The organism is Acidovorax sp. YS12, assembly GCA_021496925.1.
In the GTDB taxonomy this organism is placed as follows: Bacteria; Pseudomonadota; Gammaproteobacteria; order Burkholderiales; family Burkholderiaceae_C; genus Paenacidovorax.
Map to the genome: position 1 here is coordinate 2,097,791 of CP053915.1, position 112,494 is coordinate 2,210,284.

Here is a 112,494-nt window from a genome sequence, read left to right on the forward strand (position 1 = left end):
AGCTCTCCGCCGTGTTCGGCCTCATCAAGACCGATTACGTGGAGCCGGTGGACGACAAGAAGCTCATCACCGATGCCATCTCGGGCATGGTGTCGAGCCTGGATCCGCACTCGCAGTACTTCGACAAGAAGTCGTTCAAGGAATTCCGCGAGGGCACGACGGGCCGCTTCGTCGGCGTGGGCATCGAGATCACGCAGGAAGACGGGCTCATCAAGATCGTCTCGCCCATCGAAGGCTCGCCCGCCTACCGCGCCGGCCTCAAGACCGGCGACCTGATCACCAAGATCGACGACACCGCCGTGCGCGGCCTGTCGCTCAACGACTCCGTCAAGCGCATGCGCGGCGAGCCCAACACCAAGGTGACGCTGACCATCTTCCGCAAGGACGAGAACCGCACCTTCCCGGTGACGATCACGCGCGAGGAAATCAAGACGCAGTCGGTCAAGGGCAAGGTGATCGAGCCCGGCTACGCCTGGATCCGCCTGTCGCAGTTCCAGGAACGCACGGTGGACGACTTCGTGCGCAAGGTCGAGGAGGTCTACAAGCAGGAGCCGCGCCTCAAGGGCCTGGTGCTCGACCTGCGCAACGACCCGGGCGGCCTGCTCGACGCCGCCGTGGCCATCTCGGCCGCCTTCCTGCCCGAGAACGTCACGGTGGTCTCCACCAACGGCCAGCTCGCCGACAGCAAGGCTACCTACAAGGCCTCGCCCGAGTTCTACGCCCGCCGCGGCCAGGGCGACCCGCTCAAGCGCCTGCCTGCCGCCATCAAGACCGTGCCGCTGGTGGTGCTGGTCAACGAGGGCTCGGCCTCGGCCAGCGAAATCGTGGCCGGCGCGCTGCAGGACCACAAGCGCGCGACGCTGATGGGCAGCCAGACCTTCGGCAAGGGCTCGGTGCAGACGGTGCGCCCGCTGGGGCCGGACACCGGCATCAAGATCACCACGGCGCGCTACTACACGCCCAATGGCCGCTCCATCCAGGCCAAGGGCATCGTGCCCGACGTGATGGTGGACGAAACCGCCGAGGGCGACCTGTACGCCGCGCTGCGCATGCGCGAGGCCGACCTGGACAAGCACCTGGGCAACGGCCAGGGCGAGGAACAGAAGGACGAAGCCCGCGAAAAAGCCCGCGAGGAAGCGCGCAAGCGCCTGGAGGAAGAGACCAAGAAGAACCCGTCGGAGCGCAAGCTGCCCGAGCTGGGTTCGGAAAAGGACTTCCAGCTCACCCAGGCGCTGAACAAGCTCAAGGGCCAGGCCGTGCTGGTCAGCAAGACCCTGACCGAGCGCAAGGAAGAGAAGAAGGACGAGAAGAAAGAGGACTGAGCCATCCTCCTGCGTTCTTTCCCCGGGGCCGGGCCTTGCAGCCCGGCCTTTTTCCATTCAGCCACGCCATGAACGACGACCAACTGCTGCGCTACTCGCGCCACATCCTGCTCGATGAGATCGGCATCGAGGGGCAGGAGCGCATCCTGGCGGCCCACGCGCTGGTGATCGGCGCGGGCGGCCTGGGCTCGCCCGTGGCGCTGCTGCTCGGCGCCGCGGGCGTGGGACGCCTCACGCTGGTGGACGACGACGCGGTGGACCTGACCAACCTGCAGCGCCAGATCGCGCACACCACGGCGCGCGTGGGCCAGCCCAAGGTGGCCTCGGCGGCCGAGGCAGTGCATGCCATCAACCCAGGCGTACAGGTCGATGCCGTGCAGGCGCGTGCGGACACCGCCCTGCTCGACCGCCTGGTGCCCGGCGCCACGGTGGTGCTGGACTGCACCGACAACTACGCCACGCGCCACGCCATCAACGCCGCCTGTGTGCGCCACCGCGTGCCGCTGGTGGCGGGCGCGGCCATCCGCTTCGACGGGCAGCTCACGGTAGTGGACCCGCGCGACGCGCAGTCGCCCTGCTACGCCTGCCTGTTCCCGCCCGACGCGGCCTTCGAGGAAGTGCAATGCGCCACCATGGGCGTATTCGCCCCCATGGTCGGCATCATCGGTGCCATGCAGGCGGCCGAGGCGCTCAAGCTGGTGGCCGGCGTGGGCCAGTCCGTCGCCGGGCGGCTGCTGATGCTCGACGGCCGCAGCATGGAATGGAACACCCTGCGCAGCCAGCGCCATGCCGGCTGCCCGGTGTGCGGCACATCCGCCACGTAGGACAGTACCTACACCAGCGGCGTACCACCGCTGGCAGCCCCGCGGCCCCTGGCGCCCTATAGTCGAACCATGGGCACGCGGCCCCTCGCGGTGCCCCTGGACTGGCCCCACCGTGAAACTGCGCACCTACCTCGTCGAAGACAACGCCACCATCCGCGAAAACCTCATCGGTACGCTGGAGGAGCTGGCGTCCATCCAGGCCGTGGGCATGGCGGAAACGGAGGCCGACGGCAAGGCCTGGCTCACCAGCCACCCCGGCCATTGGGATCTGGCCATCGTCGACCTCTTCCTGCGCCAGGGCAGCGGCCTGGGGGTGCTCGCCGCCTGCAGGGAGCGCCAGGCACACCAGAAGATCGTGGTGCTGAGCAACTACGCCACGCCGGACATCCGCGCCCGCTGCGCCCAGTTGGGCGTGGACGCGGTGTTCGACAAATCGAACGAGATCGACGCCCTGCTCGATTACTGCATCGCGCGCAGCCAGGACGCGGATCTCAGTCAATGAGGCGGTTCTTCAGCGCGTAGTAGGTCAGGTCGCTGTTCGACCCCAGGCCCATCTTCTCCATCAGGCGCGTCCGGTAGGTGCTCACGGTCTTCACGCTCAGCGACAGGGACTTGGCGACATCGCCCGCGGTCTCGCCGCGCGCCAGCTTCAGGAACACCTGGAACTCGCGCTCGGACAGTTGCTCGTGTGGCGGCGTGTCGTCCTTGCGGTGCAGCTGCTGCGCCAGCAGTTCGGCCACGGCGGGCGTGAGGTACCTGCGCCCCAGCGCGATGGTGCGGATGGCCTCGACGATCTCGGCCGGGTCGCACTCCTTGTTCAGATACCCGCTCGCGCCCTGGCGGATAAGGTTGATCGCGTAGTGTTCCTCGGGGTAGCCACTGAGGATCAGGATGCCCATGTCGGGGGCCTTGGCACGCAGCATGGCCATGGCGTCCAGGCCGCTCTGGCCGGGCATGGACAGGTCCATCACCAGCACGTCGATGGCGTGCAGGCGCACCAGGTCGATGGCCTCGCGCCCGTTCGCTGCCTCGCCCGCAACACAAAGGTCGACGTGCTCGGCGAAGAACTGGCGCAAGCCCGAGCGCACGATGGCGTGGTCATCCACAATGCCGATATTGATCATGAGAATGGTCTTTCCCGAAGCCGCCCTGCATGCCGCACGGCGGTGCGCGGCCAGCCAGCCCGACCGCCGCATTATCCCGAATAACCGCGCCCCCGACTTGGAAGGAATCGCCCATGCGCTGGTCCCAGATCCGCAAGATGGCCTTGAGCCTGCCCGTGGCGCTGCTGACCGCGCTGCTGCTGGTCGGCATCAACGAAACCAGCTACCAGCGCTCGCGCCAGGCAGTGGACGAGATGGCGCAGACCCAGCACACCCGCGCCGCGCTGAACCGTCTGCTGCAGAACATGCTGGACGCCGAAACCGGCGTGCGCGGTTTCCTTCTGACCGGCGAGGAGCGCTACCTGGCGCCCTACGAAGGCGCGGTCGCCACGCTGCACAGCAACCTGGACGCGCTGCGCAGCAGCTTCGCAGACTCGCCCGAGGATCGAGAAGATTTCAGCCAGCTCGCACAGCAGATCGGGCGCAAGCTCTCCGAGATGGCGCTGAGCCTGGACCTGCGCCGCCAGGGCAACGAGGATGCCTGGCGCTTCGTCATCTTCACCGACGTGGGCAAGGAGAACATGGACGCCATCCGCACCCACGCGCTCGCGCTGATCGAGCGTGCCGACGGGCGCGCCGCGCAGAACCAGGCGCACATCCTGCACTCGCTGCTGCTCGCGCGCCTGGGCGTCGCCGCCATGGCAGCCATCGGCCTGCTGGCGTTCTACATGTACCTGCGCCAGGCCAGGGCGCTGCAGACCGCGCTGCAGCGCGAGCAGGAGAGCCTGGAGCGCGAGCGCGACCGCCTCGAAGGCCTGGTACGCGAGCGCACGGCCTCGCTGGCCGAGCTGGCCACGCACCTGCAGCAGGTGCGCGAGGACGAGCGCGGCCACCTGGCGCGCGAGCTGCATGACGAACTGGGCGCCCTGCTCACGGCCGCCAAGCTCGACGTGGCGCGGCTCAAGTCGCGCATCGACACCACGCCGCCGGAGGTGTCCGAACGCCTGCGCCACCTCACGGAGACGCTCAACGGCGTCATCGCCCTGAAGCGCCGGATCATCGAAAACCTGCGCCCCTCCTCGCTGGCCAACCTCGGGCTTACCGCATCGCTGGAGATCCTCACGCGGGAATTCGCACAGCACAGCGGCATCGCGGTGGAGGCCGAACTGCAGGAAGTGGACCTGTCGCCCGCGCTGCAGCTCACCGTGTACCGCATCGTGCAGGAATCGCTCACCAACATCGGCAAGTACGCCCAGGCGCGCCACGCCACCGTGCGCGTGCAGCGCCACGCCGCCCATGTCGCCGTGGAAATACGGGACGACGGCACGGGCTTCGCGCCCGGGGCGGTGCCGGCCAAATCGCACGGGCTCGCGGGCATGCGCCACCGGGTGGAAGCGGCGGGCGGGCGCTTCGCGGTGCGCTCCCAGCCCGGCCAGGGCACGGTCGTCTCGGCCGACATTCCCTGGGGCGCCTGACGCCGCAGGCCGCGCGCGTCGGCCCTGTCCTACACCCCGCACCGCGTTCCCGCCGACACGCCAAGCCGCGCGCCGCTGGCACGCGCCGCGCACAGCGCGGCCTACAGTCATCCCATGCCCTGGCACCCCGTGCTGCCAGCCCGCCGGCACCGCCGGCTGAACGCGAGGAGATGAAACCATGCTGCACTACGCCGTCGTCTTTCTGGTCATCGCCCTGGTCGCGGCCCTCTTCGGCTTTGGCGGCATTGCCGCCGGGGCCGTGGAGATCGCCAAGATTCTGTTCTTCGTTTTCGTGGTCATGGCCGTCGTGGCCTTCGTGATCGGCCTCGTCAAGAAACGCTGACCGGCACCGCCACCACTGACCATCCCTCACCGAAAGGAGCCTTCATGCACCACAACACTGCAACGCACAAAACCGCCAACACCGCCCGCCACTGGGCCGAGGACACCCTGGAGAGCGCCGAAGGCGCCGTACAGACCACGCGCAAGCTGGCCAACGCCTCGCTGGACAAGGCCGAAAGCCGCATGCGCCGGCTGCGCCAGGAGATCGACCCGGGCGTCAACAACCTGGCCCAGCGTGCCCAGGAGCTGGCCACGCGCGGTATCCAGTACTGCGCCGAAACCACCGACCGCGCCCGCCGCCGCATCGGCCACGCCGCCGACGCCACGGGCCGCTACGTGGCCGAGCAGCCAGGCAAATCGCTGCTGCTGGCCGCCGTGGCCGGCGCCGCCCTGGCCACGGCCATCGGGTACGCGGCGCGCGCACGCAGACGCTGAAGTTGGTTGACAATTGCTTGCGTTCGCGCGGCCCATGCGCGCCGCTTGTGCCGCGCACCGCAGGCATCATGATGCGGATACTTGCCGATCGGGGGGGTGCAACCGGCTGGCAGGCCCTCCCCCACAGCACTCGCTTTACCAACCCATCGAGGAGAAACCCATGAAATACCTTCGCGCCCTTGCTTTCGCCGCTCTCGCCGGCACCACCATCGTCACCGCCACGGGCTGCGCCGTGGCGCGCGACCAGCAGACCGTGGGTGCCTACGTGGACGACGCTGCCATCACCACTGCCGTGAAAGCCAAGCTGGTGGAAGACAAGACGGTGTCCGCCGGCGCCATCAGCGTCGAGACCCTGAACGGCACCGTGCAACTGTCGGGCTTCGCCAAGACCCAGGCCGAGAAGAACCAGGCCGAGAGCATTGCCCGCAACACCAAGCACGTGCGCGACGTGCGCAACAGCATCGTCGTGCGCCCCTGAGCACGCCCGCCCGCTGCGGGCGGCAGGCCACAGTAGGTGCCCCTTCGGGCACCTTTTTTTTGCCCCCACTCACTGTGGCACGGCCCCTTGGGCCCTCGCCTGTGCGGGCGTCAACAACATGAGCCGCGCCACCAGGGCCACCAAGTCCTGCTGGCGCTGCGTTCCCGTCTTGGCGAGCAGCGCGCGCATCTGGGTACGCACGGTCGAGATGCGCGAGCCGCGCGCATCGGCGAAGTCCTGCGGCGTCTGCCCGCGCATCAGCGCCAGCAACAGCGCGGACTCCGACGGACTCAGGCGATAGGCCTGGCGCGCCAGGGCCACGGCAGCCCCGCTGTCCATGCTCCGCTCCATGACCACCCAGGCCACTCCGGGCGCGTGGTGCGGCAGTCCCAGGACCGCCATATCACCCACTGGCAAGGCCACCAGTAGCACCCCACCCCGCAGTTCCACGCAACCCGACCGCCCCGCCAGCGACTGCCGAAACAGCATCTGCAACGCCAGCGGCACATGGGCCTGGAGCACTCCTCCCCGCAGCAAGGCGCGCAGCGGGCCGCGCTCGGGCAGTTCGCACAATGCGCGCACCCGGGCATTGGCATGCAGCGGGCGGCCCGCCGTGTCGAAGAACAGCAGCCCCATCGGCCACTGTTCCATCAAGGACTCCAGGCGGCACGTGCGCACGCGCAAAGCCACCGCCTCGCGATGCACGAAGGCCGCGCGCTGCACCGTGCCGAATTCGGCCTGGAAGCGCTGAACTTCCCCCGGCGCGAACCCCTCGTCATCGCCCTGGCGGTAGATGGACATGAACAGGTTGCCCACTGGGTGCGGTACGCCCGCCGTGCCACCGAACATGCGCGTGCCGATGCCATATTCGCGCAGGAAGTCGCTGTAGATCTCCGTGCGGCGAAAGCCGCGCGTGGCCCGCGCAGGCGCGTCGGTGGCCACCCAGGTGCCCTGCACGCCCACGGCGGCGATGCGGGCCACTGCGTCGTCCCACAGCGGGTCCTGCAGGCGGTAGTGGGTGGCATAGCGCTGCGCCGCCTCGGGCGTGACGCCCATGGCCAGCAACGCGGGGACGCCTTCGCTGGCGGGAGTCTGCAGCCACCAGTCCACCTCGGGGTGGGCGGCGAATTCTGCCCCCCACCGGGCCAACTGGTCGAGCCCGCTGGCCAGGAACGCCCCGCCCAACAGGTCGGCGCGAAAGCTTGCGGCGTAGCGGGCCAGGGCATCGCCAAAGCGAGCCTCGTCGGCCATAGCGCCCAACAGGTCGCCAAGGGCAGGGTGCACGGGGCGTCCTTTCGTTGCCAGCCCAAAAGCGGCGGATGGTAGGGCGCGGCGCGGCGGGCGTCATCGTTCAGGTGAATGACGTTGCGCCCAGGCGTCAGCAGGCGGCAATCTTCGTTCAGGTGGAGGATGGGCGCAAAGGCCAGGGGTTTCTACAGTGCCGCCACGCAGCGCTGCCCACCGGTAGCTCGCGGTGTCTCCCACCCTTTTCCTCCTGCGCATACCCATGAAACGCTTCCACTCCCTCGTCATCGCAGCGGCCCTCGGGGCTGCTGGTGCGGCCCAGGCCGCCATTCCGGCCGCCCAGCGGCAGTACCTGATCGACCTGTACAACCACACCAACGGCCCCGCGTGGACTTTCCGCACCAACTGGCTGGGGCCAGTGGGCAGCGAGTGCACGTGGATCGGGGTGACCTGCAACGACCCGAGCAACGCCGATCCGGCCAACTTCATCCGGTACCTTTCGCTGGCGAGCAACAACCTGACCGACCCCGTGGGCGCAGCGCTGCCCGACTGGTCCGCGCTGACGGGCATCCGGGGCATCAACCTGAGCAGCAACAACCTGGCGGGAACGGTGCCGCCGATTGCGCCCCTGGCGCAGTTGCGCACTTTCACGATCGACCACAACGACCTGCAAGGCGTGCCGCCCGACCCCTCCGGGCTGGTCCACCTGACGACCTATGCCATCGCGTCCAACCAGTTCACCGGGCCGCTGCCGGTGCTCGCGAACCTGCCCGCGCTAGAGATGTTCCACGCCAACCACAACCAGCTGACAGGCGGCATCGCATCGCTGGCAGGCACACCGGCGCTGCGCCAATGGCTGGTCAACGACAACCAGCTCTCCGGCCCCATTCCGCCACTGCCCGGCACGCTGGAGATCATCCAGGCGCAGAACAACCAGTTCTCCGGCCCCATACCTGCCGCGCCCGGGGCGCTGGTGGCAGGCAGTTCCATGCTGTGCCCAAACCACATCACGCCCTCCATCAACGCGGCCTGGGACAAAGCCTCCACCGTCACTCCCTGGTACACAGGCTGTGGCCCCCTGCCTCCCGGCCCAGGCCCCGGCGCGGGCAATCCGGCCCCCATCCCGACGCTGGGCGAATGGGCACTTATCTTGTTGTCCACCGCTGCCGCCGCACTGGGCTTCGCAGCGCTGCGCCGCAGGAAAATCTAAGTCTTTTTGGCCCCTGGCGCTTACCCAGTAAGCGCCAAATGCTATCAAATCAGAAGCGAATCCATCCAACGTGCCCCAGCCCGGCCACCTCTCCAACGCCCTGTTCGACACCACCCAGTGCCTGAACTGCGCCGCCCCGCTCACCGGCCCCTTCTGCGCGCAGTGCGGGCAGAAGAAGGCGGGCCGCATGGGCGGCAGCACGGTGCGCAAGGAGGCGTGGGCGCGGTTCCGCTGGTTCGAGTGGGCGGCCATCCGCAACGCGCTGCGCGTGCTGCCGCAGCCGGGCACGGTGGCGCGCGAGTACGTGCGCGGGCAGCGCAAAGACCATCCGCACCCGCTTACGCTGCTGTTCTTGTGCATCGGCTTTTTGCTGATCGTGCTGGCGCGCACGGACTATCTGCAGCCCGAGTTCCCCAGCGAGGCGGCGGCGCGCATGTATGCGCTGGTCAAGGGCTATTCCAAGTGGTCGTTCTCGCTGGGCGTGGCGGCAGCGTTCGCCAGCGCGTGGGCCGTGTTCCGCCGGCGGCTGGGCTACAACGCGGCGGAGGTATTGGCGCTGGCGCTGTACTGCCAGGCGGTGTTCATCGCGCTGCAGATGGCCAACCAGCTGCCGCTGGTGCTGGCGCATTCGCCCGAACTGCTCAAGTGGCACAAGCAATGGTCGCCCTGGTACATGACGGCGCTGCAGGCGCTGGTGTTCATGCTGGCCTTGAAGCAGTTCTACCTGCTGGACGTGCGGCGCGACGGGTGGAAGCTGCTGGCGGCGGGCGCGCTGTTCGCCGTGCTCAAGTGGCAGGCCACCGCCCTGTATGCGCGCGGCGTGGTGGAGTTCGTGCTGTGGCAGATGGGCCTGTGATGTGTGCAAAAAGCCCAACACATCATTCACCTGAATGATGTTGCGGCGAGCGCGCGCCTCCTACCATCCGGCGCAACCAAGAACACACAACGCAAGCAAGCACCGCATGGACCACCTGGGAATCCCCCGCCTGGACACCCTGATCGCCGAGAGCCTGGAAGCCCTGGGCGACCCCGGCATGGCGCCGCGCCTGCTGCGCCGCCTGGGCGAAGCGCTGGGGAGTCACAAGCTGGTGCTGTTCTGCCCCCTGCCCGGCGACGGCGACCCGCTGGCCGCGCACCAGTGGGGCATGCCCGACGACTTCCTGGAGCGCTACGCCCGCCTCATCCAGGGCAACGACGCCTGGAGCGAAGCGCTGGAGCGCCAGCACGGCGAGGCCCTGGCGCGCGGCGGCTCGCTGAGCCAGCAGCTCATCGCCACGGGCGCGCTGAAGAAGACCGGCTTCTACGCCGACTACCTGCGCCCGCTGGGCATCGACGCCATGGTCAACAGCATCGTCGAAAGCTCGCCCGACGGCGGCCTGCACGTGCTGGCCATGTACAACGACCTGGGCCAACCGGAATTCACGCCCGCCCAGTTCGCGCAGCTGCGCGCCGTGACGCCCTGGGTGCGCAGCCTCATGCGCGCCCAGCGCCGCCTGCGCCAGGCCGAGCGGCACAGCCAGGCGCTGGAGCGCACGCTGGACCAGCTGCCCCTGGGCCTGATGCACGTGAGCCCGCAGGGCACCGTGCGCTACCTGAACGGCCATGCGCGCGACTGGCTGGGCGTGGAGGACGAATGCCGCATCCTGCTGCGCCACGCCACGGGCTGGCACGCGCGCCAGCCGCTGCAACTGGGCCAAGTCCACCCCGCGCTGCCGCCCCTGCTCACGGCGGCCTGGAGCGCCCGCACGCCCGTCTCGGCCCGGCTGCACACGCCGCGCCACCAGGCCATGGTGGCGCTGGCGGCGCCGCTGCGCGGCCAGGAACTCGCCCAGTTCGTGCTGGTGCCCGAGACGCTGCAAGAAGCCCGGGCCGCCATGCGCGTGTGCAGCGCGCTCTACGGCCTGACGCCCGCCGAGGCGGCCCTGCTGCCCCTGCTGCTGCAGGGCATGACGCCGCGCGAGATGGCCACCAACCAGGGCGTGAAGATGCCCACGGTGCGCACCCAGCTCGCCAGCCTGTACGCCAAGACGGGCACGCGCGGGCAGGCCGAACTGGCGCAGCGCGTGCTGCGCGTGGCGGCCTTGGTCCACCCCTGAATTTCCAAATCCCCCAACCCGAGGAGCCTGCTTTGATGATGATCAAGCACCACAACGTTCGTCCCGTCGCCTTCGCCTGCGCCGCCCTGATCGGCCTGGCCGGCGCGGGCATTGCCATGGCGCAGAAAACGGCGCAAACGCCCAAGCCCACCAAGGCCCAACTGGTGGCCGAACTGGCCGCCACGCTGCAGGCCTGCTCGTACGACGGCAGCCCCGTGGCCTTCTCGCCGCCCGATCTATCGAAGGGCGGCAGCAGCGGCAAGCAGGTGGTGGCCGAGATCATGAAATACACCGGCCTGCCCGCCAACTTCGTCGTCGTGGAAGGCCAGGTGCCCAACGCCGCCGCCGTCATCATGGCCGGGCCGGACAAGGTGCCGCGCCGCGTGATCGCCTACAACCCGGCGTTCATGGGCGACGTGATCCGCGCCACCAAGGCCAACAACTGGGCGCCCGTGAGCATCATGGCGCACGAGATCGGGCACCACCTCTCGGGCCACACCATCGTGCCCGGCGGCAGCCAGCCGCCCATCGAGCTGGAGTCGGACAAGTTCAGCGGCTTCGTGCTCTACAAGATGGGCGCGCCGCTGGCCGACGCGCAGCGCGCCATCGCCACGCTGATCCCCGAAGCCGACGGCGAGACCCACCCAGGCCGCAAGAAGCGCCTGGCGGCCATCGCCAACGGCTGGACGGAGGCGTGCGAACTGCAGGGCGGCGGCGCGGCCTGCCAGGGCGGCGGCAAGCCCGTGGCGGCAGCGCCCGCGCCAGTTGCCGCGCCCGCAGCGGCCCCGGCCCCTGCCGCCGTGGCCCAAGTCCTGCCCAAGGCCGAGGCCAGTGCCCTGCCATCCAAGGGCGGCGCGTTCATCTATGACGAGTTCGGCATCCTCGACCCCGCCATCCGCGCACAATTTGAAAAGCAGATGCGCGACCATGCCGAGAAGACCGGCGTGGAGATCGTCACCCTGCTCGTCAAGGACCTGGACGGCAAGACCGCCGAGGAATACGCCTACGACATGCTGCGCCAGCTGCGCGTGGGCAAGCTGGACGTGGGCAACGGCGCCGTGCTGGTGGCCGCGCCCGAGCAGGGCCAGGCAGCGGCCGTGCTGGGCGCGGGCGTGGCGCTGGAGATGGCCGGCCACGACAAGGCCAAGCAGCTGGCCGACTGGATCAAGATGGCCTGGCCGCAGTGCAAGCGCAAGAACGCCTGCGGCGGCTGGACCGAGAACCTGATGCTGGCCGCCGACCACCTGCGCCGCGACACCAGCCATGCCGACTGGACGATTGCCTACACCTCGCTGGGCGAGCTGCAAAAGGCCGACGCCGCCGAAAGCGGCAAGTCCGTGAAGCCGCAGGACAGCAAGACCTGGCGCCGCATCACCCGCCTGTCGGGCACGGTGGAAAGCCTGAGCCCGCCCACCGGCGTCAAGAGCGCCTGGGTGAACGAGGCCAAGGTCAAGAACGGCAAGAAGGCCGTGTTGCTGAGGAGCAGCGAGGGCCTGACGACCATGCTCTACGTGGACCCGCGCACCGAGGCGCTGATGCCCGGCGGCAAGCTGCAGCAGGGCAAGACCTACACCGTCATCGCGCGCTCGGACTTCCTGTCGTGGAACCCCAAGGACACGCAGTCGCTGGACCTGCTGAGCTATACGGTGGCGGAATGAACGCACGCCACCTCTTGCTGGCCCTGTGCCTGCTGCCCGCGCTGCATGCCCACGCCGCCGAGCACTTCTGCGGTCAGGGCAAGCCCCATCCCATCGACCAGGCCCTGGCCCGGGCCGCCGAGCGCAGCAGCGGCGTGACGATGGATCTGGCCGACGCGCAAGGCGCCGCCTGGGCCGCGTGGGACAAGGAGCTCAACCGCCTCTACGCCGCGCTGCAGAAGGCCACCGGCCCCGAGCGCCGCGAGACCCTGCGCGCCGCGCAGCGCGCCTGGCTGGCCTACGACAAGGCCCAGGCCCTGTGGGATGCCGCCCTGCACGCCGACGAGGGCACGTCCGCCGCGCTGAACACCGGCGGCGCCTCGCTGGCTCGCCGCCGCGCGCGGGTGTGCGACCTGCAGAGCGCATTGGACGGGCTGCAGCCGTGATGCGCCGCGCCCTGCTCGCCCTGGCCGGCGCATGGCTCACGCTGCGCGTCCACGCAGCCCAGGAGATCCGCCTGCGCATCCGCAACGCCAGCGCCGAACCCTTCGAGCATGCCTGGCAGGGCTGGCCCCAGCGCGGCACCGATGTGGACCTGGGGCCGCTGGCCCCCGGCGAAACCAGCCGCTGGCATCGCCTGCCCGCCGTGCTGCCGCACTACCGCAAGACCCGCGTGCAACTGGCCCGCCGCCAGGTCACGGGCGTGCTGCAAGGCCAGGTGCTCCTGCCGGGCAGCTACACCTTCGTGTGCACGCTGGAGGGCGGGGGCTTGCGCGTGGTGGCGGTCCGGGAGCCAGCACGCTCCCAGCAATAGCTTCGAGCGCTTGGCCCCCTACCGCTTACCCTGCTGCGGGTGCTTGTCCTTCAGTCCTTGCAGCACAGCGGGCGACACCAGCGCCTGCACGTCGCCGCCCAGCGTGTGGATCTCGCGCACGAAACTGCTGGAGAGGTGCGCGAACTGGTCGCTGGGCGTGAGGAAGACGGTTTCCACGTCGGGCATCAGGTGGCGGTTCATGCCGGCCAGTTGCCGCTCGTAGTCGAAGTCGGTCACGCTGCGCACGCCGCGCACCATGGCCCTGGCGCCGTGGGCGCGCACGAAGTCGCGCACCAGCCCGTCGAAGCTTTCCACGCGCACCTGGGGCCACGGCTTGACCACCTCGCGCACCAGGGCCATGCGCTCGTCCAGGCTGAACATCGTCTTCTTGTGGTGGCCCGCGGCCACGGCCACGATGACCTCATCGAACAGCTGGGTGGCGCGCTGCACCAGGTCTTCATGGCCCAGCGTGATGGGGTCGAAGGTGCCGGGATAGATGGCGATGACGTGGGGCATGGCAATCTCTTTTCAGAACAAAAAACGGCTCCAGGCCTTATGTAGAAAGCGCTGGCAGCTATCAAACCAATAGTTCAAGCAACACGGCGCAGCAGGTGCGCGTGCACCGCGCCGGCCTTCAGGTAGCGGTGCGCGCGCAGGCCGCAGGCGGCCAGCGCGGCATCGTCCCAGGCGGCCGGGGCCTCCAGGTAGACGTAGCCGTCGGCCGCCAGCGCCTGCGCGGCGGCCTGCAGCGCCGGGGCGAACAGCGCCAGGGCGTCGAATGGCGGATCGAGCAGCACCAGGTGCAGGCTGCCCGCCGGCGCCTGGCGCAGCGCGGCCAGGCCGTCGCCGCGCTGCACGCGCACCTGCGCGGCCTGCAGGCGCTGCTGGTGCTGCTGCAGCGCGGCGGCCAGCGCGGCCTCCTGCTCCACCAGCAGCACCGCCGCCGCGCCGCGCGAGGCGGCCTCCAGCCCGAGTGCGCCAGTGCCCGCGAAGGCGTCGAGGCAATGCCAGCCGGTCAGGTCCTGGCCGAGCCAGTTGAACAGGGTTTCGCGCACGCGGTCGGGCGTGGGACGCAGGCCGGGGCGGTCGGGCACCTTCAGGCGCGTGCGCTTCCACTGGCCGCCGATGATGCGCACCTCGCCCGCGCCCCGGGGCGCGGCGCCGGTGCGCGCAGCGGCGGGCCGGCTCAAGGCTGGCCCCCGACGACCACGGTGGCCATGCGCCCGGGCTGCAGGTGGCGCTGCAGGGCGGCGCGCACGTCGGCCACGGTGAGGGCCTGCACGCGCTGCGTCCAGTGCTCCAGGTAGTCCAGCGGCAGGCCGTTCCAGGCGATGTTGCTGACGTTGCCCAGCAGCTTGCGGTTGCTGTCGATGCGCAGCGCGAAGCCGCCGATCAGGTTGTCCTTGGCGGCCTGGAGTTCGGCCTCGGTCGGGCCGTCCTGCACGTAGCGCGCCAGGGTCTGCTGCGCCACCTGCAGGGCCTGGTTGGCCTGGTCGGGGCGGGTCTGCAGGGCGACGACGAAGCCGCCCACGTTCAGGCCGGGCGAGAAGTCGCTGTACACGCTGTAGCTCAGGCCGCGCTTTTCACGCACCTCTTCGGTCAGGCGCGACACCAGCCCGCCGCCGCCGAGGATGTGGTTGCCCACCAGCAGGGCGAGGAAGTCGGGGTCGCGCCGCGCGATGCCGGGCTGCCCAATGAGCACCTGCGCCTGCGCGGCGGGAAAGGCGATGCGCTGCGCCTCGGGCTGCGCCAGCGGCGGCGCGTCGGGCACGGCGGGCAGCGGGGCGCAGTCCGCCGGGTCGCGCGCGGGCAGCAGCGCCAGCAGCGCGCGCACCAGCGCCTGCGCCTGGGCGCGGTCGAGCGCGCCGACGATGCTCACGCGCGCGCGGCAGGCGGCGACGGCACGGGCGTGGAAGGCCTGCAGGTCGGCCACGCCGATGCGCGCCAGGGTGTCCTCGCTGGGGCGCTGGCCGTAGGGGTGGCTGCCGTACAGCGCGGTGGCAAAGGCCTTGGCCGCCACCGGGCCGGGGCGGGTGTACGACTCCTTGATGGCGGCGCTCCAGCGCGCGCGCTCGCTCTCCCACACGGGCTCGGGCCAGCTCGGCTGGGCGATCTGGCGCGCCGCCAGGCGCGCGGCGCGCTGCAGCAGCGCGGGGTCGGTGAGCGAGCGCAGCGCGTAGCTGTAGCCGTCGCGGTCAGCCTGCGCGCCGAAGCTCGCGCCCAGGTCGGCCCAGGCCTCGCCCAGGGCGTTCTCGTCGAGCGCCGGGGCATCGGCCTGCGCCTGCACGCCCTTGGCGCTCATCAGCGCGGCGGCCTGCGCCAGCCCGGCCTGCGCGGGCGGGTCACGGCGGCTGCCGGCGTCGAAGGCGATCTGCACGTCCACCATCGGAATGCCCGGGCTGTTGACCAGCCAGACCTGCGCGCCGCTGGGCTCGCGCCAGTGCTCGATGGGCAGCAGCGCCCACGCGGATTGCGAGGAAAAAAGCCATCCAACGCATACCAGCAAAGCGCTGGCAGCTCTCTTTTTAATAGCTTGCATGGTGTTCTTCAGTGCAGTCGTGCGCCAGGGGCAGGGGCGGGGCGGGGTTGCTTGCCGTCGAGCGGCTGGGGCCGCAGCGTGGCCACGGTGAGGGCGTCATCGCCGAAGTAGCGCGCCGCCACGTCCTGCACCTGCTGCGGCGTGACGCTGCGCAGCTGGGCCAGCAGGCGGTCCTCGGCGTCCAGCGGCATGCCCAGCACCCAGTAGCTGCCGAGCTGCTGCGCCTGGTTCATGACCGAGTCGCGCTCGTAGATGTTCGAGGCCATCCACTGCGTCTTCACGCGCTCCAGCTCGGCGGGCTCCACGCTGTCCCGGGCGATGCGCGCCACCTGCGCGCGCAGGGCCTGCTCCACGGCCTCGGCGCTCTGCCCCGCGGCCGGCACGCCGGTGAGCAGGAACAGGCCGGGCCCGCGCCCCAGCACCGAGGCGCCGCTGTTGGCGCTGTCGGCCACGCGGCCAGCGCCCTGGGTCAGCGCGCGCTCCAGGCGCGCGCCGTCGTAGCCGCTGAGCACGGCCGAGAGCACCAGCAGCGCCAGGGCGTCGCGGTCCTGCGCGGCCATGCCCTCATCGACGCGGGCGATGCGCGGCACGTGGAAGGCCAGCGCCACGTAGGCCTGCTCGGCCGGCGCCTTGACCTCGACGCGCCGGATGCCGCGCTGCGCGGGCTCGGGACGCGGCTTGCGCACCGGCAGGGCGCGCGCCGGAATGCTGCCGTAGGTCTTCTCGGCCCAGGCGCGCACCTGCGCCGCCTGCACGTCGCCGGCCACCACCACCACGGCGTTGCCGGGCACGTACCACTGGCGGTGGAACGCGCGCACGTCATCGGGCGTCAGCGCGTCGAGGTCGCCCATCCAGCCGATGACGGGGCGGTGGTACGGGAAGGCGACGTAGCTGGCCGCGTAGAGCTGCTCCATCAGCAGGGCGCGCGGGTTGTCCTCGGTGCGCATGCGGCGCTCTTCCTTGATGACCTCGATCTCTTTCGTGAACTCGGCATCGGGCCACTGGTTGTGGGCGAAGCGGTCGGCTTCGAGCCGCATCACGTCCTGCAGGCGCGATGCGGGAATCTGCTGGTAGTAGCCGGTGTAGTCCCAGCTGGTGAAGGCGTTCTCCTGCCCGCCCAGCGCGGCCACGCGGCGCGAGAACTCGCCGGGCTGCAGGCGCCTGGAGCCCTTGAACATCATGTGCTCCAGCGCGTGCGCCACGCCCGAGGTGCCGTCCACCTCGTCCATGGCGCCCACGCGCACCCAGACCATGTGCACCGCCGTGGGCGCGCGCCGGTCGGGCTGCACGATGAGCTGCATGCCGTTCTTCAGCGTGAACTGCTGCGCGACGCCGGAGGCGGCCGCTGGAGTGGGGGGAACGGGGGCGGGGGCCTGCGCCAGCACGGGCGGGCTGGCCAGGCAGGCGGCCAGGGCGGCGGGGGCCAGGAGGGTCAATGCGCGTTTCATAGAATGCAGGATTCTAAGAACTCGCCAATGTTCAGCTTTTTCAAGAAAAAACCCGCGGTCCCCACGCCCCCGCCGCCCGCTGACGCCCCGGCCACGGCGGCGCCCGCCCCTGCTGCTGCCGCGACCCCTGCCCCGGATCTGCCGCCCGGCGCACCCGAACCCGCGCCCAAGCCCGAGGCCGCCGGTGCGCGCCAGGGCTGGATGGAGCGCCTGCGCACGGGCCTGCGCAAGACTGGCGGCAGCATCGCCACCGTCTTCACCGGCACCAAGATCGACGAAGCGCTGTACGAGGAACTCGAAGACGCGCTGCTGATGGCCGACACCGGCGTGCGCGCCACGCAGCACCTGCTGGCCGACCTCAAGCGCCGCGTCAAGGAGGCCAAGGCCACCGAGCCCGCCGCCGTCAAGGCGCTGCTGGCCGACGCGCTGGCCGACCTGCTGCGCCCGCTGGAAAAGCCCCTGGTGATCGGCGCGCAGGCGCCCACCGTGATCATGGTGGCGGGCGTCAACGGCGCGGGCAAGACCACCTCCATCGGCAAGCTCACGCGGCACCTGGCCGACCATGGCCAGAGCGTGCTGCTGGCGGCGGCCGACACCTTCCGCGCGGCGGCGCGCGAGCAGCTCGGCGTGTGGGCCACGCGCAATACGGTGGAGATCGTCAGCCAGGACGGCGGCGACCCGGCCGCCGTGAGCTTCGACGCCGTGTCGGCCGGCAAGGCGCGCGGCAAGGACGTGGTGCTGGTCGATACCGCCGGGCGCCTGCCCACGCAACTGCACCTGATGGAAGAGCTGAAAAAGATCAAGCGCGTGGTGGCCAAGGCCGACGCCTCGGCGCCGCACGAGGTGCTGCTGGTGATCGACGGCAACACCGGCCAGAACGCTCTGGCGCAAGTGCGCGCGTTCGACGACGCGCTGCAGCTCACCGGCCTGGTCGTCACCAAGCTCGACGGCACGGCCAAGGGCGGCGTGCTGGCCGCCATCGCGCAGGAGCGGCCCGTGCCCGTGTACTTCATCGGCGTGGGCGAGAAGGTGGAAGACCTCGAAACCTTCAACGCGCGCGAATTCGCCCAGGCGCTGCTGGCCTGACCGCACCGGCACACGGGCCGCCACCCCAAGGTTTACGTGCCCATGCATTTCATTGATGATGCGGCGCTGCTGAACACGCTCCAAGCGATCCGATGCTCCTCGAACTGGTTCAAGGCGTAGCCCTGCTGCTCGCGCTGTGCTTTCTGTACAGCGTGAACATCCGCCTGCTGCGGCGCCGGCCGGCGCTGCAGCAGTTGCTGTCGGGGCTGCTCTTCGGCGCCATCTGCACCGTGGGCATGCTCAAGCCGCTGCACCTGGCGCCCGGCGTCATCATCGACGCGCGCTCGGTCGTCCTGAGCATGGCGGCCCTGTTCGGCGGCCCCTGGGCGGCCGCCGTGGCCACGGCCATGGCCGCCGCCATGCGCCTGGCGCTGGGTGGCGCGGGCGTAGGCATCGGCCTGCTGGTGATCGTCTGGTGCAGCGCCGCCGGCCTGGCGTACCGCCATGCGCTGCGGCGCGGCCGGGTGCATGCGCGCCCGCTGGCGCTGCTGGCCTTCGGGCTGCTGCTGCACCTGTCGGTGCTGGGCATGTTCCAGGGGCTGGAGCCGGCGGCCGTGGCGCGCGTCAACAGCCAGTTGGCCCTGCCCTACCTGCTGGTGTTCGGCCCGGCCACCATGTTCCTGGGCTGGCTGCTGCAGGACGTGCAGCGGCGCCTGCACACCGAATCGGCCCTGGCCGACAGCGTGGCACGGCTGCGGGCCATCACGCAGTCGATCCCCGACCCGGTGCTGGTAATCGACGACCAGGGCCGCTACCTCGAAATACTGACCCCGGACGACGCCCAGCTGATCGCCCCCGTGGCTGAGCTGCTGGGCCGGCGCATCGCCGACGTGCTGCCCCCCGACCTGGCGGAACGCTTCATGCGGCAGATCCACGACTGCCTGCGCACGGGCAAGCCCGCGAGTTTCGTCTACCAGCTCCAGACCCTGGGCGGCCCGCGCCACTTCGAGGGCCGCTGCCAGCCCCTGGCCACGCTGGTCCATGGCCGCCAGGCCGTCGTGCTCCTGGCCCACGACCGCACCGAGTACGTGCAGGCCGAGGCGGCGCTGCACGAATCGGAGCAGCGCCTGCGCACCCTGCTGCGCGACATCCCCTCGATCTCGGTGCAGGGCTACCTGGCCGATGGCACGGTCACCTACTGGAACAAGGCCTCCGAGCAGCTGTACGGCTACCAGGCTGGCGAGGCGCTGGGGCAAAGCATCTTCGACCTCATCGTGCCGCCCGCCGCGCAGGCCAACGCACGCCGCGACGTGGCGCAGATGTTCGCCACCGGCATGCCCACGCCGGCCGGCGAGCTGCACCTGCGGCACAAGAACGGCGCCGGGGTGGACGTGTTCTCCAGCCACGCCTACGTGCATGTGCCGGGCCGCCCGCCGGAGCTGTTCTGCATCGACGTGGACATCTCCGGCCGCAAGGCCGCCGAGGAACGCGCGCGCTACCTGGCGCTGTACGACGCGCTCACCGGCCTGCCCAACCGCCGCCTGCTGCGCGACCGGCTGGAGCAGGTGCTGTCGGGCAACGCCCGCACCAGCCAGTGCGCCGCCGTGCTGCAGCTCGACCTGGACCACTTCAAGACGCTCAACGACAGCCAGGGCCACGTGGCGGGCGACCAGTTGCTGGTGGAGGTGGCGCGGCGCCTGCAGGCCAGCGTGCAGGCCGACGACACCGTGGCCCGGCTGGGCGGGGACGAATTCGTGGTGCTGCTGCACAACCTGGGCACCGACCCCTTCCAGGCCGCCGCCCAGGTGCGCGCGCTGGGCGACAAGATCCTGCAGCGGCTGCGCCAGCCCTGCCAGCTCGGCGCCCAGGAGCACCACCCTACCGCCAGCATGGGCGCCACCATGGTCCACGCCGCGCCCTGCTCGGCCGAGGAACTGCTCAAGCAGGCCGACCTGGCCCTGTACCGCGCCAAGGAGGAAGGCCGCAACACGCTGCGCTTCTTCGACCCCGTGATGCAGGCCGCCGTGAACCAGCGCCTGCAGTTGCAGGCCGAACTGCACAAGGCGCTGCGCCAGGGCGAGCTGGCCCTGTTCTACCAGCCGCAGGTCGATGCGCAGGGCCGCATCGCTGGGGCCGAGGCGCTGCTGCGCTGGCACCACCCCGAGAAAGGCCTGGTGGCACCGGGCCTGTTCATCCCGCTGGCCGAGGAAACCGGGCAGATCCTGGCGCTGGGCCGCTGGGTGCTGGAGACGGCGCTGCGCCAGCAAGGGCAGTGGCGCCAGGACCCGGCGCTGGCGGCACTGAACCTGTCGATCAACGTCAGTGCGCGCCAGTTCCGCCAGGCCGAGTTCGTGGCCGAGCTGCGCGAGCTGCTGCTGGCCAGCGGCGCCGATCCCCGGCGCATCAAGCTGGAGCTGACCGAAAGCCTGCTGCTGCAGGACGTGGACCAAGTCATCGCCATCATGCAGGCGCTGCGCGGCCTGGGGCTGGGGCTGTCGCTGGACGACTTCGGCACCGGCTACTCCAGCCTGGGCTACCTCAAACGGCTGCCGCTGGACCAGGTGAAGATCGACCAGGGCTTCGTGCGCGGCATGCTGCAGGACGAAAAGGACGCCGCCATCGCCCACAGCATCATCGCGCTGGCGCACCGGCTCGGCCTGGGCGTGGTGGCCGAAGGCGTGGAGACCGAGGCGCACCACCGCTTCCTGCTGGCCCAGGGCTGCCGCGACTTCCAGGGCTATTTCTTCGGGCGGCCCGAGCCGCTGGCCGATTTCGAGCGGCGGGCGAAGGCAGCCCACAGCGCCTGACTCAACTTTCCGCGCAGGCTGCCGATAGAGAAGAAATCGGTCAATGGAGCCCTGCCATGAAAATCGCCGCATCCACGCTGCAAGCGCAAGCCCAGCACAGCGCCACCAGCACCCACACGCAAAGCGAGCGGCTCGAACTGCGGGCGGGCGGCACCACCGTCAGCAGCGCCAGCACCCGCAGCAGCACGCAAACCAGCCTGGGCGCCAGCGCCCAGGCGCAGGTGCAGACCCAGGCACAGGACACGCCGCCAGCGGGCGTGACCGTGGCTGCGAGCCTGCTCGCTGCGGCCCGGCGCGCCGCGCAGCAGGCGCCCGCCACGGCCACTGAGCGGTCCGGGCGCGCCGAGGACTTCGAGAACCTGACCCCGCACCTGACCATGGTGCGCGACCTGATCGCGCGCATGACCGGCGTGCAGGCCCAGAGCGTGCGGCTGTCGGTGTCCAGCGAGCCGATCGCCGCAGCCGCCGCCAGCGCAGCGAACACGGGCGCGAACACCAGCTTCGCGCTGCGCTACGAGCAGCACGAGGTGCTGGAGGAAACCGAATCCACCCAGTACGCGGCCGAGGGCGTGGTGCGCACGGCCGACGGGCAGGAAATCCGCTTCAACCTGCAGCTCAGCATGCAGCGCAGCTACCGCGAGGAGTCGCACCTGCAACTGCGCATGGGCAGCGACGCGCAGGCCATCGACCCGCTGGTCATCAACTTCGACGGCACGGCGGCCGAGCTGCAGAGCGTGCGCTTCGCCTTCGACCTGAACGGCGACGGCCAGACCGAGCAGGTGCCGCTGCTGTCGGGCAACCGCGGCTACCTGGCGCTGGACCGCAACGGCAACCAGCGCATCGACAGCGGCCTGGAACTGTTCGGCCCCGCCACCGGCAACGGCTACACCGAACTGGCGCGCCACGACGACGATGGCAACGGCTGGATCGACGAGAACGACGCCGTGTTCTCCCAGTTGAAGGTCTGGGTGCCCGAGGCCGAAGGGCCGGGGCGGCTGATGTCGCTCAAGGAAGCGGGCGTGGGCGCGCTCTCGCTGGCCGCCACGCAAACGCCGTTCGCGCTGCGCACCAGCGGCAACGACCCGCTGGGCACGGTGCGCAGCACCAGCGCCTACCTGCGCGAGGACGGCAGCGCCGGCACCATGCAGCAGATCGACCTGGCGGTTTGAAGCCAAATCGGCCTCAAACCATTGCTGGACAAGCGCTAGAAGCTATCAAAACGGGAGTATTCGGCGCCAGCTACGGCAGCGCCACTTCGCCCCGCACCCAGGCGGCATAGGCGGCGCTGGCCTGCACCGGCTGCGCCAGCAACTGCGGCAGATCGTAGGGGTGCCGGGCCTGCAGCCAGTCCAGCAGGGCGGGCACGGCGGCCTGCGTGGTCTTGAAGGTCACGCGCCATTCGGCGTCTTCGTGCAGTGCGCCCTGCCAGCGGTAGTGCGCGGTGATGGCCTCGACCTGCGCGCAGGCCGCCAGCCGCGCCTGCACGGCTTGGGTGGCAAGCTGCCGGGCGTCGGCCGGCGTGGCGACGGTGGTCGTGACCACGGCGATGGTGTGTTCAGTCATGGCGCGGCGGCCCGGGCATGCGCGCGCCGTGCAGCGGCACCAGCAGCGCCAGCGCCAGGCCCAGGGCCGCGTGGCCCCAGCCGATGGGCGCGCGCAGGTGCTCGGGCGCGAAGTAGTACAGCAGGTAGCCGCTCAGCGCCCCCAGGCCGCCCAGCGCGCACAGCGCCAGGCCGGTGCGGCGCTGTGCCGCCTTGTGCAGGCGCAGGCGCGCGTTGCGCGTGGTCATGCGCCAGCCCTGGGGGATGTGCGCGGCGGCCAGCACGCCGGCCATGAACAGGCCTGCGAAGGCCGCGGCGCCATGCAGGCGCATGAGCCAGGGCTCCAGCGGGTGCGGCAGTTGATCGGCCCCCGCGCCCCAAAGGTAGTGCACGGCCAGCCACAGCGCGCCGCTGGCGGCCAGCGCGCCGGTGCTGGCGTACAGGGCGCGGTATTGCCAGGGTTTGAGGGCGTTCATGCGGGTGCATTGTCGCAGTGCAGCCAGGCCTGCGCGCCGTAGTGCGCCAGCACGGGGTGGCGCGCGTCGCCGCTGGTGGCCACCACCTTGGTCAGCGCGTCGGCCCACAAACACAGCGGTGCGGCCACGCTGGCGTGGGCCTGCACGCCGCGCCCGCCCGCCCACGCCTGGCTGCGCCGCCCGGCACCCAGGTGGCTGGTGGCGAAGGCGCCGTCGCCCAGGCGGGCGAAGGGGCGCAGGCCGCCCGTGGCTTCGTCGCGCAGCAGCACCGGCACTTCGATGGCGCCGAAGGCGCGCAGGTCGCCACCGGCGTTGACCCAGCCGCTGGCGCAGCCGCCGCGCTGCAGCGCCTGCACGGCGCAGTCCACGGCGTAGCCCTTGGCGATGCCGCCCAGGTCGAACGCGGCCATGGCGGCGCGCTTGTGCAGGCGCCGCCCGGCGCAGTGCCAGCCGTGCGGCGCGCGGCCCTGGGTGATGTCGAACAGCCCACCGCTGGCGGCCTGCAGCGCGGCGGCGGCCTGCAGCACGTCGGCGGTCTCCGGGGCGATGGCCAGGCTCCGGCCCACGGGCAGCGCGGCGAAGCGCGCCACGTCGCTGCCGGCCACGAAGCGCGACATGCGCTCCTGCACGCGCTGCACGGCGGCGAAGGCGGCCTCGACCGCCGCGCCCGCGCTGCCTTGCGGCACGCCGATCTCGACCAGCGTGCCGAGCAAGGGGCGTGCACGGCGTTGCATTTCAGGCATCAAAAACGGCTCTAGCCCTTTCTGGGTAAGCGCGAGCAGCTATTGTTTTGATAATTCAACCGAGCTTGCCGGCACGGCGCAGCGCGTCGAGCCAAAGCAGGTTGCGCCGCACGCCGTCGGTGACGTGGGTGCAGCTCAGGGTGGCACCGCTGATGTTGGCGATGTCGTCGCCCACGCGCAGCGGCGCGTCCGCCGTTTTGCCCACGAACTGCTTGCGCCAGGCGGGCAGGCGGATCTCGTGGCCGTGGCTCTCGCGGTACGACAGCACCTCGACCTGGCGCACGCGCCCGTCGCCGTCCACGCCCAGGGCGTAGGTGATGCGCTCGAACTTGCCGACCACATCGTCCACCACCACGTAACCCAGCAGGGCACCGCCCTGGCGCGCCAGGCGCACCTGCAGGCGCGGCGCCAGCGGCGGCCTGGCGCCGGCGGCGGCCAGTTGCTGCGCCAGCGCGGCGTCGAGCGGCAGTTCGCGCGGCTCGAAGGCATCGGCCTGCGAGAACATGAGCTTTTGCGCCTGCTCGGCGCTCATGTAGTCCACGGCCAGCGCCCCGGCGGGCGCGAGCGCCACCAGGGCGGTGCCGCCGCACAGCGTCAGGCGCATCAGAAGCTCCAGCCCAGGCCCAGGTTCACGCGGTGGGCCGCGGTGTTGACCTTGAAGCGCTGGTAGTCGGCCTTGAGCACGACCGAGGGCGTGATCCAGAAGTTGGCGCCGATGGTGGTGACCTGCTCGGTATCCGCCGCCGCGGGCGTCAGGCCCGGGCCCAGGTCGGCGAAGGCGCGCGCGGTGTTGAAGCGCTCCAGCCGCACGAAGGGGCTGAAGGCGTAGTCGCCTTGCTGCCAGAGCTTGTAGGCGCCCTGCACATACCAGCCGTCGAAGGACTTGGGAATCAGCGTCGGGTTGCCCACCAGCGGCAGGTTCAGCTCGGCGGTGTTCGAGATGCTGCCGCGCGCGTACAGGGCCGACAGGTCCCAGCGCCCCGGCGTCCAGCGCGCATGCACGTCGCCCAGCGTGACGCGCGCACGCGCGAAGCCGGGCTGGCCGTGGGTGGCGTTGCCGCTGAACAGCGACGCGCCCAGCAGCAGCCCCGGCACGCCGCGCCAGTTGGCCGCGCCGAAGAACGCCAGGTTGCGCGCCTTGGCCTGCGCGCCTTCCTGGTGCGTGGCGCCCAGCGGCGACTCGGCGCCTTCGGTGGAGGCGGCGTCCCACTTGGTCAGGTCGAAGCCGGTGCTGATGCCGCCTTGCAGCGTCAGGCCGTTGTCGAAGCTGGCGACGAGCTGCGCGCCGGCCTCGCGCCAGGTGGTGGGGATGATGGCGGTCTCGACGAAGTTGCGCTCCACGCCGTAGAAGGCCGTGGGCTCGTGGGTTTCGTTCAGCAGGCCCACGGGCATGAGGAACAGGCCGCCGCGCGCCGCCAGCGTGGGGGTGAGCTGGTGTTCGACATAGGCCTGCTCCAGCGCCACCTCGCCCACGTCGCCCGACGAGGCCACGGCGTGCTCCACCTCCAGCTCGCCGACGATCTTGGTGCGCTCGTTGATGCGGTGCTGCAGCCCGAGCACGAAGCGGCGCAGGTCGACCTGCGACTTGTCGGTGGCCTTGGTGGGGCGGTTGTAGTTGACCTCGCCATAGCCCGTGAGCACGGTGGCGGGCTGGGCCGGCGCGGCGGCCACGGCGGGTGCCGCACCGCCCCAGCCGCCCTGCCCCGCCGGCGCCGCCTGTGCCGCCTGCGCGGCGGGCTGGCCTTGCGCGGCCTGCGGCGCCTGCCGGGCCTGCAACTGCGCGAGCTGCGCCTTCACGTCGGCCAGCTCGGCGGCGAGTTTTTCGAGCTTTTGCGCCAGCTCCGCCTGGGTGGCGGCCGGCGCCTGCTGCGCCCATGCAGGCAAGGCGGACAAGGCCAGGGACAGGCCCAGGGCCCGGGTGGCCAGTGCGGCGCCGCTGCGTTGGAAGAGGGAAGTCATAGGGAGGAACGAAACGGAGGTGGATGGAAACGCGGGGAAGAAGCGAAAAAAGCCAGGCGGTCAGGGCTGGTAGCCGTCGGTCAGCGTCTTGAGGAAGGCGACCACGTCGTCCACCTCCTCGTCGCTCAGCGCGGGCGCGTCGCCGGGCTGGCGGTCGTAGGGCACCTCGGTCACGTTCACGTTGGCCTGGTAGCGCGCGGGCAGGTCGTCGAACTTGCGCACGCTGCCGTCGGCGTTCACCGGGTACCACTTCTCGGGGTTGGTGTCGCGCTGCACGTAGAAGGTGACGGCGTCCTTCAGCGTCTTGAAGTAGCCGTTGTGGAAGAGCGCCTGGCGCAGCGCCACGTTGCGCAGCGTGGGCACCTTGAACAGGCCGCACAGGTCGCCGCGCGCGGCCAGGTCGCCGCCCGCGCGCGCACACAGGCCGAGGTCGAAGAACACCGGGTCGGCGTTCTGCCCCAGCTCGGGGTTGCGCGGCACGCCCAGGCTGTCGTAGGTGAAATCGGTGAACAGCGGCATGCTGCCGTCGGCGCCGCGCCCCGAGGGGTGGCAGGCGTTGCAGTTGCCCTTGGCGGGGTTGTTGAACAGCGCCAGGCCGCGCAGCTCCTGCGCGTCCAGCCGTGCCTTGCCGAGCAGGAAGGCGTCGTACTTGCTCGAATACGGCCGGAACGACACGTCCTCCAGCTGGTACTGCTGCAGCGCCAGCGTCAGGCGCTGGTAGGCGGCTTCGGTGTCGGCCAGGATGGCGGTGCCGAATACCTGGCGGAACTCGCCCGCATAGCTGGCGGCGGCCAGGCGGCGCACCACCTCATCCTTGCTGCCGTTGGCCATCTCCACCGGATTCAGGAAGGGCTGGCCAGCCTGGTCCTGCAGCGAGGTGGCGCGCCCATCCCAGAAGAAGCCGCCCGTGGGCGTGCCATCGGTGTCGAAGAAGAAGGCCTTGTTGCCCGCCAGGTAGCGGATGGTGGGCGACTGGCGCCCGCCCTGCAGGTCGAGGTGTGGCCCGCCCAGTTGCGCCGCCAGGCCGTTGGGCTGCGCGTGGCCGAAGGCCGCCTCGTGGCAACTGGCGCAGGACTGGCGGCCCGATGCCGAGAGCGTGGGGTCATGGAAGATCTTCTGCCCCAGCGCAGCGACGGGCGAGAGCCCGGTGTCCACTGGAATGTCGGCCGGCCCAGCCGAAGTGCCGCCGCCACCGCAGGCCGACAGCCCCACGGCCACCGCCGCGGCCCACACGGCCGCCCATCCGGCGCGCACGCGCCGCCCCCCGATTGGAGTGGAAAACATAGAAACGCAAAGGTTAATAAAACTTGTTCTCGATTTTATCGACCGGGTTTCTTGCAGCTATCGACGTGCACTGAGCGTTGTACTAGCCACCTAGCAAAATCAAACACTTAGAGCGACATGGGGTGCACATCTTTGTACTGATTTTTCGCTGAGTGTTGTACTTTCCTGACATCTTTTCACTGAGTTTTGTATTTTTTGCGGAAGACCGCCCAAGCGCCCCATTCGCCACGATGTCTGCTTGCTTGTACCGCTGCCGGTCACTATGAGCGCATAGGATCAGCGCACAAAAACGGACAGCAGACTCTGAAAGGCGGCCGTCACCCCCGAACCTCTATGACTGCTGCACATCCGGATCCTGCCCACAGCTTGGAACACGCGACACCTGGCCGTCGCCATCTTCAGCAGGCTCACGCTCTCTTACAGCCAGCGCCGCACCTGCTGGCAATAGGTATCGAACGAAGCCCCAAATCGCGCGTGCAGCGCGTCTTCCTCCGGTCGTATCTGGAAGTGCTGCAGGTAGGCCATAAAGAGCGGCACGAGGAGCAATGCCGACATCTTGCCCAGCCACACGGCAAGGGCCAACAGCAGCAATGCGAAGCCCAGGTACATGGGATTGCGTGTCAGTCGATAGACCCCGCGCACCACCAGCGCTGTCGAGGCCACGGGGGTGGTCGGATTCACCGTGGTGTTTGCCTGCCGAAATGCCAGAACGCCAGCCATACAAAGCGCGCCGCCGGCCATAGCCAGCGCGCAGGCCACGATCCACGCGCCGGGAATCATGGTCGATACGATACCGGGCAAAAGCCACATGGCAGCGGCAAACAGAGCGGCGAGCGCCACGGGTGGCACACGCAGAGACAACCAAGAGGAATGGTTCCGCGACGGGGATTGAGAAGGCATGTGAGGGTCGGTGCCGAATGTGGTTGGCACACTTTAAAGATTGAAGTTACTTCAAAGTCAACGCACAGGTGAAGGTATCGCCGTGGCTCGCCTTGACCTTCTCCAGCCATGGGCCACCAATTTCTCTCCCAGCCTGGGGATCCTGGCGGCAAGCAGCGCCTGCTACCATGCTGCACTGCAACATAGCTTGCGCCATTGAGACCATGGACCTCGACGACCCTTACCACGAACTTGGCCTGGCACCGGGCTCCAGCGATGCCGAGGTAAAGGTTGCGTGGCGCCGCCTGTCCGCACGCTGGCACCCGGATCGCAACAGCAGCCCGCATGCCCTGCGAAAGATTCAGCGCATCAATCGGGCACTGGAAATGATCCGCAACGCCCGGGACGAACCGGCGGCGGAAACCGAGGACCCCGCCCCCGATGCGGAAAAATCCACCGTCGAGCACGCCATCAGCCTCACGCTCGAGGAGGTGGTGACCGGTTGTGTCAGGGACATTCGGGGCGAGGTGGTCGAAGACTGCGCCGAGTGCAGCGGCAGTGGCCTGCAGCTCCAGGCGACCCGGTGCAGTAAATGCGGTGGCACCGGCCACATCCGGCAGCCTCTCTGGTTCGCCTGGGTCGCGTCCACGGTCGAATGCACAGCCTGCCAGGGGCAGGGGAAGACGCGCCAAAGCTGTGCTGCCTGCGCGGCCAGCGGCAGGGCACCGGCGCGCAAGTACCGCTGCCGGGTGCCGGTCGCGCCTGGCGCGCGCGCTGGCGACCTGCTCGATATCACAGCCTGGGTGCAAGGCCGTCAGCGCCAGCACGCGCTGGCGCTGCGCGTGCGCGTGGAGCTGCAGCCGCACGCGTTCTTCACGGCTGAAGCCGATGGGACCTTGAAGTGCGAACTGCCCGTCGATGGTTTTGCATGGATGGCCAATCGCTGGATCCAGGTTCCAACCCCCCGCGGGCTGCAACAGATGAAGCTGCGGCGGGGCCACCTGAACTACCGCATCAAAAACGCCGGCCTTCCGTGGACGGGCGAGGCAGAGGCTGGGGACTGCATCGTCACCGTCGTGCCAATGTTTCCGCAGGAGTTCAGCCAGGAGCAAGAGGCAGCGATTGACCGGCTGGTGGCCAGCAACACCGGGACGGCCGGCACGTCGGCCGGTGATCGCATGGCGGCATGGACCCGGTTGGTGGACAACTGGCAGGATCGGCGCAGATGAGATCCCCGATGACCATCAGCATGGCGGACTGATGATGGCAGCCCTTGAAGTTTTGCTTAAAATTTGAGCAAAATACCGCTCGCAAAACTGAGTAAACAAAGAAAACTCCATTCAAATTCATAGAGTTATCGACGTTACAGCATGTGCCAGAAGCAATGTCGATGTGCATTGAGCGTTGTATTAGCCAGCCAGCAAAATCAACCAGATAAAACAACCTGAGATGCACATCTTTGTACTGATTTTTCGCTGAGTGTTGTATTTCTCGCGGAAGACCGCCAAACGCCCCGACATCACTCCGCAAGACCCTAAACCCCAGCGGTTGCCCGGTCCGGGCGACCAGGCCTCAGGCATCCTTGCTCCTTACGTTCCGGCCTGCCACTGGCAATCTGGTGGCTTGCGGCGGTGCCACCGAACTGTCCAACCCGGCAGTCCGGCGCCATCGGCCAAGCAGCGCATGCCATAGCACCCTGCCATGATGCGCGCATTGTTTTCACTCTAGAGAAAGACTTCATCATGGCATTGCCACCAAACAAGCAACGCAGCCGCCGCCTTCGCAAGAAGATGCATCTGGACGAATTCCAGGAGTTTGGCTTTGAGTACGAGCTCAGCCTGAAGGAAGACCTGACAACCGGGCAGGAAGATGCCCTGATGGACCGCTTCGTGACCGAGTTGCTGGCTCCACGTTTCCTGGCCGCTGCAGGCTGGGTGCTCGAAGGCTTTGTGACCACCTACCATCGCGGTAGCGCCACTGACGAAGACCGTGCAGCCACCCTGGCCTGGTTCCGGGCCCAGCCCGAAGTGAATGAAGCCAGCGTGAGCGAACTCAAGGATGCCTGGTACGTCGAAGATTGAATGCCTTGGCACTGCGGAAACCGCAAGTTGCGTATTCCAACGATCCTGGACAGCGAGTCCTGGAACGTGAACGCCTGAACGGCATGTCCACTCAGTTGGCTCCAATCGGCCAGGAGTTGCCGGTCACCACCGTCGCCTAGTGGACTGCTTCAGGCGGGTTGCGACCACTGAGCTTTGGCAAGCCTGTGACCGCTGCCGCCGATACCAGACACTGCCCCGCGATCTGGCCAGACGTCCGCTGTACGCGGCAAACCGGATAACGGCAGCTTTCGTAAGCTGCGAACTGGTGTTGCCGACCCTGAGCCGCCATCCAGCTAAAAGCGCCAAAGCCGTCATTCAGCATGATGGAAAGTTCAATCCGAAGAACCGCGAGTCAGATCAACGGCTTGCAGGTTGTTCAGGGCGGACTAATAAATGAACAAGAGCTTCAAAAAACTCGCCTAGTCCCAATGCTGTTCAGTTAGCGTGCTCCGCGCCCCTGCCTGCATCGCGGGCGGGGGCATGGCGTTGATCCGCTATCCCGCCACCGGGAATCGGCGCAGGCTGCCATGCACCGGCACCAGCGAGGCCAGCGCCTTTCCCTCGTACTCGAAAGCCACCTGGCGCAGCGGCACGCCGTACAGGCGCAGCAGATGGGCCTCGGTCAGCACCTCGTCCACCGGCCCGCAGGCGTAGTCGCGCTCACTGAACATCAGCAGGGCGTCGTCCGCCACGGCATGGGCATGGTGCGGGTGGTGCGTGGTGAACAGCACCGTCAGCCCCTCATCGCGCAGCTTGGCAATCCACTCCAGCACGATGCCCTGGTTCTTCAGGTCGAGGGCCGAAGTGGGTTCGTCGAGAATCAGGATGTCGGCCTCGGCTACCAGCGCCCTTGCGAAAATCACCAACTGCCGCTGACCGCCGGACATTTCGTGGAACGGGCGATGGGCAGCATGTGCCATGCCGAAACGCTCCAACGCTTGCAAGGCCGCCTCCTCGTCGGCTGGCACCGGCTGGGTGAACAGGCCAATCTTGCGAGCCCGGCCCATGAGCACCATGTCCAGTGCGGAGTAGTCGAAGCTGACTTGGAATAATTGAGGCACGAAGGCGATCCGCCCATGTACCTGGATCTCCCCCTCGCTAGGCTGCAAGGCCCCGAGCAGAATCTTGAGCAGCGTAGTCTTACCCCGTCCATTGGGGCCGAGCAAGGCAAAGACCCTGCCCCTGGTCACTGCCGCCCGATAGCCGCGGAAAATCCAGCGCTCAGGCAGGTAGGCATGTCCGAGACCGTCGAACGCGAGTGCCGTATTGTTCATTGATCGCTCCATCCCTTGGTCTGGGTCTTCCAGAAAAGGAAGCAGATGAAAGGCGTCCCCACCAGGGCCGACAGCACGCCGACCGGAAGCTCGCCGCGCACGATAGTGCGAGTCACATCGTCCAGGCCCAGTACGAACAATCCTCCTAGCAGGGCCGAGGCTGGCAGCAGGCGCCGATGGTCCGGTCCCACCAGCATGCGGGCCAGGTGGGGCACCACTAGGCCGACCCAGCCGATCACCCCGGCTACGGACACCTGGGCGGCCACGATCAGCGATACCACGGCAATCACCAGCCAGCGCAGCCAGCGGACGTCAACACCCAATGAGGCGGCATCCAGATCGCCCAGGGAAAGCAGGTTGATACGCCAACGCAGCAGCATCAGCACCGCGCCGCCGCCCAACGTGGGGATGGCGATCATGAAGACTTTCTGTGCATCGACACCGATGAAGCTGCCCAACAACCAATAGACCATGCCGGGCAGCTTCACATCCGGAGCGACAAACTGCACCAGACCCACCAAGGCGATGAAGAACGCGCCGATGAACACGCCGGCCAGAATCAAGGCCATGCCATTGCCACCATTACGCGCCAGTCTGGCAAGGGTGAAAGTGAGTCCCATGGCCAACAAACCGCCAACGAAAGCCAAGCCGACAACGCCGGTTGGTGGCCACCCGAACAGCATGGCCAATACGCCGCCAAAGGCCGCGCCGGAGGTGACGCCTACCAGATCCGGTCCGACCAGTGGATTGCGCATGACGCCTTGCAAGGCCGCACCGGCCATGCCCAAGCCCATGCCTGCCAAGGTGGCGACCAGCACGCGCGGCAGGCGAACGGTTTGAATCACCGTCAGTTCTTTGATGTTCCAGGACGGGTCATCGGGCAACGGTCCTGGCCAGGCCAGATGAGCAACGATGGTCACAGCTTGATCGAAAGGCATGGGATAGGCGCCCAGCAGCAACGAGCCGACGATGGCTAGCAGCACCGCCACTCCCAACAGGTAGGGCATGCAGCGTCCGCCCGGCATCGGAGGGTGTTTGGCAACGAGTGGTGCCACGGATATGGTCAGGCCGGAGTCGGTCATTGGGGGGCGCTCTGTTTGTGGACTGAAAAGGCATCGCGGGCGAAGCGCCCATACCCGGCGGAGCCGAGGTTGGCGTCCAGATGTAGGTCGGCATCGATTTCGGCGTCACTCATGCTGTAGCCGAAACGGGAAACATAGGCGTCCCGCAACAGTTCGCGCACTTTGGGTTGCAAGCGGTCGGGATGCGTGATTTCTGCCATCCAGCGCACGGAGATGGGCTGGTAGGTCAAGCCCAGCAAACCACCGCCCCTCGCACCAAGCATGCGGTAGACGCGTTTGGCCCGAACCGCTTTCAAGCCGCGCCACAATGGGTTGGCCATGAATTCCTGTGGACTGGCGCCACCGCCAGCCATGAGGAAGATGAAGTCCGGATCCATAGCCAGGATGCGTTCTGCATCCTGGCGCTGCCCGGTCAATCCGACGGTGGCATTCCGCACCTGTGCGGGCGGCAGATAGTATTGGTAGTCGTTGTTGAATGATTTGACGTAGTATGGGCTCGACGTCCCCATGATGAGCACACAGGGCTGCCGTGCTTCGGGCACAGCACCGAGTTCTGCTGCCAATTCCCGATAGGCCTGGCGATTCTGCTCAATCAATGCTTCTGCACGCTCGGGGTGACCTGAAACCTCAGCTACCATGCGGGCCGCCGCCCGCAGGAAATCGTCCCAGTTCCCATTTCCTTGCGTGGAAAACAGCAGGGTCGGAATTCCGATTTGGCGGGTCAACCGGGCAGGGCCATGGCGATTCCCGAAGAAGACGCCAGCATCGAGCGCCAGCAAACCCTCCACGCCGGCATCGGGTCCTTTCTGATACGCCATTATCCCGCTATCCCACAGGCTGTCCTGCTTGAGCACCTGCGGGAAAATCCGGCTCCAGATGCGCTTTGCAAAGTCACCTCGCTCCCGTGCCGTACCCGCTCTCGCTAGCGCCTCAGGAGCGACAGTGGCTTCCAGAAACGCATCGGTATAGAAACCAGGGCCCCAAGTCATCACCGCACCTTGAAAAGGCTGGCCGATGCGCACGGGCGCGCCGCTGCCGTCGATCACGGTGTGACTCCGGGCTGGAGCCGGAAATTGCGGCGATGGCCGTGTTAACGCCAAGACGATCAGGCCAATACTGGCGAACGGGATGAACCAAGCCAACTCGCGCAATATGCCGAACGAGGCAGTCCATCGAAAAATGCGGGTGAGCGGGAAAGGCATCCCGGGAGAAGCGGGCTCCATTGACATACGGGATCAGAACTGCATGGTCGCCGAGAAACTGACCATTCTCGGATCGCCGATCATGTTGCCCATGAAATAGCGTTTGTCGGTAATGTTGCTGATGTTCAGCCGCAGGGTCAGCGGGCGTTGCGCGAGGCCGGTCCGGTAGCGTAGCCCCATGTCATAGATGGTTACGCTTGGCATCCTGTCGGTGTTTGCGGCGTCGTAATAGTATTTCCCCGTGTAAAAAGCGCCACCAGTCCATGTCAGTCCCGGCATTGCCTGGATAGCGTATTCCGCGATGAGCTTAGCCATCTTGTTGGGCACGACTGTCGGCGTTTTTCCTTCCATGGCCGGATTGTTGGTGTTCTTCTTTTGCTTGGCGCTCAACCAGGTCGCTCCACCGTATATCCGCAGACCCGGCAGCACCTTGCCACTGGCCGTCAATTCGAGTCCCTGGTGAATTTGACGACCGTCCTGCACGTAGGTGAGAGAGGCCGGATCGACGTATTGGTTCGCCTTGTCAATTTTGAACACGGCTGCGGTCAGCAAGGTTCCGCCCAATGTTGTCTTGGCGCCGAGTTCATATTGCTTGTCTCGCATGGGTGCGAGGATTTGCCCGGCATTGCTGACGGGCTGACCGTTGTATAGCGCGGGCGCCACGCCACCTTGTTCCAGTGCATCCAGGTACGTCACATACGTCGTGACATTGGGCACCGGCTTGAACAGCAGGGAAACCGTCGGTGTGGTCGCGAACTTCTTGTAGACAGCAGTGGCGGCGCCGGTCGTCCTGTCGTAAGTAGTAGTGTCGATGAGCGTGCGGTTGATGCCCAGCAGCAGGGACCATTGCTTGGTGAGTTGAATGTCGTCACCGATGATCACATTGGTCGTCGCCGACTCGTAGGAATTGACTACGGGTCTGGTGTCAACGGCATAGACCGGCTTCGCGACCTGTATAGGGTCGAGCAGATCGTAAATGCCGGGCATGTTTATGGCGATGCTCCCATTGGGATGCGCTTTAATCAACTGCCCAGCGTAGGAAAATCCAACTGTCAAATTGTGGGCCACAGATCCTGTATTGAATCCAGAATCAAGATAAGCATAACCAGATTTTCTTATTAGATCAGAATCGAAGATATGGTAAATGCTCATGGTTTTGGTTTTATCAACCCAATTGTTCGTAGTGTTATTGTTGAGCCGATCTGTCATGCCTGACTGGTACAGCAGCGCTGAACGAAACCTCGAGCTTTCGGAAACATCCCATATAACCTTGCCGATCAACTGGTTGTTCTCGAAGGTGTCGTAACCCCATTCCTGTCCATACAGCTTCGAAGGATCAATTTGTTTAGGGTCGATGGAGGACATCAGTATTCCGCTGGCTGGGGTTGGACCGAAACCAACCTGCATGCCATCCTGTTTTCCATAAGTTCTGGATGCATTGAGCTCAAGCTTCAGCCTGTTACTGACCCGGTAGTCCAGAGCCCCGCTGACGAGGTACCGGTCGATTTTTTGGCCTGAGACGAAGGTTTCACCACCTTCATTCACCAAATTCAGCCGATAGCCCAGGCTGCCGTCCTCGTTGATGGGCCCACCAAGGTCAGCATGGGTGTAGCAGTTGGACTTTTCCCTACAGCCGACCGTGATATCCAACAGGCGCTGGGCTGGCGCCCGCTTAGCAACCAAATTGACGTTACCAGAAGGCGAGCCCAGGCCGTACATGAACCCTGTGGCCCCGGTGATGACTTCGATCCGCTCTATGTCCTCAGTGCCGAAGAAATTCGACCCGCCAATGGGCAAGCCCTCCAGACTTCGATTGGGGGCAAAAAACCCCCGCATGTTGATGTTCTCTGCAATGCGGGATGCCGGGATGTATATCTGCGTATATGGGTTATATCTAAATGTGTCACGAAGCAGAGTCGTCTGGGTGTTTTCGATCAGTTCCTTCGGCATGACGTTGAGTGAATAAGGGGTATCCTGCAGCAGACGTTCCCCCCAGGGGCCGACGTTTAGGGCGCGCTCCACGCTGTAGCCCATTTCCGCTGCCCCCTCCTGGGGAGTGCCCATCACCGTGACTTCCTTCAACGTCGGCACAACCACCCCGATGATTACCTTGTCCCCCACGAAGCTCGCGCTCAGCCCGCTGCCCTGCAGCAGCTTGCGCAAGGCATCGGCGGGCTCCAGCGTGCCGTGCACGGCTGGCGCGGCGTTGCCGCCGATGGACAGCCCCGATTGGCGCGAAAGCTGCTGGATCGAGGTGCTCAGCGGCTGGGCTGGCAGATCGATGGCCAGGGGCGCAGCCTGGGCCCATGCGGCCACCAGCGAAAGCATGGCCGCCGCAATGGGGCGGATAGGAGAGATGAAGCGTGAGAAAGGCATGGCGGGTTCCAGTCAAGAGATACAGATGTGCTCACCTGTACTTGACGGTACAGCGCCTGAAACTACTCAAAAATTCTTTAGTCCGACCCGAAAAACCTGCGAACCGTTGATCTGACCCGTAGTTCTGCTGCTTGAAGGGCGCAGTCTTTGCAAGACGAGCAGATCAACATGCGCCCCCCGCTGGTACGCCTGGCGGGGTTGATGGACTGGGGGCAGATTGAGCGGCACTTCGCCAACCACGTCACCTCGGCCGTGGCCGCCCGGCCTTGGCGCCGCGCCTGGCCGCCGGCTTGCTGGATCGATTTGCGCCGGTGGCGGCAATGCAGCGACTGCGGTCCTTGGCGTGCGGCCGTGGCGTTCCCCGTTTCAACGACATCGTGATCTTTGAGGCGGTTTTCGAGGAGCTGTGCGGCCGACCGGTTCCGGAAGTACAACTGACGTTGTCCTGAGCTGACAGGCGAGGACCGGCCGAATGGCTGTTGACGATCCGCGAACTGCCGAAGCCGCCCCGGAGCGGGCTATCGATTTCATGCGGCTCACCGAGCATACTCCACAGATCATCTCGCAGGAGTGAGGAAGGCTGTCAGGTTTCATGGTTTACATGTGCCAATATCAACATATAAGATAAGGCGTCGCGCGCAACACTTGGGCATTGTTGCATTTTTTGAGAAAATGAATGATGAGAATGTCCCGCACCGTCCAGCTTATGCTGCACGTATTGTAGGATGCACTGCGTTAGAACTCACGGGGAGAGAATCGCATGGACATTAAAGACACGATCGCATCGGCTGGTCGCAACCTGCATACGATCATCATCACTGCCAGAGAAGATGATGGAAGCATCGAGACACGTGAAGCGGAGCCCTACAGCTATCGCATGACTGGTGGGACGGAAAAGTTCTTCTGCTATGACATCGTCAAAGGCGGCACAAGAAACTTCCACGTACACAAGATCATTTCCGTAAAAGAAACCAGCAATTCATTCACGCCGCGCTGGAAGGTTGAGGTGTGAGTTCGAACAGTTCATTCAGGCCAACGCCGCTTCGCGGCGCGGCCTAATTCAGGCGATGGCCCTCAAGTTCCCGAGAACTATGCCCGAGCCAGAGAAGCATTCAGTTCGAAATGGCGTAGTTGCCACGGTTGTTGGCGGCATTGCCCTAGGGCGTGTCATCAAATGAGCCAAACGACAGCGGCGGCCAGATGAATGGCGCCCAGGAAGGCCGCAGCAGTCTTGTCGTAGCGAGAGGCAATGGCGCGGTATTGCTTCAGGCGTGCAAAGAAGTGCTCGATCAGGTGACGCGCCTTGTACAGATGCCGGTCGTACTCGCGCTGTTGTTTGCGCGTGCGGATGCTGGGAATGACTACGGCTTTGCCTGCTTGGAGCAGTGGATCGAGCACCCGCTGCTGTGCGTCATACGCCTTGTCGGCGATGACCATGCGTGCATCGATATTGCGCAGCAGGACATCCGCGCCGTTCAGATCCGAGGCCTGCCCCCGGCATGAGCATGAAGCCCGTGGGATTGCCCAGTGCATCCACCGTGGCGTGGATCTTGGTGCTCAAGCCCCCTCGGCTGCGCCCTATGGCTTGTGCCGAGCCCCCCCTTTGGCGCCGCTGCTGTGCTGGTGCGCGCGCACGATGGTCGAGTCGATCATGGCGTATTCGTTGTCCGCATCCTGCGGCCAGAGCTTCGAAGAGGCGTTGCCACACACCGCGCCGACTCCAGCGCATATGGCGCAGATGCACCACGCGGAAATCACCGAAGCGCTCGGGCAGGTCACGCCAGGCAATACCGGCGCGGTAGCGATAGAGCACGGCATCGACGAACAGCCGGTTGTTCTTGGCGGGGGCACCAACGTGTCCAGCCCTGCCGGGCAGCAGGTCTTTGATTTGGCTCCATTGGCGATCTGTCAGGGCGTATCTGCGACTCATGCTCCTGATAATGGAGCATCTATCGAATTCGATGACACGCCCTAGCCGGTTTGGGGGAACTGTGGCCACCTCTGAAGGAGGCGGGCCTTTGGGTTTGGGCGCAGGTCGCGTCATTCTTTGCCCTGTTCGGGGCGACGTATGCAACGCCGGGGTGGGCTCTAAGCATCCTCGGTCTGCTGGCGCTTATTCCGGTAGTCCGCTTCCTCGTTGGCTTATGGTCTTCTGGAACTGCAGAATCCTTGCATCTTCAGTATGTTGAAGACTTGATATTCGGTGCCAAATGGCGTTGGACTTGGTTCGGGAACGAAATCTCTAGAATTTGGTGTTTCTGCCCGCGATGCGATGCCGAACTCGTCTACGACGATACGGAAGTCCATGCCTTCTACGACTCGCTTCATTTGCGAGCACTGCAACAACCTCGAAGTGGCTCGGGTTCCAGGCAACAAGAACTACGCGCTCGAAGGAGTTCGTCGAGAGGTTCGCAGGAGAATACGAACCGGTCATCTCAGTGGCGCTGCCGTTAAGGGTTGACAGGTCGCTCGACGCGGACACGCAGCGGCATTGCGCCGCGAGTCGTGCTGGTCTACCGACAACTTGGCAACTGGTACCCTGGTTCAGTGCATTCTGCCGAATGGTCCGCCAAGCGGCAGTTTGAGGTGGTGCGTGCCACATGGACAACGGCGGTCAACTCGGGTCAAGAGAGTCTGGATCTTTGAGTTCGGCGAACTTCGCGGCCATCGTCGGGTTGCCGCGGGTGAGTCGTTTGATCGTCAAGTCCTCGGCCTTGTCGTTGGCGAGGCGGAGATTATTTGCCGATTTGTGGAGGGCTTCCTTCGTCTTCTCAAGGTCTTTGATCGCTTCGTCGATCCGCTTAATAGCCTCGACAAAGCCCTCGGATGCAAGCCGCCAGTTCCGGCCGAAAGCCGTCTTGAAGTCGTCGATCTGCTTCTCGAAGTTCGTGATGTCGATGTTCTGCGCCTTCACCAGTGCGAGCTCGGTCTTGTACTTCAACGAGTTCTGTGCGGCGTTGCGCAGCAGCGTGATGATAGGTATGAAGAACTGTGGCCGAACTACGTACATCTTCGGGTAGCGATGAGAAACATCGACGATCCCAGTATTGTAGAGCTCGCTGTCGGGTTCCAGGAGAGAAACGAGAACCGCGTATTCACAGCTCTTCTCGGTGCGATCCTTGTCGAGCTCCTTCAGGAAATCCTCGTTCTTCTTCTTGGTCGCGGTCTCGTCGTTCTCATTCTTCATCTCGAACATGATCGAGACAATCTCGGTGCCACCCTCGTCCGAATCGCGGAAGATGAAGTCGCCTTTGCTGCCGTGCCGTGCGTCGTTGTCCTTCTCGAAATACGCACGTGGAAATGCCGTGGCCCTGATGCGGTTGAACTCTATCTCGCAGTGCTGCTCCAGGGTTTCGCCGACCATCTTTGTTGACAGTCGCGCCTTCAAGTCCCGGAGCCGCTCGATCGTATCATCGCGATCCTTGATCTGCGTCTCATAGCGGTCCTTCAGGGATTTCTCTGAAAGTTGCTTTTCAAGCACCGCCCGCTCCAAACCACTCTTCAACTCATCGCGCTCCTTCTCGACTAGGCCAACGGCTTGGGCAACGGCGAGCTTCTGTGCAACTTCGTTGGTGTCGAGCCTCCCCTTGAGTGCCTGAATTTCCTTGTCTTTCGCGGCGGCGGCACTTTGTAGCTCGTTCAGGAGTTTTGCCTCCGCCAGCTGCGCTGCGGTTTGCTTTTCATACCTGGCTTGCTGCAGCTCATTTGCAAGCGCGTCACGCTCCTTCTCTATGGTACTAAGAGACTCGGTCACCGCGAGCCTTTGCGCAACCCTCGCCGCGTCGAGCTTCGCCATCAGGTCTTGAATCTCGGCATCCTTGGCTGCTGTGACCTTTTGCATTTCGCCAGCAACCTTCGTCTGTGCGAGCTCAACAGCAGTTCGCTTTTCCTGTTCGGCTAGTTCAAGCCGTTCGTGCAACTGCTTCTCGAACTCTCGGTCACGAACCTGCTTCAGGATGTCCGCGTAGCCGGCTTCGTCAATCTTGAACGCTTTCCCGCAGTGCGGGCAGATGATTTCATGCATGGTTACGCTTCCCCCGCCTTCATCAAAATCTGCTTGAGCATCTCTGGGACGGGTCCTTTCGCCTCAAGTGTCGCAGTCCGATACGCGTATTGATTTTTCGCTAACTGGATTCCAGCCGCAGCTTCAATCTCCGCACAAGACGCGGCCCACTCCGGCCAGTTGGACACTAGGTAGCTTTCGAGGTGGTCGCTCATCGTCGCCAAGCGATCACCGATTTGTTCTGATGGGAAGTCAACTTCTGTCTCGCCCAGGTACTTCAGGAGCCGCCGGTTCTCTGTCGAGAACTTCGTTCTCTCGCCGTCTATAACGGTCTGCTGCTTGCCCGCTGTCTTCGCCCGCATCTCGAAGCCACCGTCTCCGTCGAAGACGACGTAGGTCGGAATTCCAAGGCTGGTGAGGATGGCATGAGCAAGTGGGATTCCGCCTTTACCACCAGCAGGAACTATTGACAGTCCTTGTGATTCGAGCCTCCCTACGGCATCCCGATCACCGATTCCGTAGAACACGGCGGTCTCTGTGTCTCCCTCGACCAGTAGTGCACGCGCGGCGAAAAGCGCGACAGCGAGCCGACCAGTAACCACTCCATCCAGTTGGCGAGCAACCTGATCAGCATCAACCGTCCCACTGAGCTTGGCCTTCACATCTGCGACCGTTGCGAAATGGACGTTAACCACGGGTTGCTCGTCAGCAGATCTGGTTAGCCGACGGACTTGGTCAAAGTTGCGAGCCTCAAGGAAGTAGGGGCTGTGAGTCGCATATGTCACTTGAATTCGCTTCCCGGTGTCCTCCGCGAGAGACCGGAGTACCTTTGCAAAAGCCTGGGCCTGGATCGGGTGTTGAAAGAGTTCCGGCTCTTCGATCGCCAGACAGATGACACCCTCCGCCGAGGCTGCACCCGACTGCGCCAAGAGCTGGAGTGCCGAAATCAGAATCGTGCGCTGAAAGCCATGCCCTTGTCGCTCCACAGCGGTCTCTGTTGAGCCATCCAGCACGCTCACGTCGAAGGTCGTGCGAGATGCCTTGAGCTCCACCTGGGCCGGTGACACAGTGACAGCACGCCCCGGAGAGTAAGTCTTTACGATCTCGTTGAGTTGGGTAGTCATGGCATCGAGTTGCGCCTTGAACTTCTCCTCGTAGACCTGCTGTTGCTTGGCGCGCGACTCTTCGACGATCTTGGCGATCTCGCCATCAGCGGCCGTGCGATCAACCGAACGCTCAAGGATTCGCCCGATGATGCTCGCTTTGCCGTCGATCGACTCCTCGCTAGCGCGAAGGTCGGCAGTGACGAGAACAAAGTCGAAGAGACCGCTCATCTTTCCACCACTGTTGAAGCCGAAGAAGTTGGTCTGCAGCGCTTCTTGAGCATCGACAAGCTGATCGGTGTGTGCAGACTCCCAAGCCGTCATCGCCTGCTCGACCGCCGTCCCGGTATTGGCAGCAGGGAGATTCAGCCCCGCTCGGGTGGTGCGAAGCGCTGCGTACAGCTCCTTCTTTGCGGTTGCACTGCTTGCTGCCTTGATCTCATTGAAGTCCGGAAAGCCCTTTGCATTTGCCGAAAGCACCTCGGCACCGTCGGGCGACCGAATCTTCCATACTGTGAACGTGGTAACGCCGTTCGGTGCGTACTTACCAAGTGCTTCGCGGTCCTTGTCGGTCAGATCGGTGAAGGTAACTTGAACCTCTACCTTCTCGGTAGTCGCACCGAACGAACAATCCTTCTCCGTAATAGAACCGGGCTTGCCATTGAAGAACCAGTCAAGCGCACGAAGCACGGTTGACTTGCCGGCGCCGTTCGGCCCGATGAAGGTCGTAACGGAATCGAAAGGAATCGTCACGTCTTTCAGAGTGCGGAAGTTCTTGATTCGAACTGACTGAATCTTCATTGCTGTTAAGTCCTCCCTTGATGGACCGCTCGTACTCGGAAAGGGGGCTGCTCGGGTTATCCGATGGTCCCCGCCGCCGCGGTCAATCGCCAGCTTAATCTGCGCGCAAACAAACTGCGCTTCGCAACCGCGAGCATTGTGCATGACCTACGAGGGGGAGCACACCACCGTCGTTGCTTAGTCTCGCGTCCGACTGTGCCAGCGAGTTACCGAACGTCTGCAATCTCGGCCTGCGTCAGGCCGCTCCGAGTCGGATTTGGCTGGTTGTCGAGAGCAGAAAGAGTCGTTCGAGGGCCATCGCGTCGGCGGCATTGACCGAGTGACGGGTCAGGAAGGTGCAGCAGTCATCCGTCTTATTGACCTTTTTGTGACAGGTTTCGGTCTCGGCGGTCACTCAAAGTGCCGACCCGAAAGGCAGCTCCCAGCCTAAAGCAGCCACACCTTCGGATCTTTGTCGTGATCGCGCATTCTGGCGCCAAAGCGGCCCCTCGAACAGGCTTCGGCTAAAGCAGGCAGCCTCTAGCCAAGTCCGATCCCAAAAGGGGAGGATAGACACCTACCTCACCTGCCTCCTACGCTCCAAGGCATGGCTTCCACTTTCTGAATGAACAGAGTGAGCCAACCCAGCTCCATGTCCTCCAGAACTAAGGCAGCTAGCGGTATAGCTGCTCCTGAAGATCTGCTTAAAATTTAAGCAAAACACCGCTCGCAAAACTGAGCGACCGAAGAAAAATCCATTTTAATTCATAGAGTTATCGACGCCACAGCATGTACCAGAAGTACAAAACTCAAAGAAAAAAGTACAAAACTCAGTGGAAATCGACAGCGGAAATCGACAAGTGAAAAGAGTACAAGACTCACCGCGCCTCGACATCAACCCTTGGGGAACTTTGGTCTTAGCACTCTCTCACACAGAGTGCTAACATGGCCCGTCTGGAAGAAAGGAATCGTGCAATGGCCGCTGTCTCCGCTCCCGCCGCGACCGCCCTGGCGCCTGCCAATCCCTGGGCGCTGGTGCCCCCGCTGGGCAACCTCGACGCCTACATCTCGGCCGTCAACCGGCTGCCACTGCTCACCCCCGAGGAGGAGCAGGACTACGCGCGCCGCCTCAAGGAGCACAACGACCTGGACGCGGCCGGGCGCCTGGTGATGTCGCACCTGCGCCTGGTGGTGTCGATCTCGCGCCAGTACCTGGGCTACGGCCTGCCGCAGGGCGACCTGATCCAGGAAGGCAACGTGGGGCTGATGAAGGCCGTCAAGCGCTTCGACCCCGACCAGGGCGTGCGCCTGGTGAGCTACGCCATGCACTGGATCAAGGCCGAGATCCACGAATACATCCTGAAGAACTGGCGCATGGTCAAGGTGGCCACCACCAAGGCGCAGCGCAAGCTGTTCTTCAACCTGCGCTCGATGAAGCAGGGCTTCAAGGCCGAGGCGCTGGACGCCGGCGCGCACCGCGAGAGCCTGTCGGAGCACGAGATCGACCTGGTGGCCGAGCAGCTCAACGTCAAGCGCGAGGAAGTCATCGAGATGGAAACGCGCCTGGCCGGCGGCGACGTGCTGCTGGACCCGAGCCCCTCGGACGACGGCGAGCAGGCCTACGGCCCCATCGCCTACCTGTCGGACAAGGCGCACGAGCCGACGGCGATGATCGAGTCGCGCCAGCGCGACATGCTGGCCACCGACGGCATCGCCCAGGCGCTGGCCGGCCTGGACGAGCGCAGCCGCCACATCGTGCAGGAGCGCTGGCTGAAGGTGAACGATGACGGCTCCGGCGGCATGACGCTGCACGAGCTGGCCGCCGTGTACGGCGTGAGCGCCGAGCGCATCCGCCAGATCGAGGTGGCCGCGATGAAGAAGATGAAAAAGTCGCTGGCCGAGTACGCCTGACGCGACCCTGCCCGCTTCCGCCAAGGCGCACCGCCCGTTCGAGCCGTGCGCCTCGTTTTTTTACGGCGTCTCGCGCAGCAGCGTGCGCACGTCCTCGGCCAGTGCCTGCGGGCCGCTGCCGTAGCGGTGGTACACGCGCAGCCGCCCGGCCGGGTCGTAGACGTAGCTGCCGGCCGAGTGGTCCATGGTGTAGCTGGTGGGCGTCTTGCCCTCGACGCGCTTGTAGTAGACCTTGAAGTCCTTGGCCACCGCAGCGAGCTGCTCGGGCGAGCCGCGCAGCGCCAGGAAGCTCGGGTCGAAGCTGCCCATGTAGGACTTGAGCATTTCGGCGGTGTCGCGCTCGGGGTCCACGGTGACGAAAATGCCCTGCAGCCGCTCCCCCTCGGCGCCCAGCAGTTGCTTGGCCTCCACCAGTTCCTGCAGCGAGGTGGGGCATACGTCGGGGCACTGCGTGTAGCCGAAGAACACCACCACGGCCTTGCCGCGGAAGTCCTGGAGGCTGCGCATCTGGCCGTTGTGGTCGGGCAGCGGCAGGTCGCGGGCGTAGTCCGCGCCCGTCACGTCCACGCCGCGGAACTGCGCCTTCTTTTCCGAACATGCAGCCAAAATGGCTGCAGCGCCCATGGATAAAGCGCTACCAGCTATCAATCTAAGAGCATCGCGTTTGAGCATGCCACTCCACATCACAGAACGTAGTGATCCACCAGCAGTGCCGCGAACAGCAGGCTCAGGTGGATCAGGGAAAAACGGAAGGTCTTGCGCGCCAGCGTATCGGAGTACCTGCGCCACAGCGCGAAGCCGTAGCCGCAGAAGCCCAGGCCCAGGAGCACCGCCGCAGCAAGGTAGATCCACGAGCTCATACCATACACAAAAGGCATGAGGCAGCCCGCGAACAGGATCAAGGTATAGAGAAAGACCTGCAGGCGCGTGAATTCGTTCCCGTGCGTCACCGGCAGCATGGGCAGGCCGGACTTGCGGTAGTCCTCCACGCGGTACAGCGCCAGGGCCCAGAAATGCGGCGGCGTCCACAGGAAGATGATGAGGAACAGGATCAGCGCCTCGGGCCCCACGTCCCCCGTCATGGCAGACCAGCCGAGCACCGGCGGCATGGCCCCGGAGGCGCCGCCGATGACGATGTTCTGCGGCGTCAGCGGCTTGAGCACCAGGGTGTAGACCACCGCGTAGCCAACGAAGGTGGCCAGCGTGAGCCACATGGTCAGCGGGTTCACCGCCCAGTACAGCAGGGCCGAGCCGGCCACGCACAGCAGGCTGGAGAACGCCAGCGCCTGCAGGCTCGTCAGCTCGCCCCGCGCCGTGGGGCGCCAGGCGGTGCGCTTCATGCGCGCGTCGATGCCGCGCTCCACCAGGCAGTTGAACGCCGCCGCCGCCCCGGCCACCAGCCAGATGCCCAGGCTGGCCAGCGCCATCAGCCCCCACTGGGCGCCCGAGGGCATGCCGGGCACGGCCAGCACCATGCCGATGAAGGCGCAGAAGACGATGAGCTGCACCACGCGCGGCTTGGTCAGCACGTAGAACTGGGACAGCCGCGAAGGCAGCGACTGGGAGGCAACGGCACTCATGCAGGAACTCGGTTCGCGCCCGCAGGCGCAAGGGAAACGGGGGCCGCGCGGCTGGCGCACAGCGTCCAGGCCAGCACCAGGGCCAGGGCCGCGGCGCCCCCGGTATGCAGCACGGCGGCCAGCAGCGGCCAGCCGAGCACGACGTTGGACAGCCCGGTGGCGAGCTGCAGCAGCGCCAGGCCGGCCAGCCAGCGCCGCTGCGGCCGCAGCGCGGGCACGCGCCCCAGCCGCCAGGCCAGCAGCAGCAGCGCCGCCAGCACGGCATAGGCGGCCAGCCGGTGCGCGTAGTGGATGGCCGTGAGCGCGGCGAACGGCAGATGGCTGCCATCGGGCAGCAGGCCCAGCGGGCGCCACAGCACGAAGGCCTCGTGCCACGCCATCTCGGGCCACCAGCTGCCCTGGCACTGCGGGAAGCTGCTGCAGGCCAGCACCGCGTAGTTGGTGCTGACCCAGCCGCCCAGCGCGATCTGCCCGGCCAGCAGAGCAGCGCACAGCCACAGCGCCGCGCGCAGGCCGCACGCCACCGGCACGGGTGCCACGCCCTGAACACGTTGCGCCTGGCGCACGGCCTGCACGCACAGCAGCACCAGCAGCACCACGCCACCGAGCAGGTGCAGGGTGACGATGGCGGGAAACAGCTTCATGGTCACGGTGAGCGCGCCAAAGGCGCCCTGCAGGCACACCCACACCAGGGTGGCCGTGGCCCACCAGGGGCTGGGCGCATCCGGCCCGCCGCGCTTGCGCTGGCGCCAGGCACCCACGGTGAGCGCGATGATGAGCACGCCCACCGCCGTGGCCAGGTAGCGGTGCACCATCTCCACCCAGGCCTTGCCGTGCGTGACCGGGCCGGACGGCAGGGCCTGCTGGGCGGCGGCGATCTGCGGCTGGGCGCCAACCGGGCTGGCGTGGCCATAGCAGCCGGGCCAGTCGGGGCAGCCCAGGCCCGAGTCGGTCAAGCGCGTGAAGGCGCCGAACAGCACCAGGTCGAAGGTGAGGAACAGCGTGAGCAGGGCCAGCGCCTGCCAGCGCCGCACTGGCGCATCGTGCGGCGCATGGTGGCGGCTGCGCCAGTGCACCCAGGCCAGCGGCGCGAGCGCGATGGCCGCGCCCAGCAGCATCAGGCGCGCCAGCGGCGCCAGGTCGTACAGCGGCGGGGTGTCCATCAGCGCCCCGGCGGGTCCCACGAGGCCGAGGCGCGCAGCAGGCGGTCAAGGTCGCGCCGCGCACGCACGGCGTCCTTGGCGTCCATGCGCGCGGGAAAGCGCAGCATCCAGTGCCCTTGCGGATCGACCACGTACAGGTGCTCGGCCAGCGCATGGCCCGACGCCGGGGCCAGCCAGCGCGCCAGCGCGGCGCCGTCCACGCGCAGCACGCGGGCGGGCTGCAAGGCGGGCCCGATGGCGGCAGGAATGGGCGCGCCGTCGGTGACAAGCCAGACCCAGTCCACCCGCTCCTTGTCCTTGCCCAGGCTCTCGCGCAACTGGCGCTGCAGGTACAGGTTGCCCTGGCACTGCGCATCGCAGGCGCCACCCGCCACGCTCACGAGCAGCCATTGCCCCTGCAGCGCCGCCAGGGGCTGCGTGCTGCCGTCGAGCGCCTGCGCGGCCATGGCGGGCATGGGGCGCTGCGGCTGCACCAGCTCGCCGTAGTTGCGCCGCCCTTCGGGCCGCACCACGTAGTAGGCAAAGTAGGAGGCAATCACGGGCGCGGCGCAGGCCAGCAGCACGCCGAGCATCTTCCAGCGGCCCTGGCGCGCGCGCTGCGCCGCCAGGGCTTCCTCGACCACGGGCAGGCTGTGCACGGTCAGCCCCAGGGGCTGCAAGCCGCTGCGCGCGCCAGCGTCAAGTGCGTCGGACGAATTGGAACCAGACATAAAGCAGTGCCATCAGGCCGCAAAGCCCGAACCATTGGAATGCGTAGCCGTAGTGCTTGTGCACGCCCGGCCCCACGGACGGCCAGTCGCGCAGCAGCCCTTCGCTGGGCGCGCCCGTCTGCACGACGGTCCAGGGTGCCAGGTCCAGCCCGGTGCGGGCGCGGAAGGCGTCGAGGTCGAGATTCTGCCGGATGGGCGAAGACCCTGGCTCAGCCGCGGCGGGCGCGAAGTCGTACAGGCGCGAAGGCGCGGCGGCCACGCGCCCGGCGATGCGCACCAGGCCTGTGGGCGTTTCCACCGGCGCCAGGCGCGTGCGCTCCTGGAAGTCGCGCGCAATCCAGCCGCGCTGGACCAGCACCACGCCGGGGCCGGGCTCGAGCCGCAGCGGCGTGAGCACGTAGAAGCCGGGCCGCCCCTGCATCTGCCGGTTGTCCAGGTACACCGTGTGTTCTGCCTGCCAGCGGCCCTGCAGGTGCACGGCGCGATGCAGGCGATCGGGCGGCGCCAGCGCCTCGATGGCGGGCGCGCCATCGGCGGCGTCCTGCCGCGCCCGCGCGTCCATGGCCGCTTGCAGCGCCTCCTTCTGCGCGGCCCGGTCGAGCTGCCAGAACCCCAGGGACGCCGTGGCCAGCACCCCCGCCAGGGCAGCGGCCGTGACCAGAGCAAAGCGCCAGCGCGGAGAGACGGTGCGAAGCATGTGGCCAGATACTAGCAAAAATGGCCTCCAGCGCTTACCAGACAAGCGCTGACAGCTATCAAAAGAGGAGTTTCAGAACCAGTACACCAGCAGGTACAGCCCCAGCCACACCACATCGACGAAGTGCCAGTACCACACGGCGCCCTCGAAGCCGAAGTGGCGCTGCGCGGTGAAGTGGCCGCTGTGCAGGCGCAGGGTGATGAACAGCAGCATCAGCATGCCTAGGAAGACGTGGAAGCCGTGGAAGCCGGTGAGCATGAAGAAGGTGGAGCCGAAGACGCCCGAGCTGAGCTTGAGGTTCAGTTCGGTGTAGAGGTGGTGGTACTCGTAGGCTTGCAGCACCAGAAACGCGGCCCCGAGCAGCACGGTGACCCACATGAGGCCGATGGTGCGCGCGCGCTGGCCCAGCCGCAGCGCGTGGTGGGCGATGGTGAGCGTGACGCCCGAGGTCAGCAGCAGCGCCGTGTTGATGGTCGGCAGCCACAGCGGCCCCACGGTCTGGAACGGCTCGACGATGCCTGCGGGCGACGCCGTGACGCCCACGCCGCTGCTCGGCCAGACCGCCTTGAAATCCGGCCACAGCAGCGCGTTGTCAAGATTGGCGAGCTGCGGCACCGAGTGCGCGCGCGCCCACCACAGGGCGGTGAAGAAGGCGCCGAAGAACATGACCTCGGAGAAGATGAACCAGCTCATGCTCCAGCGGTACGACAGGTCGATGCGCCGGCCGTACAGCCCGCCCTCGCTCTCGCGCGCGGCGTCGCGCATCCACTGGTACAGCACGAACAGCCACCAGGCCAGCCCCAGGCCCAGCGAATACGCGCCCCAACCATGGCCGTTGATCCACATGGTGGCGCCGAGGATGACGAAGAACAGGCCGCCCGCCGCCATGATGGGGTGGCGGGAGTCGGCGGGCACGTAGTAGTGCGGCGTTGCGCCGGGGGTGCTTGCACTCATGTCTGCGCTCCTCTCATGTCCATTCAAACGATCCACTTCACCAACGCGATCAGCCCGGCCACGAACAGCAGCAGGGCCACCAGGCCGACCAGCACGATGTGCAGCGGGTGCAGCTTCTCGATGTCCTGCTGGTAGGCGCTGTGCTGGCGCAGGCCGATGAGCGACCAGGCCACCGCCTGCACCGTGCGCAGGAACGAGCCCTTGCGTGGCGGCGGCGCGTTCATGACCCGGCCTCCGCGCCCGGCAAGGACACCGCCGCCTGCGGCGCGGGCAACGCGCGCCCGCCCACCTCGAAGAAGGTGTAGGACAGGGTGATGGTCTTGACGTCGTGCGAGATGCGCGGATCGACCACGAAGGTCACCGGCCACTGGCGCTTCTCGCCCGGGTCGAGCTGGTACTGGTTGAAGCAGAAGCACTCCAGCTTGTTGAAGTACGCCGCCGCCTGGCGTGGCGCGTAGCTGGGCACGGCCTGGGCGGCCATGCGGCGGTCCTGCACGTTCTGGAACTCGTACACCACGGTGGCGAGCTCCCCCGGGTGCACCTGCAAGGCCGGCTGCGCGGGCTTGAAGACCCAGGGGCCGTGCGCATTGGCGTCGAACTCGACGGTGATGGTGCGGCTGGTATCCACCTGGGTATTGGCGGGCTGCGCCGTGGCGTTGCCGGGCACCTGGCGCTCCGACAGGGCCAGGATGTTGATGCCCGTGGCCTCGCAGATGCGCTGGTACAGCGGCACCAGCCCGTAGCCGAAGGCGAACATGCCCAGCGCCACCACGCCCAGCTTGGCCAGCATCGCCCTGTTTTCGCGTGGCATGCCCATGGTGCGCTCCTAGCTGCCCCAGGCCATCCTGGCGATGAAACCCAGGAAGAAGACCAGGGCCACGCTCGCCAGGATCAGGGCCAGCCGCAGGTTGCTCTTTTCCATGAGGGACCTCCTTTCAGCCGATCACGCGCGTGGCGCTGGCATCAAGCCTGGGCGGGGTGACGAAGGTGTGCGCGGGCGCGGGCGATGGCACTTCCCACTCCAGCCCCTCGGCGCCCTCCCACGGGCTTTGCGGCGCCTTCGGCCCGCGCCCGCGCATGGCGGGCAGGATGATGGCGAGGAAGAAATACACCTGCATCAGCCCGAAGCCCAGGCCACCAATGGAAGCCACCATGTTGAAGTCGGCAAACTGCATGGGGTAGTCGGCATAGCGGCGCGGCATGCCCGCCAGCCCCAGGAAGTGCATGGGGAAGAAAGTGACGTTGAAGGTGATGAGCGAGCCCCAGAAATGGATGCGCCCGCGCGTCTCGCTGTACATCACGCCCGTCCACTTCGGCAGCCAGTAGTAGGCGCCCGAGAACAGCGCGAACAGCGAACCCGCCACCAGCACGTAGTGGAAATGCGCCACCACGTAGTAGGTGTCCTGCAGTTGGATGTCCAGCGGCGCCATGGCCAGGATCAGCCCGGTGAAGCCGCCGATGGAGAACACGAAGATGAAGCCCACGGCGAACAGCATGGGCGTCTCGAACGTCATCGAGCCGCGCCACATGGTGGCCACCCAGTTGAACACCTTCACGCCCGTGGGCACGGAGATCAGCATGGTGGCGTACATGAAGAACAGTTGCCCCGTCACCGGCATGCCGGTGGTGAACATGTGGTGCGCCCAGACGATGAACGACAGGATGGCGATGGACGAGGTGGCGTACACCATGGAGGCGTAGCCGAACAGCTTCTTGCGGCTGAACACCGGCACCACCTGGCTGATGATGCCGAAGGCCGGCAGGATCATGATGTACACCTCGGGGTGGCCGAAGAACCAGAAGATGTGCTGGTACATCACCGGGTCGCCCCCGCCCGCGGCGCTGAAGAAGCTGGTGCCGAAGTGGCGGTCGGTCAGCGTCATGGTGATGGCGCCCGCCAGCACCGGCATGACGGCGATCAGCAGGTAGGCGGTGATGAGCCAGGTCCAGCAGAACATGGGCATCTTCATCAGCGTCATGCCCGGCGCGCGCATGTTCAGGATGGTGACGATGATGTTGATCGCCCCCATGATGGAGCTGGCCCCGAGGATGTGCAGCGAGAAGATGGCCGCGTCCATCGACGGGCCCATCTGCAGCGACAGCGGCGCGTACAGCGTCCAGCCCGCCGCTGGCGCGCCGCCGGGCAGGAAGAACGAGCCCACCAGCAGCAGCGCCGCCGGCACCATGAGCCAGAAGCTGAAGTTGTTCATGCGCGCGAACGCCATGTCGGACGCGCCGATCTGCAGCGGAATCATCCAGTTCGCGAAGCCCACGAAGGCCGGCATGATGGCCCCGAACACCATGATGATGCCGTGCATGGTGGTGAGCTGGTTGAACATCTCGGGGTTGACGATCTGCAGCCCCGGCTGGAACAGCTCGGCGCGGATCAGCATGGCCAGCACGCCGCCCACCATCAGCATGGTGAAGGCGAACAGCATGTACAGCGTGCCGATGTCCTTGTGGTTGGTGGCGTAGAGCCAGCGGCGCCAGCCCGTGGGCGCAGGGTGGTGCGCGTCCGCGTGGCCATGGGTGTCCAGAACTGCGCTCATCTTCGGCTCCTCGCTCTTATTTCGCCCGCTGGGCCACGACCTCGGCGGGCTGCACCAGCTGGCCCGTGCGGTTGGACCAGGCATTCTTGGTGTATGTGACCACGGCCGCCAGGTCGGTGTCGCTCAGTGTTTTCCACGACGGCATGGCGCCATTGGCCGCGCCGCGCAGCACCACCTGCAGCTGCCTGGCATGGTCCTCATCACGCACGATGGCCGAGCCGTCCAGCGGCTTGATGGCGCCCGCGCCCTTGCCATTGGCCTGGTGGCAGGCGGCGCAATTGGCGGCGTACACCTTCTCGCCGCGCGGCAGGATGTCGGCCAGCGTCCAGACCTTGGCCGGGTCGTCCTGCTTGGCGGCGGCCTTTTTCTTCTCCTCGGCCACCCAGGCCGAATAGTCCTGCGCCGACAGCACGCGCACGTGGATGGGCATGTACGCATGCTCCTTGCCGCACAGCTCGGCGCACTGGCCGTAGTAGTCGCCCACGCGCTCGGCGCGGAACCAGGTGTCGCGCACGAAGCCGGGAATGGCATCCTGCTTGATGCCGAAGGCCGGCACCATGAAGGAGTGGATCACATCGTTGGCCGTGGTGATCACGCGCACTTTCTTGTCCACCGGCACCACCAGCGGGTAGTCCACCTTCAGCAGATAGTCCGCGGGCGCGTTCGCCACGTTGCCACTGCTCGACATGGCGCGGTGGCTGCTGTCGAGCGTCGAGATATAGGCCAGCCCCTCGCCCTCGCCGCGCAGGTAGTCGTAGCCCCACTTCCACTGGTAGCCGGTGACCTTCACGGTCAGGTCGGCGTTCGTCGTGTCCTTCTGCGCCACCAGCACCTTGGTGGCGGGCAGCGCCATCAGGATGATGATGAGAAAGGGCACGATGGTCCAGGCCAGCTCCACCACCACCGACTCGTGGAAATTCGCCGCCTGGGCGCCGCGCGACTTGCGGTGCTTCCAGATCGAGTAGAACATCACCGCGAACACGGCGACGAAGATCAGCGTGCAGATGACCAGCATCATCCAGTGCAGGAAGTGCTGCTCCTGCGCGATGCGCGTCACGGGTGGATGGAGGTTCAACTGGCGCACTGCAGGGCCGCCCGGCAGGTCCTGCACGGCATGTGCGACGCTGCTGGCCCAGGAGCCTGCCAGCAGCAGCCCAGTCGCCAGCATGTTGGAGATGGTGCTCATATGTCCCCCGCCGGATAGCCCCTGCCCACATGCCACGGCGCCATGCCGGGAGAAGCTGCGTACGTTATATGAAAATTGTAGCGCCCATTGCGCTACATCATTGACAAGGGGAAATACTCGGTTTTCATTACCCCAGAATAGGGTTAAGGCGCAGGTGACTTGATGGACGACGCGCGCTAGGTGCGCTCGCGCAGCATGGCGCGCATGTCCTGCAGCGAAATGGCGCTGCTCGCCTCCACGCGCACCCGGGGCGCGGGCTTGAAGGCGTGGCCGTAGACGACCTCGAAGGTGAGCGCGATCTGCCCGTCGTGCCGCGGGCTCGCCAGGCGCTGCGCCATGGCCTGCTCCAGCCGCGCGCGCCAGCCCCGGCCGCGCAACCCGGCGAAACGCTGCGGGTGCAGGTTCACCCCCAGCTCACGCAGCTCCTGCAGCGCCCGCTGCGGCGTGGCGAACGTCAGCGTGATGCGCTCCATGTCCACCACCGGCTCGGCAAACCCGCCCTGCACCAGCATGTCGCCCCAGTCGTGCATGTCGGTCAGCGCATGGCCCGCGGGCGGCCAGCCCAGGTCGCGGTACAGCGCATGCAGCTCGCGCACGGTGTCCGGCCCCAGGCAGGAGAACATGAGGAAGCCATCCACGGCGATGGCGCGGTGCCACTGGGCGATCAGCGCCTGCGGATCGGCCGCCGTGTGCAGCGCCATGTTGGACCAGAGCATCTGCACGCTGGCCGCATCGGGCAGGCCGAAGCGCGCCGCCGCCGTGCGCCAGCGCGCCCACCACCGGGCACCCAGGGCCTCGCGCGCCGCGGCCTCGCGCGCCGGGTGTTCGTACACGGCGCACGCCGCCTGCGGGTAGCGCTGCGCCACCAGGGCATGGCTTTCCAGTCCGCCGCGCACCGGCTCCCAGTGGCACCAGGCGGCGGGCGCCTGGCGGATCCACTGCAGCCGCTCCTGCATGCGGCGCGCCACCTCCTCATGCAGCCAGGGCGACGCCGCGGGCGCCACGGACTGCCAGCGCGCGGCGGCCACGGGATCGATGGTGGGAGGAAGCTGCTCGGACATGGGGAGCTGGCGAGTATATTGAGCCGATGCCCCACCCATGGCTGCAAGGGATTTCGCAGGCCCTGCGCACAGTGCCCAGCCAGTGCGCCGTTTGCCACGCCTGGCCCGCGCAGCGCCTGTGCGACGACTGCGTGCGGCGCTTCGCCCGCCAGCGCCCGCGCTGCCGCACCTGCGCCCTGGCCGTTCCCGAAGGCGTGGCGCACTGCGGCGCCTGCCTGCGCCACCCCAACGGGCTGGACGCCTGCCACGCCGCCGTGGACTACGGCTACCCATGGTCCGGCGTGCTCCAGGCGTTCAAGTTCCATGGCGACCCGGGCTGGGCCGGCACCCTGGCGACCCTGCTGCGCAGCACGCCCTGGGTCGAGCCCGCGCTGGAGGCCGCCGAACTGGTGCTGCCCATCCCCCTGGCACCGCAGCGCCTGCGCACGCGCGGCTTCAACCAGGCCCTGCTGCTGGCACAGGCGCTCGCGCCCGCGCGGGTGCAGGCCGGCCTGCTGCTGCGCCTGCACGACACCCCGGCCCAGAGCGGCCTGGACCGCGCCCGGCGCCTGCGCAACCTGGCGCGCGCCTTCGCCGTGGAGCCGCTGCGCGCCGCGCAGCTGGCCGGGCGGCAGGTGCTGCTGGTCGATGACGTGATGACCACCGGCGCCACGCTGCAGGCCGCCGCCGCCGTGCTGCGCCAGGCCGGCGCGGCGCGCGTTGCCGCGCTGGTGCTGGCGCGCACCCCGCAGGATTGACACCACGGCGCGGCCGCACAATACGCGCCATGTTCCACATCGTCCTGGTCGAACCCGAAATCCCGCCGAACACCGGCAACGTCATCCGGCTGGCCGCCAACACGGGCTGCGCCCTGCACCTGGTCGAGCCCCTGGGCTTTTCAATGGAAGACCGCCTGCTGCGCCGCGCCGGGCTGGACTACCACGAGACCGCGCGCGTGCTGCGCCATGCCGACTGGCCCGGCTTCCTGCACGACGCACGGCCCGACCCGGCGCGCATGTTCGCCATGACCACACACGGCGCGCAGCCGGTGCACGCCACGGCCTTCCGGCCCGGCGACTGGCTGATCTTCGGCGCCGAGACACGCGGCCTGGCGCCCGCGCTGCGCGAGACCTTCGCGCCCGGCCAGCGCCTGCGCCTGCCGATGGTGGCGGGCCAGCGCAGCCTGAACCTGTCCAACGCCGTGGCGGTGACGGTGTTCGAGGCCTGGCGGCAGAACGGCTTCGCCATGCCAGATCAAGCGTAAAAAACGCCTCCAGCCCTTTGCTGGCAAGCGCCAGCAGCTATCGAATCAGGAGTTAATCCGGCATCAGGCCCGCGCACCGTAGCTGCGCGCCAGCGATTCGGCCACGCAGGCGGGCTTGTCGGCGCCCTCGCGCTCCACGGTCACCAGCCAAGTCATCTGCAGGCCTTCGGGCTCCAGGGCTTCGGCGGCCTGCAGCGTCAGGCGCGCGCGCAGGCGGCTGCCCACGGGCACGGGGGCGGTGAAGCGCACGCGGTTGAGGCCGTAGTTGACGCCCATGCGCGCGCCCTCGATGGCGAAGGCGGACTCGAAGAAGCGCGGGATCAGCGACAGCGTGAGGAAGCCGTGCGCGATGGGCGCGCCGAACGGGCCGGAGCGCGCGCGCTCGGGATCGACGTGGATCCACTGGTGGTCGCCCGTGGCCTGGGCGAACTGGTTGACCTGCTCCTGCGTGATGGTGATCCAGTCGGTCACGGCCACTTCCTGGCCTACGCTGGCAATGACTTCGGAATATGTCTGGAAGGTTTTCATGCCTTCAATGTAGCGGCGCCCCAGGCGCCGGGCATGTCGGCCGCGTGACATCCAGGCCCCCGCACAAACCCGCATGGACGCGCTATCCTTGCGATAGCCGGCGACGTTACGTCCTAGGCGTCGAGCCAGGCGGTGATGCCCTGCCACTGCTCCAGGTCGCGCGCCACGCGGCCCGGCGCCAGGTCGAACAGCGTCAGGCCATGCGCGGCCAGGTGCACGTAGTTCTGCGTCGGGCGCAGCGTGCCGAGCACGGGCAGGCCCTGCTCCTCCATGAACTGCTGCAGCTTCTCGGCGGCCAGGGTGCGCCGGTCCACGCGCATGCCCACCAGGCCCACCTGCAGCGCGTGGCCCTTGCGCTGGGTGGCCAGTTCGTCGAGGAAGCTGCGCGTCGAGAAGATGTCGAACACGCTGGGCTGCAGGGGCACCACGAGCTTGTCGGCGATCTTCAGCAGGTCGCCCATGCGCCAGCCGTTGAGCCCGCCGGGCGTGTCGATGACGACGTGCGTGGTGCCGCGCGGCGGCTTGGCGATGAAGTCGCTGTGGATGTCCCAGGTGCCGATGGCGCGCACGTTCTCGGGCCGCAGCGACAGCCACAGGCGCGAGGACTGCTGGCGGTCGGCGTCGCCGAGCATCACCGCATGCCCCTGGCTGGCCCAGTAGCCAGCGATGTTCGTCGCCAGCGTGGACTTGCCCACGCCGCCTTTGGGATTGGCCACCACGACCACCGGCATATCGACCTCCTTTGGAATTCACCTGTTCATGGCCAAAACGGCCTCCAGCGCACGCGCAGCAAGCGCCAGGCGCTATCAAGATTCAAGCATGTTCGCCGCCGCGCTTGACGAAGAACAGCCCCGCGCCCACAGCCATGAGCAGGCCGCCGAACACGCGGTTCTGCGTGCGCACGGCCTGGGCGCTGCGCAGCAGGCGGCGCATGGCGCTGGCCCCTGCGGCGTAGCCGTGCATCACTACCACATCCACGCTCAGCATGGTGGCGGCCATCACCAGCAGTTGCAGCCACAGCGGGCGCGCCTCGGTCATGAACTGCGGCAGCACGGCCACCATGAAGATGATGCCCTTGGGGTTGGTGGCATTGGTCAGGAAGCCGGTGAGGCAGCGCTTTTGCCACGACCCGGCCGGCTCGGCCTGCTCGCCCAGCAGCGGCGCGGCGCCGCCGGCGCGCCATTGCATCCAGCCCAGGTAGATGAGGTAGCACGCGCCCAGCACCTTGACGAGGGAGAACGCCGTCTCCGACGCCAGCAGCAGCGAGCCCACGCCCGCCCCGGCCACCAGCAGGATGAGCAGCAGCCCGAGCTGCAGCCCCAGGATGGTGGCGCTGGTGCGGCGCACGCCGAACGACAGGCCGTGGCTCATGGACAGCACCGCGCCCGACCCCGGCGAAATGGCGATCAGGCAACAGGCGGCGAAGAAGGCGATCCAGGTATGCAGGTCCATGGCAAAACGCAGCGCCGGGCAGGCGAAGAATGGGCAAGGGCAGGATGGTATGCCAAAAGCGCCCCTGGCGCCCACGGATCAGGCGCCAGCAGCTATTCAAACGATAGCGCCGCAGTCAACCAATGGGCCCCGCGGCACGTTGCATGGGGGCCGGTGCCACAATGCCACCGCCTCTCTCTCCCGCACTCCCCATGGCCCACGCACCGACCTGGCTCACCTATGGTTTCCTGTACCTGACCGCGGCCGTGCTGGCCGTGCCCATTGCGCGGGCGCTGGGCCTGGGCGCCATCATCGGCTACCTCGCGGCAGGCATCGCCATCGGGCCGTGGGGGCTGGGGCTGGTGAGCGACGTGCAGAGCATTCTCGAATTCTCCGAGTTCGGCGTGGTGCTGATGCTGTTCCTGGTGGGGCTGGAGCTGCAGCCGCAGCGCCTGTGGAGCCTGCACCGCCCCATCCTCGGGCTGGGCAGCGCCCAGCTCGCGGGCTGCGCCGCCGTGCTGTACGGCGCCGGGTGGCTGGCGGGCCTGCCCTGGCGCGAGAGCCTGGTGGGGGCGCTGGGCCTGGCGCTGTCGTCCACGGCCATCGCGCTGCAGGTGCTGGCCGAACGCGGGCAGATGCGCTCGGGCAGCGGCCAGGCCACGTTCTCCATCCTGCTGTTCCAGGACATCGCCGCCATCCCCATCCTGGCGCTGCTGCCGCTGCTGGGCGGCGTGGCGGGCGCCGCCGGCACGCACCCCGAGGCCGGCCACGCGCTGCTGCAGGCCCTCAAGACCGTGGGCGTGGTGGGCGCCATCGTGCTCGGCGGGCACCTGCTGCTGCGCCCGGTGCTGCGCTGGATCGCGCAAAGCCGCACGCCCGAGATCTTCACCGCCGCGGCGCTGCTGCTGGTGGTGGGCATCGCCATGCTGATGGTGCAGGTCGGCCTGTCGATGGCGCTGGGCGCCTTCCTGGCCGGCGTGCTGCTGGCCGACAGCGAGTACCGGCGCGAGCTGGAGAGCGACATCGAGCCCTTCAAGGGCCTGCTGCTCGGCCTGTTCTTCATGGCCGTGGGCATGTCGATCGACTTCGGCGCGCTGCTGCGCGCGCCGGGACTGATGGCGCTGCTGGTGCTGGGCTTCCTGGCGCTGAAGGCGGTGGTGATCTACGCGCTGGCCTGGGGCGCGGGCATCACGCGCCAGGAGCGGCCCATTTTCACGCTGCTGCTGGCGCAGGGGGGCGAGTTCGCCTTCGTGGTGTTCCAGACCGCCGCCACCGAACAGGTGCTCACCCGCGCCACGGCCTCGCTGCTGACGGGCGCGGTGGCGCTGTCCATGCTGCTGTCGCCGCTGCTGCTGGTGCTGCTCGACCGCGTGCTGCTGCGCCGCTTCGCCGCGCAGCCCGCCGCGAGCGCGGAGCCCGAGCTGTCCGAGCCGCAGGAGGCGCCGGTCATCATCGCCGGCTTCGGGCGCTACGGGCAGATCGTGGCGCGCGTGCTGCTGGCCCAGGGCATTCCCACCACGGTGCTGGACCACAGCGTGGAAATGCTGGAAGCCGCGCGCACCTTCGGCTACCGCGTGCACTACGGCGACGCCACGCGGCTGAACCTGCTGCGCATCGCGGGCGCGCAGCAGGCGCGCATCCTGGTGGTGGCGGTGGATGCGCCCGAGCAGTCGCTGAAGATCGTGCAGATGGCGCGCAAGCATTTCCCGCACCTCACCATCGTGGCGCGGGCGCGCGACATCACGCACTGGAACCAGTTGCGCGACCTGGGCGTGGCGCACATCGAGCGCGAGCTGTTCGAGTCCAGCCTGTGCAGCGCGCGCAGCGTGCTCGAAAGCATGGGCCTGGACCATGACGAGGCGCAGCGCGTGACGCAGCGCTTTCGCAGCCACAACACCGCGCTCATCGAGCGCATGTACCCGTACCACGGAAACCGCGAGAAGTTCATCGCCGTGGCCCGGCAGGGCCGCCAGCAGCTCGTCGAGCAGATGGCCAAGGAGCGCCAGGAGCAGCAGGCGCCGCCACCCTCCTGACGGCACCGCCCGCGTGCTACGCTGGGCGCCCTATGTTCAACCCCACCCAAGCCGACGTGCGGCGTTTTTTCTGCGCCGTGCACGCCAAGGCCCAGGCCGACCAGCCGATGGAAGCCATCGAGACCCTGGCCAGCCTGTGGATCGCCGAGCACCCCGAATACCACGCCGAGCTGTCCGACCTGGATGCGGCGCTGGCGCGCGACTACGACGCCGAGCCCGGGCGCACCAACCCCTTCCTGCACCTGTCGATGCACCTGTCCATCAGCGAGCAGTGCAGCATCGACCAGCCGCGCGGCATCCGCCAGGCGGTGGAGCTGCTGTCGCGGCGGCTCGGCGCGCTGCACGACGCGCACCACGCCGCCATGGAATGCCTGGGCCAGATGCTGTGGGAGAGCCAGCGCTCGGGCCGCCCGCCCGATGGCGATGCCTACGTGGCCGCCGTGCAGCGCCGCGCCACGCGCGACTGACCACGGCGCACAGCGCTACCCCCACCCGGGCGCCGCCACGGCCCGGCCGCGCTCCCGCGGCGGGCCCGCGCCGTCGTGCGGCACCACCAGCACGTCGCAGCGTGCGCCCCGCAGCAGGCGCCGCGCCACAGCGCCCCGCAGGGCCTCGGCCAGGACGCCACGGCGGCGGTGGCCCAGCACGATCAGGTCGGCCCCCGCGCGCTCCTGCTGCACCACCAGCTGGCGCGCCAGGTCCTGCGCGCCCACGCGCAGGTCCACGCGGTTGCGCCGCGCCTCGAAGGCGTCGGACAGGCGCACGCGCCGCTGCTCCTGGCTGCGGTAGGCCAGCGTGGCATCGCAGGGCTCGCGCACCGGGCAGGCGTGGAACAGCTCCACGCGCGCCGACGCCTCCAGCGCCCCGGCATAGCGCAGCAGCGCGGGCACGGCGGGGGCGGCATCCAGCGCCACCAGCACATGGCCGTACGCGCCCTGCGCGGGCTGCTGCACCACCAGCACCGGGCAGGGCGCGCGGCGCAGCAGCCGCGCCAGCACGCAGGGCCGCCACCAGGCATGCCAGCCTGGCTGCATGCGCCGGTCGAGCACCAGCAGGTCGGCCTGCGCGGCGGCCTGCAGCGCGTCGGCAGCCACGCCCCGGCCCGCGCCGTGCAAGGCCGTGACCGGCAGGCCATGGCGGCGGCCGAGCTGGCGCGCGCGCTGCTCCAGCCGCGCCTGCGGATCGGCGAAGCGCGGGTCATGGTGCTGCGCGGCGTACAAAAGGTGCAGGCGTGCCTGGTGCGCCGCCGCCAGCTGGGCGGCGCGGTCCACGGCATGTTCGGCGGCGGTGGAAAAATCAGTCAGGGCGACAACGGTGTGCAGGCGCATCGGGAATGGTCTCCGGGCAGGGCAAGGGGAAGCGGCACCACAGGGGTGCCGGGGCGCGCGTCACCCCCACAAGATGCCGGGCGGCAAAGGCCACGGCCCAGCCCGGCGGCGGCTGGGTGACGCTCAGCCGCAGGAGACGGCGAGGAGCGGCCGCCGGGCGCAGGGATGCGCCGCCGGTGACGCCGGCGCCAAGACCCCGATCCGGCGCAGGACGCGCGCGCTGCGGGCCGCGGCGGAAGCCAGCCGCGCCATACGCACGCAAGGGGTGGAGACCATGAAACGCATGGAGCGAACTGTAAGCCCGTACTCACTTTTTGGCCACAATACCGCACCGGGCCGTGCCGGATTGCCGCCGCGCCGCGCCACGCCGCACCGCGTCAGCGAAAGCGCGGCTCGGGCACCGTACGCAGGCCGCCGTCGAGCGCGCCCATGTAGCCGGCCAGCGCCTGGAGTTCGGCGTTCGAGAACTGCTGCGCCACGCCCGCCATGATGCCGTTGCTGCGGCCGATGAGGGTGGCCCGGCCCTCGCCCTTGTACGCCTTGAGCGCGACGAACAGGTAGTCCGCGTGCTGGCCCGCGAGCTTGGGGTAGGCCGGGTCCAGCGGCTGGGCGAAGTTGGCGCCGTGGCAGGCCACGCAGCCGCCCTTTTGCAGCAGCGCCGCCACATCGGGCGTGGGTGCGGGCGCCGGCTGCGGCGCGGCGGCACTGGCGGCGCCGCTTTGCTGGTAGTACGCGGCCAGGTCGGCGATGTCCTGGTCCGACAGCGACTCGGCCACGCCGCGCATGGTGGGATGCTTGCGCTCGCCCTTCTTGTAGGCGTGCAGCGCGGCGGCGATGTAGCCCGCGCCCTGGCCGGAGATCATGGGCACCTGGTGCACCTGCGGGAAGGTCGCGCGGTAGCCCGGTATGCCGTGGCAGCCGATGCACTGGGCGTTTTTCCGCGCGCCCGCGCCGGGGTCGCCTTGAATCTCTGCCGCGTGAAGAGCGCCCGTCGCCCATGCGACCGACAAGCCAGCGAGGATGGTCCAGGTTTTGGTCATTTTGCGCGCACAATCAGGTGGATCGGTTGCCCTGGCAAAAACCGTCGGCAATTGCCAAAGACGCTTGTCAAGCACTTTTATCAATATTCCACCCGTTGCGCAATCCATGAAATTCCAAGGTTCCCAGAATTACGTTGCCACCCAGGATTTGATGCTGGCCGTGAACGCGGCCATCAAGCTGCAGCGCCCGTTGCTGGTCAAGGGCGAGCCCGGCACGGGCAAGACCATGCTGGCCGAGGAGGTGGCGCAGGCGCTGGGCATGCCGCTCTTGCAGTGGCACATCAAGTCCACCACCAAGGCGCAGCAGGGCCTGTACGAGTACGACGCGGTGAGCCGCCTGCGCGATTCGCAACTGGGCGACGAGAAGGTCAAGGACATCCAGAACTACATCGTCAAGGGCGTGCTGTGGCAGGCGTTCACGGCCGACAGGCCGGTGGCGCTGCTGATCGACGAGATCGACAAGGCCGACATCGAATTCCCCAACGACCTGCTGCGCGAACTCGACCGCATGGAGTTCTACTGCTACGAGACGCACGAGATGATCCGCGCCAAGCACCGCCCGCTGGTGTTCATCACCTCGAACAACGAGAAGGAGCTGCCCGACGCCTTCCTGCGCCGCTGCTTCTTCCACTACATCAAGTTCCCCGAGGCCGAGACGATGAAGAAAATCGTCGACGTGCACTTCCCCACGCTCAAGAGCGAGCTGCTCACCGTGGCGATGAAGAACTTCTACGACATCCGCAACCTGCCGGGCCTGAAGAAGAAGCCCTCGACCAGCGAACTCATCGACTGGCTCAAGCTGCTCCTGGCCGAGGAGATCCCGCTCGAAGCGCTGCAGAGCGCCGACAACAAGGTGGCCGTGCCGCCGCTGGTGGGCGCGCTGCTGAAGAACGAGCAGGACGTGAGCCTGTTCGAGAAGCTGGTGTTCATGAACCAGCGCAACCGCTGAGAACATGCGAAAGAACCTGCCATGACAAGCACCCGGCAACTGCTGCTGGAGGGCGTGACCGACGCCGCGGGCTTCCTGGGCGGCGCCCTGGCGGGCTACGGCATCGGCCGCATGCTGGGGCTGGACATCTTCGCCGAAGGCTACGACGGCGCCAGCATCACGGGCATCCTGCTCGTGGGCCTGGGCTGCGGCCTGGGGCGGCACCTGGCGCGCCGTGCGCGCGCGGCATTTACCACCAACGACAAGGAGTCTTGAGCATGGCTTTCGTGGAACCCGTCACCCTGCGCGCCAACGGCGTGCGCCTGGAGCCGCTGGCGCCCGGACACGAGGCGGGCCTGGCCGCCGCCGCCGCCGATGGCGCGCTGTGGCGCCTGCGCATCACCTCGGTGCCCGCGCCGCAGGAAACGCGCGCCTACATCGAGACCGCGCTGCAGATGCGCGCCGAGGGCCACCGCTTTGCCTTTGCCGTGGTGGAGGACGCCACGGACCGCGTGCTCGGCTCCACGAGCTTCCACGACATCCTGCCCGCCGTGCGCCGCGTGGAGATCGGCTACACCTGGTACGCGCTGGGCTCACAGCGCACGCACGTGAACACCACGGCCAAGCTGCTGATGATGGGCCACGCCTTCGACACGCTGGGCTGCCACGTGGTGGGCTGGCGCACCGACAACTTCAACTTCGCCAGCCAGCGCGCCATCGAGCGCCTGGGCGCCAGGAAGGACGGCGTGATCCGCGGCCACGCGCTGCGCCGCGACGGCACCATCCGCGACACCGTGATGTACAGCATGCGCAGCGGCGAATGGCCCGAGGCGCGCGCCCAGTTGCTATACCTTCAGGAGCTTGCAGCGCTTGCTGGATAAGCCCTGGAGGCCAAAAACATGCATAAACCATGCTGATCGACTTTTTCTACACCCTGCGCGCGGCCAGGCTGCCGGTCTCGGTCAAGGAGTTCCTCTCGCTGCTCGAAGCCCTGCAGGCGGGCGTGGTCGGCCCCCACTCCGACGACGCCTGGAGCCTGGACGACTTCTACTACCTCGCGCGCACCGCGCTGGTGAAGGACGAGAAGCACTTCGACAAGTTCGACCGCGCCTTCGCCGCCTACTTCAAGGGCGTGGAGCTGGTGACCGACTTCACCAAGGAAGTCCCGGCCGACTGGCTGCGCAAGATGCTGGAGCGCGAGCTGACGCCCGAGCAGAAGGCCGCCATCGAGAAGATGGGCTGGGACGAGCTGATGGAGACGCTCAAGAAGCGCCTGGAGGAGCAGAAGGGCCGCCACGAGGGCGGCAACAAGTGGATCGGCACCGGCGGCACCAGCCCCTTCGGCCACGGCGGCTACAACCCGCAGGGCGTGCGCATCGGCGGCGCCAGCAAGAACCGCAGCGCCGTCAAGGTGTGGGAGCAGCGCGCCTACCGCGACTACGACGACACCCAGGAGCTGGGCACGCGCAACATCAAGGTGGCGCTGCGCCGCCTGCGCAAGTTCGCGCGCGAGGGCAACGCGCTGGAGCTGGACCTGCCGGACACCATCCGCAGCACGGCCGCCAACGCCGGCTGGCTCGACATCAAGATGGTGCCCGAGCGCCACAACAACGTGAAGGTACTGCTGCTCATGGACGTGGGCGGCACCATGGACGACCACATCCAGCGCGTGGAGGAGCTGTTCTCCGCCGTCAAGAGCGAGTTCAAGCACCTGGAGTTCTACTACTTCCACAACTGCGTGTACGACTTCATGTGGAAGAACAACCGCCGCCGCTTCGCCGAGAAGTTCCCGACCTGGGACATCATCCGCAAGTACAACAAGGACTACAAGCTGATCTTCGTCGGCGACGCGACCATGAGCCCCTACGAGATCCTGCAGCCCGGCGGCAGCGTGGAATACAACAACGAGGAGCCCGGCGCCGAGTGGCTGCAGCGCCTCACGCACGCCTTCCCCAAGTTCGCCTGGATCAACCCCGAGCCGCAGGGCGTGTGGCAGTACCGCCAGAGCATCGGCATCATCCAGCAGCTCATGGGCCAGCGCATGTACCCTTTGTCACTCAAGGGCCTCGAAGAAACCATGCGGCTTTTGTCAAAATAGCGCCCATGCCACGTTCGCGCCCAACGCCGACCTTCCGGTCGGCGTTGCATTTTTTGCTTCGCCCCCTGCTCCCGCTGCTGGCTGCCAGCCTGTTCCTCTGCGGCTGCAGCCTGCTGCCCAGCGCCCCGCAGGAGGAGGCTCCCGCAGCCGCCCCCGCCCCCGACGCCCCGGCCTTCGCGCTGCAGGTGCAGGCGCCCGACGGCCTGCGCGAGCTGCTGGAGCAGCACATGGAGCTGCGCCGCTACACCCACCTGGGCGACCTGCAGCCGAGCGAACTCTCGCGCCTGCTGGTGGCCGCCGACGCCGACGTGCGCGCGCTGCTGGGCACCCAGGGCTACTTCAGCCCCGACATCACCATCGAAAGCCGGGCCGCGCCCGAGGGCTCGGCCGCCCCGCGCACCGTGCACGTGGCGGTGGAGCCCGGCCCGCAGACCACGGTGGCCAGCGCGCACATCGGCTTCACCGGCAGCGGCGCGCAGGCCGGCGAGTTCAGCCGGCGCCAGTCGCGCGTGGAGCGCAACTGGCCGCTGCAGCCCGGCCAGACCTTCACCCAGAATGCCTGGGACAACGCCAAGACCCAGGGCCTGCGCCGCCTGCAGGAGCGCGACTACCCCACGGCCCGGCTGGCCGACAGCCGCGCCGACATCGACCCCGACACCGCCCAGGCGGCGCTGGACGTGACCTACGACACCGGCCCGGCCTACCGCTTCGGCCCGCTGCAGCTGCGCGGCAGCGAGCGCTACGACCCCGACGGCGCGCGCCGCATCGCCCGGCTGCCCACGGGCGCCGGCTACTCCGAGGCCGAGCTGCTCGACGCCCAGCAGCGCCTGGCCAGCAGCGGCTACTACGACACCGTGTTCCTCACGCTCGACACCGAGAACGGCCCGCCCGAGGCCACGCCCGTCATCGCCCAGGTGAGCGAGGCCAAGCTGCACAAGCTGGTGTTCGGCGCCGGCATCTCCACCGACAGCGGCGCGCGCCTGTCGGCCAACCACATCCACAACCGCCTGCCCTGGCTCGGCTGGCGCGCCACCACCAAGGCCTCGCTGGACCGCGAAACCCAGTCGCTCGACAGCGAATGGGTCTCGCTGCCCGACGACGACAGCTGGCGCTGGTTCGGCGCCGGCCAGGTCAAGCGCGAAGTCATGGGCAGCTACGACGTCAACAGCGTGCAGCTGCGCGGCGGCACGAGCCAGACCCTGGGCCACATCGACCGCAACTACTACCTGCAGTACGACAGCGCCACGCCCCACGGCATCGACGCGCCCGACTCCAGCGGCGCGCTGAGCGCCAACTTCGGCTGGACCGCGCGCTACTTCAACAACAACAACAGCCCCACGCGCGGCTACGGCCTGGGCCTGGAGCTGGGCGTGGGCACCACGCTGCGCGGCCAGCGCGAGCCCTTCGTGCGCACACGGGTGCGCTGGCAGTCGTTCATTGCGCTGGGCAAGGTGCCGGTGGGCGCGGGCACCGATAGCGGCGCCGTGCAGCGCAACGCCCGCCTGGCCCTGCGCGCCGAGGGCGGCGCGGTGCTGGCCCGCGCCGACGCGGCCGTGCCCGCCAGCCAGCTGTTCATCACCGGCGGCGACACCACGGTGCGCGGCTACGGCTACCGCGCCATCGGCGCGGCCACCAGCAGCGGCACGCTCTACGGAGGGCGCTACATGGGCGTGGCCAGCGCCGAGTGGCAGCGCCCCATCGCCATCCGGGGCGACCTGACGCACTGGGAGAGCGCCGTGTTCATCGACGCCGGCGCCGTGACCGACGACCTGGGCAGCATCCAGGCCAAGGTCGGCGTGGGCGCGGGCCTGCGCTGGAACAGCCCCGTGGGCCCGCTGCAGACCGACTTGGCCTGGGGCGTGCAGGACAAGCGCCTGCGCCTGCACCTGCGCCTGGGCTTCAGTTTTTAAGAAAAATCGGCCTCCAACGCTTATGCAGCAAGCGCAAGCAGCTCCTTTTTTTGAAGCATGACGACAGCGCCTCCTTCTCCCGTCCCCCGCCCGCGCGCACGGCGCATCGCCCGCGTCCTGGCCTGGCTGGCGGGCAGCCTGCTCGGCCTAGCGCTGCTCGCGCTGGGCGGCGCCTGGTGGTGGCTCGGCACCGCCGATTCGCTCGCCACGGCGCTGCAGCGCGCGGCGCAGTACCTGCCCGCAGGCCAGCAGCTGGAGAGCCGCGAGGTCACCGGCTCGCTGCGCGCGGGCGGGCGCATCGGCTGGCTGCGCTGGAGCAGCCCCACGCTCGCCGTCGAGGTGCGCGACGCCACGCTGGGCTGGCGCCTGCGCCCGCTGCTGCAGCGCACGCTGCAGCTGGGCGAGCTCTCGGCCGCCAGCGTGCAGCTCACGCCCCTGGGCCCGCCCAGCACCGAGCCGCCGCAGCCGCTGGCCGGGCTGGAACTGCCGCTGCGCATCACCCTGCCCGCCCTGCGCATCGACGAACTGACCTGGGCCGCCGCCACGCCCGTGGTGCTGCGCCACATCGAGGCCAGCTACCGCTACGACGGCCGCCAGCACCACGCCACGCTGGCGCGGCTGGAACTGGCGCAGGGCCGCTACAGCGCCAGCGCCACGCTGGACGGCGCCGCGCCCATGCAGTTCGGCGCCACGCTGCAAGGCCAGATCGACACCACGCCCCCCGGCCACACCGGCGAGGCGCTACGCATCGCGGCCCAAGCCGCCATCCAGGGGCGGCTGGACGGCGCCGATGCGCTGCTGCACGTCCAGGCCGAATTGCAGCCCGATGCCAGCGCCGCCCCGCTGGCGGACGTGCGCGCCCGCGTGCTGGCCAGCGTCGCGCCCTGGGCGGCGCAGCCGCTGCGCAAGGCCGAAGGCCGCCTGGCCAACGTGAACCTGGCCGCGCTGTGGCCCCAGGCCCCCGCCACGCAGCTCACCGGGGACTTCGGCGCCGGGCAGGACAGCGACGGCTGGTATGCCGGCGCACAGATCACCAACGGCCAGCCCGGCCCCTGGGACACCCAGCGCCTGCCGCTGGCCGCGCTCGACGCGCAGGCGCGCTTCGACGGCACGCACTGGCGCCTTTCCACCGCCGAGGCCCGCCTGGGCGACGGCAGCATCACCCTGCAAGGCCGCTACACGCCCGCCACCCAGGCGCTCGAAGGCCAGGCCGAGGTGCGCGGCCTGCGCCCCGGCGACCTCTACAGCACCCTGGACCGCCAGCCCGTGCAAGGCCGCCTGAGCGCGCGCCAGGGCAGCGACGCCGCCGTGCAATTCCACATCGACCTGCGGGGCGAGAAGGCCACGCACAGCGCCCAGGCCCTGCGCATCGACCAGGTGCGCGCCGAAGGCCGCTGGCAAGCCCCCGTGCTGCAGCTGCAGCAACTGCAGGTGCAGGCCCTGCAGGCCCAGGCCGAGGGCCGCAACCTGCGCATCGACACCGCCGCGCGCGCCTTCGACGGCACCCTGCAGCTCACCGTGCCCGGCGCCAGCGCCCAGGTGCAGGGCCGCCTCGGGCCGCGCGCCGGCACGGGCGAGGCGCGCGTGCAGCTCGACACGCCGCAGCGCACGCGCGACTGGCTGGCCGCCCTGCCCGGCCTGGGCACGCTGCTGCCCGGCGCGCGCCTGCAAGGCCAGGCCCGCCTGGACGCACGCTGGAGCGGCGGCTGGGAGGGCCTGCAGCGCCAGTTGCACAGCGCCGGCCTGGTCGCCACGCCGCCCGAGGCGGGCGCCCCCGGCGCCTTCACCCTGCAGGCCGAACTGGCCGCCCCGCAGCTCACGCTGGCCCAGCCCGCCAGCGCCGGACAGGCCGCCGTCGACCTGCAACTGCACGACCTGCGCGCCCAACTCTCCGGCTCGCTGCCCCAGCTGCAAGCCAGCCTCGATGGCCGCTTGCGCAGCGGCGCGCAGCAACTGCAGCTGCACGCCCGCGCCCAGGGCGGGCACCAGGGCGCGGGCGCCTGGGGCCTGCAGCTGAGCGAATTCCAGGCCCAGGCGCGCGACGGCGCCCGGCCCGGCCCCTGGGCTGTGCAACTGGCCCAGCCGCTGGCGCTGACGCTGCGCCAGCACCCGCGCAACGGCCTGGCGCTGGAAGCCTCGGCCGGGCAGGCCCGGATCACCGGCCCGCTGCCCGGCCAGGCCCAGCTGGAGTGGCAGGCCGCGCAGTGGAGCCAGTCCCCCCAGGGCGCCATGCGCCTGCAGACACGTGGCGCGCTGCACGGCCTGCCGCTGGCCTGGGCCGACGCCTTCGACACGCGCCAGCCCGCGCTGCTGGAGCGCACGGGCCTGGCCGGCAACGTGGTGCTCGAAGGCAGCTGGGACGTGGAGGCCCTGGACACCCTGCGCGCCCGCGCCACGCTGCGCCGCGCCAGCGGCGAGCTGCGCCTGCTGGCCATCGACAGCGCCGGCACCACCACCGTGCGCAGCAGCGGCAACGCGCCCGCCACGCTGGGCAAGCAGCCCGGCGCCCCGGCCGGCCTGCAGGCGGCGCAGGTGGAGCTGGAGCTCCAGGGCGAGCGCCTGCGCGCCGCCGTGCTGTGGGACAGCGCGCGCGCCGGGCGCCTGCAGGCCGAGGGCAGCAGCACCCTGCAGATCCCCGCCGGGCGCTGGAACGAGGCGCGCTGGCCCGAGAACGCACCGCTGGCTGCCAGCGTGAAGGCCCAGTTGCCCGAGCTGGGCGTGTGGTCGGCCATTGCGCCGCCCGGCTGGCGCGTGCAGGGCACGCTGGACGCCAACGTGCAACTGTCGGGCACGCGCGCCGATCCGCGCTGGCACGGGCAGTTGGGGGCCGAGCAGTTCGCGCTGCGCTCGGTCATCGACGGCGTGGACCTGAAAGACGGCCGCCTGCGCGCCACGCTCGATGGCACGCAGCTCACCATCGACGAGCTGCGCGTGGCCGGCGGCAAGGGCAACGCCGCGCGCATCCTGGGGCGCAGCGGCAACCGCACCGAGGCGCCGCAGGACGGCGGCCTGCTCACCGCCAGCGGCGTGGTGCGCTGGCGCCCGCCCGCCGCCGGCGCCAGCGCCGCCGAGGGCATCAGCATGGACCTGCGCGCCCAGGCCGAGCGCCTGCAGGTGCAGGTGCGCGCGGACCGGCAGGTCAGCATCTCAGGCCCGCTGCAGGCACGGCTGGCGCAGGGCCAGTTCACGCTACGCGGCCAGCTCACCACCGACCGCGCCGCCATCCTCCTGCCCGACAGCAGCGCCCCGCGCCTGGGCAACGACGTGGTGGTGCGCAGCCGCGCGCGCCGGGACGACGCAACCACCGCCCCGGACGGGGGCCCCAGCGTACAGGCGGCGCGGCCGCCCGACATCGCCGTCACCCTAAACCTGGGCGACGACTTCGCCCTGCAGGGCCAGGGCATCACCACGCGGCTGACCGGCACGCTGGAGATCCGAGCCAGCGCCGCCACCGGCGGCCAGCCGCGCGTGACCGGCGAAATCCGCACCGACGAAGGCCGCTACCGCGCCTGGGGCCAGGCGCTGGACGTGGAGAACGGCCTGGTGCGCTTCAACGGACCCTACGACAACCCGGCGCTCGACATCCTGGCCATCCGCCCCAATATCTCGGTGCGCGCGGGCGTGCAGGTCACCGGCTCGGCCCAGGCGCCGCGCGTGCGCCTGTATGCCGACCCGGACCTGCCCGACGCCGAAAAACTCTCCTGGGTGGTGCTGGGCCACAGCGCTGCCAGCGGCGGCAGCGAAGCCGCCCTGCTGCAGCAGGCCGCGCTCGCCGTGCTGGGCCGCCAGGGCGGGGGCACGGGCGGCCTCTCGCGCAGCCTGGGGCTGGACGAAATCGGCATCAAGGGCCCGCGCCAGGGCGAGGACGCCAGCGCCGCCGCGCTGACCCTGGGCAAGCGCATTTCGTCGGCGCTGTACGTGACCTACGAACACAGCCTCTCGGGCACGCTCGGCACGCTGTACCTGTTCTACGACCTGTCGCGCCGCCTCACGCTGCGCGGGCAAACGGGCCTGGTAAGCGCGCTCGATCTGGTCTATACGGTGCGCTACGACTGATGGTCAAAACAGGCCGCAGGGCAATCTGGACAAGCGCGAGCAGCTATTGGAAGCAGAGCAATTGGCGCATCCTGCCAAACCCTTACAATGCTCGGCCTGCCTCCCCGTAGTTCAATGGATAGAACGAGTGCCTCCTAAGCGCTAGATACAGGTTCGATTCCTGTCGGGGGGACCACATTGAAGGCCGCACAGTTCCAAGAACGTGCGGCCTTTTTCTTTTTGGCGCGGTGCCTTGGCCCTGGGGCGATGCACCCTAAAACCTGCGCGCGCAAAAATTCAGCTAAGCGTTCGGTTCCCGGCCAGTCCCCATGCCGGCAAGCACTTGCAGCAAATTCGATCCGCCAGAAGCACTCCGGCGCTTCTGGGCAAAGACAACCTCAGTAGCGCCCACCGCCCCGGTAGCCGTCTCGGTTTGCGCCACCACCGCCAAAACTCGGCCGAGGCTCCATCGGGCGAGCGATGTTGACCGTCAATGCGCGTCCATCGATCGTCCTGCCATGGGCACCATCAATCGCAGACTTGGCCTGCGCTTCAGTGTCCATCTCGACAAAGCCGAAACCCTTGGAGCGCCCGGTCTCCCGGTCGGTCATGACCTTTGCGCTGGTCACCGAACCGAACTGAGAGAAAAATTGAATCAACGATTCATTGGTCACGGAATAGGCAAGGTTGCCCACATAAAGCTTGTTGTTCATCATGTACTTTCTGGAGTTGGATAACTGCACCCCGGGGGCTACAGCCAGGTATGGGAAAGGGGAGGGGGTAATAGGACGCTCAGCGGCGGCGGCGCTGGGCGGCATTGGCGCCGCCAGAGCGGCTCTCGATATGCCGGAACGTGATGCGCCCTTTGTTGAGGTCGTATGGAGACATTTCCAATGTCACACGATCTCCGGCGAGAACCCTGATGCGGTGCTTGCGCATCTTTCCGCCAGCGTAGGCAACAAGCTGGTGGCCGTTTTCAAGCGTCACGCGGTAACGGGTGTCGGGAAGCACTTCATCGACCTTCCCTTGCATTTCAATCAGGTCTTCTTTGGACACGAATCTCCTTAGATGGTGTTGAGGGTCGAAAAATCAGCCCAGTTGGTTCTGCAGCACCATGCTGCGCCCCTCGGCCAGGGCGTATTGCGCCGCCTGCTTGTGGCTGGCAAAACACGGGATGAACTTGAAGATCCGGTCATATACACCGCGGCGAATGGAAACCGAAGCAGCAAACATACCGTGCTCCATGGGCTTGGCGAGCGGCGTGACAACGTAGTTGCCAACGCGCTCGGCGCTTTGTTTTTTATGCATTGGAGAGTGGATGGCATGCGATCAGCGCAAACCATCGGGAATGGGTGAAAGAGCCCTACGGCAATGGCTGTAGGAGTAGAGCAAACCCGGGAATGGAGGTGACGGACTTGCGGAAAGCTCGCCGTGGTACTGTGGGAGTGACTGCCGATGCACTTCGGGGTTGAAGTGGGGGGCTACATGATGGCCGATACGACCCAGGTATTGTCAGACAAGCATTGCAGAGGCGGGCATGAGGCAATGCGTGGGTATATTATACGCGTGCTACGGCAAAATTTCAACCGAGTCAATAAAGACGCCCTCACGGTTGAACGCCTTCAGCAACACTGCACGAAACGTCCATGCAAGTCGGACCAACCGGACCAGCAGACGCCTGCAGCGTCAACGCCGCGCGCAGCCCCCCTAGATGCGACGCGTCTTCCAGCGTCAGCGCCGCGCCATGCCGCCGGGCAATGGCCTGCACGATGGCCAGGCCCAGGCCGCTGCCCTGCGTGCCCTGGACGGACTCCGGCGCACGGTAAAAGCGATCCAGTACGCGCGCCCGCTCGGCGGCGGGAATGCCCGGGCCGCTGTCCTCCACCCACAGCTCCACACCGCCCGGCACGGCGCGCCATCCGGCATCGACGCGCCCGCCCGCGGGGGTGTATTTGACCGCGTTGTCCAGCAGGTTGCGCAGCAGGATGCGCAAGGCCTCGGGCAGCCCCGCCGCCCAAGCCGCGGCGCCATCGGCGGCGCACGCGGGCGCCAAGCCCAGGTCGATGCCACGCGCCTGCGCCCCCGGCGCCGCATCGGCCAGCGCCTGGCGCACCAGCGCGTCGCAGTCCACCGGCACCAGGGCCGGCCCGGCGGCGGCGCTGGCCTCCTGCCGCGCCAGCACCAGCAGTTGCTCGACCAGGCGCGTGGCACGGTCCAGGCCGGCATCCAGGCGCGCCACGGCCTGCTGGCGCGCGGCGTCGTCGGGCGCGCGGCGCAGGCCCTGCACCTGCAGCTTGAGCGCGGCCAGCGGGGAACGCAGTTCATGCGCAGCATCGGCCACGAAATGCTGCTGCGCCTCGAAGGCGCTGCGCACGCGCGCCAGCAGCAGGTTCAGCTCCCGCACCAGGGGCTGCACTTCGTCGGGCAGGTGCGTCTCGCTGACCGCGCCCAGGTCGTCGGCCTGGCGCCGCGCGATCTGGCGGCGCACCCGCTCCACGGGTGCCAGCAGATGGCGCACCGTCCACCACACCCACAGCGCCAGCAGCGGCGCCATCACGGCCAGCGGCAGCAGCGAACGCAGCGCCAGGGCCCGCGCCATGGCCCTGCGCGCGGCCATGTCATGCGCCACCTGGATGACCTGCGCCCGCGTCTGCAGCGAAAAAACGCGGTAGGTGGCGCCGCGCACCTGCACGTTGGTGAAGCCCAGCACCGCCAGTTGCGGCAGTGCCGTCCCCACGGCGGACTCGAAGATGCGCAGGCCTTCGTTCGTCCATACCTGCACGATGAATTCGTCGTTCTGGTACTCGGCGCGCGGGCCGCCACCCCAGGCCTGGGCGTCGGGCGGCAGGCCGGCGCGCAAGGCAAACGCGGTTTGCTGCATCTGGTGGTCGAACAGCGCATCGGCCTCGGCCAGGGCGCTGCGGTATGCCAGCGTGGCCTGCGCCAGTGCGGTGCACAGCACAGCCGTGAAAAGCAGCGCCAGCAGCCGCCAGCGCAGCGAGGTCGGCCAGCGCGGCGGCTTCATCGCGGCACCATGTAGCCCAGGCCGCGCACATTGAGCACCAGGTGCGCCCCCAGCTTCTTGCGCAGGCCGTGGATGTAGACCTCCACGGCGTTGCTGCTGATCTCGCCGCCCCAGCCGTAGAGCTTGTCTTCCAGTTGCTGGCGCGACAGCACGGAGCCGGGGCGGGCGATCAGCGCCTCCAGCACCGCCCACTCGCGCGCCGACAGCGCCACGGGCCGGCCCTGCACCCGCACCTCGCGCGTGGCCGGCGTGACGGACACGCCCTGGTGTTCGTACACCGGCTCGGCGCGCCCGGCGGCACGGCGCAGCAGCGCTCGGATACGCGCCAGCAGCTCCTCCAGGTCATAGGGCTTGAGCACATAGTCGTCGGCCCCGGCGTCGAGCCCCTGCACGCGCTGGGCCACGCCGTCGCGCGCCGTGGCGATCAGGACCGGCGTGCGGTCCTTGCGTGCCCGCAGGGCGCGCAGCACCGCCAGGCCATCACGGCGCGGCAGGCCCAGGTCGAGCAGCACGAGATCGTAGGCCTGGGTGCTCAGAGCGGCGTCCGCCATGTCGCCATCGGTGGCCCAGTCCACGGCGTAGCGTTCGGCGCGCAGCAGATCGCGCACGGCTTCGCCGATCATCGGGTCGTCTTCCACGAGCAGCAGGCGCATGGCGGGAGCATAGCGCCCTCGCCATGGCCCGGCGCCTCAGAGCCTGGGAGTTTTTTGGCCTTGCCCGAAAGGTGCGTCAAAACACCCCGGATCTAGGCGCAAAGCACAGCCATAGCTCGGGCTATGGCGCGCATTTGCAACGACGAGCCGGGGTGCTTTGGCGCGCAAGGCGGGCATGGACAAAAGACTCTCAGGCTCTCAGTAGCCGTAGCGGGGTACGCAGCGCACGTCGCTGTTCGCCGCGGCCATGCCGAGGCACGAAACGTTGCTGCGCCATTGCGACTGAAGCGCGGCGGCCTGCGGATTCACAGGGGCAGGCGCCCCGCCCCTCTGCGGATAGGAGGGCGCGGCGGCCGGAGCGCGCCGCTGCAAGGTCTCGGCCCTGCGCTGCTGCACCGCCTCGGCATGGCGGGGTTGAACCGCCTCGGCGTAGCGCGGTTGCACCGATTCCGCGTAGCGCGGCTGTACCGCCTCCGCATAGCGCGGCTGCACGGCTTCGGCCTGGCGCGGCTGGATGCCTTGCGCGGCAAGGCCATGGCAGAGCGCCGCCAGGCCCAGTGCCAGCGCGGGCCGGATGAAGTGGTTTGGTTTGTGCATGGATCAATCCTCCATTGGCTGGGCTAGTCCAGCGAATAACTCTCCGTCGGCCCTTGGGGCGTTTGCCGCACCAGCCATTTCACTTCCGCGGCCGTTCCCATGCGCGGGCGGTAGGCCAGGTAGAAATCGGCCTGACTACCTCCGTCATAGACGGGTTGCTCCAGGGTCACCATGCCCCAGAAGGAGAAGGCGTAGCTCTGGGGATCATTGCCAATACCCGGGGCTGAACGCACGGCCGCTGGCGGGGTGACCTGTTTCAGTTGGCCCTTGCGCGTGAAGACCCCGCCTCCCTTGCTTCCCGCGCGGAAGATATTGCTGGCATAGCTGCCATCCGCCGCCAGGTCCAGGTAGCCGAAATTGTTTCCCCCAATATGGATAGGGTATGTGCCCGCCGACGGCAGCACCGCCTGCGTGGTGCCACCGCCCCCGGCGGGTGGCTGCGCCGGGGGACTGTCGCTGCTGCCACCGCCGCCGCAGGCCGCCAGCACCAGCGCAAGGCCGGTGGCGGCAATGAAGGAAATTCTGCGCATGTCCGCTCCTGTGTATGTGTTGAGACGCAGGCAGTATCTGGCTGCCCCCACCGGCGCGGCATGGGACAAAGGTACTATTCGACATGGTCGCATCGAGATGTAACATGCCTTTCCCCACAGGAACCGAGGCCCCCTGCCATGGACATCGAGTGTGTGAGCCAACTGCTTTTCGCCTTGTACCAAGGTTCCCGCGAACAGCCGATGGACACTTTTCAGCAATGGGCGCTGAACGCCGTGCGCGCCATCGTGCCTTTCGATGCAGCAGCGTGGATTTCGGGCACCCTGGCTGAAGGCCAACACCAGTTTCACAGCGTGAAGTTCATTGACGTATCTCCCCAGGTGCTGACTGCCTATGAACAATGCGAAGGCCGCCTGGAATTCACCCAGCAGGTCTTCGCCACGCCGGGCCGCACCTTGGCTTGCGCCACCGCCGGGCTGGCACCGCCGCTGGCGGCTCTTTGCGCGCAGTACCGCATTGCCCATATCCTGGCCACCGTGCAATACAACCCGATCAGCCGCCTCAGCGAACTGATTTCGCTGTACCGCAGCGATGCGCAACAGCCCTTTTCCGAACCAGAGCGGCTGTTGCAGCAATCCCTGGTTCCGCACCTGTGCGAGACATGGCGCGTCAACCGCATGCTGCATGCATGGCGCCTGGCGCGCCCCACGCTGGCCCAGGAAATGCAGGCCGCCGTGTGCGACCGCCATGGGGTGCTGCAAGCGTCCTCGCCGCGCTTCGTCGAGCACCTGCTGCGCGAATGGCCCGCGTGGCGCGGGCCGCAACTACCGCCCGAACTGCAGGCGCAATTGCGCCACGGCAAGGGCCGCTACGTGGGCGCGCGCACCACCACCCACAGCACCCAGGCGGACGGCTGGTGGCTGCTGCACATGCGCCCGCGCTGCGCGGCCGACCAGCTCACGGCACGCGAGCGCGAAATCGCCACCCACTTCGCCCAGGGACGCACGCGCAAGGAGATCGCCAAGCACCTGGCGCTGTCGCCATCGACGGTGCGCAACCACCTGGCCGCCACCTACCAGAAGCTGGATATCAGCAGCAAGGCACAGTTGGCTTCCTGTCTGCAACCCTAATACGGATTTGCCTTCAACCGTCTAACGTCGTTGGTTCGCCTTGCCGTGCTACAGCACTGTCTGCGGCTTCCCGCCTCGTTATACGGTTGAATGCAAACCCGTATAAAAGCGCTCACCCCAGGCGCACGGGCACGAAGATCTTGTCGCCATCGCGCGCGATCAGCAGCGCCACCGACTTGCCGGACCTGGCCATGGCCGCGCGCACCTGGGCCATGCCCTGCACCGGCGTGCCGTTGATGGCCAGCAGCACGTCGCCGCCCTGCACCCCGGCCAGCGCCGCCGGGCCGCGCGCGTCCTCGATCAACAGGCCCTTGTCCACGCCAGCGGCGCGGGCCTCCTCCGGGGCCAGCGGGCGCAACGACAGCCCCAGTTGGCCCTTGCCCACAGCCCCTTCGACCTGGGCGACCTGGGCTGCCTTGTCGCTGGCGTTCCCGAGCGTGGCGGCCAGCGTCTGGGCCTGGCCCTGGCGCCAGATACCAACCTGCACCTTTTGCCCGGGCGCCGCCTGCCCCACGATCGCAGGCAAATCGCCCGACGCCACTACGGGCTGGCCATCCACGCTGCGGATCACGTCGCCCACCTGCAGGCCCGCCTGGTCGGCCGGGCCGCCGCGCTCCACGCTGGCCACCAGCGCCCCCTCGGGGCGGGGCAGCTTGAACGAGTCCGCCAGGGCCTGGTTCACCTCCTGCACGGCGACGCCAAGGCGGGCATGGCTGGCCTGGCCAGTGGTGCGGATCTGCTGCCCCACCTTGGACGCCACCTCGATCGGTATGGCGAACGACAGCCCCTGGAACCCGCCGGAGCGGGAGTAGATCTGGGCGTTGATGCCCACCACTTCGCCACGCGCATTGAACAGCGGGCCGCCCGAGTTGCCGGGGTTGACGGCCGCGTCGGTCTGGATGAAGGGCACGTAGCTGTCGTCGGGCAGCGAGCGCCCCTTGGCGCTGACCACCCCGGCCGTCACCGTGTTCTCAAAACCGAAAGGCGAGCCGATGGCCAGCACCCACTCGCCCACCTGCAGGTCGCGCGAGCTGCCCAGCTTCACCGTGGGCAGGTTCTGCGCGTCGATCTTCAGGACGGCGATGTCCGTCTTCGGGTCGGCGCCGAGCACCTGGGCCTGGAACTCGCGCCGGTCGGTCAGCTTGACGGTGACGCTGCTGGCGCCCTTGACCACGTGGGCATTGGTCAGGACGATGCCGCTCGGGTCGATGATGAACCCGGAGCCCTGCCCGCGCATGGGCAGGGCGCGCGCGCCAGGCGCGCCCATGCCGGGCATGCCGAAGCGGCGGAAGAATTCATAGAAAGGGTCGTCAGGGTCGATGCCGCGCGGGCGCTGCGCGGCGGCGCCGTCATCCTCCTCGGCATCGGATGCCTTGCGCATGCCGCTAACGCTGATGTTGACCACCGCCGCGCCATAGCGCGCCGTGATCTGCGAGAAATCCGGCAGGGAGGCGGGAGCCAATGCAGGCGCGGGCGCAGGCGCAACCGCCGCTGGCATGCCGGCCTGCGCGCGCACCTCCCGGGCAGTGATGAGGCCCGCGCCCGTGGCGCCCAAGGCCCCCGCGGCCACCAGGGCCACGACCAGCCGCCGGGGGGAAGAAAGAAGAGTGTTCATGGTGTGCCTTTCCAAAACCGTTGTGCCGATGGAAAGGCAGTGTGGGCGCGAGAACTTAGGTGGCGCTTAAGAGTTCCAGCACCCGCTCCGGCGGCCGGCACAGGCGCGCGCCCCGGGGCGTCACGACGATGGGCCGGTTCAGCAGTTCCGGGTGGCGCGCCACTGCTTCGAGCAGATGCGCGTCGCCATGCCGCGGGTTGCCCAGGTCGAGCGCCTGGTACGCCGCCTCCTTGGTACGCAGCAGTTCGCGCACCGGCACCCCCAGGCGCGCGACCAGCGCCGTGAGCTGCGCCACGTCCAGCGGTTCCTTGATGTAGTCGATGACGATGGGCTCCAGGCCGCGCTCGCGCAGCAAGGCCAGGGCGCCGCGCGAATTGCTGCAGCGGGCGTTATGGTAGATGGTGATGTCGCTCATGCGCGCAGTGTATGCAGCCACCCAAGCGACCGCAGGCGCGGGGCCATCAAGGCCCACGCGCGCGCAGCGTGCGGCTCAGCAGGATCACCGGCACCAGCCCCACGGCAACCAGCGCCAGCGAGGGCAGCGCGGCCTCGCCCAAACGCTCGTCCCGCGCCAGCTGGTACGCCACCACGGCCAGGGTATCGCTGTTGAAGGGGCGCAGCACGATGGTGGCGGGCAGCTCCTTCATCACATCCACGAACACCAGCAGCAGCGCGGCGGCCGTGGAGCGGCGCAGCAGCGGCCAGTGCACGCGCCGCAGCAGCCCCCAGCCCCCCGTGCCCAGCATGCGCGCCGCGTCGTCGAAGCTGGCCGGAATGCGCGCATAGCCGCTTTGCACCGATTGCAGCGCCACGGCGCAAAAGCGCACCAGGTACGCCCAGACGATGCCCACCGCGGTGGTGGTGACCAGCGCGCCGATCCCCCACTGCGGCATGGCTGCCTGCAGCCAGCCCACGGGAAGCAGCAGGCCCACGACGATCACCGCGCCCGGCACGGCGTAGCCCGCGCTGGCCAGGCGCACCACGGCGCGGGTGGTGCGGTCGGCGCGCCGGCGCACGGCAAAGGCCAGCGCCAGGGCCAGGGCCACGGCCAGCACGGCGGTGATGGCCCCCAGGCGCACGCTGTTGGCCGCCCATTCGACGAAGCGGTCCCACGGCAGTACCGACCAGTCAGCCGCCAGCGGGCGCAGCATGAAGGCCACGGGGGCCACGAAACCCATCAGCACCGGCAGAAGGCACACCGCCCAGGCCCCCGCGCAGCGCCAGCCTGCCAGGCGCTGCGGCTGCGCCTCGGCGGAACCCGCGCGTCCCGTGGAACTGGTGGCGAAGCGCATGCGCCGCTGCGCGCGCTGCTCCAGCCACAGCAGCGCCAGCACCAGGGCCAGCAGCATGGAGGCCAGCTGGGCGGCGGCCAGGCGGTTGTCCATGGACAGCCAGGCCTTGTAGATGCCCGTGGTGAAGGTCTGGATGCCGAAGTAGCTGACCACGCCGAAGTCGGCCAGCGTCTCCATCAGCACCAGCGCCACGCCCGCCGCCACCGCCGGGCGCGCCAGCGGCAGCGCCACCGTGCGCACACGCCGGGACAGCGGCGCGCCCATGAGCCGCGCGGCCTCCATCAGGTGCGCGGCGCGCTCGCCCAGGGCGGTGCGCGCCAGCAGGTACACATAGGGGTAGAGCGCGAAGATGAACACCCACACCGCGCCGCCGAGGCTGCGCACCTCGGGCAGCACGCGCCCCTCCAGGCCGAAGCCCGCGCGCAGCCAGGTTTGCAGCGGACCGCTGAACTGCAGGAAGTCGGTGTAGGCATAGGCCGTGACGTAGGCCGGCATGGCCAGGGGCAGCAGCAGCAGCCACTCCATCTGGCGGCGCCCAGGAAAGTCGAACAGCGTCACGGCCGCGGCCGTGGCCATGCCCACGCCGGCGGCCCCCAGGGCCACCCACAGGCCCAGCCACAGCGTCGTCCAGAAATACCCCGGCAGCACGGTGGACGCCATCTCGCGCAGGATGGCGAGGGCCTGCGCCCCGCCCTGGCCCCAGGGCAGCCAGGCGCCCAGCAGCGCCAGCACGGGCAGCGACAGCGCGAGCGCGAGCAGCAGCAGCGGAAGGGAGCGCAAGGCGGAAGAGGGGCGGCGCAAGGCGGGTCCGTCGGTGGAAAAAAGGATGCATGGGCCCGCCAGAGCGTCGCCGGCCACCACTGCAAACGGGAATTCTAAGCATTTGCCCCACCCTACAATCGCGGCATGTTCCTGACCGTTTCGCAACTCGCGGTGCACTATGCGGGCCGCGCGCAGCCCGCCGTGGATGGCGTGAGCCTGGGCCTGGCCGCTGGCGAGATCGGGGTGCTGATCGGCCCCTCGGGCTGTGGCAAGACCACGCTGCTGCGCGCCGTGGCCGGGCTGGAGCCGGTGAGCGGCGGCGAGATCCGGCTCTCGGGCCAGGTGGTGAGCCAGGCCGGGCGCAGCGTAGCGCCGGAGGAGCGGCGCATTGGCATGGTGTTCCAGGACTACGCGCTGTTCCCGCACCTGAGCGTGGGGCGCAACGTGGCCTTCGGCATCCACCAATGGCCCGCGCCGGACAGGGCCGCGCGCGTGGCCGAGGTGCTGCGCCTGGTGGGGCTGGAGGGCAGCGAGGCGCGCTTTCCGCACGCGCTCTCGGGCGGGCAGCAGCAGCGCGTGGCGCTGGCGCGGGCGCTGGCGCCGCGCCCGCAGCTCATGCTGCTGGACGAGCCGTTCTCCAACCTCGACGTGGACCTGCGCGAGCGCCTGGCGCACGAGGTGCGCGGCATCCTCAAGGCCGCCGGCGCCACCGCGCTGTTCGTGACGCACGACCAGCTGGAGGCGTTCGCCATCGGCGACCGCATCGGCGTGATGCAGGGCGGGCAACTGCACCAGTGGGACGACGCCTACGCGCTCTACCACCGCCCGGCCACGCGCTTCGTGGCCGACTTCATAGGGCATGGCGTGTTCGCCCCGGCGCAATTGCTGCAACAGGGCAGCGGCGGCGTGGTGGCCCGCACGCCACTGGGCGATCTGGCCGACCTGGAGGAATGCCCGCTGCCGTCGAGCTACCCCGGCGGCCTGTGCGACGTGCTGCTGCGCGCCGACGACATCGTGCACGACGACACCGCCCCCGTGCAGGCGCAGATCGTGCGCAAGGCATTCCGGGGTTCCGAGTTTCTCTACACGCTGCGCTTGGCCGACGGCCTGACCGTGATGGCCCACGTGCCCAGCCACCACGACCACGCCGTGGGCGAGTGGATCGGCATCCGCCCGCAAGTGGACCATGTGGTGACCTTCCCGCGCGCGGGTTGATTCACGGTCTTTTTGGCCTCCAGCCCTTGCTGGGCAAGCGCTGGGAGCTATCTTTTCAAGAGCAATCCGCCTGGCGCAGCGCATCCACGACGCCGTGCAGGTGCGTGCTCCAGGCGCGCCGCTCGCGCCCCTGCGCGCGCTCGGGTGGGCCGAAGTGCACCACGGCGGTGATGGCGGGCGCCGAGAGCGTGCGCCATATCGAGCCGACCAGGGTTTCGTCGCCGATGTAGCTGGGCGCGAAGCTCGTGGCGCCCGTGGCGCGGTCGATGAAGCGCAGCCCCACGGGCTGCACCGGCGCATCGGCCGCCAGCGCCGCCTGCAGCAGGTTGGCGTGGAACGGCAGCAGCGTGCGCCCGTCGCCCGTGGTGCCCTCGGGGAACACGGCCAGCACCTCGCCCTGCTGCAGCGCCGCCTGCATGCGCTTGACCATGCGCAGCGCGTCGCGCGGCGATTCGCGCTGGATGTAGAGCGTGCCCCCGGCCGTGGCCAGGGTGCCGACGAGGGGCCACGCCTGCACGTCGGACTTGGAGACGAAGCGGCAGTAGCGCGCCGCGTGCAGCACCGGGATGTCGAGCCACGAGATGTGGTTGGCCACCAGCAGCGCCGGCCCCTGCCGCACCGGCGCGCCCTGCACCTGCAGCGTGATGCCGGCGCGCGCCAGCAGCCCCAGCGACCAGGCCTGCACCCGGGCCTGCTGCTGCTCGGGCGACAGGCGCGGAAAGTGCCAGGTGACCACCCACAGCCCGTGCAGCAGGTGCGCCAGCATGCGCAGCGTGCGCCCCAGGGCGCGCAGAAGTTGCATGCGCGGGCTTAGCGCTCGAAGGCGACGTGCCCGCCGACCAGCGTGGCGCGCACGCGCGCGGGCAGCTCGTAGCCCGCGAAGGGCGTGTGCTTGCCCTGGCTGGCCAGCGCGTCGGGGCGCACGGTCCAGGCGGCCTGCGGATCGACGATGCACAGGTCGCCCACGCCGCCCTCGACGATCTGGCCCACGCTGGCCTGCAGCGTGCCCAGCGCATTGCCCAGCACGCGCGCAGGCTCGCTGGTGACGACGGCGAGCGCGCGCGCCAGCGGCACGCCGTGATCCTGCGACCACTTGAAGGCCAGGGCCAGCAGCAGCTCCAGCCCGGTGGCGCCGGGTTCGGCCTCGGCGAACGGCAGCGCCTTGGCGTCTTCATCGACCGGGGTGTGGTCGGACACCAGCGCATCGACGGTGCCGTCGCGCAGCGCCTGCGAGAGCGCATCGCGGTCGCGCTGCTGGCGCAGCGGCGGCGTCAGGCGCGCGCGGCTGTCGAAGTAGCCGATGTCGTTTTCCGTCAGGTGCAGCGAATTGATGCTGACGTCGCAGGTCACCGGCAGGCCGGCGGCCTTGGCCTGGCGCACCAGCTCCACCCCGGCCGCGCTGGAGAGGCGGCACAGGTGCACGCGCGCCTGGGTGCTCTTGAGCAGCTCGAAGATGGTGTGCAGCGCAATCGTCTCGGCCGCCACCGGCACGCCGGACAGGCCCATGCGCGTGGCCAGCGCGCCGCTGGCGGCCACGCCCCGGCCCAGGTGCAGCTCCTGCGGGCGCAGCCACACGGTGTAGCCGAAGGTGGCGGCGTACTGCAGCGCGCGCTGCAGCGTCTGTGTGCTGGCCAGCGGCACGTCGGCCTGGCCGAAGCCGACGCAGCCGGACTCGGTCAGCTCGGCCATCTCGGTCAGCACCTCGCCGCCCAGTCCGCGCGTGAGCGCGCCCAGCGGGAACAGGCGCGCCTGGTGCAGCTTCTCGGCGCGGAACTTGAGCATCTGCACCAGGCCAGGTTCGTCGAGCACGGGGTCGGTGTCGGGGGGGCAGACCAGACTGGTGACGCCGCCGGCGACGGCGGCGGCCATTTCCGATTCGAGCATGCGCTCGTGCTCGTGCCCCGGCTCGCGCATGCGCGCGGCCAGGTCCACCAGGCCGGGCAGCACGATGCAGCCCGTGGCGTCGATCACGCGCGCGGGCGCGAAATCCCGGGGCTCACGGTCCACGGCGATGATGCGCCCGGCGGCAATGGCCACGCTGCACACCTTGTCGAGCCCGCTGGCGGGGTCGATGACCCGGCCGTTTGCTATCAGTATTTTCATGGTTTCAAGCCAAATTGGCCGCTAGCCCTTACCAGTCAAGCGCAAGCAGCTATGAAAACAGGAGCTTTTCAAGCCTCGTTGCCAGCGACGATGGACATCACCGCCATGCGCACCGCGATGCCGAAGGTGACCTGCGGCAGGATCACGGCCTGCGGGCCATCGACCACGGCGGAGTCGATCTCCACGCCGCGGTTGATCGGGCCCGGGTGCATGACGATGGCGTCGGGCCGGGCCAGGCGCAGCTTCTCGGGCGTCAGGCCGAAGCTCTTGAAATACTCCTGGCTCGACGGCAGCAGCGCACCGCTCATGCGCTCGTTCTGCAGGCGCAGCGTGATGACCACGTCGCAGCCCTGGATGCCTTCCTCCAGCGTATGGAACACGCGCACGCCCATGTGCGACAGGTCGGCCGGCACCAGCGTGCGCGGGCCCACCACGCGCACCTCGGCGCAGCCCAGGGTGGTGAGCGCGTGGATGTCGGAGCGCGCCACGCGCGAGTGCAGCACGTCGCCCACGATGGCCACCGTCAGGTTGGAAAAATCCTTCTTGTAGTGGCGGATGGTGTACATGTCGAGCAGCCCCTGCGTGGGGTGGGCGTGCCGCCCGTCGCCCGCGTTCACCACGTGCACGTGCGGCGCCACGTGCTGCGCGATCAGGTAGGGCGCGCCCGATTCGCTGTGGCGCACGACGAAGATGTCGGCGGCCATGGCGGAGAGGTTGTCGATGGTGTCGAGCAGCGTCTCGCCCTTGGCGGTGGAACTGCGCGCGATGTCGAGGTTGAACACGTCGGCCGACAGGCGCTTGGCCGCGATCTCGAACGTGGTGCGCGTGCGCGTGCTGTTCTCGAAGAACAGGTTGAACACGCTCTTGCCGCGCAGCAGCGGCACCTTCTTGACCTCGCGGTCGTTGACCGAAACGAAGTTGTCGGCGGTGTTCAGGATGTGCGTGAGGATGTCGCGCGGCAGGCCCTCGGTGGAGAGCAGGTGGATCAGCTCGCCGTTCTTGTTCAGCTGGGGATTGCGCTTGTACAGCACGGTCAGGCCTCCATGGCGTTGACTTGGAACTGGAAGGTGCCGTCGGCCGCGCGCGCCAGCGCCAGCGACTGGCTGCCCGGCAAGGCCACGCGGGCGGCGGCGAAGTCGGCCTGCACGGGCAGTTGGCGCCCGCCCCGGTCCACGAGCACGGCCAGGCGCACGCTGGCGGGGCGGCCGTAGTCGAACAATTCGTTGATGACCGCGCGCACCGTGCGCCCGGTGTAGAGCACGTCGTCGAGCACCAGCACGTCGGCGCCGTTGACGTCGAAGGCGATCTGCGTCTGCGCGCTCGCCGCCAGGCCGCGCTGGGCGAAGTCGTCGCGGTGCAGGGCCGACGACAGCACGCTGGGCGCGCCCGCCAGCCCCAGGTCGCGCTGCAGGCGCTCGACCAGCCAGACGCCGCCCGAGGCAATGCCCGCCAGGCGCGTGTCCGGCCCCATGAGCGCACGCACGCCGCGCAGCAGCTCGCGGTACAGGGCCTCGGCGTCGAGCACCAGGCTGCCAGCCTGGGCCACGGGGGGCGAACTCGGGGGAACACTCATGCAAGACTCCTCAAAAACTGTTCCAGGATGATGCAGGCCGAAGCGGCGTCGGCATCGCGCGCGCCGCCCGCCAGGGCCTCGGTGGTGCTGTAGCGCTCGTCCACCTCGTACACCGGCAGGTCGAAGCGCGCATGCAGCTGGCGGCCGAATTTGCGCGCCCGCGCGGTGTTCTCGTGCGGCGCACCGTCAGGGTGGTAGGGCACGCCCACCACCAGCGCGTGCGGCTGCCACTCGCGGATGCGCTCGCCCGCCAACTGCAGGCGGGCGTCCTTGGCGTCGGTGCGGATGGTGGCCAAGGGGCTGGCCTGGCCCAGCAGGCGCGAGCCTACGGCGACCCCGGTGCGCTTGAGGCCGAAATCGAAAGCGAGAAAGGACTGGAACTGCGCGGGGACGGCTGCGGCGGGGACGGCGGCAGACGGGCTGGCACCGCTCATGCGTGGCCCGCCTCGGGCGAGAGCATCCACGCCTGCAGGCCCAGCAGGGCCAGGGCACGGTCGTAGCGCTGGTCCACGGGGGTATCGAAGATCACCGCGCGGTCGGCGCCGACGGTGAGCCAGCTGTTCTCCGCCAGTTCCGATTCGAGCTGGCCCTCGCCCCAGGCGGCGTAGCCCAGGGTGACGAACACGCGACGCGGCCCTGCGCCTTCGGCCAGGGCTTCGAGCACGTCCTTGGAGGTGGTCATCTCCAGGCCGCCGGGGATCGTCATGGTCGAGGCGTAGATCGACTCCTCGGCCTCTTCGGTGCCCCCGGCGCCTTGCGTGATCGGGTCATGGAGCACGAAGCCGCGCTCGGTCTGCACCGGCCCGCCCTGGTACACGGGCTGGTCCGTGAGGTCGGCACGGCCGAGGGACAGATCAACCTTGTCGAACAGCTTCTTCAGGCTGATGTCGGTGGGCTTGTTGATGATCAGGCCCAGCGCGCCGCGCTCGCTGTGCTCGCACAGGTACACCACGCTGCGCGCGAACGAAGCATCCTCCAGGCCCGGCATGGCGATGAGGAAGTGGTTCGTCAGGTTGATGGGCGCGGAATCGGCGGACATGGCGCGATTTTAGCGGCGATCCACGCACCGCCGCCCGGCCCGCAAGGGGCCGGGCCGGACTGGCAAAACCAGCCCTAGACCGCCGCCAGTGCGGCCGCCTTGGCGGCGTAGTGCTTGACGAGGCCGAGCAGCTCCTCGTCGGAGTAGGGCTTGCCCAGGTAGTGGTTGACGCCCAGCTCCAGCGCATGCTCGCGGTGCTTCTCGGCGATGCGCGAGGTGATCATGATGATCGGCAGGTCGTGCAGCGCGGCGTCGCCCCGGATGTTGCGCGCCAGGTCGAAGCCGTCCATGCGCGGCATTTCGATGTCCGACAGCACCACCGTCGGGCGTTCCTCCTGCAGCCGCTCCAGCGCCTGCAGGCCATCGGCCGCCAGGGCCACGCGGTAGCCTTCGCGCTGCAGCAGGCGCTGCGTGACGCGGCGCACCGTGATCGAATCGTCGACCACCAGCACCAGCGGCACCTGGCTGGCTGCGGGCGTGCTCTGCGGCGCGGCTTTTTGCGGCTGCTCCGCTGCCCCTGCCGCGGCGGGCGCCTCGGCTGCGGCCTCGAGCGCCGCGGGCATCAGCTTGCCCTGCTGGCGGATGGTTTCGCCATACACGTTGGCCAGCGCCACCGGGTTGTACACCAGCACCACGGCGCCGGACGCCAGTACCGACATCCCCGCCAGGCCCGGCAGGCGCGACAGCTGGGGCCCGAGGTTCTTCACCACGATTTCCTGGTTGCCCAGGACTTCGTCCACGTGCATCGCCAGGCGCTGCGAGGCGCTGCGCAGAACCACCACGGGGCGGGTCTTGCCAGCGGATTCCAGGCTGCGGGCCGAAGACTGCAGCAGCGCGCCCGACCAGAAGAAGGGCAGCATCTCGCCGCCCTCGCGGAACTGGCCCGAACGGTAGGCCTGCTCCAGCTCGGACAGCGGCGTGCGGCGCACGATTTCCACCAGATTGGCCGGAATACCGATCGACAGGTCGCCCGAGCGCAGCATCACCACCTGGGTGACGGCGGTGGTCAGCGGCAGCACCATGCGGAACGACGACCCCTGGCCGCTGGTCGTGGTGGTTTCGATGCGTCCGCCCAGGGCGTTGACCTCGGAGCGCACGACGTCCATGCCGACGCCACGGCCGGACAGCCCCGTGACCTCGGTGGCAGTGGAGAAACCCTGCATGAAGATGAGCTGCGCGGCCTCGGTCTCGCTGAGCTGGGCATCGGGCGCGATCAGCCCCTGGGACACGGCCTTGGCACGGATGCGCTCGATGTTCAGACCCGCGCCGTCGTCGCGGAACTCGACCGAGACGTCGTTGCCTTCGTGGCGCAGCCCCACCGTGATGGTGCCCGTGGCGGGCTTGCCGCGGGCCGTGCGTTCCTCGGGCATCTCGATGCCATGGGAGACGCAGTTGCGCAGCAGGTGCTCGAACGCGGGCGTCATGCGGTCGAGAACGCTGCGGTCCAGTTCGATGGTGCCGCCCGCGATGTCGAGCTTGATCTGCTTGCCCAGCTCCTTGGACGACTGGCGCACCACGGCGTACAGGCGCTCGGCGATGCTCTCGAACTCGACCATGCGCGTGCGCAGCAGGTCGCGCTGCAGCTCGCGGGCCTGGCGGCCCTGGGCGATCAGGTCGTCTTCGGCACCTTCCAGCGCACGCTGCAGGTTGCGCTGCACGGTGGCCACGTCGTTCACCGACTCGGCCATCATGCGCGTGAGTTCCTGCACGCGCGTGAAGCGGTCGAACTCCAGCGGGTCGAAGCCCGCCGTGCTGTCCTTGGACAAGGCCAGACGCGACTGCATCTGCGACTCCGCCTGCACCTCGATGTCGCGCAGTTGCTGGCGCAGCCGCTCCAGGTTGCCTGACAGATCGTCCAGCGAGCCCTTGACCTGCTTCATGCGCACGTCCAGGCGCGAACGCGCGATCAGCACCTCGCCGGCCTGGTTGACCAGCCGGTCGAGCAGTTGGGCGCGCACGCGCACCGACTGGCCCGAAGCGGTGCGCTGCGCCGCAGGCTGCGCCGCCGCAGCCATGCGGATCGGTGCCGCCAGGGGCATGGCCTGCGATGCCGCAGCCGCTGGCGCATCGGCCACCGCCACGGGTTCCGGCGCCGAAGGCTCCGGTTCGGAGGGCTGCACGGCAGGCTCGGGCTCCTGGGCACCCACGACACGCAGCACCTCGAAACTGGCCTGCAGGCTGTCAAGACCGGCCAGCAGGGGCTCGATCTTGTCGGTACTCAGATCCTCGGTTCCGATCTGCTCGACCGCCGTCTCCAGGCGGTGCGCCATTTCCCCCAGGCGCATGGCACCGGCGAGCCGCGAACTGCCCTTGAGCGTATGCAATGCGCGCAGCACCACGCTGCGCGATCCCATGTCCTGCGGGTGGCCGGCCCACTGGCGCAGCGCCGCGCCGAGCGCAGGGAAGAGTTCGGTCGCTTCTTCCTCGAAGATCGGAAACAGATCGGGGTCGATGACGTCGAAAACGTCGATGTCGTCGTCCAGGTCGCTGCCACGCTCCACCGCCTGGGCGATCGCATCGTCCAAACGCCGGTCCGCATCCAGCGAGGACAGGGAAGACGGCGCAAGACGCGCTCCTTGATCGACACCCTCTTCAGCCGGCGCCACATCGTCCATGGCATACGCGGCAGCCAGGGACTCCAGCGGCGCCATGCCGCTGCTGATCTCGGTGTTCAGGATGTCCCGCAGCGCCTCCATGAGCTGCGGCTGCGGCGTTTTCAGGAAACCTGCGGCGAACTGGTGCAGCAGCCTGCAGATGTCCTCTGCCGTGGCGACAAAAACCTGCGCCTGTTCAGGCAAGCCATGCGGCTGCAACTGCACATGCTGCAGCGCGTGCTCCAGCAAGCGGGCCATCTCCGACAACGCGGTGAAGCCCACGGTAGCGGAGCTGCCCGCCAGCGAATGGGCCAGCGCCACGGCCTGGTCGGGCACGGGCTGGTGCAACTCGTGGGACCAGCCCCGCAAGCAAGCCTCCAGGCGGCGCGACCATTCATCCGCCTCGCCCAGATAGACGTTGTACAGCGCCACGCCGATGCGCAGGGAGCCAATGGCCTTCACCGAGTCGTCCGCCAGAGCGGACGGCTCGGTGGCTGCCGGCTCCGGCACTGGAGCAACCACATCCTCCTGCAACGATTCCGGCTGCGCCGATTCGGCGGCCAGCATGGGCTCCACAAGCGCATCCACTGTCGATGCAATGTCCTCCACTTGTGCAGTGGGAGCGTCCTCTGCCCCGGTGCCGACGCCGGGCTGCGCCACCGCCACGCCATCGTCCGCGACGACCGGTTCCTCCAGAACGAAGTCCTGCGGCCAATCCACGGATACCGGGGGCTGTGCCTCCACGGCCACAGGCAGCTCCTGCATCTCTGCCGGCAGGTCTATGGCGGGTATCTCGACCACGGCCTGCGGCTCCTCGGCGGCAGGAACTGTTTCCGGCCCGGCCGCAGAGAACACCGAGAAATCAATGTCTTCCGTGACATCGGGAAGAACGATGTCAATCGAAGGCTCTGTGGGCACCTCCGGAAGATGTGGAGAAACCTCCGTGGGCGCGAAATCCAGTTCAGGCAAGAGATCGAGCAGCTCCGTTGCCGCCTCTGGCGCCGGGACCTCAGCCGCTGCAGTCACTTCGCCGTCTTCGGTAGCGGGAGCCATCTCCTGCGGCCCGGCATCGGTCAAAGACACCTCCGGCAGCTCCGGCACGAACTCCGGTTCCGGCACAGGCTCCGAGGGCGCCACCTCCGTGGCATCCGGCGCCCCCAGGGCCGTGCCAACTGCATCTGCATCTGCATTTGCCAAGGCCGGCAGCGCCAGCGGCAGACGCTCACCACGCAAACGCATGGCATCCGCAGCCGCGCGGAAGGGCTCGGGCTGCCACGCGTCGGCGTGGCCCTGGGCGATGGCCTCGACCCACTCGCCAAAGGCGCGCAACGCTTCTACAGCCAGGGCCTGCATGGGCGCAGGCATGGGCTTTTGCTCGGCAAGCCAGGCGTTGAGCATCTGCTCCATGGCCCAGCCTGCTTCGCCAAAATCCGTCAACCCCACCATGCGGGAGCTGCCCTTGAGGGTGTGGAATGCACGGCGCAGCGTGGTTTGCTCGCTCAAGTCGCCTGGCGCCTGTTCCAGCGCTGCCAGCGCGGCCAGCCCCGTGGTCACCACCTCACGCGCTTCTTCAAGGAAGATGTCGAGCAATTCGTCGTCTTCTTCCTGCTGCGACGCCGGCATGGGCGCTGGCGCCGGCACGGGCTCCGCGGCCACAGGGACGGCTGGCTCGGGGGCTGCCGCAACCGGCTCGGGCTGCAGTTGGATGAGTGCATCTTGCAGTTCTGGCGCCGGTGCAGGCTCCAGCACGGGCTCTGGCTGTACCTGCACTGGCGCGACGGATGCAGGCGCAGGCGCAGGAGCTGTGCGGGGCACCACCTCGGGCAGGGGAAGTTCGGCACGCCCCTCGAGTTTTTGCGCCACGTCCTCCAGGCTGTCCCCAGCACGTGCACGGGTGCGCCCCATGAGCACACGCAGTTCTCCCTGCTCTTCGTCATAAACGAACAGCTTGCGCGCCATGGCGCGCTGGTAGCCCAGCATGTCGATCAGGAAGCCCAGGGCGCCGAGGCTGCTGCCCAGCTTCTCGAAGACCGGCTGGCGCTCCTCTTGCGGTACCTCGTTGATCAGCAGGCGCTCAACCGTTTCACGCATCCGCGCCACGGCAAGCGAGGCCTGGTCCAGCCCCAGCACGGAAAGCACGCCGCGCATCTGCGCCAGTTGCCCGGGGACCGTCGAGAGCACGGACAGTTCCTCCGGCGCGCGGAAGAACTGGTCGAGACACTTTTCCGCTTCGGCCAGCGTCGCACGCAACTCGTCGACGACGCTCCCCATGGTCTGGCGGTCGCTGACCCGGCGGTACAGCTCCTCCATCCACGGCTCCAGCGGTGCGGGCTCGGCGCCTGCCAGCACCTGCTCGAGACGCTCCGCCAGGCGGCTGGCACGCTCCACCATGCTGGTGTCGCTGGCATCCAGGTCTTCGAACGTGGCTTGCAGATACAGGACGGAAGTTGCGACTTCCATGGCCAATGCGGCGGCCGGCGGCTCACCCGAGCGCACGGTGGCTTCCAGGGTGCGCGTCAGGGCACGCGCCAGGCTGTCACTGCCCGGCAGCAGCTTGTTCAACGAATCGCACACCAGGCTGAACTGATCCGCGGCCGGCTTGAGCTTGACACGGTCCCCGCCGGCCAAGGCCGACCAGGTTTCGGTGGCCGCGGCGATGCGCTTGCGCGCCTGCGCCAGCAATGCCGGATCGAAGCGCCCAAAGCGGGCCGTTTCGTAATCGACGGGGCGAAAGCGATTCAGTTGAAAGGTTTCGCGTACGGCCGACAGCGGCGACACACCCTCGACCGGCGCAGGCTGGGCCTGTGCACAAAAGAACAGCAAGTCCTGCACCAGCCGATCCGGCAAGGCCTGTTCACCCTTGGCAAAAGCCGCGTACTGCAGCAGGACCCGCGAAGCCACACGTTTGACGTAGACGTCAGAGGGCAGCAGGCGCTGGGCCATGGCCTCGAAAAAGGCCGCACTGATCCGCCAGAAGGTTCGCACGGCGGGATGCGTCTGCGCCGCGACGAATCCCAGGCAGGTATCGCGCATCGCCGCCGCCGCGGCAGGGTCTGCCGACTTGACGATGCGCAGCACCGCGCTATCGAGGCGCGCACGCGCCTCCGGGCCATAGGGCAGCGGCGCTGCATTGACCTGAAACGCCGGCTCATGCAGGCGCCGCTCGGCCGGCCAAAGGTCGGCAGGATGGACTCGCTCGGCACCCGCCAGTGCCTGGACGTCCCGGTACTGGGGAAACAGTGCAACGGGTGAAACCGGCTTGCCGGCCAGGACACTTTCCAGATACTCGATCAGCGCGAAACTGGCCCGCTCGATGACGGCGGCGGCATCGTCGCTGCATTGCTCGGGCCGCTGCACGTACTTCTGCACAACGGCTTCCATGGCGCGCAACAGCAGCGTTGGTGTACCCATGCCCACCATCTCCAGGGCTCCGCATGCCTGGTGCAGTTGCTGGCGCGCGATGCGCAGGGGGCCGGCATCGAGCGACGCCAGATCGGACTCTCGCGCCAGTTCCGCGTCGCGCACGAAACGACGCATCGCCTTGGCCGCACCGTCGAGCGACTTGCGCAGTTCATCGAGCACCCAGGCCAAGGGCCCCAGGTCTTGCTCGCCGTGCGCCCATTCGACGCCTGCTGCGTTTGCTGCCTCAATAGATGACATGGATCCGTCCCTGGCGGCCTACCGCAGATCGGCCGTCCCTTTTGGTTGATGCTCGCGCCCGCGTCAGGCGATCTTGAAACGTGCCACCGACTGACGCAATTCCTCGGCCATGTGCGACAACTCGCGCACCTGCTGCGCCGTGGTGCGGGTCCCCTCACCGGTTTGCTCGGTCACCGCGAAAATGTGCTGGATGTTGTCCGCCACTTCGTTGGCCAGTTCGGCTTCACGCGAGGTCGAGGACGAGATCTGTTCGATCAGCTCGGCAAGGCGCCGGGACACGCGGTCAATCTCGGTCAGGGCCGTGCCAGCGGTATCGGACAGGCGCGCCCCTTCCACCACGCCCTGCGTGGAACGCTCCATGGCGGCCACGGCATCCTGGGTGTCGGTCTGAATTGCCTTCACCAGCGCCGAGATCTGACGCGTGGCGTCCGCAGAGCGCTCAGCGAGGCGCTGCACTTCTTCCGCCACCACCGAGAAGCCACGGCCCGCTTCACCCGCCGACGCCGCCTGGATGGCGGCGTTCAGGGCCAGCACGTTGGTCTGTTCGGTAATGTCGGAAATCAGCTCGGTGATTTCACCGATTTCCTGCGACGACTCGCCCAGGCGCTTGATACGCTTGGAGGTGTCCTGAATCTGGTCACGGATGGCGTTCATGCCGCCGATGGCGTTCTGCACGGCCTCAAGGCCGGAATCCGCGGCTTGCAGCGACTGGCGCGCCACCGAGGCAGACTCCTGCGCCTGCGAGGAAACCTCGTTGATGCGAGAGGCCATGTCGAGCACCGAACGGCCGGTTTCACGGATCTCGCGCAGTTGCTCGGTCGAGGCCGCCAACAGCTCGGTAGACGTGCTGTCCACCTGCGCCGTGGTCTGGGCCACGCGGGTCGCCGTGTTTTGCACGCTCCCCACCAGCAGGCGCAGTTCCTCCACCGTGTAGTTCACCGAGTCGGCAATGGCGCCAGTGATGTCCTCGGTCACGGTGGCTTCTTGCGTCAAGTCCCCCTCGGCGACCGACTGCAGTTCGTTCATCAAACGCAGAATGGCGGCCTGGTTGGCGTCGTTGACGCGCTTGGCCTCCTGCTCCTGGCGGCGTGCTTCGCGCTGCTGCTGCTCGGCTGCGACCTGCCGCGTACGGCTGTCAAGCAGCTGAACCCGGGAAATACCAAAGCCGCACAACAGCACGAACAGGCCCGCCAGAACCAGCGCGGCAAGCTGCCCTGCCCCCAGGCCGGACTGGGCCGACAGCTTCGTCTGCAGGTCTTCGAGCTGACGGCGCAGCGGCTCGCTGTCGGCAATGATCGCCGTCTGCGCTTCGCGCGCCGAAACAAGGCCCTGCAGGTTGCCCAGGATGGCGCTGGCCTGGGTACGCGTCTGCTCATAGAGCTGGATCAGCGCCTCCAGTTGCTCACGTGTCTGGGCGTCCTTGGAAGCGGGCAGGCGCAACTCGGCACTGCCGTCGAGCAGGCCCTGTGCAACCTCCTTGAAGGAGTTCAAGTCCTTGCCGAGCAGGAACACCGCTTCGGGGCTCACGCCCTCCGTGGTCTGGAACTCGTTGGCCGACTTGCCGATACGCTGCGTCAACATCACCAGTTGGCCCGCCGCAGAAACCTCCGCAGGGGAGGCGTTGTGCTGCAGCTTGAGGGACGAAACGGTCTCCGCGATTTCCAGCAGGTCGGCCGACTGGCGGTTGATAGTGCGCAGCGCATCACCCACCTGGGTCAGGATCTTCTGCTGTCCCATCACCATGCCGGCGTTGCGCTCGGCACGCTCCACCAGGGGATTGACCGCCTCCATGTCGGTTTTGAAGGATTCACCCAGCGCCTGTACCCCCAGGTCGCCGTCGCCAATCGTGAGCGCGCGCACGTTGCGCGCCAGCACGCCCGAACTGTCCGCCACTTCCGGGAAGGCCTGCGGACTGCCCACCAAGGCCTGCGACACGGACTTCGCCAGACGCTGCGACTGCATCAGGGACTGGCCAGTCGCCGTCAGTTGGCGGCCGGAGCGCTCGGCCTGCTGCAGCACCCACCCCGCGATCAGTGCCAGCACCACGGCTCCCACGCCCGCCAGGGCAAAAAGACGGCGCTGGTGCTGCGCCGCCGTGGCGCTGCCCAGCACCGGCAGGGTCACCAGATCCTCGTCGGCGGCTGCCGCCTCGCCAAGCCGCGAGGCGTCAGGCTCGCCCTGGACGCTGTTCATGGCATCGGCCTGGTAAGCCTCGCGCAGCGGGGAGTTGTCCAGCACCATCGCCGCGTCCAGGGGGTCTGCCCCCTCCGGAACTTCTGGCGCAGCGGCTTTGCGGTTGAACAACTTCCCGAATTGATTGACGAAAGACATGGTTCTCTGCCTTGCACAGAAAAAACTCAAGCACCGATACCCAGGAAGGCGGGGTGCTGCGAGAGGGTTTGCAGATTCAGCTCTTGCCAGCGCTGGCCCTGGCTGTCAACGTAGATGGAGCCGTAGTAAGAAGGCGCGCCCTGCGGCGCAGGCTCGGAGGAGACGAAGGCATCCAGCCCGCGCAAACCCGACAGGCGATCGACCAGCAGCGCGGCATTGACCTCAAGCGCGCCATTGAACGCCAGCAGGCTGGTTTCGCTCAGGCCCTGCTCGGAACGCGCGCTGGACTGCCCCAGTAGCGCCGCGAGATCGACGACGCCCACCAGCGTCCCCCGCAGGTTGGCGACACCCAGGAACCACTTCTGTGTATAGGGCACGGGCTGAACGCCCGGCCATGCAAAAATTTCACCCGATTGCCCCAATGGCATCAGGTAACGCTGGCCCGCGGATTCGACCGCCAGCCAGGATGAAACCGACACACCCTCGCCTGCTGCCTGCAGGCGGCCAGCGAGCCGGGTCTGGAGTTCTCTGAGAGCTTCGCGATTGGCCATGGACGACGGCTGGGAGCCTTCAGTTCAGCGCGTCGATCTTGGCCTGCAGCTCCGCCGGATCCACCGGTTTCGTGATGTAGCCGCGCGCCCCCTGGCGCATACCCCACACACGGTCGGTTTCCTGGTTCTTGCTCGTGCACATGATGATGGGAACGTCGGCGTACTGCGGGTCACGCGAAATGGCGCGCGTGAGCTGGAACCCGTTCTGGCCGGGCATGACCACGTCCATGAGAATCAGGTCGGGCTTTTCCTCGGCAAGGCGGCGGAAGGCTTCGTCGGCGTTTTCCGCCGTGCGCACCTGCATGCCTTTCTTTTGCAGCAAATCGGTCAGAAACATCAACTCGGTCTTCGAATCGTCAACGACCAGGACTTTCTGAATGGGCATTACTTCACTCCTTGCTGGGAACTGCCAAATTGCTGCACGGCCTGCAGCAACTGGTCTTTGGTAAATGGTTTGGTCAAATATTCCTGGCAGCCGACCATGCGGCCGCGCGCCTTGTCAAAGACGCCATCCTTCGAGGACAGCATGACCACGGGCGTATTGGCAAAGCGCGCGTTGCGCTTGATGATGGCGCAGGTCTGGTAGCCATCGAGCTTGGGCATGAGGATGTCGCAGAAGATCAGCTGGGGCTGGTAATCATTGACCTTGGCCAGGGCGTCGAAGCCATCGTCGGCCAGCAAGACCTCGTGGCCGCCCTGCTTGAGAAAAATCTCGGCACTGCGGCGGATCGTATTGCTGTCGTCCACCACGAGAACCTTGAAGGAAGTGCCGGTCGTAGTCAATTCTTGGAGCTCCTGACAGAGAAAAACACACAGCGCAGGCTACATCCGTTTTCAGGCCTGAACTTCTTCAAAATCTTCATGACGCGCACCGCACTCGGGACAACCCGCATGCGTGAACGACGGCCCCCAGAGGGTGCTGGGGGCTATGCCGTGCTCCGGGGAACCTTTTGCCTCGTCATATATCCATCCACAGATCACGCACATCCAGGTTGCAGGTTCCGTCACAGCTTAATGGGCCTTCACATAGAATGCAACGATTGTAGCTAGTGATAAACCTGGGCTGCGGCTTTGGCGCTCCCCCCGGTCGCCAGGATGCCAACCTCCTCCACTCCACTCCCCCCGACGACCGACGACGAAGCCAGCGACGCCCTTCCCGCCTGCGTTCTGGTGTTCAACGCCAGCGACCCCAGTGGCGCCGGCGGGCTCACGGGCGACATCACCAGCATCGCCGCCGTCGGCGGCCATCCGGTGGCCGTGGTCACCGGCGCCTACGCGCGTGACACCGCCGAGGTGTTCGAGCATTTCTGCTTCGACGACGAGGCTGTCGCCGAGCAGGCGCGCGCCGTGCTGGAGGACCTTCCCGTCCAGGCCATCAAGGTTGGCTTCGCCGGCAGCCCCGAGAACCTGAGCGCCATCGCGGAAATCGCCACCGATTACGCCGAGGTGCCGCTGATCGCCTACATGCCCAACCTGTCGTGGTGGCATGACGACCGCGTCGACCAGTACCACGATGCTTTCAGAGAGTTACTTCTACCCCAGGCGTCGGTGTTGGTCGGCAACCACAGCACGCTGTGGCGCTGGCTGCTGCCCGAGTGGAGCGGCACGCGCAGCCCCTCGGCACGCGACATCGCCAAGGCGGCGGCCGAGCATGGCGTGCCCTATGTGCTGGTGACCGGCATTCCCGCCCCCGAACAGCATCTGGAGAACGTGCTGGCCTCGGCCCAGACGGTGCTGGGCAGCGGCAAGTTCGAGCTGTTCGACGCCACCTTCGCCGGCGCGGGCGACACGCTCTCGGCCACCCTCGCGGCGCTGATCGCCAATGGCAGCGACCTGGGCGAGGCCACGAGCGAGGCGCTGGCCTACCTCGACCGCTGCCTGGACCACGGCTTCCGCCCCGGCATGGGCCACGTGCTGCCCGACCGCATGTTCTGGGCCGAAAGCACCGACGAAGACGACAACGCCACCTCCTTCGAAGATACGCAGCCCCTGGAAGGCTTCGTGATGCCACCCCATGACACCCAGCACTGACCTCAATCTCTCCCTGTTCGAACGCGCCAAGGCGCTGATTCCCGGCGGCGTCAACTCGCCCGTGCGCGCCTTCCGCGCCGTGGGCGGCACGCCGCGCTTCGTGCAGCGCGCGCAAGGCGCCCACTTCTGGGACGCCAACGGCACGCGCTACATCGACTACATCGGCTCCTGGGGCCCGATGATCCTGGGCCACGGCCACCCGGCCGTACTGGAGGCCGTGCAGAAGGCGGCGCTGGAAGGCTTCAGTTTCGGCGCACCCACCGAGCGCGAGGTGGAACTGGCCGAGGAGATCATCCGCCACGTGCCGTCGATGGAGATGATCCGCCTCGTCAGCTCCGGCACCGAGGCCGGCATGAGCGCCATCCGCCTGGCGCGCGGCGCCACGGGGCGCAGCAAGATCATCAAGTTCAACGGCTGCTACCACGGCCACGCCGACTCGCTGCTGGTCAAGGCCGGCTCGGGCCTCGCCACCTTCGGCCACGCCACCAGCGCGGGCGTGCCGCCCGAGGTAGTGCGCGACACGCTGGTGCTCGAATACAACGACGTGGCCCAGCTGGAAGAAGCCTTCGCCCTGCACGGCAAGGACGTCGCCTGCGTGATCATGGAGCCCATCGCCGGCAACATGAACTTCGTGCGCGCCACCACGGCCTTCATGCGCCGCGCGCGCGCGCTGTGCACGCAGCACGGCGCGCTGCTGGTCATCGACGAGGTGATGACGGGCTTCCGCGTGGCGCTGGGCAGCGCGCAGGGCCTGTACGCGCAGCAGATCCCCGGTTTCGCGCCCGACCTCACCGTGCTCGGCAAGGTCATCGGCGGCGGCATGCCGCTGGCGGCCTTCGGCGGCCCGCGCGCCATCATGGAGCAGCTCGCGCCGCTGGGCCCGGTGTACCAGGCCGGCACGCTGTCGGGCAACCCGGTGGCCACGGCCTGCGGCCTGGCCACGCTGCGCGAAATCGCCAAGCCCGGCTTCTACGAGCAACTGGCCGCGCGCACGCGCGCGCTGATCGACGGGCTGGCGGGCGCGGCCAAGGCCGAAGGCGTGGATTTCTGCGCCGATAGCGAGGGCGGCATGTTCGGCTTCTTCCTGCTGCCGCAACTGCCGCAGAACTACCCCGAGGTACTCAAGACCGACGGCGCGCGCTTCAACCAGCTCTTCCACGGCCTGCTGGAGCGCGGCGTGTACATCGCACCCGCGCTGTACGAGGCGGGCTTCGTGAGCGCCGCCCACACCGCGCAGGACATCGACGCCACCGTCGCTGCCGCGCGCGAGGTGTTCAAGACGCTCTCGAAATAAGAGCTGCCAGCGCTTGCCACGCAAGCGCTGCAGCCCTTTTTCCCCACTCATAGCCCCGGGGCGGCCAGGCCTTTCACAAGGCTGTCATGCCGGGGCGCGACGCTGGTGCGATTTGACCGCCCAGGAGAAGCGCCCCATGACCCAACGCCCCCACCCCCTGCACAACGCCTTCCGCGACACCGCCCCCGCGCCGCGCGACGAAGGGCGCCGCCGCTTCGTGCGCCAGCTGGCCTGGGGCGCCGGCGCGGCCGCTGCCCTGCCCCTGGCCGCCTGTGGCGGTGGCGGCGATGGCGGTGACTCCACGCCGGACGTGCGCTTTGCCCACGGCGTGGCCAGCGGCGACCCGCTGGCCGACCGCGTGATGCTATGGACGCGCGTGACGCCGCCCACGGGCCACCAGGCCGACATTCCCGTGCAATGGGAACTGGCCAGCGACGCCGCCTTCGCCACCATCGTGGCGCGCGGCGACGCCACGGCCGCCGCCGCCAGGGACTTCACCGTGAAGGTGGACGCCACCGGGCTCAAGCCCGCCACGGCCTACCACTTCCGCTTCCGCGCCTACGCCGCCACCTCGCCGGTGGCGCGCACGCGCACGCTGCCCACGGGCGCGGTGGCGCAGGTCAGGCTGGCGGTGTTCTCGTGCGCCAACTACCCGGCCGGCTACTTCAACGTCTACGCCGACGCGGCACGCCGCAACGACCTCGACGCCACGGTGCACCTGGGCGACTACATCTACGAATACAGCCAGGGCGGCTACGCATCCGGCAACGCGGCGGCGCTGGGCCGCCTGTCGCAGCCCGCCAACGAGATCCTCTCGCTGGCCGACTACCGCCAGCGCCACGCCCAGTACAAGAGCGACCCTGACCTGCAGGCCCTGCACGCCGCCGCGCCCATGATCGCCGTGTGGGACGACCACGAGATCGCCAACGACACCTGGAGCGGCGGCGCCGAGAACCACCAGGCCAGCGAAGGCAGCTTCGCCGCGCGCAAAGCCGCCGCCATGCAGGCCTACCACGAGTGGATGCCCACGCGCACCGCCACGCCCGAGCAGATCTACCGCAGCTTCGCCTTCGGCGACCTCGTGGCGCTGCACATGCTCGACACGCGCGTGATCGGGCGCGACGAGCAGCTCGACTACACCGACTTCTTCACGCCCGCCGGGGTGGATGCCGCCAGCTTCACCGCCGCCGTGGGCAACCCGGCGCGCCAGCTCATGGGCGCGGCGCAAACGCAGTGGCTGCAGCAGCAGATGGCCGCCTCCGCCGCCACCTGGCAGGTGCTGGGCCAGCAGGTGCTGATGGGGCGCATGAACATTCCGGCGCCCATCCTCATCGAAACCCTGCAGCCCGGCGCGGGCGTGTCGGTATCGCAGTACGCCGCACTCGTGGCCAAGGCCCAGGCGGCCCCTGCCACGCTCACGGCGGCAGAAAAGGCCGTCCTGGCGCAACCCGCCATTCCCTACAACCTCGACGCCTGGGACGGCTACCAGGCCGCGCGCGAGACGGTGCTCGGCATGGCACGCGCGCTGGACAAGAACCTCGTGGTGCTCGCCGGCGACACGCACAACGCCTGGGCCAGCGAGCTGCAGGACATGAACGGCAACGCCGTGGGCGTGGAGTTCGCCACTTCGTCGGTCAGCTCGCCCGGCTTCGAGGAATACCTGCCGAACGAGAACCCCGCGATGCTCGCGGGCGCGCTGCAACAGCTCATCGCGCCGCTCAAGTACTGCGACACGTCGCGCCGCGGCTACATGGTGGTGACGGCCACGCCCACGGCCTGCCGCGCCGACTGGGTGTACGTGAGCACCATCACCTCGCGCACCTACACCGCCAGCACCGACCGCTCGCTGCAGGTGCAGGCCGGCGCGGCGGGGCGCGGGCGCATCGTGGCGGCTTGATGCTTCCCATTTGATAGCTGCTTGCGCTTGCCATACAAGGACTTCGGATAGTTTTCCTTTTGAAACCGTTGTATGGCAAGCGCTGGCAGCTATTGTTTTTGCACGTTGTCCGCAGGCGAGCGCTCATAGGCGGGCCAGCCGTCCAGCCACAGCGTATCGCCCAGGCGCCACGCGCCCTCGGCGCGGCCAGCGCTCTGCCAGCCGCCCGCGCTCCAGCGCCAGCGCTCGCCGGTGCCGTCGGCGTGCAGGTCGGAGGCCAGCGGCGGCCCCAGCATCCAGGCCGCGTATTCCGCGCCCCAGGCCTGCGCCAGCGCCTGCTCCACCTCCATGCCGCCGCGCACCGCTGCCAGCAGGGCGGCCAGCGCATCGGCATCCACCTGCTGCACTGCGTGCAGCGCGGCCAGCGGCGCGTGGTGTTGCGCCCAGCCGCCGTAGGGCGCGAGCGCCAGCGGGCCGACGGGTGCGGTGCTGGCGGCCAGCGCCTGCGTGGCTTCGGCCGAGGCGCGGGTCATCAGGCCCTGCACAGCGGGCGCGGCGTCGGTGGCGGCCACGCACAGCAGGCCGATGGCGCCGGGCAGGCCGTGGGCCAGCCACTGCCCGCCCGGGCCCTGGCGCAGCGCGGCGGCGTCGGCCACGTGGCGCGCGGCCAGCGCGCGGGCGATGGCGGCGCGGCGCTTGGTGCGGCCGACACCGGCGTCGGCCACGTCCCAGTGCGGGCCTTCGGGCAGCCAGAGCAGGCCGCCGGCCAGCAGCGGCTCGCCGAGTTCGCGCGGGGTCTGGGCGATGGTGTCCACGGCGATCGATGTGCCGAGGCGCCGCGCCACGCAGGCCTGCATGTCCTGCACGTCGCGCGCCACGGCCTGCGCGGTGGCGGCGCGCGTGGCGTCGTGCAGCACCTGCAGGCCGCCGACCGTGCTGGCGTGCAGGCGCGGGGCACGCAGGGCGGCGAAGTCCAGCGCGCCCGTGGTGCGGCCTTCGTGCACCTCCTCGCCATCGATGGCGATGCGCCAGCGCCAGTCGCCCGGCGGGGCCACGCCCTGCGCCACCACCGACGATTGCCAGGCGGGCAGTTGCACCTCGGCGGGCAGTCCTGCAACCATGCGTTCGGCGGGCACGCGCAGCAGGCGGGCGGCGTCGAAACCCAGGCGCGGCAGCACGTCCGGCGCGCGCAGCCACACGCCAGCGGGCGTGAGCCACGGCGTTTCGCCTTCGGCCGTCCAGCCGCGTGGAGCGACGGTGAAGGACAGCCGCACTTCGCAGCCCGCAGCGCAGTCGCCCAGGGGCACGGCGATGTGGTCGTGGCCCGATTCGGCGACCACCGGCGCGCCGTCCACCTGCGCGGCGTGCAGCGTGAAATCCGGCGGCAGTTCGGCATGCAGCCAGCCGTGCGGCGCCTGCACGCCGTGCAGCAGCCAGTCGCCCTGCACGGTGCGTGTGACAGGGTGCACGCGCAGTTGCACTTCGCCGCCGGCCGTGGCGAAGGCGGCCTGCTCACCGGCGCCGCCCTGCAGCCAACGGCGCTCCCACTGCGCGTCGTCGGCGCGCTGCTGCGCGGGCGATTGCCAGCCACCCTCTTCCACCAGTTGCGCATGCAGCAGCGCACCCGTGGCGGCCGTGCCTGCCAGTCCCACGGCCAGCGCCGCGCCCGCCGGGCCGCGCAGGCGCTGCGCGGCCTCGGCCAGGCGCACGCGCCAGCGCGCATCGGTGCCGCGTGGCACAGCCAAGGCCGCCAGCGCGGCGAACAACAGCGTCAGCGCCAGCTTCCAGGCATCGCCCGCGAGCATGGGCCCGATCCATGGCCCCCAGCCCGTGGCAGCGGAAATCGTCGCGGGCAGGGGCAGCCCGATTTGGTACGGCGGATAGTCGACCAGCGCAGCTTCGTGGTTCACGACGAGCACGAAAGCCAGCAGCATGGCCGCCGCATGCGCCACGCCCGCACGGCGCACCAGCGCATGCACCAGCAGCACCAGCACGGCCACTTCCATGAGCGCGGGCCAATGGCGCAGCGCCTGCATGGCGACGGGCTGCCAGAGGCTGAACGCCTGCGGCGCGGCAATGGCCGTGACGATCAGGCTGGACAGGGCCACCAGTTGCACCAGCACGAAGGCCACGGCGCCGACGGCGATGCAGCACGCCGCGAAGCGCAGCGCCACGGGCATGGGTGCGGCGTCGGCCATTTCGGCGAAGCCGCCGCGCTCGTCGCGCCGCGCCATGCCGCCCGCCAGCGCCGCCATGACGAAGATGGCGATGAGGAAGGTGAACTTGAACATCAGCGGCCCCAGCAGTTCGGGGCTGGGCGCCATCGGCCCTTCGGCATGGCCGACGACATGCGCGAACGCGCTGGCCACGCACATCGCCACGAACAGCGCGCCACCGAGCCACGCGGCCCGGCTGCGCAGCACCTGGGCGGCCTGCCAGCGTGCCTCCTGCCACAGGGCGCGCCACCAGGAGGTGGGCCGGGCAGCCGCCGGCATGGCCGCCGCGCGCGGGGCTGGGTTGCCCGGCTGGCGCGCGGGTTTGACGACGGCGGGCGCCTCCAGCACCAGCCGCTCGCGCCGCACGCGCGGCAGCGCCCAGGCCAGCCACAGCACGGGTGCCAGGCCCCACAGCACGCGGTTGAGCGCAAAGCCCGGCGTGACGGCGATGAGCGCGCCGCGCTTTTCCTGCGGCGTCCAGTCGAGTACCTGGCGCTCGGCCTCGCCGAAGCCCGAGGGGTCGATCAGCGCCACGAGGAAATCGCTGATGTGCCCTTCCTTGATGACGACCATGGCCGTCATCCACGCCACGCACAGCAGCGCCGCCACGGCGAACGGCCCGGCCATGCCGCGCGTGCGCAGCGCGGCCAGCAGGTACAGCGCGCCGCAGCCGGCCGACAGCGGCACGATGTAAATGAGCCAGCTCCAGGCCAGGGCCGCCCAGGGCGTGGGGCCCATGCTGCCCGCGGGCACCAGGCCCGCCGCCTCCAGCAGCGGCGCGGCCACGAAGCCCACGGCCTGCGACGCGCCCAGCAGCAGCGCCACGCCCCAGGCGCCCAGCCAGCGCCCGGCGAGCAGCGCCGCCAGCGGCACGGGCGCTGCCAGCACCACCTCGTGCAACTGCGCCTGCCGCTCGCGCGCCACGCACTGGCCGAACACCCAGGCCCAGGCGAAGAACAGGAAGAAGGACATGCCCGGCGTCATCAGATAGACCAGCATGGGCGCGTTGCGCGGCACGTCGGCCGCATTCATGTCGCGCATGTAGCCCGCGTCGGACAGCACCAGCAGCAGGTAGGCGGTGAGGCCGGTGAAGATCAGCGGCGCGATGCCGCCCGCCAGGCCCGCGCGGAATTCGGCGGCGGCTTCGCGCGCCAATACGTGGGGGGCGCGCATCAGGCGGCCTCGGCTTGGTGGGCCATGCCTGCGCTGGCCAGGGCAAGGTAGTAGGCATCTTCCAGGCCGGGTGTGCGCGGCGCGAAGGCGTCACCGGGCCGCTCGCCGTGCACCACCGCGCGCGTGCCCTGCGGCGCGGCGGCCAGGTGCAGCGGCCCCGCGGGCAGCGGCGCGCCGTGCGGCACCACGCTTTCCCACAGGCGCCCCGCCAGCGGCGCGGCCAGGTCGGCGGGCGTGCCTTCGGCCACCACGCGCCCGCCCGCCAGGATGGCCAGGCGCGCGCAAAGGTTCTGCACGTCTTCGACGATGTGCGTGGACAGCAGCACCACCGCGCCCTGCGCCACGTCGGCCAGCACGCGGTGGAAGCGGTTGCGCTCGGCCGGGTCGAGCCCGGCGGTGGGTTCATCGACCACCAGCAGGCGCGGCGAGCCGATCAGCGCCAGCGCGATGCCGAAGCGCCGCAGCATGCCGCCCGAGTAGGTGGCGACGGCGCGGCCTGCGGCATCGGCCAGGTTCACCTGGTCGAGCAGCGCATCGACCTCGGCGCGGCGCGCGCGCGCATCGGTGCGGCCCTTGAGCCAGGCGAAGCGCTCCAGCAGGCTGCGCGCGCTGACGCCAGGGTAGGCGCCGATCTGCTGCGGCAGGTAGCCCAGGCGCTGGCGCAGGTGGTGCGGGTCGGCGAGCACGTCCACGCCGTCGAGCAGGATGCTGCCCGCGTCGGGCCGCTGCAGCGTGGCGAGGGTGCGCATCAGCGTGCTCTTGCCCGCGCCGTTGGGACCGAGCAGGCCGTAGAGGCCGGGCGGCACGCGCAGATCCACGCCCTGCAACGCGGGCACGCCGCCCGCGTAGGTCTTGGCGAGGCCGCGCACTTCAAGGCCGGTGAATGCAGTCATGGTGAATAAACTCCCTTTTTGATAGCTGCTAGCGCTTGCCCAGCAAGCGCTAGAGGCCGATTTGGCTTGTATTCCCGGCACCGCCCAGCCGCACGTGCGCCATGGCCGGCACCAGGGCGCGCAGGCCCGGCAGCCGCCCCAGCGCGGGCATGAGCGCGGCGGGGAAGCTGCGAAAGCGCCGGTACGGCACCACGCGCACGTCCTCCAGCGTGGGCAGCCATGCGCGCAGCCGCGCGGGCAGCGCGGCGGGCGCGATGCCCCAGGGCATAGGCGGGACGCGGTAGTGCGGCGTGCGCCACAGGCCGCGCTCGCCGGTGGTCTTGCGCGAGAACCATTCGGGGATGGTGTCGAACATCAGCTCGCTGCCGGGCAGGCGCCGGGCGATGGTTTGCAGCAGGCCGCGCACTTCGTCCTCGCCGAAGTACATCAGCAACCCCTGCGCGGTGACGAAGACGCCGCGCACGGGCTCGACGGCATCGATCCAGCCCGTGTCGAGCGCGCTGCAGCGCAGGTGGCGGCAGCGCGGCGCGGGCGGCAGGAAGCGCTCGCGCACGTCGATGGACTCGGGCACATCCACGCACAGCCACTGCACCCGGCCGTCATCGATGCGCTGGAACTGCGTCTCCAGCCCGCAGCCCAGCTCCACCACCGTGCCGCCGCGGTGGCGCAGCATCCAGCCGCGCACCACTTCGTCGAACTGCAGCGAGCGCACGGCGTGCGAGGCGTCGGGCCGGCCGAAGCTGCGCCGGTAGTCGTAGGCGATGGCGCGGTAGATGCGCTCGGCCTCGGGGTCGCGCAGCAGGGCGTCCGGGCGCAGCGATTCGCTGGCGCGGTTGTGCAGCGTCCACAGCATGGTCTCGGGCACGCCGCCGAGGTCGACGCCGCTCATACCGCCTCGAAGCCGAGCATCATTCCGCCGTCCTCGTGTTCGAGGTTGTGGCAGTGCACCATGTACGGGTGCGGCATGGCCGCCGCGTGATCGAAGCGCACCAGCACGTCCACGTGGCCGGGCTCGCCGCGGACGTTGGCCGCGCCCGGGATGTTCACCGTGTCCTTCCAGCCCTGCAGGTGCGCGGGCACCGCGCCGCCGTTGATGGCGAGGATGCGGAACTGCGTGCCGTGCACGTGGAACGGGTGCGGATAGGTGTCGCCCGTGCGCAGCGTGAGCCGCCATCGCTCGTAGGTGCCGCGCGGCACGCTGAAGCCGGCCGTGTCCAGGCTGAACGATTCCATCGGCGCGCCGTCCACCTCGATCTGGTTGATGTGCGCGAGCGTGTGGTCGTCGAAGACCGAATCCTCCTCGTTCCACGCGAAGTCGAAGGGCCAGATCTCCGGCAGCGGGCCGGTGGGGTCGGGGTCGATGGGGAAGTGCCCCATCAACTGGAAGGTGATGTGGCGCTCGCGCGCGCCCTGCGGCGCCTGCGCCTCGGGCAGCTCGGCCAGCAGAGGCGGCAGCAGGCCGTTCTTCGCGGGCAGGGTCGGGTGGATGGTGAGCAGCGTGCGGTCCACGTCGAACGGCGCGGCGTTGGCGCCGTACTGTTCGTCGTAGCGTGCCATGACCAGCTCGATGGGCTGGCCGGCGGAGCCATCGACCAGGATCTCGAAGCGCTCGGCCGCCGCCAGCACCAGCTCCGTCACCGGCACGGGCGCGGCCAGCAGGCCGCCGTCGCTGGCGATCACCTGGAACGCGGCGTGGTTGCCCAGCCGCAGCTTGAGCACGCGCGCGTTGCAGGCGTTGAGCAAACGCAGCCGCACCCAGCCGCGCGGCGCGTAGTGCGTGGGCTGCTCCACGCCGTTGACGAACATATGCTGGCCGAACCAGCCCAGGCCCACAGTGTTGTGGTTGAGCTTGTAGGTGATCCTGCCGTCGGCGTTCAGGTACTTGTCCTGCAGCACCAGGGGCACGTCGTCCTCGCCCCAGGTGTGGGGCAGGCCCAGCGCGGCGCTGGCGTCGTCCTCTACGACCAGCAGGCCGCCGACGCCCATCGCGGTCTGGAAGCCGGTGCGCATGTGCGGGTGGGCGTGGTACCAGAGCGTGGCCGCCGGCTGGCTGACGGCGGCCTTCACCGCGTAGCCCTTGCCCGGCCCGACGGCGGAGGCCGGGCCGCCGTCGTTGCCGCCATCGACCAGCAGGCCGTGCCAGTGCAGCACGGAGTCTTCGTCCAGCGCGTTCTCCACGCGTACGTTGAACTGCGCGCCGCTTTTCACCAGCAGCGCCGGGCCGAGCAGCGCGCCGTTGATGCCGAAGGTGTCGGACTTCTTGCCCGCGAGGAATTCGTACTGGCCCTTCTGGATCTTCAGCGTGACGGGCGTGGCCGCGTCGGCGCGCACCAGCGCGGGGATGGGCAGCGTGCCCTTCGGTGGCGGCTCGCCGCCGCCGCTGCCGCCGCAGGCCTTGAGCAGCAGGGTGGAGCCGCCGACCAGCGGCAGGCTGGCGGAGTATTGGAGGAGTTGGCGTCGTTTCATGGTCTTGCTCCGGCGAGATGGGATGAAGGGAATGGGGGCGGCGGGGCCAGGTTGTCGGCGAAGTCGCGCTCGTAGCCGGGCCAGGCGTCGAGCCACAAGGCGCCGTCGGCGCTTTCGGCCAGCGCCCAGCCCTGGTCGAAGGCCGTGAGGCGCTTCCAGCCGCCCTGCTGCCAGCGCCAGCGCTCGCCCTCCAGCCGCCCGCCCGCGCCGGTGCGCAGGTCGGTGGCCAGCGGCATGCTCAATGCCAGCGTGGCGCGCGGCGTGCCCAGCGCGGCGGAGAGCGCGTACTGGATGCGCACGCCGCCGCCCAATTCGGCCAGCAGGGTCTGGATTTGTGCAGTGCTCAGGCGGCGCACGGAGTCGAGCGCGGCCAGCGGCGCGTAGTCGCGCACCCAGCCATCGAAGGCGGCGAAGGCCACGGCGCCCACTTCGCCCGCCTGCGCCTGCAAGGCTTGCGTGGCCTGGGCCGAGGCGCGCTGCAGCAGCGCCTGCGCCACGGCGGGCGCCTCCTGTTCGGTAGCACACAGCAGCCCGACGGCGCCCGGCAGGCCGCTGGCCAGCCACTGCGCGCCGCGCGTCTGGCGCAGCCGGCCGGCGTCGGCCACGTGGCGCAGCGCGATGGCGCGCGCCATCTCGGCGCGGCGCAGCGCCGGGTCGTCCCGCAGCGCCTGCGGCAGCCACAGCGTGCCCGCCGACAGGCGTGCCGGCGCTGGCTCGGGCGCGTAGGCCACGGCTTCTACGCGCGGCGCATCGCCCATGCGCGCGGCCACGCAGGCGTGCATGGCCTGGGCCTCGGCAGCCAGCGCGTCGGCGCCTTCATGGGAAGTGGAGAGCACGAAGTCCAGCGCGCCGCCGGTCTGGCCGTTGGAAACGGTGGTGGACGCGCCCTGCCGCACGCGCGCCTGCCAGCGCCATGCGCCCGCCGGGGCCACGCCCGCGAGCGCCACGGCGGCCAGGTGGTCGGGCAAGGTCACGAAGCCGGGCAGGCCGTGGCGCGCGCGCTCGGCCGGGTGGCGCAGCACGCGGTCGCCATCCAGCCCCAGGCGCGGCAGCAGGCGCTCGGCGGGCAACCAGCGGCCCGGCGCGCCGGTCTCGGTGACGAAGTCGAGCGCCACGTCGCACGCCTGGCGTGCGCAGGCATCGAGCGCGATGGCGATGTGGCCGCCGCGCGCCTCGGTGGCCAGCGATGCCTGCCGGGCACGCGCGGCGCGCAGCGTAAACCCGGGCGGCGCCTGCAGGTGCAGCCAGCCCCACGGCGCCTGCACGCCGTGCAGCGTCCAGGTGCCCTGGGCACGGCCGGTGGCGGCGTCGATGGCGATGTCCAGCACGCCGCCTGCCACGCGCAGCGCGTGCTCGGCGGCATCGTCGACGAAGCGCGAGGTCTGCCCCGGCTCGGTGGTGCAGACGTTCGGGTCGAGCGGCGTGATCCAGCGCTTTTCCCAATCGGCGCGCGCCTGAGAGTCACCGCCAGGCACGGCCACGCGCCACGCCGCCGCGCCGCCCGCCAGCGCGGCGAGGGTCAAGCCAAGCCAGATCGAGCGCCGCATCAGAAGTAGTACGCGAAGCCCACGCCCACGGTGCGCCCACGCATGGGCAGGCCCATGACCGCGTCCGGCCCGCCCTCGACCATGGCCGGGTAGTAGTAGCCGAAGGAATCGTAGCGCTTGTCGGTCAGGTTCTTGACCCACAGGTACAGCTCGGTCTTGCCGCCCGAGACGCCAGTGCGCAGGTCGATCTGGTGGTAGCCGGGCAGCGTGAAGTTGTTCTGCGGATCGCCCGCGCGGCTGCTGGCGAAGCGGGCGGCGATGCGCGCGCTCCACGCGGGCGACTGCCAGCCGATGAACCCACCCAGGGGCATGCGGTACTGCACGCCGATGCTGCCGCTCCACTTCGGGCTGTCGGGCACGCGGTTGCCGGCCGCCGCGCCCGAGGTGCTGGTGGCGGCGACGCCGGTGATCTTGGCATCGGTATAGGCCAGGGCCGCGTCCAGCGTCAGGCCAGTGGCAGGCTTCCAGAAGCCCGAGAGCTCCAGCCCCCGGCTGCGCGTATCCGCGTTCTCGGCATACATGCCGAAGTTCACGGTGTCGAAGAACAGCAGGTGGTCGCCCTTGCCGCGCGACTCGAACAGCGCGGCATTCAGGCCAAAGCGGCCGTCGGCGCTTTCGTGCTTGGCGCCGATCTCCACGGCATTGACGCGCGCGGCAGCGTAGGGCGTGTCCTTGCCGCCCTGGGTGACGTTGGTGCCCCAGTCGTTATAGCCGCCGCTCTTGTAGCCGCGCGAGGCCATCGCGTAGAGGTTGGTCTGCGCATCCAGCGCCCAGCTCAGGCCCAGGCGCCCGGTGGTGTAGTGGTCGCGCAGCGTATCGTCGTCCTCCGCGTAGCGAATGGGGCTGTCGTTGCCCGGCACGGCCTGCCAGCTCGCGCGCTGGCGCTTGCGGTCCCAGGTGTGGCGCAGGCCGGCGGTCAGCTTCAGGCGCTCAGCCACGGGGAAGGTGGCCTCGCCGAAGACGGCGCTGCTGGTGCTTTCCAGCCGGCGCAGCATGGTGCCGTTGGTGTAGCTGCCGGGATAGAAGTGGTCGAAGGCGCCGAACGGCATGTCCACGTCGCGCTGGTGGCGCAGCCAGTTCAGGCCGGCCACCCAGAACACGCTGTCGCCAGGCTTGGAGGACAGGCGCAGCTCCTGCGAGGCCGTCTCCTCGCCGTTGCGCATGACGAAGTAGCCGCCGTTGTCCGGCGCCATGCCGATCAGTTGCCGGTAGCTGTTGCCCTCGTAGGGGATGTTCATCATCCAGGTGTCGGCCTTGACGTAGCCCGTGACCGAGGTCAGCAGCGCGAAGCCCAGGTCGTGCTCCAGCGTGGCGCCCACGCGGTCCACGCTGCGGTGGTCGCCGATCCAGTCGATGGTGCTCCGGTCCAGCACCGGCGGGTCGCCATACGGGCGCAGGGCATAGACGTTGGGGTGGCCGCGCAGGCTGTCGTGCTGAGCCGTCAGCGTGAGCCGCGTCGTGGCGAGCGGCTGCCACAGAAGCGTGCCGCGCACGCCAGTGTCCCGGGGCTGGCTGATGGGCCCGCCGGTGTGGTAGTCGTGCACCCAGTGGTCGCTGGCCAAACCGCGCATCGCCAGGCGGGCGCTGAGGGTCTCGCTCAGGGGGCCGCTGACCGCGCCCTCGGCCATGCGCTGCTGGCCAGTGCCCAGTTCCGAGCGCACGTAGCCCTCGAAGTGCCGCGTGGGCTTGGCGGTGATGACGTTGATGGCGCCAGCCTCGCTGTTGTTGCCCAGCAGCGTGCCCTGCGGGCCCTTGAGCACTTCGATGCGCTCCAGATCGAAGCCCATGGACGAGATGTTGCCAATCATCAACGGCTGGCCATCGACCGCCAGGCCCACCGAGGCATCCTCGCCGCTGACTTTCTGCAGCGCGCCCACGCCGCGGATGCGCACGTTGGCGTTCCACGAGTCGCCGCCGTTGGAGTTCATCTCGACGCCGGGGATCTGCCACAGCGCCTCATCCACCGAGCGCAGCCCGCGCTCCTCCATGTCCTGGCCGCTGACGACGTTGACGGTGAAAGGCACCTCGCGGGCCGCTTCGTCGGCCAGGCGGGCGCGCACCACGACGGGTTCGAGGGTCTTCGGCGCGTCCGCACTGGCGGTGCGCGCCTCCTCGGCAGGCTGGGCCGCCGCCGCCAGCGCCACCCACAGGGCGGCGAACGCAGTGGGGCGCAAGGGCAGGAACGGACGGCGGCGCGGGAGCTTAGACATGGCTTTCCGATGGATACGAAAAAGAATGCGTCCAAGTGTTATTCAGTCACTCGCGGCGGCCTGCTCCTTTCGGGAAATAGTGTGCTCCAGGGCGGAAATTCAGGCCACGGCCGAGGGCGGCGTGCCGTGCGCCTCGCGGAACGCCTTGGCGAACTTGCCCGCGTGCGCGTAGCCGCACAGCGCGGCCACCTGCTGGATGCTGTGGCGTTGCCCGGCCAGCAGCTCGCGCGCGTGCGCCATGCGCAGCTGGCGCAGGTAGGCGGCAACGCCCATGCCCGTGCGCTCGCGGAACAGGCTCTTCAGGTAGCACTCGTTGATGCCCGCGCGCCGCGCCAGTTGCGCGATGGTGTGCGGCTGCTGCCATTCCGTGTGCAGGATATCCAGCGCCTCGTCGAGCGCCGCCCGCCAGCGCTGCGATACCTGCCGCAGCGCCGGCAGGCGCGCGCCGGGGCCGGCGGCCATGAGCTTGAGCAGCAGCTCCAGGCTGAGCGATTCCAGCTCCAGCCGCGCCAGCGTGGAGGCCCCGGCGCGCACCGCCAGCATCCTGCGCGCCATGGCACGCAGCATGGCGCCCGTGGCCTGCGAAGGCAGCAGGACGGCGTGGCTGTCGCGCCGGCCGATCCAGGCCAGATCCATGCCGTCCTCATGCAGCGCGCGCGCCAGCTCGCGCGGAATGTCCACCGACACGCCCGACAGCAGCATGCCTGCTGGCGCGCGGTTGTGGAACACGCCGGGGCTGCCGTTGCGCAGGAAGATGCTGCCCGGCTCGCACACGGTATCGCCCTGCCCGGCCAGGCGGAAGATCGACTGTCCATCCGCGATCAGGCCCAGGTTCAGGGTGTCGGGGCATTGGGTGTAGTCGCTCTCCAGCGGCGTCGCCAGCTGCCAGTACATGCGCCCGGTCATGATGCCGCTGCCGAACTCGTGCATGTCGGTCCAGCCCTGGCCATAGACCGGCGCGATCTCGTAGCTGAGCTGGCGCGCTCCCGGGCGCTGCGCCGCGCGGGCGGCATTGGCGCGGAAGCAATCGGAGTGCTTTTCGTAGAAGCTGCTGTAGCGCTCGAAGGGCGGCTGGCGCGAACCGTGCGGCGTGGTGTGCATGGAATCCCCCTGGACGATGGTGTGGCTGCGTCCACGGCACCAGGGCCGTGGCGGTGGTTCATCGCAGGGGTGGGCCGCAAGGCCCCGCTGTCTTGTTCTTGGAAGGCCGTATTCTACGGAGCCGCCGCGGGCGCCCCGGCCCGGGCCAGCCCCGCGCGGGTCAGTGGCGGAAGTGGCGCACGCCCGTGAACACCATGGCCACGCCGCGCTCGTTGGCCGCGTCGATCACTTCCTGGTCGCGCATCGAGCCGCCGGGCTGCGCCACGCAGGTGGCGCCCGCATCGACCACCACGTCCAGGCCATCGCGGAACGGGAAGAAGGCGTCGCTGGCCACCACGGTGTTCTTCAGGCTCAGGCCCGCGGCCTCGGCCTTGATGCTGGCGATGCGCGCGGAGTCGAGGCGGCTCATCTGGCCCGCGCCCACGCCCATGGTCATGCCGCCCTTGCAGAACACGATGGCGTTGCTCTTGACGTACTTGGCCACCTTCCAGGCGAACAGCAGGTCCTGCATCTCTTCCTGCGTGGGCTGCTTGACGGTGACGACGTGCACGTCGGGCAGTTGCAGCTCGTAGTTGTCGGCGGTCTGCAGCAGCAGGCCCGAGCCGACGCGCTTGGCGTCCATGGCGTTGCGGCCCTGCTTCCAGGGCGTGTCGCCGCCGGGCGGCAGGGCAATTTTCATGAGGCGCACGTTGGCCTTGGCCTTGAACACTTCGAGCGCCTCGGGCGTGAAGTCGGGCGCCATCAGCACCTCGACGAACTGCTTGGCGATCTGCTGCGCGGCCGCGCCGTCAACGGCACGGTTCAGCGCGATGATGCCGCCGAAGGCGCTGGTGGGGTCGGTCTGGAAGGCCTTGTTGTACGCCTCCAGCGCATTCGTGCCCACGGCCACGCCGCAGGGGTTGGCGTGCTTGACGATGACGCAGGCGGGCAGCTTGAAGCTCTTGACGCACTCCCAGGCCGCATCGGCGTCGGCGATGTTGTTGTAGCTCAGCTCCTTGCCCTGCAGTTGCACGCCAGTGACGATGGAGCCGGGCGCGGGGTACAGGTCGCGGTACAGCGCGGCCTGCT

101 protein-coding genes, 1 tRNA gene and 2 pseudogenes (2 of these 104 only partly in view) are annotated in these 112,494 nt (G+C 68.5%); 37 read left to right on the forward strand and 67 right to left on the reverse strand.

Annotated features, from left to right (window positions below):
• From YS110_09570 to YS110_09580, 3 genes are all read left to right on the forward strand, one after another.
• Positions 1–1,322 carry the 3' portion of a S41 family peptidase gene (locus YS110_09570; GenBank protein ID UJB64977.1) on the forward strand. 127 nt of this gene lie to the left of the window's left edge, so only the last 1,322 of its 1,449 coding nucleotides appear in the window; its start codon lies beyond the left edge, outside the window; its stop codon occupies positions 1,320–1,322.
• A 68-nt stretch (positions 1,323–1,390) separates the two neighbouring features.
• Entirely contained in the window at positions 1,391–2,146 is a 756-nt protein-coding gene (locus tag YS110_09575; protein ID UJB64978.1) for a HesA/MoeB/ThiF family protein, read from the forward strand.
• Between the two features lie 112 nt (positions 2,147–2,258).
• Positions 2,259–2,648: a response regulator gene (locus YS110_09580; GenBank protein UJB64979.1), complete on the forward strand. Its 390-nt coding sequence runs from the start codon at positions 2,259–2,261 to the stop codon at positions 2,646–2,648.
• Here the strand turns inward: YS110_09580 and YS110_09585 are convergent.
• Positions 2,638–3,270, reverse strand: a complete 633-nt coding sequence (locus YS110_09585) for a response regulator transcription factor (protein ID UJB64980.1) — start codon at positions 3,268–3,270, stop codon at positions 2,638–2,640. The two genes, YS110_09580 and YS110_09585, sit on opposite strands and share 11 nt — an antisense overlap.
• 113 nt (positions 3,271–3,383) lie before the next feature.
• Between YS110_09585 and YS110_09590 the strand changes: the two genes are divergently transcribed.
• The 4 genes from YS110_09590 to YS110_09605 all read left to right on the forward strand — a co-directional run bounded on the left by YS110_09590 (position 3,384) and on the right by YS110_09605 (position 5,979).
• Complete coding sequence (locus tag YS110_09590; GenBank protein ID UJB64981.1) at positions 3,384–4,724, forward strand: CHASE3 domain-containing protein; 1,341 nt, start codon at positions 3,384–3,386, stop codon at positions 4,722–4,724.
• 178 nt (positions 4,725–4,902) lie between these two features.
• On the forward strand, positions 4,903–5,067 hold the full coding sequence (locus YS110_09595; protein UJB64982.1) for a DUF1328 domain-containing protein: 165 nt from the start codon (positions 4,903–4,905) through the stop codon (positions 5,065–5,067).
• Positions 5,068–5,111: 44 nt separating this feature from the next.
• Positions 5,112–5,501 carry a hypothetical protein gene (locus tag YS110_09600; protein UJB64983.1) on the forward strand — a complete coding sequence of 130 codons (390 nt, stop codon included), beginning with the start codon at positions 5,112–5,114 and terminating at the stop codon, positions 5,499–5,501.
• Positions 5,502–5,661: 160 nt separating this feature from the next.
• A complete protein-coding gene (locus YS110_09605) occupies positions 5,662–5,979 on the forward strand; it encodes a BON domain-containing protein (protein UJB64984.1) in 318 nt (105 codons plus the stop codon).
• Positions 5,980–6,048: 69 nt separating this feature from the next.
• Here YS110_09605 and YS110_09610 read toward each other — a convergent pair whose 3' ends face one another.
• Positions 6,049–7,230 carry a helix-turn-helix transcriptional regulator gene (locus YS110_09610; protein ID UJB67410.1) on the reverse strand — a complete coding sequence of 394 codons (1,182 nt, stop codon included), beginning with the start codon at positions 7,228–7,230 and terminating at the stop codon, positions 6,049–6,051.
• A gap of 256 nt (positions 7,231–7,486) precedes the next feature.
• Here YS110_09610 and YS110_09615 point away from each other — a divergent pair, with 256 nt between their 5' ends.
• From YS110_09615 to YS110_09640, 6 genes are all read left to right on the forward strand, one after another.
• Entirely contained in the window at positions 7,487–8,434 is a 948-nt protein-coding gene (locus YS110_09615) for an IPTL-CTERM sorting domain-containing protein (protein UJB67411.1), read from the forward strand.
• A 70-nt stretch (positions 8,435–8,504) separates the two neighbouring features.
• Positions 8,505–9,290, forward strand: coding sequence for a DUF3667 domain-containing protein (locus tag YS110_09620; protein ID UJB64985.1), 786 nt, complete (start codon positions 8,505–8,507; stop codon positions 9,288–9,290).
• Positions 9,291–9,396: 106 nt separating this feature from the next.
• Positions 9,397–10,530: a helix-turn-helix transcriptional regulator gene (locus YS110_09625; GenBank protein ID UJB64986.1), complete on the forward strand. Its 1,134-nt coding sequence runs from the start codon at positions 9,397–9,399 to the stop codon at positions 10,528–10,530.
• 35 nt (positions 10,531–10,565) lie between these two features.
• The gene (locus YS110_09630) at positions 10,566–12,188 is read left to right on the forward strand and encodes a TPM domain-containing protein (GenBank protein ID UJB64987.1); all 1,623 of its coding nucleotides are present in this window, start codon (positions 10,566–10,568) and stop codon (positions 12,186–12,188) included.
• Positions 12,185–12,613, forward strand: a complete 429-nt coding sequence (locus YS110_09635) for a DUF1311 domain-containing protein (GenBank protein UJB64988.1) — start codon at positions 12,185–12,187, stop codon at positions 12,611–12,613. Before YS110_09630 ends, YS110_09635 begins: the two co-directional genes overlap by 4 nt.
• Positions 12,610–12,981, forward strand: coding sequence for a hypothetical protein (locus YS110_09640; protein ID UJB64989.1), 372 nt, complete (start codon positions 12,610–12,612; stop codon positions 12,979–12,981). Before YS110_09635 ends, YS110_09640 begins: the two co-directional genes overlap by 4 nt.
• 18 nt (positions 12,982–12,999) lie before the next feature.
• Here the strand turns inward: YS110_09640 and coaD are convergent, their stop codons facing one another.
• From coaD to YS110_09660, 4 genes are all read right to left on the reverse strand, one after another.
• The gene (gene coaD / locus YS110_09645; protein UJB64990.1) at positions 13,000–13,497 is read right to left on the reverse strand and encodes a pantetheine-phosphate adenylyltransferase; all 498 of its coding nucleotides are present in this window, start codon (positions 13,495–13,497) and stop codon (positions 13,000–13,002) included.
• Positions 13,498–13,571: 74 nt separating this feature from the next.
• The gene (gene rsmD / locus YS110_09650; GenBank protein UJB64991.1) at positions 13,572–14,171 is read right to left on the reverse strand and encodes a 16S rRNA (guanine(966)-N(2))-methyltransferase RsmD; all 600 of its coding nucleotides are present in this window, start codon (positions 14,169–14,171) and stop codon (positions 13,572–13,574) included.
• Positions 14,168–15,520 (reverse strand): insulinase family protein, encoded by a 1,353-nt coding sequence (locus YS110_09655; protein UJB64992.1) that lies wholly within the window; start codon positions 15,518–15,520, stop codon positions 14,168–14,170. The genes rsmD and YS110_09655 overlap by 4 nt, the downstream gene beginning before the upstream one ends.
• Positions 15,521–15,528: 8 nt before the next feature.
• The gene (locus YS110_09660; GenBank protein ID UJB64993.1) at positions 15,529–16,968 is read right to left on the reverse strand and encodes an insulinase family protein; all 1,440 of its coding nucleotides are present in this window, start codon (positions 16,966–16,968) and stop codon (positions 15,529–15,531) included.
• Between the two features lie 27 nt (positions 16,969–16,995).
• Here YS110_09660 and ftsY point away from each other — a divergent pair, with 27 nt between their 5' ends.
• From ftsY to YS110_09675, 3 genes are all read left to right on the forward strand, one after another.
• A complete protein-coding gene (gene ftsY, locus YS110_09665) occupies positions 16,996–18,054 on the forward strand; it encodes a signal recognition particle-docking protein FtsY (GenBank protein UJB64994.1) in 1,059 nt (352 codons plus the stop codon).
• 92 nt (positions 18,055–18,146) lie between these two features.
• A complete protein-coding gene (locus YS110_09670; GenBank protein UJB64995.1) occupies positions 18,147–20,801 on the forward strand; it encodes an EAL domain-containing protein in 2,655 nt (884 codons plus the stop codon).
• Positions 20,802–20,857: 56 nt separating this feature from the next.
• Positions 20,858–21,970 (forward strand): hypothetical protein, encoded by a 1,113-nt coding sequence (locus YS110_09675; protein UJB64996.1) that lies wholly within the window; start codon positions 20,858–20,860, stop codon positions 21,968–21,970.
• A gap of 70 nt (positions 21,971–22,040) precedes the next feature.
• On the opposite strand, the gene YS110_09680 is transcribed toward YS110_09675, so the two are convergent.
• From YS110_09680 to YS110_09710, 7 genes are all read right to left on the reverse strand, one after another.
• Positions 22,041–22,364: a divalent-cation tolerance protein CutA gene (locus YS110_09680; protein ID UJB64997.1), complete on the reverse strand. Its 324-nt coding sequence runs from the start codon at positions 22,362–22,364 to the stop codon at positions 22,041–22,043.
• Positions 22,357–22,818, reverse strand: a complete 462-nt coding sequence (locus YS110_09685) for a DUF4405 domain-containing protein (protein ID UJB64998.1) — start codon at positions 22,816–22,818, stop codon at positions 22,357–22,359. The genes YS110_09680 and YS110_09685 overlap by 8 nt, the downstream gene beginning before the upstream one ends.
• Positions 22,815–23,552: an FAD:protein FMN transferase gene (locus tag YS110_09690; GenBank protein UJB64999.1), complete on the reverse strand. Its 738-nt coding sequence runs from the start codon at positions 23,550–23,552 to the stop codon at positions 22,815–22,817. The genes YS110_09685 and YS110_09690 overlap by 4 nt, the downstream gene beginning before the upstream one ends.
• A gap of 64 nt (positions 23,553–23,616) precedes the next feature.
• A complete protein-coding gene (locus tag YS110_09695) occupies positions 23,617–24,165 on the reverse strand; it encodes an FMN-binding protein (protein ID UJB65000.1) in 549 nt (182 codons plus the stop codon).
• On the reverse strand, positions 24,165–25,520 hold the full coding sequence (locus YS110_09700) for a hypothetical protein (protein ID UJB65001.1): 1,356 nt from the start codon (positions 25,518–25,520) through the stop codon (positions 24,165–24,167). The genes YS110_09695 and YS110_09700 overlap by 1 nt, the downstream gene beginning before the upstream one ends.
• A 60-nt stretch (positions 25,521–25,580) precedes the next feature.
• The gene (locus tag YS110_09705) at positions 25,581–26,804 is read right to left on the reverse strand and encodes a cytochrome-c peroxidase (GenBank protein UJB65002.1); all 1,224 of its coding nucleotides are present in this window, start codon (positions 26,802–26,804) and stop codon (positions 25,581–25,583) included.
• A 417-nt stretch (positions 26,805–27,221) separates the two neighbouring features.
• The gene (locus tag YS110_09710) at positions 27,222–27,704 is read right to left on the reverse strand and encodes an isoprenylcysteine carboxylmethyltransferase family protein (protein ID UJB65003.1); all 483 of its coding nucleotides are present in this window, start codon (positions 27,702–27,704) and stop codon (positions 27,222–27,224) included.
• Between the two features lie 203 nt (positions 27,705–27,907).
• Between YS110_09710 and YS110_09715 the strand changes: the two genes are divergently transcribed.
• Positions 27,908–28,912: a DnaJ domain-containing protein gene (locus YS110_09715; protein ID UJB65004.1), complete on the forward strand. Its 1,005-nt coding sequence runs from the start codon at positions 27,908–27,910 to the stop codon at positions 28,910–28,912.
• A gap of 513 nt (positions 28,913–29,425) precedes the next feature.
• A complete protein-coding gene (locus YS110_09720) occupies positions 29,426–29,764 on the forward strand; it encodes a YggL family protein (GenBank protein UJB65005.1) in 339 nt (112 codons plus the stop codon).
• A gap of 515 nt (positions 29,765–30,279) precedes the next feature.
• Here the strand turns inward: YS110_09720 and YS110_09725 are convergent.
• From YS110_09725 to YS110_09740, 4 genes are read right to left on the reverse strand one after another with little or no spacing between them, the layout of a single operon-like run.
• Positions 30,280–31,059, reverse strand: a complete 780-nt coding sequence (locus tag YS110_09725; GenBank protein UJB65006.1) for an ABC transporter ATP-binding protein — start codon at positions 31,057–31,059, stop codon at positions 30,280–30,282.
• Positions 31,056–32,141 carry an iron ABC transporter permease gene (locus YS110_09730; protein ID UJB65007.1) on the reverse strand — a complete coding sequence of 362 codons (1,086 nt, stop codon included), beginning with the start codon at positions 32,139–32,141 and terminating at the stop codon, positions 31,056–31,058. Before YS110_09730 ends, YS110_09725 begins: the two co-directional genes overlap by 4 nt.
• Entirely contained in the window at positions 32,138–33,343 is a 1,206-nt protein-coding gene (locus tag YS110_09735) for an ABC transporter substrate-binding protein (protein UJB65008.1), read from the reverse strand. Before YS110_09735 ends, YS110_09730 begins: the two co-directional genes overlap by 4 nt.
• A gap of 33 nt (positions 33,344–33,376) precedes the next feature.
• Positions 33,377–35,719 (reverse strand): TonB-dependent receptor, encoded by a 2,343-nt coding sequence (locus tag YS110_09740; GenBank protein ID UJB65009.1) that lies wholly within the window; start codon positions 35,717–35,719, stop codon positions 33,377–33,379.
• Positions 35,720–35,866: 147 nt separating this feature from the next.
• Between YS110_09740 and YS110_09745 the strand changes: the two are divergent.
• Both YS110_09745 and YS110_09750 read left to right on the forward strand, forming a co-directional pair.
• Positions 35,867–36,015: pseudogene (locus YS110_09745) on the forward strand (IS5/IS1182 family transposase).
• A 464-nt stretch (positions 36,016–36,479) separates the two neighbouring features.
• Complete coding sequence (locus tag YS110_09750; GenBank protein UJB65010.1) at positions 36,480–36,731, forward strand: hypothetical protein; 252 nt, start codon at positions 36,480–36,482, stop codon at positions 36,729–36,731.
• A gap of 158 nt (positions 36,732–36,889) precedes the next feature.
• Here the strand turns inward: YS110_09750 and YS110_09755 are convergent.
• From YS110_09755 to YS110_09770, 4 genes and pseudogenes are all read right to left on the reverse strand, one after another.
• Positions 36,890–37,649, reverse strand: a pseudogene (locus YS110_09755) (IS5 family transposase).
• A gap of 684 nt (positions 37,650–38,333) precedes the next feature.
• On the reverse strand, positions 38,334–39,743 hold the full coding sequence (locus tag YS110_09760) for a DUF2130 domain-containing protein (GenBank protein ID UJB65011.1): 1,410 nt from the start codon (positions 39,741–39,743) through the stop codon (positions 38,334–38,336).
• A 2-nt stretch (positions 39,744–39,745) separates the two neighbouring features.
• Complete coding sequence (locus YS110_09765; protein UJB65012.1) at positions 39,746–41,626, reverse strand: ATP-dependent endonuclease; 1,881 nt, start codon at positions 41,624–41,626, stop codon at positions 39,746–39,748.
• A 235-nt stretch (positions 41,627–41,861) separates the two neighbouring features.
• The gene (locus tag YS110_09770; GenBank protein UJB65013.1) at positions 41,862–42,020 is read right to left on the reverse strand and encodes a hypothetical protein; all 159 of its coding nucleotides are present in this window, start codon (positions 42,018–42,020) and stop codon (positions 41,862–41,864) included.
• A 560-nt stretch (positions 42,021–42,580) separates the two neighbouring features.
• On the opposite strand from YS110_09770, the gene rpoH reads away from it, so the two are divergent.
• Positions 42,581–43,516, forward strand: a complete 936-nt coding sequence (gene rpoH, locus YS110_09775; protein UJB65014.1) for an RNA polymerase sigma factor RpoH — start codon at positions 42,581–42,583, stop codon at positions 43,514–43,516.
• Positions 43,517–43,576: 60 nt separating this feature from the next.
• Here rpoH and YS110_09780 read toward each other — a convergent pair whose 3' ends face one another.
• The 11 genes from YS110_09780 to YS110_09830 form a co-directional block, all read right to left on the reverse strand.
• Positions 43,577–44,188, reverse strand: coding sequence for an SCO family protein (locus tag YS110_09780; GenBank protein ID UJB65015.1), 612 nt, complete (start codon positions 44,186–44,188; stop codon positions 43,577–43,579).
• A gap of 11 nt (positions 44,189–44,199) precedes the next feature.
• Positions 44,200–45,096 (reverse strand): protoheme IX farnesyltransferase, encoded by an 897-nt coding sequence (locus YS110_09785; protein ID UJB65016.1) that lies wholly within the window; start codon positions 45,094–45,096, stop codon positions 44,200–44,202.
• Positions 45,093–46,259 (reverse strand): COX15/CtaA family protein, encoded by a 1,167-nt coding sequence (locus YS110_09790; GenBank protein ID UJB65017.1) that lies wholly within the window; start codon positions 46,257–46,259, stop codon positions 45,093–45,095. The genes YS110_09785 and YS110_09790 overlap by 4 nt, the downstream gene beginning before the upstream one ends.
• Positions 46,259–46,897: a hypothetical protein gene (locus YS110_09795; protein UJB67412.1), complete on the reverse strand. Its 639-nt coding sequence runs from the start codon at positions 46,895–46,897 to the stop codon at positions 46,259–46,261. The genes YS110_09790 and YS110_09795 overlap by 1 nt, the downstream gene beginning before the upstream one ends.
• Positions 46,898–46,937: 40 nt before the next feature.
• Positions 46,938–47,666, reverse strand: a complete 729-nt coding sequence (locus YS110_09800) for an SURF1 family protein (GenBank protein UJB65018.1) — start codon at positions 47,664–47,666, stop codon at positions 46,938–46,940.
• A 72-nt stretch (positions 47,667–47,738) separates the two neighbouring features.
• Positions 47,739–48,620, reverse strand: coding sequence for a cytochrome c oxidase subunit 3 (locus tag YS110_09805; GenBank protein UJB65019.1), 882 nt, complete (start codon positions 48,618–48,620; stop codon positions 47,739–47,741).
• A 23-nt stretch (positions 48,621–48,643) separates the two neighbouring features.
• Positions 48,644–48,844: a DUF2970 domain-containing protein gene (locus YS110_09810; protein UJB65020.1), complete on the reverse strand. Its 201-nt coding sequence runs from the start codon at positions 48,842–48,844 to the stop codon at positions 48,644–48,646.
• Entirely contained in the window at positions 48,841–49,437 is a 597-nt protein-coding gene (locus YS110_09815; GenBank protein UJB65021.1) for a cytochrome c oxidase assembly protein, read from the reverse strand. The genes YS110_09810 and YS110_09815 overlap by 4 nt, the downstream gene beginning before the upstream one ends.
• Positions 49,438–49,555: 118 nt before the next feature.
• Positions 49,556–51,169 carry a cytochrome c oxidase subunit I gene (gene ctaD / locus YS110_09820; protein ID UJB65022.1) on the reverse strand — a complete coding sequence of 538 codons (1,614 nt, stop codon included), beginning with the start codon at positions 51,167–51,169 and terminating at the stop codon, positions 49,556–49,558.
• 16 nt (positions 51,170–51,185) lie between these two features.
• Positions 51,186–52,355 (reverse strand): cytochrome c oxidase subunit II, encoded by a 1,170-nt coding sequence (gene coxB, locus YS110_09825; GenBank protein UJB65023.1) that lies wholly within the window; start codon positions 52,353–52,355, stop codon positions 51,186–51,188.
• A 176-nt stretch (positions 52,356–52,531) separates the two neighbouring features.
• The gene (locus YS110_09830; GenBank protein UJB65024.1) at positions 52,532–53,416 is read right to left on the reverse strand and encodes a biotin synthase; all 885 of its coding nucleotides are present in this window, start codon (positions 53,414–53,416) and stop codon (positions 52,532–52,534) included.
• A 26-nt stretch (positions 53,417–53,442) separates the two neighbouring features.
• On the opposite strand from YS110_09830, the gene YS110_09835 reads away from it, so the two are divergent.
• Both YS110_09835 and YS110_09840 read left to right on the forward strand, forming a co-directional pair.
• Positions 53,443–54,153, forward strand: coding sequence for a ComF family protein (locus tag YS110_09835; protein UJB65025.1), 711 nt, complete (start codon positions 53,443–53,445; stop codon positions 54,151–54,153).
• A 29-nt stretch (positions 54,154–54,182) separates the two neighbouring features.
• Positions 54,183–54,659, forward strand: coding sequence for a tRNA (cytidine(34)-2'-O)-methyltransferase (locus tag YS110_09840; protein ID UJB65026.1), 477 nt, complete (start codon positions 54,183–54,185; stop codon positions 54,657–54,659).
• 63 nt (positions 54,660–54,722) lie between these two features.
• Here YS110_09840 and YS110_09845 read toward each other — a convergent pair whose 3' ends face one another.
• From YS110_09845 to YS110_09855, 3 genes are all read right to left on the reverse strand, one after another.
• Positions 54,723–55,187 carry a MaoC family dehydratase gene (locus tag YS110_09845; GenBank protein UJB65027.1) on the reverse strand — a complete coding sequence of 155 codons (465 nt, stop codon included), beginning with the start codon at positions 55,185–55,187 and terminating at the stop codon, positions 54,723–54,725.
• Positions 55,188–55,300: 113 nt separating this feature from the next.
• Positions 55,301–55,918, reverse strand: a complete 618-nt coding sequence (locus YS110_09850; GenBank protein ID UJB65028.1) for a ParA family protein — start codon at positions 55,916–55,918, stop codon at positions 55,301–55,303.
• Positions 55,919–56,000: 82 nt separating this feature from the next.
• Complete coding sequence (locus tag YS110_09855; GenBank protein ID UJB65029.1) at positions 56,001–56,639, reverse strand: LysE family transporter; 639 nt, start codon at positions 56,637–56,639, stop codon at positions 56,001–56,003.
• 191 nt (positions 56,640–56,830) lie between these two features.
• On the opposite strand from YS110_09855, the gene kefC reads away from it, so the two are divergent.
• Positions 56,831–58,651, forward strand: coding sequence for a glutathione-regulated potassium-efflux system protein KefC (gene kefC, locus YS110_09860; GenBank protein ID UJB65030.1), 1,821 nt, complete (start codon positions 56,831–56,833; stop codon positions 58,649–58,651).
• A 32-nt stretch (positions 58,652–58,683) separates the two neighbouring features.
• A complete protein-coding gene (locus tag YS110_09865) occupies positions 58,684–59,118 on the forward strand; it encodes a DUF1841 family protein (protein UJB65031.1) in 435 nt (144 codons plus the stop codon).
• A gap of 15 nt (positions 59,119–59,133) precedes the next feature.
• Here the strand turns inward: YS110_09865 and YS110_09870 are convergent, their stop codons facing one another.
• A complete protein-coding gene (locus YS110_09870) occupies positions 59,134–59,979 on the reverse strand; it encodes a universal stress protein (protein ID UJB65032.1) in 846 nt (281 codons plus the stop codon).
• A 377-nt stretch (positions 59,980–60,356) separates the two neighbouring features.
• Positions 60,357–61,019, reverse strand: a complete 663-nt coding sequence (locus YS110_09875) for a c-type cytochrome (GenBank protein ID UJB65033.1) — start codon at positions 61,017–61,019, stop codon at positions 60,357–60,359.
• A gap of 106 nt (positions 61,020–61,125) precedes the next feature.
• Between YS110_09875 and YS110_09880 the strand changes: the two genes are divergently transcribed.
• The 7 genes from YS110_09880 to YS110_09910 all read left to right on the forward strand — a co-directional run bounded on the left by YS110_09880 (position 61,126) and on the right by YS110_09910 (position 70,186).
• Positions 61,126–61,968 carry a MoxR family ATPase gene (locus YS110_09880; protein ID UJB65034.1) on the forward strand — a complete coding sequence of 281 codons (843 nt, stop codon included), beginning with the start codon at positions 61,126–61,128 and terminating at the stop codon, positions 61,966–61,968.
• A gap of 21 nt (positions 61,969–61,989) precedes the next feature.
• Entirely contained in the window at positions 61,990–62,223 is a 234-nt protein-coding gene (locus tag YS110_09885; GenBank protein ID UJB65035.1) for a hypothetical protein, read from the forward strand.
• A gap of 2 nt (positions 62,224–62,225) precedes the next feature.
• Entirely contained in the window at positions 62,226–62,828 is a 603-nt protein-coding gene (locus YS110_09890; GenBank protein ID UJB65036.1) for a GNAT family N-acetyltransferase, read from the forward strand.
• Positions 62,829–62,857: 29 nt separating this feature from the next.
• Complete coding sequence (locus YS110_09895) at positions 62,858–64,045, forward strand: VWA domain-containing protein (protein UJB65037.1); 1,188 nt, start codon at positions 62,858–62,860, stop codon at positions 64,043–64,045.
• Between the two features lie 5 nt (positions 64,046–64,050).
• The gene (locus YS110_09900) at positions 64,051–65,955 is read left to right on the forward strand and encodes an outer membrane protein assembly factor (GenBank protein ID UJB65038.1); all 1,905 of its coding nucleotides are present in this window, start codon (positions 64,051–64,053) and stop codon (positions 65,953–65,955) included.
• A gap of 57 nt (positions 65,956–66,012) precedes the next feature.
• Complete coding sequence (locus tag YS110_09905; GenBank protein ID UJB65039.1) at positions 66,013–70,011, forward strand: translocation/assembly module TamB domain-containing protein; 3,999 nt, start codon at positions 66,013–66,015, stop codon at positions 70,009–70,011.
• 100 nt (positions 70,012–70,111) lie between these two features.
• A tRNA-Arg gene (locus YS110_09910) sits at positions 70,112–70,186 on the forward strand.
• Between the two features lie 202 nt (positions 70,187–70,388).
• Here the strand turns inward: YS110_09910 and YS110_09915 are convergent.
• The 7 genes from YS110_09915 to YS110_09945 all read right to left on the reverse strand — a co-directional run bounded on the left by YS110_09915 (position 70,389) and on the right by YS110_09945 (position 74,795).
• Positions 70,389–70,703 carry an RNA-binding protein gene (locus tag YS110_09915; protein UJB67413.1) on the reverse strand — a complete coding sequence of 105 codons (315 nt, stop codon included), beginning with the start codon at positions 70,701–70,703 and terminating at the stop codon, positions 70,389–70,391.
• Between the two features lie 79 nt (positions 70,704–70,782).
• Positions 70,783–71,046, reverse strand: coding sequence for a translation initiation factor IF-1 (gene infA / locus YS110_09920; GenBank protein UJB65040.1), 264 nt, complete (start codon positions 71,044–71,046; stop codon positions 70,783–70,785).
• Positions 71,047–71,079: 33 nt separating this feature from the next.
• Entirely contained in the window at positions 71,080–71,298 is a 219-nt protein-coding gene (locus tag YS110_09925; protein ID UJB65041.1) for a hypothetical protein, read from the reverse strand.
• A 298-nt stretch (positions 71,299–71,596) separates the two neighbouring features.
• Positions 71,597–73,015, reverse strand: a complete 1,419-nt coding sequence (locus tag YS110_09930) for a sensor histidine kinase N-terminal domain-containing protein (GenBank protein UJB65042.1) — start codon at positions 73,013–73,015, stop codon at positions 71,597–71,599.
• Positions 73,012–73,668, reverse strand: coding sequence for a response regulator transcription factor (locus YS110_09935; protein ID UJB65043.1), 657 nt, complete (start codon positions 73,666–73,668; stop codon positions 73,012–73,014). The genes YS110_09930 and YS110_09935 overlap by 4 nt, the downstream gene beginning before the upstream one ends.
• A gap of 198 nt (positions 73,669–73,866) precedes the next feature.
• Positions 73,867–74,265: a hypothetical protein gene (locus YS110_09940; protein ID UJB65044.1), complete on the reverse strand. Its 399-nt coding sequence runs from the start codon at positions 74,263–74,265 to the stop codon at positions 73,867–73,869.
• Positions 74,266–74,288: 23 nt separating this feature from the next.
• The gene (locus YS110_09945) at positions 74,289–74,795 is read right to left on the reverse strand and encodes a hypothetical protein (protein UJB65045.1); all 507 of its coding nucleotides are present in this window, start codon (positions 74,793–74,795) and stop codon (positions 74,289–74,291) included.
• Between the two features lie 201 nt (positions 74,796–74,996).
• On the opposite strand from YS110_09945, the gene YS110_09950 reads away from it, so the two are divergent.
• A complete protein-coding gene (locus YS110_09950) occupies positions 74,997–75,884 on the forward strand; it encodes a response regulator transcription factor (GenBank protein ID UJB65046.1) in 888 nt (295 codons plus the stop codon).
• 112 nt (positions 75,885–75,996) lie between these two features.
• Here YS110_09950 and YS110_09955 read toward each other — a convergent pair whose 3' ends face one another.
• Genes YS110_09955 through YS110_09965 form a run of 3 tightly spaced genes read right to left on the reverse strand, consistent with a single transcriptional unit; the run spans position 75,997 to position 79,592 of the window.
• The gene (locus tag YS110_09955; GenBank protein UJB65047.1) at positions 75,997–77,499 is read right to left on the reverse strand and encodes a Do family serine endopeptidase; all 1,503 of its coding nucleotides are present in this window, start codon (positions 77,497–77,499) and stop codon (positions 75,997–75,999) included.
• A gap of 55 nt (positions 77,500–77,554) precedes the next feature.
• Positions 77,555–77,914 carry an arsenate reductase (glutaredoxin) gene (arsC, locus tag YS110_09960; GenBank protein ID UJB65048.1) on the reverse strand — a complete coding sequence of 120 codons (360 nt, stop codon included), beginning with the start codon at positions 77,912–77,914 and terminating at the stop codon, positions 77,555–77,557.
• A gap of 46 nt (positions 77,915–77,960) precedes the next feature.
• Positions 77,961–79,592, reverse strand: a complete 1,632-nt coding sequence (locus YS110_09965) for an iron ABC transporter permease (GenBank protein UJB65049.1) — start codon at positions 79,590–79,592, stop codon at positions 77,961–77,963.
• A 105-nt stretch (positions 79,593–79,697) separates the two neighbouring features.
• Between YS110_09965 and YS110_09970 the strand changes: the two genes are divergently transcribed.
• Complete coding sequence (locus YS110_09970) at positions 79,698–80,768, forward strand: ABC transporter ATP-binding protein (protein ID UJB65050.1); 1,071 nt, start codon at positions 79,698–79,700, stop codon at positions 80,766–80,768.
• Positions 80,769–80,823: 55 nt separating this feature from the next.
• Here the strand turns inward: YS110_09970 and YS110_09975 are convergent, their stop codons facing one another.
• The 12 genes from YS110_09975 to YS110_10030 all read right to left on the reverse strand — a co-directional run bounded on the left by YS110_09975 (position 80,824) and on the right by YS110_10030 (position 95,627).
• A complete protein-coding gene (locus YS110_09975) occupies positions 80,824–81,570 on the reverse strand; it encodes a 1-acyl-sn-glycerol-3-phosphate acyltransferase (protein UJB65051.1) in 747 nt (248 codons plus the stop codon).
• A gap of 8 nt (positions 81,571–81,578) precedes the next feature.
• Positions 81,579–82,871, reverse strand: a complete 1,293-nt coding sequence (locus YS110_09980) for a dihydroorotase (protein ID UJB65052.1) — start codon at positions 82,869–82,871, stop codon at positions 81,579–81,581.
• Positions 82,872–82,939: 68 nt separating this feature from the next.
• The gene (locus YS110_09985) at positions 82,940–83,902 is read right to left on the reverse strand and encodes an aspartate carbamoyltransferase catalytic subunit (GenBank protein UJB65053.1); all 963 of its coding nucleotides are present in this window, start codon (positions 83,900–83,902) and stop codon (positions 82,940–82,942) included.
• Between the two features lie 2 nt (positions 83,903–83,904).
• Positions 83,905–84,444, reverse strand: coding sequence for a bifunctional pyr operon transcriptional regulator/uracil phosphoribosyltransferase PyrR (pyrR, locus tag YS110_09990; GenBank protein ID UJB65054.1), 540 nt, complete (start codon positions 84,442–84,444; stop codon positions 83,905–83,907).
• Positions 84,441–84,878, reverse strand: coding sequence for a Holliday junction resolvase RuvX (ruvX, locus tag YS110_09995; GenBank protein UJB65055.1), 438 nt, complete (start codon positions 84,876–84,878; stop codon positions 84,441–84,443). The genes pyrR and ruvX overlap by 4 nt, the downstream gene beginning before the upstream one ends.
• Entirely contained in the window at positions 84,875–85,483 is a 609-nt protein-coding gene (locus tag YS110_10000) for a YqgE/AlgH family protein (protein ID UJB65056.1), read from the reverse strand. Before YS110_10000 ends, ruvX begins: the two co-directional genes overlap by 4 nt.
• Positions 85,484–85,557: 74 nt before the next feature.
• A complete protein-coding gene (locus YS110_10005; GenBank protein UJB65057.1) occupies positions 85,558–91,737 on the reverse strand; it encodes an Hpt domain-containing protein in 6,180 nt (2,059 codons plus the stop codon).
• 63 nt (positions 91,738–91,800) lie between these two features.
• Positions 91,801–94,068: a type IV pili methyl-accepting chemotaxis transducer N-terminal domain-containing protein gene (locus YS110_10010; protein UJB65058.1), complete on the reverse strand. Its 2,268-nt coding sequence runs from the start codon at positions 94,066–94,068 to the stop codon at positions 91,801–91,803.
• A 26-nt stretch (positions 94,069–94,094) separates the two neighbouring features.
• Positions 94,095–94,619, reverse strand: coding sequence for a chemotaxis protein CheW (locus tag YS110_10015; protein ID UJB65059.1), 525 nt, complete (start codon positions 94,617–94,619; stop codon positions 94,095–94,097).
• A gap of 19 nt (positions 94,620–94,638) precedes the next feature.
• Positions 94,639–95,004, reverse strand: coding sequence for a response regulator (locus YS110_10020; protein ID UJB65060.1), 366 nt, complete (start codon positions 95,002–95,004; stop codon positions 94,639–94,641).
• Entirely contained in the window at positions 95,004–95,402 is a 399-nt protein-coding gene (locus YS110_10025; protein UJB65061.1) for a response regulator, read from the reverse strand. The genes YS110_10020 and YS110_10025 overlap by 1 nt, the downstream gene beginning before the upstream one ends.
• 51 nt (positions 95,403–95,453) lie before the next feature.
• Complete coding sequence (locus tag YS110_10030; GenBank protein ID UJB65062.1) at positions 95,454–95,627, reverse strand: rubredoxin; 174 nt, start codon at positions 95,625–95,627, stop codon at positions 95,454–95,456.
• Positions 95,628–95,714: 87 nt separating this feature from the next.
• On the opposite strand from YS110_10030, the gene YS110_10035 reads away from it, so the two are divergent.
• The 3 genes from YS110_10035 (at position 95,715) to YS110_10045 (ending at position 99,841) form a co-directional block, all read left to right on the forward strand.
• Complete coding sequence (locus YS110_10035) at positions 95,715–96,650, forward strand: bifunctional hydroxymethylpyrimidine kinase/phosphomethylpyrimidine kinase (protein ID UJB65063.1); 936 nt, start codon at positions 95,715–95,717, stop codon at positions 96,648–96,650.
• Positions 96,634–97,944, forward strand: coding sequence for a glutamate-1-semialdehyde 2,1-aminomutase (gene hemL / locus YS110_10040; protein ID UJB65064.1), 1,311 nt, complete (start codon positions 96,634–96,636; stop codon positions 97,942–97,944). Before YS110_10035 ends, hemL begins: the two co-directional genes overlap by 17 nt.
• Before the next feature lie 136 nt (positions 97,945–98,080).
• The gene (locus YS110_10045; protein ID UJB65065.1) at positions 98,081–99,841 is read left to right on the forward strand and encodes an alkaline phosphatase D family protein; all 1,761 of its coding nucleotides are present in this window, start codon (positions 98,081–98,083) and stop codon (positions 99,839–99,841) included.
• Between the two features lie 89 nt (positions 99,842–99,930).
• On the opposite strand, the gene YS110_10050 is transcribed toward YS110_10045, so the two are convergent.
• The 8 genes from YS110_10050 to purH form a co-directional block, all read right to left on the reverse strand.
• A complete protein-coding gene (locus tag YS110_10050; GenBank protein UJB65066.1) occupies positions 99,931–103,209 on the reverse strand; it encodes an ABC transporter permease in 3,279 nt (1,092 codons plus the stop codon).
• Entirely contained in the window at positions 103,209–104,102 is an 894-nt protein-coding gene (locus tag YS110_10055) for an ABC transporter ATP-binding protein (GenBank protein ID UJB65067.1), read from the reverse strand. Before YS110_10055 ends, YS110_10050 begins: the two co-directional genes overlap by 1 nt.
• Positions 104,103–104,151: 49 nt before the next feature.
• Entirely contained in the window at positions 104,152–104,991 is an 840-nt protein-coding gene (locus tag YS110_10060) for a class I SAM-dependent methyltransferase (protein UJB65068.1), read from the reverse strand.
• On the reverse strand, positions 104,988–106,568 hold the full coding sequence (locus YS110_10065; protein ID UJB65069.1) for a multicopper oxidase domain-containing protein: 1,581 nt from the start codon (positions 106,566–106,568) through the stop codon (positions 104,988–104,990). The genes YS110_10060 and YS110_10065 overlap by 4 nt, the downstream gene beginning before the upstream one ends.
• Positions 106,565–108,115, reverse strand: coding sequence for a hypothetical protein (locus YS110_10070; protein UJB65070.1), 1,551 nt, complete (start codon positions 108,113–108,115; stop codon positions 106,565–106,567). Before YS110_10070 ends, YS110_10065 begins: the two co-directional genes overlap by 4 nt.
• Complete coding sequence (locus YS110_10075; GenBank protein UJB65071.1) at positions 108,115–110,325, reverse strand: TonB-dependent receptor; 2,211 nt, start codon at positions 110,323–110,325, stop codon at positions 108,115–108,117. Before YS110_10075 ends, YS110_10070 begins: the two co-directional genes overlap by 1 nt.
• A gap of 99 nt (positions 110,326–110,424) precedes the next feature.
• The gene (locus YS110_10080; GenBank protein UJB65072.1) at positions 110,425–111,426 is read right to left on the reverse strand and encodes a helix-turn-helix transcriptional regulator; all 1,002 of its coding nucleotides are present in this window, start codon (positions 111,424–111,426) and stop codon (positions 110,425–110,427) included.
• A gap of 160 nt (positions 111,427–111,586) precedes the next feature.
• Positions 111,587–112,494, reverse strand: partial view of a bifunctional phosphoribosylaminoimidazolecarboxamide formyltransferase/IMP cyclohydrolase gene (gene purH / locus YS110_10085; protein UJB65073.1) — the 3' portion only. It continues 691 nt past the right edge of the window; 908 of the gene's 1,599 nt are visible here — the last part of the coding sequence; the start codon falls outside the window, past its right edge; the stop codon is at positions 111,587–111,589.

What these genes read in the sequence shown, in the direction of transcription:
- YS110_09575 (UJB64978.1), top strand. Translation starts at nt 1,391, where the DNA reads ATGAACGACGACCAACTGCTGCGCTACTCGCGCCACATCCTGCTCGAT.
- YS110_09585 (UJB64980.1), bottom strand. Translation starts at nt 3,270, where the DNA reads ATGATCAATATCGGCATTGTGGATGACCACGCCATCGTGCGCTCGGGC.
- YS110_09590 (UJB64981.1), top strand. Translation starts at nt 3,384, where the DNA reads ATGCGCTGGTCCCAGATCCGCAAGATGGCCTTGAGCCTGCCCGTGGCG.
- YS110_09595 (UJB64982.1), top strand. Translation starts at nt 4,903, where the DNA reads ATGCTGCACTACGCCGTCGTCTTTCTGGTCATCGCCCTGGTCGCGGCC.
- YS110_09600 (UJB64983.1), top strand. Translation starts at nt 5,112, where the DNA reads ATGCACCACAACACTGCAACGCACAAAACCGCCAACACCGCCCGCCAC.
- YS110_09605 (UJB64984.1), top strand. Translation starts at nt 5,662, where the DNA reads ATGAAATACCTTCGCGCCCTTGCTTTCGCCGCTCTCGCCGGCACCACC.
- YS110_09610 (UJB67410.1), bottom strand. Translation starts at nt 7,230, where the DNA reads ATGGCCGACGAGGCTCGCTTTGGCGATGCCCTGGCCCGCTACGCCGCA.
- YS110_09615 (UJB67411.1), top strand. Translation starts at nt 7,487, where the DNA reads ATGAAACGCTTCCACTCCCTCGTCATCGCAGCGGCCCTCGGGGCTGCT.
- YS110_09625 (UJB64986.1), top strand. Translation starts at nt 9,397, where the DNA reads ATGGACCACCTGGGAATCCCCCGCCTGGACACCCTGATCGCCGAGAGC.
- YS110_09630 (UJB64987.1), top strand. Translation starts at nt 10,566, where the DNA reads ATGATGATCAAGCACCACAACGTTCGTCCCGTCGCCTTCGCCTGCGCC.
- YS110_09635 (UJB64988.1), top strand. Translation starts at nt 12,185, where the DNA reads ATGAACGCACGCCACCTCTTGCTGGCCCTGTGCCTGCTGCCCGCGCTG.
- coaD (UJB64990.1), bottom strand. Translation starts at nt 13,497, where the DNA reads ATGCCCCACGTCATCGCCATCTATCCCGGCACCTTCGACCCCATCACG.
- YS110_09655 (UJB64992.1), bottom strand. Translation starts at nt 15,520, where the DNA reads ATGCAAGCTATTAAAAAGAGAGCTGCCAGCGCTTTGCTGGTATGCGTT.
- YS110_09660 (UJB64993.1), bottom strand. Translation starts at nt 16,968, where the DNA reads ATGAAACGCGCATTGACCCTCCTGGCCCCCGCCGCCCTGGCCGCCTGC.
- ftsY (UJB64994.1), top strand. Translation starts at nt 16,996, where the DNA reads ATGTTCAGCTTTTTCAAGAAAAAACCCGCGGTCCCCACGCCCCCGCCG.
- YS110_09670 (UJB64995.1), top strand. Translation starts at nt 18,147, where the DNA reads ATGCTCCTCGAACTGGTTCAAGGCGTAGCCCTGCTGCTCGCGCTGTGC.
- YS110_09675 (UJB64996.1), top strand. Translation starts at nt 20,858, where the DNA reads ATGAAAATCGCCGCATCCACGCTGCAAGCGCAAGCCCAGCACAGCGCC.
- YS110_09680 (UJB64997.1), bottom strand. Translation starts at nt 22,364, where the DNA reads ATGACTGAACACACCATCGCCGTGGTCACGACCACCGTCGCCACGCCG.
- YS110_09685 (UJB64998.1), bottom strand. Translation starts at nt 22,818, where the DNA reads ATGAACGCCCTCAAACCCTGGCAATACCGCGCCCTGTACGCCAGCACC.
- YS110_09690 (UJB64999.1), bottom strand. Translation starts at nt 23,552, where the DNA reads ATGCAACGCCGTGCACGCCCCTTGCTCGGCACGCTGGTCGAGATCGGC.
- YS110_09695 (UJB65000.1), bottom strand. Translation starts at nt 24,165, where the DNA reads ATGCGCCTGACGCTGTGCGGCGGCACCGCCCTGGTGGCGCTCGCGCCC.
- YS110_09700 (UJB65001.1), bottom strand. Translation starts at nt 25,520, where the DNA reads ATGACTTCCCTCTTCCAACGCAGCGGCGCCGCACTGGCCACCCGGGCC.
- YS110_09705 (UJB65002.1), bottom strand. Translation starts at nt 26,804, where the DNA reads ATGTTTTCCACTCCAATCGGGGGGCGGCGCGTGCGCGCCGGATGGGCG.
- YS110_09710 (UJB65003.1), bottom strand. Translation starts at nt 27,704, where the DNA reads ATGCCTTCTCAATCCCCGTCGCGGAACCATTCCTCTTGGTTGTCTCTG.
- YS110_09715 (UJB65004.1), top strand. Translation starts at nt 27,908, where the DNA reads ATGGACCTCGACGACCCTTACCACGAACTTGGCCTGGCACCGGGCTCC.
- YS110_09720 (UJB65005.1), top strand. Translation starts at nt 29,426, where the DNA reads ATGGCATTGCCACCAAACAAGCAACGCAGCCGCCGCCTTCGCAAGAAG.
- YS110_09725 (UJB65006.1), bottom strand. Translation starts at nt 31,059, where the DNA reads ATGAACAATACGGCACTCGCGTTCGACGGTCTCGGACATGCCTACCTG.
- YS110_09730 (UJB65007.1), bottom strand. Translation starts at nt 32,141, where the DNA reads ATGACCGACTCCGGCCTGACCATATCCGTGGCACCACTCGTTGCCAAA.
- YS110_09735 (UJB65008.1), bottom strand. Translation starts at nt 33,343, where the DNA reads ATGCCTTTCCCGCTCACCCGCATTTTTCGATGGACTGCCTCGTTCGGC.
- YS110_09740 (UJB65009.1), bottom strand. Translation starts at nt 35,719, where the DNA reads ATGCCTTTCTCACGCTTCATCTCTCCTATCCGCCCCATTGCGGCGGCC.
- YS110_09750 (UJB65010.1), top strand. Translation starts at nt 36,480, where the DNA reads ATGGACATTAAAGACACGATCGCATCGGCTGGTCGCAACCTGCATACG.
- YS110_09760 (UJB65011.1), bottom strand. Translation starts at nt 39,743, where the DNA reads ATGCATGAAATCATCTGCCCGCACTGCGGGAAAGCGTTCAAGATTGAC.
- YS110_09765 (UJB65012.1), bottom strand. Translation starts at nt 41,626, where the DNA reads ATGAAGATTCAGTCAGTTCGAATCAAGAACTTCCGCACTCTGAAAGAC.
- rpoH (UJB65014.1), top strand. Translation starts at nt 42,581, where the DNA reads ATGGCCGCTGTCTCCGCTCCCGCCGCGACCGCCCTGGCGCCTGCCAAT.
- YS110_09780 (UJB65015.1), bottom strand. Translation starts at nt 44,188, where the DNA reads ATGCTCAAACGCGATGCTCTTAGATTGATAGCTGGTAGCGCTTTATCC.
- YS110_09785 (UJB65016.1), bottom strand. Translation starts at nt 45,096, where the DNA reads ATGAGTGCCGTTGCCTCCCAGTCGCTGCCTTCGCGGCTGTCCCAGTTC.
- YS110_09790 (UJB65017.1), bottom strand. Translation starts at nt 46,259, where the DNA reads ATGGACACCCCGCCGCTGTACGACCTGGCGCCGCTGGCGCGCCTGATG.
- YS110_09800 (UJB65018.1), bottom strand. Translation starts at nt 47,666, where the DNA reads ATGCTTCGCACCGTCTCTCCGCGCTGGCGCTTTGCTCTGGTCACGGCC.
- YS110_09805 (UJB65019.1), bottom strand. Translation starts at nt 48,620, where the DNA reads ATGAGTGCAAGCACCCCCGGCGCAACGCCGCACTACTACGTGCCCGCC.
- YS110_09810 (UJB65020.1), bottom strand. Translation starts at nt 48,844, where the DNA reads ATGAACGCGCCGCCGCCACGCAAGGGCTCGTTCCTGCGCACGGTGCAG.
- YS110_09815 (UJB65021.1), bottom strand. Translation starts at nt 49,437, where the DNA reads ATGGGCATGCCACGCGAAAACAGGGCGATGCTGGCCAAGCTGGGCGTG.
- ctaD (UJB65022.1), bottom strand. Translation starts at nt 51,169, where the DNA reads ATGAGCGCAGTTCTGGACACCCATGGCCACGCGGACGCGCACCACCCT.
- coxB (UJB65023.1), bottom strand. Translation starts at nt 52,355, where the DNA reads ATGAGCACCATCTCCAACATGCTGGCGACTGGGCTGCTGCTGGCAGGC.
- YS110_09830 (UJB65024.1), bottom strand. Translation starts at nt 53,416, where the DNA reads ATGTCCGAGCAGCTTCCTCCCACCATCGATCCCGTGGCCGCCGCGCGC.
- YS110_09835 (UJB65025.1), top strand. Translation starts at nt 53,443, where the DNA reads ATGCCCCACCCATGGCTGCAAGGGATTTCGCAGGCCCTGCGCACAGTG.
- YS110_09840 (UJB65026.1), top strand. Translation starts at nt 54,183, where the DNA reads ATGTTCCACATCGTCCTGGTCGAACCCGAAATCCCGCCGAACACCGGC.
- YS110_09845 (UJB65027.1), bottom strand. Translation starts at nt 55,187, where the DNA reads ATGAAAACCTTCCAGACATATTCCGAAGTCATTGCCAGCGTAGGCCAG.
- YS110_09850 (UJB65028.1), bottom strand. Translation starts at nt 55,918, where the DNA reads ATGCCGGTGGTCGTGGTGGCCAATCCCAAAGGCGGCGTGGGCAAGTCC.
- YS110_09855 (UJB65029.1), bottom strand. Translation starts at nt 56,639, where the DNA reads ATGGACCTGCATACCTGGATCGCCTTCTTCGCCGCCTGTTGCCTGATC.
- kefC (UJB65030.1), top strand. Translation starts at nt 56,831, where the DNA reads ATGGCCCACGCACCGACCTGGCTCACCTATGGTTTCCTGTACCTGACC.
- YS110_09865 (UJB65031.1), top strand. Translation starts at nt 58,684, where the DNA reads ATGTTCAACCCCACCCAAGCCGACGTGCGGCGTTTTTTCTGCGCCGTG.
- YS110_09870 (UJB65032.1), bottom strand. Translation starts at nt 59,979, where the DNA reads ATGCGCCTGCACACCGTTGTCGCCCTGACTGATTTTTCCACCGCCGCC.
- YS110_09875 (UJB65033.1), bottom strand. Translation starts at nt 61,019, where the DNA reads ATGACCAAAACCTGGACCATCCTCGCTGGCTTGTCGGTCGCATGGGCG.
- YS110_09880 (UJB65034.1), top strand. Translation starts at nt 61,126, where the DNA reads ATGAAATTCCAAGGTTCCCAGAATTACGTTGCCACCCAGGATTTGATG.
- YS110_09885 (UJB65035.1), top strand. Translation starts at nt 61,990, where the DNA reads ATGACAAGCACCCGGCAACTGCTGCTGGAGGGCGTGACCGACGCCGCG.
- YS110_09890 (UJB65036.1), top strand. Translation starts at nt 62,226, where the DNA reads ATGGCTTTCGTGGAACCCGTCACCCTGCGCGCCAACGGCGTGCGCCTG.
- YS110_09895 (UJB65037.1), top strand. Translation starts at nt 62,858, where the DNA reads ATGCTGATCGACTTTTTCTACACCCTGCGCGCGGCCAGGCTGCCGGTC.
- YS110_09900 (UJB65038.1), top strand. Translation starts at nt 64,051, where the DNA reads ATGCCACGTTCGCGCCCAACGCCGACCTTCCGGTCGGCGTTGCATTTT.
- YS110_09905 (UJB65039.1), top strand. Translation starts at nt 66,013, where the DNA reads ATGACGACAGCGCCTCCTTCTCCCGTCCCCCGCCCGCGCGCACGGCGC.
- YS110_09915 (UJB67413.1), bottom strand. Translation starts at nt 70,703, where the DNA reads ATGAACAACAAGCTTTATGTGGGCAACCTTGCCTATTCCGTGACCAAT.
- YS110_09925 (UJB65041.1), bottom strand. Translation starts at nt 71,298, where the DNA reads ATGCATAAAAAACAAAGCGCCGAGCGCGTTGGCAACTACGTTGTCACG.
- YS110_09930 (UJB65042.1), bottom strand. Translation starts at nt 73,015, where the DNA reads ATGAAGCCGCCGCGCTGGCCGACCTCGCTGCGCTGGCGGCTGCTGGCG.
- YS110_09935 (UJB65043.1), bottom strand. Translation starts at nt 73,668, where the DNA reads ATGCGCCTGCTGCTCGTGGAAGACGACCCGATGATCGGCGAAGCCGTG.
- YS110_09940 (UJB65044.1), bottom strand. Translation starts at nt 74,265, where the DNA reads ATGCACAAACCAAACCACTTCATCCGGCCCGCGCTGGCACTGGGCCTG.
- YS110_09945 (UJB65045.1), bottom strand. Translation starts at nt 74,795, where the DNA reads ATGCGCAGAATTTCCTTCATTGCCGCCACCGGCCTTGCGCTGGTGCTG.
- YS110_09950 (UJB65046.1), top strand. Translation starts at nt 74,997, where the DNA reads ATGGACACTTTTCAGCAATGGGCGCTGAACGCCGTGCGCGCCATCGTG.
- YS110_09955 (UJB65047.1), bottom strand. Translation starts at nt 77,499, where the DNA reads ATGAACACTCTTCTTTCTTCCCCCCGGCGGCTGGTCGTGGCCCTGGTG.
- arsC (UJB65048.1), bottom strand. Translation starts at nt 77,914, where the DNA reads ATGAGCGACATCACCATCTACCATAACGCCCGCTGCAGCAATTCGCGC.
- YS110_09970 (UJB65050.1), top strand. Translation starts at nt 79,698, where the DNA reads ATGTTCCTGACCGTTTCGCAACTCGCGGTGCACTATGCGGGCCGCGCG.
- YS110_09975 (UJB65051.1), bottom strand. Translation starts at nt 81,570, where the DNA reads ATGCAACTTCTGCGCGCCCTGGGGCGCACGCTGCGCATGCTGGCGCAC.
- YS110_09980 (UJB65052.1), bottom strand. Translation starts at nt 82,871, where the DNA reads ATGAAAATACTGATAGCAAACGGCCGGGTCATCGACCCCGCCAGCGGG.
- pyrR (UJB65054.1), bottom strand. Translation starts at nt 84,444, where the DNA reads ATGAGTGTTCCCCCGAGTTCGCCCCCCGTGGCCCAGGCTGGCAGCCTG.
- ruvX (UJB65055.1), bottom strand. Translation starts at nt 84,878, where the DNA reads ATGAGCGGTGCCAGCCCGTCTGCCGCCGTCCCCGCCGCAGCCGTCCCC.
- YS110_10000 (UJB65056.1), bottom strand. Translation starts at nt 85,483, where the DNA reads ATGTCCGCCGATTCCGCGCCCATCAACCTGACGAACCACTTCCTCATC.
- YS110_10005 (UJB65057.1), bottom strand. Translation starts at nt 91,737, where the DNA reads ATGTCATCTATTGAGGCAGCAAACGCAGCAGGCGTCGAATGGGCGCAC.
- YS110_10010 (UJB65058.1), bottom strand. Translation starts at nt 94,068, where the DNA reads ATGTCTTTCGTCAATCAATTCGGGAAGTTGTTCAACCGCAAAGCCGCT.
- YS110_10015 (UJB65059.1), bottom strand. Translation starts at nt 94,619, where the DNA reads ATGGCCAATCGCGAAGCTCTCAGAGAACTCCAGACCCGGCTCGCTGGC.
- YS110_10020 (UJB65060.1), bottom strand. Translation starts at nt 95,004, where the DNA reads ATGCCCATTCAGAAAGTCCTGGTCGTTGACGATTCGAAGACCGAGTTG.
- YS110_10035 (UJB65063.1), top strand. Translation starts at nt 95,715, where the DNA reads ATGCCAACCTCCTCCACTCCACTCCCCCCGACGACCGACGACGAAGCC.
- hemL (UJB65064.1), top strand. Translation starts at nt 96,634, where the DNA reads ATGACACCCAGCACTGACCTCAATCTCTCCCTGTTCGAACGCGCCAAG.
- YS110_10045 (UJB65065.1), top strand. Translation starts at nt 98,081, where the DNA reads ATGACCCAACGCCCCCACCCCCTGCACAACGCCTTCCGCGACACCGCC.
- YS110_10050 (UJB65066.1), bottom strand. Translation starts at nt 103,209, where the DNA reads ATGCGCGCCCCCCACGTATTGGCGCGCGAAGCCGCCGCCGAATTCCGC.
- YS110_10055 (UJB65067.1), bottom strand. Translation starts at nt 104,102, where the DNA reads ATGACTGCATTCACCGGCCTTGAAGTGCGCGGCCTCGCCAAGACCTAC.
- YS110_10060 (UJB65068.1), bottom strand. Translation starts at nt 104,991, where the DNA reads ATGAGCGGCGTCGACCTCGGCGGCGTGCCCGAGACCATGCTGTGGACG.
- YS110_10065 (UJB65069.1), bottom strand. Translation starts at nt 106,568, where the DNA reads ATGAAACGACGCCAACTCCTCCAATACTCCGCCAGCCTGCCGCTGGTC.
- YS110_10070 (UJB65070.1), bottom strand. Translation starts at nt 108,115, where the DNA reads ATGCGGCGCTCGATCTGGCTTGGCTTGACCCTCGCCGCGCTGGCGGGC.
- YS110_10075 (UJB65071.1), bottom strand. Translation starts at nt 110,325, where the DNA reads ATGTCTAAGCTCCCGCGCCGCCGTCCGTTCCTGCCCTTGCGCCCCACT.
- YS110_10080 (UJB65072.1), bottom strand. Translation starts at nt 111,426, where the DNA reads ATGCACACCACGCCGCACGGTTCGCGCCAGCCGCCCTTCGAGCGCTAC.